Genomic DNA, 114,201 nt, shown 5'->3' with positions numbered 1-114,201 from the left:
CCCGCGCACGCTCACGACCTGCAGATACTTTGATCAATTAGCGACGAGCTACCCGCCCCGGGGTCGCTGGCCTCGCCGCGCCCCGTACCGATTCCGACGAGAGGGGCGATACCGTGCGACAGGAAGCCGCACGTAGGAGGTGACCGCGATGGCGAGGACGACGGGCACCAAGGCGCAGCGTGATCGCGTACGCCAGACACTGGCCGGTTTCGGAGCGACACCCACAGCCATCGCCGCCGAGCTGCAGCGCCGCTTCGGGCTACGCCCCCGAGATGCCTTCCGCCAGGCCCATGGTTGGACCCAGGACGCGGTAGCCGAGAAATTAAACGCCAACGGAAACGGTTCGGCGACGTTCACCGGGGCGCGCATCAGCGACTACGAACGGTGGCCCTTCGGCGGTCGTCGGCCCACCTTGACCGCCTTGAACGCACTGGCACAGGTCTTCGGCACCGAACCGGGCAGTCTGGTCGACCTCGACGACCTGACCGCTATGCCGGAAGCAGACCGAGCGGCGCTGGGCGGCAGGAACGCCGCCCCGATGCCTGCACCACCGGTCGCATCCTTAGCACCGCCTGGCGCGATGACTGAGCCTCTGCGGTGGGACCTCGGCGCGCTGCAGGACGAGACGGAATTGGTGATAGCGGTGGCAGAACGCACGGCGAGCTTCGGCACATGGGCGCAAGCCTCCAACGTCGGGCCTCTCACCCTCGACGATGTCGCTGCCTCCACCCGCAGGATCGCCGTCGACTACCTGACCGAGCCGCCCGTCGTCGTCTACGGACGGGCCGGGCTCCTGGCCGACCGCGTATTCCGTCTTTTGCAGACCGGGCGGCAGAACCCTGATCAGTCTCGGGAGCTCTACACCTGGGCGGGCTACCTCTGCACGTTGCTTGCCTGGATGGCCGGCGATCTCGGACACCCGGCCGCAGCCGAGTCACAGGCACGTACCGCCTGGATGTGCGCCGAGACCGTCCGCGACAACACCCTCCGCGCCTGGGTCCTCTCCACGATCAGCAAGATTCACCTGTGGGAGCGGCGGTTCGAAGACGCCGCCGACGCCGCCGTGCGCGGCTACGGCCATGCCGCCGAGGGCAGCGCGGCGGTCATGCTGGCGTGCCAGGAAGCGGACGCGTGGGCGGAGATCGGTGCAGTCGAGCCGGCACGGGCAGCACTGCAACGGGCCGAAGAGGCCCGCCAACAGGCAAGCCGCGACCCGGTGGGTGGCCTCCTCGCCTGCGGCACGGTACGCCAACACAACTACGCTGGTTCAGTACTGCTCCGCATCGGCGAGGCCGCCAACGCCATTCAGCACGCCGAGCACGCCCTGACGGAAGCCGCTGCGGACCCCTCGGTCGCCTACGGCACGCTCGCCCAGATCCGCATCTGGGCCGCAGCTGCACATCTCAAATCCGGCAGCCTCGACGGCGCGGTCTCGGTCCTCTCACCGGTGCTCGCTCTGCCACCCGAACAGCGGCTCGACCCGCTGGTGCACCGCCTGCGCGGCGTCGGGCGCAACATCGCCGGCAACCCATCACTGCGCACGAGCATCGAGGCCCGCAACGTCCAAGCGGCCATCACCGATTTCTGCGCCACCGGCGCCGCCCGGCAACTTCCCTAAGACCTGGAGAACCCATGGCAGTCCCGCACGCCACCGACATCCGTAACCACTGGTACTGGCGACCGGGTTGGGGAATCGGCTCCCGCTTCTACACCTGGCACATCACCTTCGACGGGCAACCCGAAGTCGAGAAGCTAGCCGACCAGTACCGGTCCCTACTGTCCTCACAGCCCAGTCTCGATGTCATCCCGAACCGATGGCTCCACCTCACCATGCAGGGCATCGGCTTCGTCCAAGACGTCGCCACCGACAACGTCGACGCCATCGTGGCCGCCGCCACCGAACGCTGCTCGCGCCTGTCACCCTTCAAGCTCACCATCGGCACCCCCCACGTCGATCCCGAGTCCATCCAGATCGCCGTTGACCCGATCGAGCCCGTGCGGCAACTCCGCGCCGCCATCCGTGCCGCCATCGCCGACGTCTGGGGCCAGGACCGCGTACCCGAGGCCGCCGAGCCCTACAACCCTCACCTCAGCCTGGCCTACACCAACATCGACGGTCCTGCGGCGCCGCTCATCGAGGCACTCTCCGCCGTCCCGAAGATCAGCGCGGACGCTCTGATCACCTCGTGCCAGCTCATCGTCCTCAACCGGGACGAGGGCATGTACGTATGGGAGCCGTACGCCACGGTAGAACTCGGTTCCTGAACCCCCTGTTACGTCCGCCGCGTTACCCCGTGGGGGTGATCGTCAAGCCCACGCTTCCTCGCTCCGCACCCGTCGCGGGCAGCGGGTGGAGATCGCCGCCGCGATGGCTGCTCACTCGGCGGGCATTCGGGTGGAGGAGGCTGCGCCCGCCCCAGACGGGGCGGGCGCAGGTCAGGCGGCGCGTGGCGGTGCGGGTTGGTGTAGGCGAAGCAGGCGGGCGAGGGCGGCGGCCTGGTCGACGGTCGGGAGGCCGGCTTCGGCGGCTAAGGCTTGGATCTCGGTCTCGGTTGCGGGGTCGGTCAGGTAGCGGGCCATCAACAACGTCCCTGACAGGAGTGCAGCGTCCGCCTCGGGGTGTGCGGTCGGGGCCTCGCCGCCGGTTGTCCGCGTGGGCGGGGTCGGCGGCGACGGGTGCGGTGTATTCGCGCGTGATTGCTGGTCACGGCGTGCGGCCATGTCCCTCCCAGGACGGCTCGTGGCGTGGGGGTGAGGTGTAGGGCCATGGCATCTCCTCTCGGCAGGTAGGGATTTCTGAAGATCGATCGGCGGATACCGCCAGCCGGAGTCGGACGGCGGATCGACGCGGTCGCCGTTCGGGCGACTTCTGATGCGGCGAGCAGCGCGGTAAAGGGCGGCGGACGGTACCTCCGGCGGCCACGGAAGTGAAGGCGTCGCCACTCACAGCGACTCACAGCGGCGTGCCGTCGGTGTGAGTACTCGGGCGGACGCGGTCTGTCGCCGAACTGCGCTGCTGACAGACGACGGCTGCTCCCGCCTGACCGCGGGCGGTCCGCTCTCGTCGCCCTCGGTGCGTGTCCTCACGCGAAACAAATGGCTACCGCCCGGCGGGTTTGGCGGGGTGCGGGTAGTCCGGCGGTGTGCGGGGCGTTCAGGGCCTGCGTACGCGCTGCACGTCCCGTGCGACCGCATCAGGCGGTCCGCTCATCCCGGGCGGGCTGATCGTGGCTGGGATAATCCTCGTCGTGGTGGGTGTCGGTGTAGGGCAGGTCGATGAGGCGGTGACGGCCGGCACGGCCGGGTAGTTGCCAGATCTGGTGGGCGGGGCTGGCGGCGAGGGCGGTGCGTAGTTCAGCGGTGGTGGTGGCGATGACCGTCTTCCAGTTGGTGCCGGCGATCCGGTCGTGCAGGTTCGCCTCGCGTCGTGCGGAGGGGAGGTGGAACAGCACCGGCCACGCCCAGGTGCTCAGCATGTACAGGCGCTCGTATTTGATGACTTTGTCGATGAGGACCTGCAGGCTCTCACCGCTGGTGTCGTACTCGAGGAAGAACGGCACGGACCGTTCGTTCTCGATCCATATCCCGGCGCCGTCGGGGCGGGGGAGGCCGGTCGCTCCGGCGAGGATGAGGTGCGGGTTGGCGCCTTCGCGGTAGAGGGTGCCGGGTTCGTGGTAGGCCGATGCGGGTTGCCAGCGGACGAGGTCGCTGTCGGGGTGGGTGCGGGCGTGGGCGGCGAGGTCGATGAAGACCTGGTTGCCGCCGAGCAGGTGCGGCAGGTCCGGCCTGCGGGTGAGGGAGTGTTTGCGGCGGCGGGCTTGGTCTCGGCGGCCTCGTGGGAGTCCGCGTTGGGCGTGGACGTGGTCGTAGCCGAGTTGGTCCAGGACGTAGTGGTAGGGGTGGGAGCCGCCGTCGGCTTTGTTGGGTCGGAACCGGTCGACTGCCCGCAGGGCGGTGAGGCGGCGTAGCCGGCGTTGGGTGAAGTCCAGGGATGGGAACAGGGCGGCGGCGATCTGGTCGGTGGTGAGCACGCCGTGGTCGTAGAGCCAGCCCAGGAGCCGGTCGTCGCGGGCGGTGATGCTGGCCTGCAGACGCAGCAGCGGATCCGCGGCCGGTAGGTGTTTACCCATGGGCACCAGCTCCTGGGGGGAGACCCGAGACTGGAGGGTCTGTCTGGAGCGGTCTCTGACTGCTGACAGCGGGGTTGACCTGGGCTGTGAGCGGCCGTGGGGGGTCGGGTTGGGGGTCAGGATCAAGGCGGACGGTAGAACGGAGATCGGCACTGACCGCTGAAGTGCCGGGCACAGCGGGTTCGGCGTGACGGTGCGGTGAGGGTGGGTGTGAGTCGGGCCGGTGACGCTGGTGAGATTCGCGGTGCGGGGTGATCATCGATGTTGCTCCAAGATCAGAGGTGCGAGTGGGTGTGACGGTGGTGCGCCTGCCGCCGCAGCGAGTGAGACCGGGTGGGAAAGGTCCGGTCGACTCCTGTCAGCTCGCGGGCGTGCTGACAGGCGCGCACGCTGGTCTGACAGCGTCGGCTCGGCCTGACAGAAGCCGTAGGTTCGGGTCCTGTCACGCGGCCTCCCTCGCTGACGGATCCGGTGCCGACGAGGTGGTCTCGGCGCGCAGGACGCGCACGAGGGCTGAGGCGGTGGCGTTGGACAACTGGTGCCCGTCCGCGCGTAGCTGATGGGCGAGGGCCTTGCGGGACAGTGGTGTCCCCTCGACGGTGAGGGTGCGGACGGCGGTCCGGGCGGCCGGGAGCAGGGTGGTGACTTCCGGACCGCCCTCGTTGGGCGATGGCTGATGGTCCGGGCGGTCCGGGACCGCCGATGGTTGGTCCGCGACGGCGGGGACCCCTGTCGCGGGGCCCGGGACCGCGGCGGCGGTGACGCGGGCCGGCGGGCGGTTGTCCGAGACCGACGTGTCGACGGTCCGCGGCGGTTCGCGCTCCGTCGGCGCAGGTCGGCCGGTTGAGGTGGGGGTGGGGTCGGCGCGGCCGAGTGCGATCTTCACCATCGCCAGGAAACCCAGGGCGGGTAGGGCGGCGGCGATCCAGCCGATCACCGACGCCTCGGCCTCGACGACCTGCGCGGCCAGGGACAGCAGCACCGCTGCGGTCAGCATGGTGGCGGGGAAGGCGATGCTCTTGCCCAGTCGCCGGTTGCGGCGCAGCTCCAGACCGGCGGCGATCGAGGTCAACTCCAGGACGATCGCGTCGGCCCAGGCCAGCCAGCCCGGCTGGCCGTGCGCGGCGGCGACGTCATGCACGTGGGTGAACGACGCCGCGCCAGCCGCACCGCCGATCAGCAGCATGATCGCCACCTGGGCGCGGTCCTCCAGCCGCTGCCGCCCCGGCCCCGCCGCAGCGGGCGGGTCGCGGCGTCGCTGATCATGTGTCGCCAAGGGCCCACCACCTGTGGTCGGCTGGCCCGGATGACACCTGGTGAGGCGTCGTCGCCCAAACGTGGACGACCGGGAGGGCGGCCGTGTTGGCCGGGCCCGTAGAGACGATGTTGTCGAGTGAAGTCACGATCTTCTCCAAGATTGGATTGTGGGTTCCAGGTGCGCGGCACGAGGGCGGGATCGCCCACGGGTCGCGCCTGCCCGCCGGGTACGGGCAGGCGCGACCCTGTTGGGTGACGCCCGGCGGGGCGGACCCCTCACGTGGGCGCGGGGGACGGCAAAGTCACTATGGTCGAGTCAAGGAACACGCCAGACCCCACGCAGGGGCAGGCAGCGGGGCGAGCAGGCGTCGCCGCGGCCCGCACAGCAGGCTGCGGTCAACAGCGTGGACACAGGGTGGACGGCCAAGCCGAGCCACAGATGATCAGGACCCACCACTGACAGCGCGCGGGCGCTCAGGTGGTGCGGCGGCTCAACTCGCCGACAGACGATCCTTCATGGGGTCCTCCCATCACTCGACGTACCCGACAGGGTCGGCACCAGCAACGGCAGGCACCCCCGGCTGGGGGTGCCTGCCCGCTGCGTCTGTGGTCGACCGCGCCAGCCGGCGCTGCGGGAACGTCTCTCCATTACGCCCCGGAAACCCGATGGAGTCAACCACCGATTTCAACAGATCAGCCGCCAAGTCTTGCCGCCAGTCCAGCTGAGTGCTATAGAAGTCGCCCGCGTCCGTGACGGTCCCTGTCCGTCCACGCGATCGCGGTCGAAAAATCTTCCTGTAATGTCTCGCATGCTGGGATGTCGATCTATGTAGGCGGATGCTGGAACGCGAACCGGGTGGTCATTCTGGCCTCAGCCGCTGGTTCGCGGTCTCCTGTGTCCCATGGCTGTGGTGGTGCCACGGAGTGCGGGTGCCGTGGCGAAGATTGTCAGATGGCGATGGCAATCCATCCTTGCCAGCCGCTGTCAGGGGTAGGCGCTACACTTCCCCGGCCGTGGCAAGAGGTGAGTCGACATCAATGCGCCCGGGGCGGGGAACACCTCTACGTCCTGCAGCTCGGCAACGGGGTCATCAAGGTGGGCCGCACCGGCGACTTCCGCACGCGCCACGAGCGTCACGAGCGAGATTGCGGTCGCTACGGCAGCTGATCGCAGTCTGCGCCAAGATCGGCAGACGCACGCCGGCGTGCCGCGAGTACTTCCGCGACCTGCTTTCGGAGTACGAGTCCCAGTGCATAGCTGCGTACACCAGCCATGTACATAGCAGCCATCGGCGCCGGCATGTGCGTACTGGCGGTCGGCAGTGGAGGCGAGGCTCGCGCCTGAAGCTCACCGACTACGCAATGTGACGGTAGGGGTGACCCCGTCGGCTTCCGGATCTGCCGAGATGAGGGCGCCCCAAGGGGAGCGGGCTGCACATCGTCGCTATGGTCGGTGTCGTGGAGACACTGGGCCGACTTGCCGGAGTCACGGTCGACTGCCGGGATCCGCAGCGACTGGCTGATTTCTGGTCTGTGGTGCTTGGAGGACGCGTGACGGAGTCTCTTCCCGGCTGGCGGCGCGTCACCGTCGTCGGGGGCGGCCCGGTGCTGACATTCCAGCCGGTCCCGGAGCCCAAGGCCGGCAAGACGCGGCTACACCTCGACATCGCCGTTACCGACGTTGACGAAGCGGTCGATCGGATCGGGGTGTTGGGCGGGCGGTGGACAGGTGAACGGCATGACTACCAAGAGGGCGTAGTCCTCGTCATGACCGACCCGGAGGACAACGAGTTCTGCGTCGTGCAGTACTACCGGTCGTGATCTGGTTAGGCTTTCGACCGAGCATCCGAGACCTGCTGATGGCGTCGTACGCACCGTCGTCGTTGCACACACTGATCACAAGCGGCCGCGAGAACGTGGAGTCGTCGACACTCTTCTGCCGCTTAGCGCTCGTCACGCAAGGTAACCAGCTCACGGGTGCACGCATCCGGGCGTAGCCGATAGCGGATAGCCAGAAACGGTGGCACCCTCTCGGCCTACAGATGAGCGATCCATGGGTGGCCCGGGTGAGCGACACCCAACGCCGAGCGGAGCCACGCTCGAGGGGCCGATTCAAGGAGGGGCAGGCAGGCTTCGAAATCCGCCTGATCCTTCGGCCTGAGGCCCGGGGCCTTGTGAAGTAATTGAACCTCCGGCCGAAGGTAGGCGACGTCTTCTCGCGTCCAGAGGATCTCGTCGGCCGGGAGGCTAATTCGGGCATCGCGCTTGTACGTCCACCTCGTCAAGGTGACGTCCATGAGGATGACGTCGTACTCCCAAGGGTCCGCGCCGCTGTTCCGCAGCCATAGATTGCCGCACCTCGCAGGGAGCAGATCGTCCTGGCCGACGAGTGGGCGAAGGGCGCCAGCGTCTGCCGCCCACACGTCAAGCCGCCCGGACAGGTGCTGGCGCAACGCGGCTACGTCGGAACGCGGGATGCTAAGATCTAGGTCGGCGTGCTGACGCGGAGAGTTCGTGAACGCCTCGATGGCCCACCCGCCGGCGACCCACCAGCGGCCGCGGTAGCCCTTGAACAGCTCGGCAGCGTCCCTTGGGGTGCGGGCCTCCCACGGCCCGTACAGCCGAACGATCTCGTCGTGGTCGAACACTCGCTGCAGAGTAAACGAGGAAGGTGCTGCCGACGAGCGCACTCTCATGCCGCGATGCGAATCGCTACGCTACGTGATGGCTCAGCCCCGGCTGCTCGGCATGCGGACATGCCGAGAAGAGCGGTCATCGACTGGAAGTCCAGCGCATGCCCCGGATACCTAAATGCTGTAGCGGCCGCCGGTGCTGCCCCGGTGGATGTGAGGGCCCGGCGTGGCCAGCCGTCGGCCTGCGGACCGGAGCCCGCATGAGATCAACATTTGCGATAGGTACCTTGCTGTGCCAAGGTAGCAGCATGCAGTCCGATCCAAAGCTCGTTGCGTTGCGGCGCGGCCTGCTCGAACCACTCGTACTAGCTGCCGTCGAGTCCGAGCAGCGGTACGCGGCGGAGATCCTCGCCGCGCTACAGGAGGCAGGCTTCCCCGCCCAGGAGGGGACGCTGTATCCGCTGCTAAGCAAACTCCGGCGAGACGGGCTTGTGCACCACGAGTGGCGTGAGTCGCCGTCAGGGCCGCCCCGGAAGTACTTCTCCCTCACGGATACCGGCAGCGGCCAGCTCGCCGCGTTCCGCGAGTACTGGAACGAGCTGACCCGCATGATCAACACGATTGGACGATGACCCATGGACGAGCGGATATCCATCCGCCTCACCGGGCATGTCGCGGCCTTTCCAGCCACCCGCGAAGCACGCGACGCCCTGCGGCAGTACCTCGATGATGCGCGACGCGCGCTGCGATCCGACCCGGACGCTGACGAGATTGTCCGAGACCTCGAGTCCGCGATTGGCGACCGTTTGAGCACTCTCACGGGCTCGGGCGACGACTCGCTAACCGGTGCCCAGATGGCAGAGATCCTGGCTGAGCTCGGGCCGGTGAGCCCAGCACGCCCCTCGCCGCCTTCCGCCGAGGGGAGGCCGCGTGGCCGGTTCTGGTGCCGGATCAACGAGGGCAAATGGTTCGGCGGCGTCTGCCTCGGCATCGCGGCATACGGCGGGTTCCGCGTCGACTGGGTACGAACCGTCGTGCTGCTGCTGACCATGCTCACCGGTGGACTACTCGCCGTGGTGTACCTGGTCCTGCTGCTCGTGCTCCCCGTCGTCCCGACGGTCACCGACTATGAGCGCCAACGGGACGCACCGCGATAGACCTGAACCGAAGCGCATGGCGAAGCGGGACTCCAAGCTCCGCTGTTGTCGATCAGCAAGCCACCTTGCCACACCCCACCAGGCCTGCCAGCGGAGCTCACCACTACCGAACATGCACTCTTCTGCCGCGATCCGGGCGCCGACCGACTTCAGTGGTAACCCAGCGTGAGCAGCGGCTTTAAGGTCAATGGGTCGGCAGACGGCCGGACGGGGCCGAAGCGACAGACCTCCCGGGTGTGTGCGTCTGGCGTACCTGGCTCTGCACCGAAGCCCGTTCGCCGCTACGTGCCCTTCAGCATCGAATGCCAGCAGGCCCGGCAGGCGCACCTCACCACGTGCCCAGACTGCCGCCAAGGGGTGGTGGCCGCGCCGATTCGGATGGCTACGCGACGGCGCTCCTCACGGTTGGCCAGCGCGGGAGGGTTGCCGAAGGGCTGACGGGACGCGTCACCTCAAGTGGTGACCGCGTCGCGAACCAGCCGGCGAACCCGCGCTGGGAAGACCCGGTCACCGTCGCGCGCCCCCGGGCTGGTCGGGTACGAAAGGCGGTCGTTCGGGAAGACCGAGCGAGGACCATCGCGCGGCGAGCAGCGCGCGCGGCGGCGCACATGCCCCGCTGCCCGACACACTGCAGATTCCGACAGTTGCGACGCTCATTCGGTTGGTGTGCGGCGGCGACATCGAAGGCGAGCCGCCACATCAGCGGATCGATCACATCATCGGGCAGGGCAGCGAGAGCACTGAGTCGTTCGCGGGGCACGGCGAGAACCTTCCGTCGACGGGTCACGCCGCCCCGCCCGATCATGGCGGGACGACGGACACGATCGACGCTCACCTCTGCCTGAAGGTCAAGTCGTCAGGCTGCCCGCTGGTCCTGCGGGCCGAACTTCCACCGCCAATCGAGGCGGTGGCGGCCGAACGTACTGCGGTCGCCTTTGTATGCGGCGCGCAGGAGTTTGATGTCGGCGACGAGGCGGATGATCTCTCGTTTAACGGGAGTGTTGCCGTCGAGCTCCTGCCATGCCTGCACGGCGTGGTCGCCGATGCGGCCGCGGAGCACGGCGGGGATGCCGGCGTCGGCGGCACGTTGTTCGTGGTCGGCGATCTGGTTAAGAAGGCCCCTCTCGGCGCGGGCGTAGGCGATGGCGGTGACGTCGCCCTCCTCGGCGAGGCGGCGCCAGTCCTCGAGTTCTCCGCGTAGACGCTGGGCTTCGGCGCGGGCATGGGTAACGTCTTCGTCGCTACCACCGGCGGCGGAGAGGATGTTGTGAACGTCGGTGCGGGACAGCCACGCCACCACGACGCGCTGCACATACTCATCGAGGATCGGCGCCTTCACCCCGACGTGCCGGTTATGCAGGCAGGAGTACACCTGTCCGGTCCAGCCGTGGCGATTCTGCCGCTGCGATGAGAGGGGCCCATCGCACACGCCACACCGCACGATGTAGGACAGCAGGTGCACAGCTCGGCCCGGACGTGTCGTGGTGCGCGCTGGGTCGCCGAGCATGCGCACCACCGCCCAGTAGGTTTCCTCGCTGACCAGGGCGGGCCAGATCCCGTCGCCGACGATCTCCCCGCGCAGGATCCGCTTACCGATGTAAGCCGGGTTCATCACCTGCTTGCGCAGGATCCCCCGCCACCAGTTGCCACCTTGGGCTGCAGGGATCCCGAGGCGGTTCAACTCGGCCTCCCGCGCGGTCAACGGCATACCCTCGGCGATCTTGCGGAAGTTGTCGCGCACGACCTGCTCCCGCGAATACCGGGTCACCGTCCCGTCGGCCGCCACCGCGATGCGGATCTCGTCGTCTGGCTCCTGGCGCAGCAGGGCACGGGTGCGTTGGTCGTAGATCCGCCGGTACCCGTAGGTGATCTTCCCGTGTGGGCGACCAGCCTCGGCGGCGCCGACGATGCCGCGCAGCACGTTGTCGCGGATCGAGTCGGCCATCCACTCGGCCTGCACCGCCTGGAAGCCAAGCATCATCCGGTCGTTCTTGTCCCGCAGGTCATACAGCACGCCGCCGACCAGCCAGAAGTTGAGACCGATCTCGTAGCACATGTCGCGGATCTTCACGAAAACCGCGAGGTCGCGTTCCTTGCGGGAGATCTCCCAGACCACCAGCACGTCACCCTTGCCGGCGAGGATCTGCTCGATCAACAACTCGAACTGTTCCCGCTCCTTCGTCGCACGCCGGCTCGCCGAGCGGTGGTTGTCCGTGAACGACCCCGCGTCCGTCCAGGACCGCTTCGTGATCTCCGCCAGGTTGAGCACACCCTGGTCGTGGACACTCTTGCCCTGTTCCTTCTTGTCCTGACTTGCGCGCTGATACCGCAACGCCCGCACCTCTACGCCACCGGCCAGCAACGCGTCCTTGCTGTCGAACCGGCCCCGGTTCCCCGACCGGGCCTTCCGCCGTACCATCAGAACCGTCCCCCTAGATCGACGTTCGTGTCGGCAACATCGACCATAGCTTCTAACGATTCTTGACAGTGTCCACCGTGCAGTCGAGGACGCGGGCCGTGTCCTCCAGGCTCAGACCCGGGTAGTGCCGGAGCATCACCGCGGCCCGCTGCCCGGCCGGCACGGCGTCGAGCGCCGCCCGTAGGCGCATCCGCTCGTCGGCCGCGGCGGCGGAGTCCCGGAGCGCGACGTCGGGCATGGCGTGGCCGACCGACCGCTCACGCCGCCAGGGGCGACGGGTCTCGTCGACCGCGGCCCGGTAGACCATGGTCTTGGCGTAGACATCGGGTCGTTCCAGTTTTCGCCAGCGCGGATAGAGCTTGACCAGCGCCTTGGCCACGGCATCCTCCGCCGTGTGCCAGTCGCCGCAGGTCAGGTACGCCAGCTTCCGCAGCGACGCCATTGTGACGTCACGAACTCGCGGAATGCTTGCTCGTCTTCGGCTCTCACGTCGACTGCCTCCTCGTGACCGAGGTGGAACGGAGCCAGTCCGCCAGGAAGTTGCACCGGGTGTGGAAGTAGTTCCGGGATCACCGTCCGCTCGGGGACCACACCGGGTAGGACGACGGCACCCTCACCCGGAGACCCCGATGGGATGTGGTCGTTGTCAGACCTTCGGATCCGTCCGTCGGCGCGCGCCCGGCGGCCAGACCACGGTGACCGGGATGCCGAGTTGGCTTGCCCAGCCGACGGTGCGGTCGGTCGACGCCCCGTGGCACCCGGCCTCCCCGTCCCAGACCGCCACCAACCGCTGTACCCGGGCCAGCAGATCGCGGTTGGCGGCGGCGTACGCCGGGGTGCCCGAGTGGACGTGGCCGGTATGGAAGACGTGCTCCGCGCGTGCGAGCAGGTCGTCGAAGTCGGCGCGCTTGTCCGGCGGGATCGTCGCGTCCCGGTAGTCGAGGGCGGGCAGGACGACGTCGTAGCTACCGCCACCGGCGAGCACGGCCCGGGTGAAGAGCTGGTCGGCGCCGGGCGCCAGGCAGGTGACGCCGTGCACCGGTCGGGTGCTGATCCGGCGCAGCTCGACCCGCAGCGCGTCGGCGACGAGCCGTTCGGTGGCGGCGGTCAGGTTGATGTGCCCGGTGACACCGACCCGCACCGGTGGGTGGTCGGCGGTCACCGGTCGGGACCGCGGGACTGGGTGGGCACGGTGGCGGTCAGCCGGATCAACTCGAACCCGCTGTCGGAGAGCACGTCGGGCAGGGCGCGGATCTCCTGGCGGTTCTTCTCCTGCACGTCAGGGGTCAACTCGTCCCAGGGGCGCAGTGCCGGGTGCCGCCGGCGGGCGTCGTCACGGGGCTCACCGTACGCCCAGCCCTCGCCCGTGCGTTCCCGGCACCAGCGCTCGTGCTCCAGCCTCGCCAGAACCTCGATCCGGTCCTCGATGGCCTGCTCGGCGGACGCGTCACCGGCGCCGCCGCGCCGGGGTGCCACGACACAGCCGAGATTCAGCAGCTTGGCGGCGATGTCCTGGACGTGGGCGCGGTTGGCCCGCCGCAGGGACTCCGGCAGACGGGTCCAGTCGACCATGGCGGCGGCCGGACCGGGTCGCGCCCCGGGGACGTGGTGGGCCCGCAGATAGCGATCGTGGATCTGCCGGGCCAGTCGCTCGGTGAGGTCCTCGGCGATGAGCCGGGCGTCGCAGGCGCGGGTCAGCACGGGATAGAGACGGAGTTTGCCGTGCACCTCGTCGAGCAGGTCGTGCCGTGAGTCGCCGTGGAACGCGGCGGCGAGGGCCGCCTGGCGGTAGACGGGGACGAACACCTCACCGTGCGCCGCCTGCCAGAGGGCGGGCGTGTCCAGGACGAACTGCAGCCCGACGCGCTCGTCCGGCGTGCAGATGTAGATGCGGTCGTAGCCGTCGCGCAGATGGCTCAGCCCGGCCAGCCCGTCGAGGTCCAGGTCGTGCGCGACGACGTCGCAGGCGGCGCTCAGGAACGGGTACCGGGAGGCGGCGCGGGCGAGCTCGGCGCCGGCGTCCGGGGCGACGAGGTCGATCCGCAGCGGTGCTGGGGGGCCGCCGCGGCGGGCGCGCCAGTGCCGGGCGCTCTCCACCAGCAGGGCCCGTCGGAACGCGCCGCGGCCGGCGATGAGCACGCGGGTCGTCCGGGCCGGCACGGCAGGCAGGGGGTGGTGGCGGTGCAGGGCGCGGGCGGCGACGTCGTCCACGTGGAAGTAGTCCAGCCGCAACCGGCTGGAGCCGGCGGCACCGAGTCGTCTGGCCTGGAGGGACAGGCACATCTCCGGGTCGCGAACCTGGACGTAGACCCGGGGCGGCTGGCGGTGGTCCTGGATCAGCCGGCTGGCGGTGTTCGCGACGGCGTGGTTGCGGTCGTCGTCGTCGGTGCAGGCATAGATGGTGTTCGCGCGGGGCAGCCCGGCACCGCGGAGCACTTCGGAGCTGGTGGGGTCGCCGACCACGCCGAGATATCGGCGCTGCCGGTACTCCAGCGGCCCGAAGGGGACGGAGCGCACCACGACGACTCGTTCGCCGTCGGCGAAGAGCCGGTCGGCAAGCATCCGGGCGAACTGGGAGTCGCCGCAGACGAGGACGTGGTCGCGGGCCCGGCGGGCCCGGATGCGACGGATCTCGGCGGCCAGGAGCAGGCGGCCCGCCTCGGCGACGGCGAGCAGGGTGAACAGCGGGGCGACGAAGCGGGCGACCTGGAGCTGCCACGGGTAGGGGCCGGACTCCTGGAACGGCTCCGCGCCGAGAACGAAGAGTTGCAGGTCGTAGTAGATCACGTCGCTCAGGTCGTGCGCGGTTTCCGGCCGGTCCAGCAGCAGCCGTTCGAAGCCGAGGTAGCCGAGGACGAAGGCGACGACGCCGACGACCGCGAACACCGCTCGCAGCCACCAGCCGGTGGGGCGGGGAGAGCCCGCACCGGGCTCAGTCATCGAACGGCTCTCGGGCCGGGCGGGCGGCGGCGGATCACGGTTCGGCGTCGCCGCCTCCTGGTTGCCACCATGGGCCTTATCGTATTGGACAAAGTCGATCAGGTCGGTGTCCAGCGCACCTGCCCGAACGGCTCTTTTCGCAGGTGAACCCGAACGGACGGGCGGCGAGGGTCCGCTGCGGTGGCTACGGACGGCTACCATTCGAAGACGGGCCGGAGGTGGCACACGCGCGGAGCCGGCCTCCGGTACGGAAACACTGGCGCCCCAGACCGGAGCTACCGGAGGATCAGCGAGATGGACGGTGCGGTCAATCCGTTCTCCCCGACGGCCGTCGCCCGGGTCAGCGAGGACGGCGTGACGGGCCCCACGGTGGTCACCGCGGCCATCCGGGACGCGGTCGGGCACCTGGAGAACTACCTCCGGACGGGTGAGAGCGTGACCGTCGCCGTGCTCGGCGACTACGGCACCGGCAAGACCCATCTCGCTGTCGAACTGCTGGCCCGCACGCGGGCGGCCGGCGAGCCCGTCGGCGGCGCGATCTATCTCGACGCCCCGGCCGACACGTTCCGGGCGGTGAGCCGGCAGCTCCTGGGCCGGCTGTCCCGGGAGGCCGTCCGCGCGCTCGTCCGGCAGGCCACCGACGGGATCGAGCCGGCGGCCGGCGCGCGCGCCGAGCGGCTGCGCGAGGAGCTGGCCGGGGTCACCGCGGACCCGTCGTTCGGCATCGTGCTGGCGATGCTGCTGGAGCCGGTCACCGAGGCGGCGGCGTGGGACTGGTTGACCGGCTACCCACCGGGGCCGGAGCTGGTGGCCGCCGGGGTCACCGCGCCCACCGACGTGGAGGCCGCCGCGGTCGAGACGATGGCCGTGCTCGCCGTCCTGCACGCACACCGGCGAAGACGGTTCGTCCTGGTCCTCGACGAGCTGCACAATCTGCTGGCGGGTCGGCCCGGCGACGAGGCGATGGCCCGGTTGGCGGGGCTGATCGGCGCGTTCGCGTCGTCCGGGGCGTTGCTCGTGCTCTCCGGGCTGCCCGACCTGCTGCACCTGCTCAGCCCCGAGGTGCGGCAGCGGATCGGGCCGATCGTGCGGATGTCGGCGCTCAGCGTCCCGGACGTCGAGGAGTTCATCCGGCGGAGCCAGGCACGCACGTTCGGGCAGGCCCGCCTGACGCCGTTCACCCCGGAGACGGTGGACTACCTGACGAACCTGGCCGACGGGGTGCCGCGCCGGGTGATCCGACTCTGCTACGACCTCTACCAGCGGGCGACGCAGGCCGGCACCCCGGTCACCCACGTCATGGTCCGGGAGGCGGTGCGGGTCCAGTTCGACCTGGCCAGCCGGCAGGACGTGGCCGCCACCGTGCGGCGGGTGCTGACCCAGGACGGCTGGACCTACCAGCGGGACCATCTCCTCGGGTCGGTGCGGGACCTGCCTGTCGACTTCTGGATCCCGCTCGACGAACAGGACGCCGGGTGCGGTGTGCTGCTGTCCGAGTCGGTCCTCAAGGCCGAGGAGGTCGACGAGCTGCACCGGCGGGTGGTGGCCATCCGCGCCACGGTGCCCGACAGCGAGGCGATCCTGGTCGTGGTCGGGCACCTGCCCCCCGAGCTGGCGGCGGAGCTCGCCGCGTCGTTCAGCGTGGAGCCGATCGTCTACGACCCGCAGACCTTCGCCGAAGATCTCTCGGGCAGCGTCAAGGCGTCCATGCGCCGGTTGGAACAGGCGGTCGGCGCGGACGCGATGACGTCGGTGCGGCAGCGGGTCGAGCGCATCCACCGGCAGCAAAGCAACACCCAGCGTTCCATCGAGCAGTTGTCGTACCAGTTGGCGGAGCTGCGGGGCGAGCTGGGCGGGTCACGGTCGGCCGGGGCCGGGTTCGACCCGGGCCCGGCGACGGCGCCGGACACCCCGGAGCTGCCCGGCCGGGTGGCCCAGGTGTTCGTGGAGGTGATGGGCGCGCTGGACCAGCTCACCGGCGTCGACCGGCAGCTAAGTGATGCCTTCGCCCCACGGCGCGGCGCGATCGCGGACGAGGGTGGGGCGTCGCTGCGGGCCCGGCTGCGGTCACGGGACGTGCAGCGGGCGTTGGGCACGTCGATGATGCTGCGACGGCTGATCGTGGCGTTCCGCGACGGCGTTGCCCAGTGGTACGACAGCCACCGACGAGACCCGCAGGCGACGGACCCGGAAGCGTTGGACCGGCTCTGCGACACCTACGACGGGCTCGCCGAATACCTACCGTTGTTCCAGCTGGACGTGCTGGGTGACCGCAGCGAGGCCGACGGCGCGGCGGATCAGCCGGACCGGTCGCCCCGCTGGTCGGAGGCGCGGTCGCTGTTCGACGGGTTGAGCGGGCGGGTCCGGCAGCTGATGGTGGCGCGCTGACGGTCGCGTCCGGTCACCGGTCCGGTTCGAGCGAGCCGGCAGTCGGGTCCTCCCGCATCCGAGGCAGCGCGACCGGCTCGGCGGGCGCCGGCCCGTCGGTGCCACCGGTGGACCGGGTGCGGTCGAGCACCACTGTCGCGAGGGCGTGCACCACGTTGATCACGACGATGGCGGTGGCGACGACCCCCACCGTGCCCGGGAAGTTGCGTTCCAGCACGAGGGCGAGGATCACCGCGGTCAGCCCGTTCTGCTGCCCCCAGGCCAGATACCACCGGTCGGCGGCCGGCAGGCGCCGGGACAGCGGCAGCGACACGAGCAGGTGCGCGGCCACCGCGGCGAGGCCGAGCACCACCCCTTCGACCACGTGCACTCCCCGCACGAGCAGCATGCCGAGCAGGAAGGTGGCGACGAGGTAGGCGGCCTGGGTGGACCGGCCGACGACGGGACCCAGTCGCGGCCGGAAGAAGAGCCCGGCGAGTGCGAGGCCGAGCATGAGGAACTGGCCGGCGGCGACCAGCACGAGCACGATCAGCAGTCCGACCGCGGTCCACCGCAGCACGGCACCCCGGCATGCCCCGACCGGGGCGTCGGGGCGGAGGCCGGCGGCCAGCAGGAGACGCCACAGGAGCCAGGCGGCGGCGGCGAACGCCAGGTTGAGGGCGAGACCGAGGACGAGGTCGAGCGGATCGTTGCCGAGCATGCCCGGCGCGGCGGCGGCGGCGTCGCCGCGCAACTCCAGCGCGACAGCGGAGAAATAGATCGTGAGCAGCACCGTCACCGGATCGTCGAAGGACGCCCAGACGGAGAGGATGGCGCGGGCGCGGGGGGAGGTCCGGTCCGGGCGGCTCATGGCGGCCACCGCGAGCGGGTCGATCTGCGCGACCGCCACGCCGAGCACCAGCACCGCCGGGTCGCGGAAGGCCAGATACATCACGGCGGCGATGAGGGCCGCCTTGAGGATCACCCCGACGGTGACGGCGAGCAGCACGGTGGGCAGGTGCGCGCGCACGTCAGCGAGGCTGAGGTCGCGGGTGCTGCCGATCAGCCCGACCCCCAGCAGGATCGCCGCGAGCAACAGGTAGGTCGGCGAATCTTCCAGCCCGCGGACGTGCCCGGCCCAGGCCAGCAGCAGGCCGGACAGCCCGGCGGCCAGCACGGCCGCCGATCGCGCCAGAGGTTTCACAGCCATCCTACGGGCGGTTAGAGCTGAAGAATCCACCGGAGCTTATCGGCCGGACGGCCCGGCAGCGGGTTCGACGAGCCGGCGTCCCACCGTCCACAACGCGTGATCGGCCTGGCTGACCGCGTCCTGGTCGAGGGTGACACCGAACAGGTAGTCGCCGGGGGTGAGCCGGCTGTAGTAGACCGCACCCATTTCCACGTCGAGCACCAGGCGCGCGACGTCACCGTCGACGGCGCGGCGCAGGTCCCGGCTGATCTGCAGCACCAGGAGGGACAGGTCGGCCGCGAGCCGCTGGTAGCGGCTGCGGCGGTCGGCCACGGTCACGCCCCGGTTGAAGAACGGCGCCAGCTCGGGGTGCGCCAGGATGTCGGCGGTGGCCGTCTGTTCCCCCGCCCGGTGGTGGCTGAGGTAGTGCAGCCCGTCCGGCCGCAGCGCCGCGGCGAGCACGCCGTCGGGATCCGCCGACCCGGACACGCGGGGGTGGAGCGGGCCGTCGGAGGTCTGTTGAGCCGCGCGTGTCGTGTCGGTGAGCCAGCCGCCGGGGTTCTGGGAGCGTTGCCGCATCAGCCGGCGCAGGTCGGTGGCGAGCCCGGACGCGGCGCGGTCGACCGCATCGAACCGGGCCGGGTCGACAGGCGTGGCGTCGCCGGGTGCGGCCGGGGCGGAGCCGAAGCCGATCACATGCTCGCTGCCGACCACCGAGTTGCAGAACACGAGGCCGGTGGCGGTTTGTGCGACCAGCCGGATCAGTGCCCCGGTCTGCAGCTCCCACAGCCGGCGGTTGAGCTCCGTCGCCCGGTAGACCAGTTGCGCGCCGACCCGACGGTGGATGTCGCGGCGCTCGGCCAGGTCGTCGCCGTCCCCCGTCGGGGGCGCCGTTGTCTGCGCCAGCAGGTCCAGGGCGAAGTCGAGGACGCCCGAGGTGTAGTGCGCGACGTGGTAGATGCCGGAGTCGGCCAGCAGCACGTCGCGACACAGATCCCGCTTCTTGCGAAACCCGGGGACGTCCTGCTCGGCGGACTCCTCGTGCAGGGCGACGCGTGGCTCCGGAACGGTCACCTGGTCACTCCTCAGCTCTCCGGCACGTCGATGTCGGTGTCGGTCAGGGCGGACGGGGTGACGCCGACGTCGCCGTCGCGCAGCCCCCGGAGGGTGACGGCGTTGGCGGCGGCGTCCAGGCTGCACGGGTGGCTGCGCCCGAGGTAGTGCACGCTGTTCAGATGGGCCTCGTCCTGGATGCGCAGGGCCTCGTCCAGCTCGCCCCGCGCCGCCAGGTGGCCGGCCTGAGCGTTCACCGCCGCCAAGGTCCACGGGTGTACGTCGCCGAGCCGGGTCCGCAGGCTGCGCAGGCCACGTTCCCCGTCCCGGACGGCCTGGTCGTACTCGCCGGCGCCGCGCAGGAACAGCCCGAGGTCGACCGAGCAGGCCGCGATGAAGGGGTGCCCGGTCTCCAGTTGCCGCTCGTAGCCGCGCAGGCAGCGGATGCCGTGCTCGACGGCGATGGTGAGGTCTCCGGCCCGGTAGTAGTCGACCGCCATGCTCAGCAGGCTCGCGCGGGTCAGTGGATGGTCCTCGCCGAGGTGACTGCGGTAGCCGAGGTAGGTCTCGGAGCTGCGGTTCTTGGCGGCGACGGTGGAGCCGAGGCGTCGCTCGGTGACCGCGAGGGTGCGGTTGACCCGCAGCTCCTCGAGCGGGCCGGCGGCCGGCAACTGGTGGATCCGCTCGAGCGCCTCGCGCAGCGTCGCCAGTGACAGCTCGTAGGCGCCGACCTCCCGCTCCAGCGTGCCCACCACGCACGACGCCCGCCAGACCCGGGGGTCCTCGGGCCCGAACAGGGCCATCCGGCGGTCGCGTTCCTGTCGGGCCAACCGCAACGCCTCGCGGGCGTCGCCGGTGAGCAGGAAGGAGAGGGCGAGGTTGTTGACCGCCATCCGGGTGTTCGGGTGGTCGTCGCCGACGACCTTGCGGAACCCGGCGAAGGTGGCCTGGTCCTCGACGAGGGCGTCGTCGAAGCGACCGAGCCCGCGCAGGTCTCCCCCTCGGCCGCGACCGGCGATCAGTGTGCGGTAGTGCCGCAGCCCGTAGTGCCGGCGTTGCTCGCCGAGCACCTGCTCGTCGAGGCGCAGGGCGTCGGCGTACTGGCCGAGGGCGCGATGCAGGTTGGCGGTCTGCACGAGCAGGCGCATGGTGAGCTGGTCGAGCTGGCCGTTGGCGGTCCACCGTTCGCACAGCGGCCGGGCCAGTTGCAGGGCGGACTGCCAGATGTCGCTGTCGTTGGTCAGGTAGAGGTAGCGGACCTGCTTGACGACCCAGTGGCGGACCAGCCGATGGTCGGACTCCAACGCGCCGGCAGGGACGAGGTGCCGTTGCAGCTCCTCGAAGATGTCGAGGTAGCGGCGGTCGTCGGCCTCCGGGTCGGTCGGCGCGTATCCGGCGAGGCCGTGCAGCACCTGGCGGTGGCGTTCCTGCCGCTGTGGGGCGGGGATGGCCTCGCGGAGCAGCACCTGGATGGCGCGGTGCATGCGCAGCGCGGCGCCGCGTCCCCAGTCGACGTCGTAGAGACCGAAGCGGGCGCCGACGGTCAGCACCAGGTCGATCTCGCCGGCGGTGAGCAGCAGTTCCTCGGCGTCGACGTCCGCGGCGCCAGCGAGCTGGGTCAGCATCGACGTCGACCGCAGCAGCGGCAGCCCGATGCCCTCGGGGGAGAGGAACGCGGCGAGTTCGGCCAGGCCCACCGCCAGTGGCCCGAACTCGACGTCGTCGAGGGTGCGCAGCGTGATGTCGAGGACCCGGGCCACGGTGGAGGTGTGCGAGCCGGGGATCCGCTCGTCGTCCTCCTGGGCGTTGGGCCGGCGCAGCTCGTCGAGCAGCTCGGCGACGCTGCGGCTCACCGACTCCAGGTTGGGCAGGCCCTGGCGCTCGAAGGCGCGGGTGCGTTCCCGGATCCAGGCGGTGGCCAGTCGCAGGGCCAGCGGCAGGTGTTCCAGCGCGGCCGCGATGGTCCGCGCGTCGTCGGTGCTGATGCCGAGCACCCGGCGCAGCATCGCGATGCTCTCGTCGCCGCTGAAGGCGGCGACCTCCAGCGGTGAGGGCAGGTCCGGGGACCCGTCGTCACGGGAGGTGATGAGCACGTGGCCGGTGCCGTCGCGGGGCCGCAGCCGCTGCACCACCTCGGCGTTGTCGGCGTTGTCGTAGATCAGCAGCCATCGCGTGATGCCGCCGCGGGTGGACAGCGCGGTCAGCGCCGCCTCCGCCGCCCCGGTGCCGTCCACGGCGTTGATCTCGTCGGCCAGCTCACCGAGGCTGGTCTGGACCGTGTCCCGGTCCTGCGCCGGGATCCACCAGACCACGTCGTAGTCGTAGGCGAACCGGTGGGCGAACTCCCGGGCCAACTCGCTCTTGCCGACGCCGGCGCCGCCGGTGAGCGTCACCGGGTTGCCGTCGGTGCCCAACCGGTCGCGCAGCCGCTCCAGGTATTCGCCCCGACCGACGAAGGACGGGTTGCGCGGCGGCAGGTTGTGTCGCAGCCGGCGGTCCGGCTCGGCCGGGTAGCGCGGCGCGGTGCGCAGATCGGCGGCGGGGGCGGCGGGGGCGATCAGGCCGAGCCGGCTCAGCAGCAGCGACTGCGCCCGGGCCGGGTCGGCGTCGCGCAGGTCGACGACCCGTCGCGGGTCGATCTTCTCGTCGGTCTCGTGGCCGGTGACCAGGACAGCGAGGATCTCGGCGTCGTCGGCCTGTGCGGGCAGGGTGGACAGAGCGGGGCCGACGGCCCGCAGCACGTTCGGGGAGACGACGGCGAGCACGGTGGCGTCGGCCGGATAGGCCGGCGGCGCACCGGAGCGCAGGGCACGGGGGTGGACGGTGACGCTCGCCCGGCGCAGCTGCCCGCAGATCCAGTCCACCCAGGGCCGGTCGGCCGGGTCGTAGAGCACGACGATGTCGTCGGCGCTCTCCGCGCGTTCCAGCAGGACACCCCGGCGGTAGCGGCGCCGGATCCGCTCCGGCACGGCCGCCGCCCGTACCACAGCGCCCCGGCTGATCCACGCCGTCATCCGTTCGTAGGCCGACAGCAGGCTGCCCTCGACGTCGGGCGGATCGGCCAGCACGGCCAGCACGTCGTCGTAGGTGTCATAGGCATGCTCGGGCACCTCGACGATCTCCACCGAGCCGTCGTCCGACTGTGGGTCGGACTCGTCGAGCAGGCCGGCGAAGGCACGGCGGGCGGTGTCGCGGGCCTCGCTGTACCAGGGGTGGTTGGCGTCGCGCAGGGTCGGCGCGGCGAGGATCCGGATGCCGCCGGCGGCCTGCCGCCGCAACTCCGCGGCCAGCTCGGCGGCCTGGTGCATGGCCTGCCGCCGGGGCGGCATGCTGACCACCGCGACGTCGCTGAGCACCGCGACATGGGTGATGCCGGGCAGAGTGAGGTCCACCGGGGTGTCGATGAGGACGTAGTCGTAGCCGGCCTGCTGGAGCAGTTGCCGGAGCCTCGCCGGGTCGCCGTCGGGGCGGCTCACGGCGTCCGCACCGACGCCGACCATCGCGAACCCGGAGCCCGACCCGGGCATCGCGTAGTGGTAGAGGGTGCCCCGGTGCGGCGCGGCGGTGGCGATCAGCGCGGGCGCGCGGTGCGACGGCCCGTCCGGGTGCGGGCTGATCAACGTGGTCAGCTCGGGACCGAGCACGGTGGCAGCCGACACGGCGTCCACCTGGAAGGAGCGCAGGTAGTCGTAGACCCGGGGAGTCCGGGCGCACCAGTCCACGGCCAGGACACGCTTGCCGTTGCCGGCGAGGATCCAGGCGATGTTGGCCACGGCGCTGCTGCGCCCGGTGCCGCTGGCGGGCGACACGAAGGACACGATGGTCCCGGTGCTCGGAGTGTCGTCAGTTGTCGTCATCGAGTGCGCTTTCGAAGCCGGCGTACTGGTCGCCCGGGTCCGCGCTGCGACGTTCCAGTCGACGCAGCGCGGCCACGAGCACCGCGCTGGGCAACGCGTCGAGCGCTCTCAGATCCACATCGGTGAGATCGATCAGATCGGAACGCAACGTTTCCTCCCCCGCGTCCATCCCCCGATCACCGCCTGTCCTCGCATGTGGCTCCGGGTGGTGTCACCACGGATTCGGATATCGACCGACGGTCAGATCCGCTGCGTAGGTTCATGATAACGGTGCGCTGCACCCACGGCGGCCGGCGTCCCTCGGTGCGCGCCAAATCAACGGCATATGTCGATGTATGCTGGGGGTTCCCGCAGCGGCCGGACGGCCCCTCACCTCATGGCGGAGCGGCTCATGCCCGGACCCGATCACGGCCCACGGGTGTCGGTCGTCCCGTTCCGGCAGTTCGTGCTCAAGCTGCACAGCCGTTGCGACCTGGCCTGCGACCACTGCTACGTCTACACCAAGGCCGACCAGGGCTGGCGATCCCAACCCCGGACCATGCCGCCGGACGTGCTGGACCGGACCGCCCAGCGCATCGGCGAGCACGCCCGCGCCCACCGGCTCCGCCGGGTGGACGTCGTCCTGCACGGCGGGGAACCCCTGCTGGCCGGGCCCGCGCGCCTGCGCGCCGCCGTGACGACGCTCCGGCAGGCCGCCGCGCCCGTCCCGGTCCGCGTGACGGTGCAGACCAACGCGGTACGCCTGGACGAGACGTTCCTGCGCCTGTTCGACCGGCTCGACGTCCGGGTCGGCGTCAGTCTCGACGGTGACCGGGCCGCTCACGACCGGCACCGGCGCGGCCCGGACGGGCGCGGCAGCCACGCCCGCGTCGAGGCGGCCCTGCGTCGGCTGAGCACCGACTTCCCGCACCTGTTCAACGGTCTGCTGTGCACCGTGGACCTGCGCAACGACCCGACCACCACCTACCGCGCGCTGCTGGCGCACCGGCCGCCGGCGGTCGACTTCCTGCTGCCGCACGGCACCTGGGCGGCGCCCCCACCCGGACGCACCACCGACCCCGGCCGCACCCCGTACGCGCGCTGGCTGGCCACCGTCTTCGACGAGTGGTACCACACGCCCGGGCAGCGCACCCGCGTCCGCCTCTTCGACGAGATCATCCAGCTACTGCTCGGCGGGACGTCCCGCCTCACCGGGGTCGGCACCGGTCCGCTCGCCGTCGCGGTGGTGCAGAGCGACGGCGCGATCGAACTCGACGACACGCTCGCCGCCGCGTACCCCGGTGCGGCCGGCACCGGGTTGCACGTGAGCCGGCACTCCTTCGACAGCGCGTTGCGACTGCCGGCGGTCCGGGCCCAGCAGACCGGGGCGGCCGGGCTGTGCGAGACCTGCCGGGCCTGCGACCGGCACCGGGTGTGCGGCGGTGGGCTGCGCACCCACCGCTACCGGGCCGGGAGCGGCTTCGACAACCCGTCGGTCTACTGCCCCGACCTGTACGCCCTCATCGGACACATCCACCGGACGGTGCTCCGGGACGTGACAGCGGTGCGGGCGGCGTCGTGACGCTCCCCCACCACCTGCTGCCCGGGGGCGTGCTCGACGAGCTCGCCGCCGGCCGGGGCGGGGCGGACGCCGTCGCGCGGTTGCGCGCCGCGCAGCACAGCAAGACGCTGCTGCTGGTCCGGACGCTGACGCTGCTGCTGGCCGAGGCGGCGAACCCGGACCTGCCGGCGGTCGAGGCGGCGTACCGGGTGCTGGCCGGATGCGGTCCACGGGCACGGGCGGCGGCGCTGGGCCATCCGCCGGTCGCCGCCTGGGCGTTCGGCACCGCCTCGCTGTTGCGGCGCGGGCGCGCTGCCCCGTACCCCGGGTTCCTGGCGGCCGTGGCCGTGGTCGCGGCCGTACGCTCCGGCACGGATGCCGACCTCGACGTGCCGCTCCCGCCCGGCGCACCGGGTCGGCTGGACCTGCCCGGGCTCGGCACCATGCAGGTGCCCGCCGGCGCGACCCGTGCGTCGGTGCGGTGCGTCGACGGACGGCTGCGGGTGCGCTGCGCGGGCGAGCGGTTCGAGGTCGACGACGTGCGCGCGACCGGGCCCGGCTGGACCCCGGTGCCGCGGATGGGCTTCCGCCGCCGGGGGCTGCCGCTGTCGCTGGTGGTGGACACCGCCGGTTGGCAGCACGTCCCCCGGGTCCGCCTCGACGGCCTCGTGACCGACCACAGGTGGCGGCGGCGCCTCGACGGGGCGTGGCGGCTCCTGGTCGACGACCACCGGCCGGTCGCCGAGGAGGTGTCCGCCGCCATGCGGGTGCTGATCCCCATCGGCGCGCCCCGCGCCGGGACCCGCAGCGGCACCTTCCACCACGCGTTCGGCTCGGTGGCGATGTCCCACCCACCGGACCCCCGGGCCGCGGCGGTCACCCTGGCCCACGAGATCCAGCACCTGAAGCTGGCCGCGCTGGCCGACATGTTCGCTCTGTTGGAGCCCGGTCCGGCCGAGCTGTTCTACGCCCCGTGGCGCGCCGACCCGCGGCCCCTGGCGGGCCTGCTGCACGGCGCGTACGCCCACCTCGGGGTGGCCCGGTTCTGGCGCCGGCAGGCGGACGCGGCCCGCACCCGGGCGCAGCACCACCACGCCCAGGTCGAGAGTGTCCGGTGGAGCCGTGCGGTGGCCGACACCCTGCCGGTCCTGCGCGGACGGCACCGGCTCACCCCGGTCGGGCGGCGACTTGTCGACGGGATGGCGGGGGTGCTGGACGGATGGGCCGCTGAGCCGGTCACCTCCGACGCGGCGGCCGAGGCCGGCCGCCTGCTGGCGGCGCACCGCGCCCGCTGGGACCACCAGCACGCGCCGACCGGTTGACATCCACCTTTCCGACCTCCACTACGCTGACTCCATGGGGGAGGGTAACGGTAACGCCACACGCCGTGAATGTTTCGTCATCGCACCGATCGGCCCGGACGGCTCGGAGATCCGCCGGCGCAGCGACCAGATCCTCAACTACCTCATCCGACCGGTGGTGGAGGCACGGGGCTTCGTCGCCGTGCGCGGCGACGAGATCGAGCGGGCCGGGCTGATCACCTCGCAGGTGCTCGACCGCATCATCCAGAACGAGCTGGTCATCGCCGACCTCACCGACCAGAACGCCAACGTCTTCTACGAGCTGGCGGTGCGGCACGCGCTACGCCGGCCGTTCGTGCAGTTGATGGCGAAGGACCAGCAGTTGCCCTTCGACGTGCAGGGCATGCGCACCATCCTGGTCGACCACACCGACCTGGACAGCGTGGAGTCCGCCAAGCAGCAGTTGGGCCGCGCGATCGACGCGATGAGCAGCGAGACCGACATCGTCACGCCGATGTCCGTGGCGCTCACCCTGCAGGACCTGCGCGGCTCGTCCAGTCCGCGGGAGGCCGGGCTGTCGCAGATCATCGAGACGCTGCCGCAGATGATGGACATCCTCCAGGATCTGCACCGCCATCTGGGCATGGGTGGCACGACCGGCGGCGGGTCGGACGACGAGGACCACCGGCGGCTGCGGAGCCTGCTGGAGTCGCTGGCGGCGCGCGGCGGGGTGACCGAGGACGAGCTGGCCGGGCTGCTGGGTGGGGGCAGCAGCAAGTTCGAGCGGTGGGTGGAGGCCCTCATCCAGCGGGCCGGGCGCAACCACCACGTCGGTTGAGGCGTCACCACCTCACAGCAGGCGAGTTACCCCGCGTTCACCCGCGTCATCCGGACCCCCTCTTCTCCCAGCTTGGTCTGATTCCTGGCCAGCCGACACCGCAGGGGCTTGAATGACGGTGTGCGGATCAGCAAGGACGGGCGGGACTGGCGCATCGGCACCGCCGCCGACGTGGACTGGATCGTTGGGCACACCACTGCCGGCGTCTCGATCACCACCGCCATCCCGCCGGCCTTCGATGCCTACGCCACCACGTACCAGACCGACGACGTCACCGCCGCCGCCTACGAGCGGGCCCTGATCGATGACCTCATGGTGCACACCATCGACCAGCCGTGGTGGCTGGCCTACCTCGACACCGGCGCCCACGACGTCGTCTTCCCGCACGCTGCCCGGGTGTCGCTCTACTGGGACTGGCCGTACGTGGTGATCGAGGCCGGCCCCGAGCAGGCCCTCACCTGGCGCACCGGTGGTCACATGCGCCACGCGCACGGCGTCCTGCCCGATCTGTTCTTCCCCGCCGACCGGTCATGGTTGGTCTCCGCGCTCTGGGACGACACCTGGGCCTGCGTCGGCGGCCCGGCATCCCTGATCCACACCCTGGAGCGCGACCCTGCGGTCAACGCCTGTCAGGTCCGACCGGACGAGGACGCGCTGCCGCCAGGGCTGGTCCGCGAGTGACGACCGAACCGGGACCGATTCGGTCAAGGGTCGCGAATCACTGGCACGGAGCCGGGACCGCGCGCCCGAGAGCGCCGTGGGCTGGCAGCCCAGGCCCGGCACCGTCGTCAAGGGCACCGCGCACGCCGCCCTGGCCGCGCTGGTCGACCACCTGGCCGTCGAACTCGCACCGCTACGTGTCAACGCCGTCGCGCCCGGCATCACCGACTCCGGCACCTGGGACCGGCTTCCGGACGAGCGTCGCCGCGCCTTGTACGACAGCGCCGCCGCGGCCTCCCTCTCCGGCCGGATCGGGACGCGCGAAGATGTGGCCGACACCGCGCTGTGGCTCCTGGGTGCGGGCTGGGTGACGGGCGAAACGGTCCACGTCGACGGCGGCGCCTGGCACCGTTGACCCGGCGCCACGCAAGATCCAGCAGCGCGTCCGCCGGCCGCGCCGGTCGGCTCGGCTGCCCACCCGTCAGCCGAGCGTGAGCTTCGGGTCGGCGCCGTCCCAGCCGTCCGACGCGCACCAGCCCCGCAGCCGGCAGCGGTGCGTCCGGGTGCCCTCGACCGCCTCCGCGTACGCCTGCTCGTGGGTGGTCGGGATTCCGGCCCGGCTCAGGTCCCGCAGGCACGGCGCGCGCACCGGATCGTCGGCGGCCACGATGAAGGAGCCGTCCAGGGTGCCTACCAGTTGTTCAAGCGCGCGGGACAGCGGCTCCACCGCACCGACGTCCGGCCGGTGGCGCCCGTCGACGCCGCACCGCAACAGCAGCAACGCCCCGTCGAGCACCGTCACCGCCGCGGGGGCGGACCTGCCCCGGCTGTCGGCGTGGAAGAAGTGCAGCACCGGGAACGCCAGGTGCCGTTCGCCGAGCCGGACGAGTTCCGGGGTCAGGCTGGTGAGGTGCTGGGTGAACATGGGGGAGAACTGCCCGTCGGCCCAGCCCCGGCGGACGATGTCGGCCGGATCGGCGCCGAGGGCGCTGACGTGACCGGCGATCGTGCGCTTGTCGACCACGGCGGACACCACCTGCATCAGGTACGTGATGCCCAGGGTGACCAGGAACAGACCGGTGAGCACGGCGCCGTTCGTCGCGAGCTGCGCGCCGGTGGTTCCCGGCGTGTAGTCGCCGACGCCGAGGGTGAAGATCGAGAATCCGGTGTAGTAGAACCTGGACCACCCGTCGGCGGGGCGGCCGAACCGGTCGAGCACCGCGTCCGGGGTGGCGTCGAACACCAGGAGCCAGCCGAGCCACAGCCCGGTGACCCAGGCCGCGAAGGTGGCCACCAGCACGCTGGTGCCGGACCAGCGCAGCACCCGGTGCCGGCGGGGGCCACGACCGGCGAGCCCCCGGATCAGGCGCCACACGCCGTGCGACACGTGTCGGGTCAGCCAGCCGGCCCGTCCCGCCAGGGACAGCGTCGTCAGCGTCGCGTCCAGCAGGATCGCCCCCACCACGAGCAGACCGGCCGACACCCACAACACACCCATTTTCCCACCCCACCACGTCTGGCGTCCCGGCTCGGAGAACCTCGTCCGAACCAACCTCGGGCAGGACGCCGGCGCGCGCAACTCGTCGGGTCGTCGCCGGTCGAGGCGACCCACCTTAAGCACGAGAAGTTTTTCGTGTAATGTGCTTCGCATATCCGGGATGGGGAGGGGTCGTGACCATGAAGATGTCGGATCAGCCGGGCGCCGTACCGGTGACGGTGGCCCGGGGGGACGGGATCGGCCCGGAGATCATGGAGGCCACGCTGCGGGTGCTCGACGCGGCCGGGGCACGCCTGGCGGTGGAGGAGATCCAGATCGGGGAGGCGGTGTACGGGCGCGGCCACACCGCCGGCATCGACGCCCAGGCATGGGAGTCGCTGCGCCGGACCCGGGTGTTCCTCAAGGCGCCGATCACCACTCCGCAGGGCGGCGGGTTCAAGTCGCTGAACGTGACGATCCGCAAGTCGCTGGGCCTGTTCGCGAACGTCCGGCCCTGCGTGGCGTACGCACCGTTCGTGCCCACCCGCCATCCCAAGATGGACGTGCTGATCGTGCGGGAGAACGAGGAGGACCTCTACGCCGGCATCGAGCACCGGCAGACCGACGAGGTGACCCAGTGCCTCAAGCTGATCTCCCGGCCCGGGTGCGAGCGGATCGTGCGGTACGCGTTCGACCAGGCCCGACGCCTCGGTCGGTCCAAGGTCACCTGCCTGACCAAGGACAACATCATGAAGCTCACCGACGGCCTGTTCCACCGGGTCTTCGACGAGGTGTCGCGCGACTTCCCCGACCTCGCCGCCGAACACCTGATCGTCGACATCGGCACGGCGCGGCTGGCCGACACCCCGGAGGCCTTCGACGTCATCGTCACCCCCAACCTGTACGGCGACGTGCTCTCCGACGTGGCCGCGCAGATCGCCGGCTCGGTCGGCCTGGCCGGCTCCGCCAACATCGGCGAGCAGGCGGCGATGTTCGAAGCCATCCACGGCTCCGCGCCGCCCCTGGCCGGGCGGGACGTCGCCAACCCGTCCGGGTTGCTGCTCGGGGCGGTGATGATGCTCGCGCACATCGGCCAGGCCGACGTCGCCGAGCGGGTCCACAACGCCTGGCTGACCACCCTGGAGGCCGGCGTCGCCACCGCCGACATCGCCGGTCCCGGCACCGAACCCGTGGGCACCCGGGCGTTCGCCGACGCGGTCATCGACCGGCTCGGCCAGCGACCGGCGGCCCTGCCCCCGGTCACCTATCCCGCCGTGCCGCAGCAGCCGGTTCCGACCGTCACCGCCCGTCCCGCGCCGGTGAAGACGATGGACGGCGTCGACGTCTTCCTGCACCACGACGACCGTGACCCGGCCGCGCTGGCCGCCCTGCTGCGCACGGCCGCCGCCGGGGCTCCGCTGGAGCTACAGATGATCACGAACCGGGGGGTGAAGGTGTGGCCCGACGGCCTCCCCGAGACATTCTGCACCGACCACTGGCGGGTCCGTTTCCGGTCTGCCCGCCCCGGCGCGGCCCGGCGCGGCGACGTGGTGGACCTGCTCGACCGGCTCGACCGGGCCGGGCTGGACTTCGTCAAGACCGAGGGTCTCTACCGCTTCGACGACGAACTCGGCTATTCCCTCGGCCAGGGTCAGTGACGGTCCCTCGGCCAGGGTCAGTGACGGTCCCTCGGCCAGGGTCAGTGACGGTCCTGCCGTCGCGGGCCGCCGGGGGCGGGTGCTCACCGGCGGCCCCCGAGAACGGCGTGGGTGAGCACGCCGACGACGGCGATGGTCGTGGCGGAGGCGGCGGCCGAGGTGGTGCCCAGCGGCTGCACCATCCAGGTCAGGACCTCCTGGTACACGTGCCCGCTCACCGGCCCGGACAGGACCACCACGAGCGTCCACCCGACGGGCAGGAGCCACGCCCACTGCGCGCCCCAGGCGGCCCCGACGGCGAGCAGCCCGCCGAGCCCGGCCGTGTTGCGGACCGTCAGCCCCACCGTCGCCAACGGTTCGCTGGTCAGCGCCGGCACCGTGGCGATGATGGCCGCCGCGGCCATCACCGCCAGGATGTGCGCGGCGCGGCGGGGCGGCCACGCCAGGGCGGCCGTCCGCTCCAGCGCGGGGTCGGCGCCGGTGAGCCCGGAGCCGAACGGGACGGTGGCGACGAGCGCGGACATCAGCGCCACCGCGAGCCGCAGGCGCGGCTCGTCGGCCGCCTGACCCAGCCACCACAGCACGACGACGCCGGCCACCGCCGCCCCGGCGGCGGCGGGGACGCCCCGGCACCGCAGGTGCAGCGCGAGCCATCTCACCGGTCGTCACCGACCAGCAGGTCGAGCAGGTTGACCTCGGCGCAGGCGAGCGCCGCCCTGCGCAGCGCGGCGACGCGGTTGCGCTGTTCGGCCGCCGGGAAGGCGCGAAGCGCCTGCCATGCCTGGCGCGCCGCGTCGCGGTCCGGACCGGCCGGTGGCACGCGGTCGGCCAGCCAGGCCGCTGCGGCCAGCCGCGCCACGCGGTCCGCCCGGGCCGCGTCGGGGTTTCCGGCGGTGTACGCACACGGCCGGGTGCCCGCCCCGTCCAGCAGACGCCACCGCAACTCGTCCGGGCTCCCCTTCGCGCCACCCCACGGCGCCAGTTCGAGTGCCACGAGCAGCACGTCCCGCGGTCGCGGCACCGGCCGGGTCTCGTACCAGGACTCGGGTGTCTCGTGCACCGAGGTCGGCGCCTGCGGAAGCTTCGCCGACAACGTCGCGAGCGCCCGCCGCGCCGGATCACGCAGGTCCGCCAGCGCGCCGGCGTGGACCCGGGTGACGCACACCTCGGGCCCCGGTCCGGCGCTGCAGACCAGCGCGGCGGCCGCCGCGTCCGGCACCGGCAGCCGCTGCCGGCCGTCGGGAAGCATCGCCAGGGCCACCACGGCCGCCACCAACGCGGGCAGCACCGCCGCCGTCCGGGCGGTCCGGGTGGCGCAGAGGAAGACGGCGAGCGCACTCACCGCCAGACCGGCCAGCCAGACGGTGTGCGCGACGCCGACGATGCCCCGCACCGTCACGAAGTCGCCCCAGAACCCGAACGGTGACGGGGTCAGCAGATGGACCATCTTCGGCACGTGGGCGTACCCCCGGTCGGTGATGGCGACGAGCGCCACGGTGGCACCGACGACGGCGGTCACGGGCGGGGTCAGGCGGGACGGCGCGAGCGCCCCGACGGTCATGCCGAGCCAGACGCCGGACACCATCCAGAGCACCCCGACGCCGGCGGTCACGACGGCCTGGCCCGGCAGGTAGGTCGCGTACGCCGCGACCTGGGCCGCGCCGCCGGCGTACATCAGGAGGTAGCCGGCGGCCCCGGCGAGCGCCATCGCCACGGCCGCCGGCAGCACCCGCTGCCACCGCGGACGGGCGGTCGCCGCGACCAGTTCCTCGGTGCGGCAGCGGCGGTCGCGGCCGGCCTGCCACGCGCCCAGTCCGAGCGCCATGGGCCAGAGGATGAACAGGTACTCCCGTTGCCAGAGCGCCAGCGGCATCCAGCGCCCGCCCCAGCCGTCCACCGCCACATACAGCAGGGCGGTGCCGAGCAGCGCGGCACCCAGCGCCAACCAGAGCGCCGCCGAGCGTCGGATCTCGATGCGGAGGATCCGGCGGGTCATGCCACGCCCTCCCCGGCGGCGCGATGCCGGCGCAGCAGCTCGGTGTATCCGCGTTCGGCGGAACTGTCGCCCACCCCCTCGCGGCCCAACTCCACCAGATCCGCCGGTACGCCGTGGAACACCAACCGGCCGGCGTCCATCAGCACCACGTTCGTGCAGGCGGCCACCACGTCCTCGACCAGATGGGTGGAGACGACGACGCAGGTCTGCCCGCCCAACTCCCGTAGCAGCGAGCGGAAACCCATCCGCTGCTCCGGATCGAGACCCACGGTGGGCTCGTCCAGCAGCAGGATCTCCGGGTCGTTGACGATCGCCTGCGCGATGCCGGCTCGCCGTGCCATCCCCCCGGACAGCGTCTTCATGCGCGAGTCGGCCCGCTCGGCGAGGCCGACACGTTCCAACGCCCGCTGCACCGCGTCCGGGATGTCGTGCGCCGGCACCTCCTTCAGCCAGGCGAGGTATTCGACGAACTCCCGCACGGTGAACCGGCCGTAGAAGCCGAACTCCTGCGGCAGGTAGCCGATGGACCGGCGCAACGTCCGCAGGTCGGGTCGCGCGTGCACGGGATGGCCGAGTAGTTCCAGCTCACCGCCGGCCGGGCGGGACACGGTCGCGAGCGCCCGCATCAGCGTCGTCTTGCCGGCGCCATTGGGCCCCAGCAGGCCGTGCACACCGTTGCCCAGCGACAGGTCGAGGCCGTCGACGGCAAGCCGTCTGCCCGCTAGCACCCGAAGCGCCGCCGCGCGGATCGCCCAGGCGTACGTCGTCGGCGCCAGCGCCGCGGCACTGATTCCTTTGCGCATTCCGTACCTTCTTCTCATCGGAGCTCCGCATAACCACCGGGTCGGGGCACGAGGGCGAGCGCGACCACCACGGTGAGCGCCGCCCAGCCCGGCAGGGCGGCCTCGGTCAGCAGCACCGGCAGTCGGGCGGTGACGATGCTCGGACCGACGACCACCGCGGCCCAGAGCAGCGCCAGTCCCCACGCCGCCCGCGGCAGGCCGACCAACCTGCCGAGGGCCAGCGCCCCCGCCGTGAACGCCAGGCAGGGCATCAACCAGCGCGCCGGGGACGCGCCGACCAACCATCCGGCCACCGCGAGAACCGGGATCACCACGACGAGCACGACGAGGGTCCGTCGCAGCACCAGCCCCAGGCCGGCCCGGGCGGTCGCGACGACCAGTTCGTGTGCCGGATCGAGCCGCCGGGTCCAGGCGGAGGCCACCCCGAGCAGTGGCGCGACCGGCGCCAGGAGCACCACAAGCGACGGCGGCGCCGCGTGCCGGCCGGCGACCGCCAGGTCGAAGCCGAGCGCGACCAGCACCACCAGCACCGTCGTCGCGAGCCAGGGCACGAACACCGGCGTCACCCACCGGGCGGACCGGGCGGGCAGCCACCGACGCCGGGCAGTGGTCGGCGCGGCGGTTGTCCTCGCCGCCTCGACCCGCACCCAGACGGCGGCCAACAGCGCCACCGTGTCGCCGTCGCTGGCGTCGGCCAACCGGCCCCGGCAGTCGGCGCAACGCTCCAGATGCGTCTCCGTCGCCCACAGGACGTCCGGCGCGATGCCCGGATCACCGGCGGCATAGCGGCCCAACACCTCGACTGGGATGTGTGCGCTCACGACAACGCCTCCCGAAGTGCCAGTCGCGCGCGGCGGGCGCGAGTCTTCACGGTTCCCTCCGGAAGACCGAGCACGAGCGCGGTCTCCCGGACCGAGAGTCCGTCGATGACGAGGGCGTGCAACACCTGGCGCAGTTCCGGCGCCAGCCGGCGCAGGGCGTCGCCGACCTCGTCGCCGATCGCGCCGGCCAGCACCACGTCCTCGGCCGCGGGCGGGTTCTCCGCGGCCAGTGGCAGGGGCACCGCCTGGGCATCCTTGGCGCGCCGCCGGAACCCGTCGACGAGCCGCCGCGCGGCGATCGACCACAGCCAGCCGACGGCGCTACCGGCGCTCACGCCGACGTAGGAGTCGGCGGCCCGCCACACCGCGAGATACGTCTCCTGGATGACGTCGGCGACCAGGTCGTCGTCGGCGCAGCGACGGCGCAGGCGAACGAGCAACCACGGGGACGTCCGGCGATACAGTTCGTCGAACGCGGCGGCATCGCCACGCGCGACCCGCCGCAGCAACTCCCCTTCGTCTTCCCTCACACCCATTGAGACGTCGACCACCAAGATCAGGTTCTCGGAACCGCCTTTCGGCGGCACTTCATCAACTGTCCCCACTCACGCCGCCGCCACAGGCCATACCATCGACGGTCGTGGACACGATCGATCTTCGACTTCTGATCGGGGTCGCCGACGGCGACGACGCCCCGACCCTGGCCGCCGCGACCGGCCGTACCGAATCGTTCGTCCGCAGGCGCCTGCGCGGGTTGGCCGGCCGGGGTGATGCGGTGTGGCTGCGCCAGACGCCACAGGGCTACCACCTGACCGAGCGGGGCCGGGCCGGGCTGGGCACGGTGAGCCGGGCACTGACCGCGTCGGAGCTGCTCACCCGGCTCCTCGGTGTCGAGTCGGTCTCGCTGCGCCACGCGGAGGTGGTCGTCACGATCGCCGCCACCGGCTCGATCGGCAGCGCGGCCACGCGGTTGCAGATCCCCCAACCGTCACTGAGCGCGCAGTTGACCCGCATCGAGCAGCGCTGGCAGACCACCCTGTTCACCCGCACCCACCACGGCATCCGACCCACCGCCCTGCTCACCGACGCGTTGCCGCACCTGCGCCTGCTGGCGCAGACGCTCTCCTGTCCAACGGCGTCGAGTCACGGGAACGAGCCGGCCACGACCGCCGGAGACCTCCAACTCGTCAGCGAGTTCGCCTTCCACGGGCTCCTCGACGCGCTCCGCGACCAGACCACGGCCGACGTGCGACACCACGTCATCGACATCCCGGGCACGGACTGGCCGCCCACGATGCTCGCCGCCGACATCTGCCTGTACGCCGACCTTCCGTTCGTCAGTCTGACCACACCCGCCGGGCGGGACAAGGCAGTGGCGTTCGAGGACCCGGCCCACATCCTGATGCCCCGGGGGGCCGGCGACGGCCGGCCGACCGTGAGCCTGCGGGAGCTGGCCGACTTCGACTGGCTCACCGGCCCACCCGGCACCCGTAACCACCAGTCGGTGGTGCTGCTGTGTCGGTCGGCGGGCTTCGAGCCGCGGATCCGCTACACCGCCCTGAACGGAGCCAGCGGGCGGCACATCCTGGAGGACGGACTGGCGGTGGCGCTGACGAGCGCCACCATGATGCCCGGCGAGAAGATGACTGTCGTCCGCCTGGCCGAGGACATCCGGGTACGGATGACCGTGAGCTGGGGGCGAGGTGGCCCGGCGAGCAGCACGGCACAGTGGGTCACGCGCTGGCTCCGCGCCGGTCACGTGCAGAGACTTGCCGCGCTGCGCCCGGCCCTGCTCGCCGAGATGCGCGCGGACCCGGCCAGGTGGCCCGCCCTCGCCGGCGGTTGACCCGTCCGGGGCAGCCCGCGCACCGGGCGTGCCCGCTCGGTGGCCCGGTACGACCGCCCCGGGGCCGTGACGCGGCCCCCACTCGGCGTGGAGCCCGAGGTGGGGGCCGCCCGGTCAACGGACGAACAGTCCGGTGGTTGCCGACCGGCGGGGCGCCCGGCCGGTCACCTCGTGTATTCGGCGGTCCTCGTGGCGGTGCAGGGTGCGGCGTCGGTGGCGGCACAGGAGACGTTGCCGGCACCGGTGAGCAGCGTGTCCATCACCATGGTGTAGATGGGTCGTTTGGCTCCGGCCGGGATGGTGATCCCGACCTCCGTCCCGGGAATGGTGAGGTTGACGGCGACGGGAACTTCGAGATAGACGACCGCCTTGGTCTGGGAAATCCGGTAGCGGGTCGCCCCCGAGCCGTAGTTCTCCAGCGAAACGGCGCCGGTGTCCTTGGGCGCCACGGAGAACACGAGCCCGGAGAGGCCGGCACCGGCCAGCGCGGCCTGCACGGGACGGATGTTCTTCCAGGTGACTCGGTTGTCCTTGTAGCACCAACTGCCCTTGAGCTGCATGTATGCCAGCCCGTCAGCGATGACGACCCGGTCCAGGTAGTTCCGGGCGGCGGCCGGGATCGGAGCCCCGCGGTACAGGTCCGCGACGGTGACCCGCAGGTATCGGCTCGTGGTGGTGAAGTCGCGGCACTTCTCCACGGACGCCGAGGTGACGGTCACCGTCACGGTGTAGCCGTAGCCGGAGTTGTCGCTGTAGAGGCTGTCCCCGAAGTAGAAGACCAGGCCGCCGTCCACCGGTGCGGTGGCGGTGGTGGGCGCGCCGTAGGTGAAGTCCCGCGTGCCGATCCGCGAGGTCAGCCCCTCGCCCGGCGTGTGGTTGGACGGCCGGCCGGGATAGAAGTAGCACAGGCCGGTGGTGATGGTGACCTGCACCTGGTCGCCCGCCTTGAGGGTCAGCCCGGTGTTGGTGAGGTTGCCGTAGCAGTCGACCAGACCGGTCCAGGTCCGGGTGGCCGCGGCAGCCGGGCGGTCCGCCACGGGTGACACCGCCACCACGAACGCGGACAGCAGCGACAGGATCGCCAGGACGGCGACCCTCCTGCCTGACGTGAATGACATCTACCATTCCCTCCATAGATCTTGACACTCGCGAGAGCTTGGCAAAGCCGATGCCCGGGTATCGACCATGGCCGCAATACGCCGACGGACCAGCGTCCGATCGCCGCATTGACAATGGCAGATCTATTTCAACAGAAGCGCTTTGCTTCCGGGGAATACCAGACCGGTGCGACGCCCATACCGATGCGGTTCCGGTCGGTGGCCGGTCACCGCGCCGGCTCGGCCTGGTTCGGAAGCCGATGCCGACGGATCAGCCGCTCCGCGATGAAGGTCCGCCAGACCCGGTCGGCGACCGTCGACTCGACGATCCAGAGCCGGCGCTGCGCCTCGGCGAGGGTGAGCGGCGCGGTGAAGAGGTCCAGGAACAACCGGCTGCTGCGGTTGAGCGCGAACACCTGACCGTCGGCCCGGCGGAACAGGTGCCGGTCCGCCGGCAGTTCGCCCGGGACGCCGTCCTGCTCGTCCGACCGGATCCGCCGGTAGGCGTCCCACACCTGCTCGTCGTCGCGCTCCACGAAGGAGCCGTTGGCGAGGAACTGGGTCTGGTCGTCGGTGTCGTGCCGGACCCGGTCATGAGCGAGCACGCCGCGCACCGCGGTGCCGTAGCGGTCATGGTAGAAGAACGTGTGCGGGGTGTCGGTGCTGCCCAGCCACGGACGGTGGAAGTGCCCGGGGTTCAGGCCCGCCTTGGCCTCGGCGACCTCGGCCCGTGCCGCCTCGGTGACCGGCTCGTCGTACTGGAGGATCCGGACGATGTCCGAGCCCGGCACCGGCCGCACGTTGCTGATGCCGAAGCGCTGCGGCTCCTTGGCGACGATGGCGCCGGGGGTCAACATGAAGTCGCCCAGCCCGCCGAGGGTCCACAGGTCCGGGTTGTCGCGCAGGAAGGTGATGCTGTCCAGCGCCTCCTCCCGCGTCTCGGTGGGGAAGCCGGTGAAGCCCATCATCTGGACCCCGATGTTGGCCTTGGTCATCGCGGTCATGGTGCGCCGCACCTGCTCCGGCCTGGTGCCCTTGTCGATCAGGTCGAGGATGCGCTGGTTGCCGGACTCGAAGCCGACCGAGACGGCCACGCAGCCGCTGCGCCGCAACAGCTCGCAGCGCTCGTCCGACCAGTACTTCTCCAACCGGATCTCGGCACCCCAGCGGAAGTCCAGCCCGCGCTCGACGACCTGCTCGGCGAAGCGCAGGATGGTCGCGGGCGCGAGCACGTCCACCGAGAAATAGATGAACTTGGCGAACTTCGACAGTTCGGTGACGTCCGCGACCATCGTGGCCACCGTGTCCTGCCGCCACGGGCTGGTCGGGCCGTCGGTGTTCAGGCCGTAGTCGCAGAACGTGCACTTGTTCCAGTAGCAGCCTCGGGTCGGCGAGTAGTAGACGAACCGCTCCGGGCTGAGATAGAGGTCCCAGGGCAGGCCGGAGAAGTCCGGCACCGGCACCTGCGCCAGCCGCTCGTAGCGCAGGGGCAACTGGCGCTGGCGGCCGTATTTCGGGTGCAGGCGGACGTTGGGGTGCCCGGCCGGCAGGGTCCCGGCCGCCACCGCGTCGAGGATCTCCGTGTACGCGCTCTCCCCCTCCCCGACCACTATCGCGTCGAAGTCGGCGAGCACCTGGAAGACGTACTCGGGTTTGCTGGCGCACTTCCAGACGCCGGAGATCTCCGTGCCACCCGCGACGAGGAAGACGTCCGGGCAGGCCCGCCGGACGAGCCGGGCGATCCAGAGCGCGAACGGTAGCTGCCACTGGTAGGTGGCGCTGATCCCGATCACCTGGTGCCCGCCCGCGGCCAGCCGCGGGATCAGCACGTCCTCGTAGTACGGCTGGAAGGGCCGGTTGAGCCGGCCGAGCACCGCCTCGTCGGTGAGCGCGGCCACCGAGCCGATCGAGATCATCGGCGACGGATGGAGCCGGAAGCCGGCCCGGAACTGCCCGGGGAACCCGACCGCCCCGAGCGCGTCCATCCAGGAGATCACGCCCTCGACGGCGTCCTGGTAGTGCCGGTAGTCGTAGAACAGGACCGGGTCCTGCAACACCCCGATCGACCGGCGCAACCGCTCCGGGTCGGGGTCGGGCAGGCCGAGCTGGTTCGCCCGGGCCATCAGCGCGTCCGGGCCGCTGAGGTCGTCGACGGAGCGCCGGGACAACTCCCGCCGCAGCCACTCGTACGCCGACGGGGTGTGGGAGTGGTGAAATGCCTCGATGTTGGCGTCGATGATCTCCGCCGGCCGGTGTCCCTGCGCCCGGGCGTACGAGTCGAGATAGTTCAGGGAGTGGTATCCCGAGGTGGGATCGGTCAGCGGGGGATAGATCAGTGCCGCCTTCACCGTGCCGCTCATCGACTCCTCCTCAACCGACCCGGGCCGCGGAACCGGCCAGGGTGCTCTCCTGCGCGGGCCCCGCCACCGCCGGCAGCCGTGGGGCGCCGAACGCCTTGACGTACGCCACCAACGGTTCGGCGGCGTAGCGGAACGACGCCAGGTCGACGAAGCCCCGGTCCCACGCCGCCGCTTCCAGCTCGTCGGCGGCACAGCCCCACAGCCGCGCGAAGCATCCGTCGACGACCTCGGTGCGGAAGTGCAGCCGGCCGCCCGGACGGCGCCGGTTCGTGCGCGGGACGACTGTGTCGTTCAGCGACGCCGCCGTCGCCGCGACCTGCCGAGCCGCGGCGAGCATCGCGGCGGTACGCAGCGGCGCCGCGACCATCCACAGGGCCAGGCTGCGGTAGGGCGTGGTGCCGAACGCCCGCACCAGCACCCGCAACACCGCCTCGCGGTCGTCGAGGTCCCGTTCCCGGTCGGTCAGCCAGTCCCAGCCGGCCGGCGTCGCACCGGTCAGCCCCCGCCGGCGGGCCACCTCGTGGGCGCGTTCCTCGACCGCCGGGTCGGTGACGTCGACCTCGGCCAGCCCCCCCAGCACCCCCCGCCGGTGCCAGGCCGGCGCCTCCGGGTGCAGCAGCATCAGCACCGCCGCGGCGTCCCGGTCGCTGACCCAGTGCCCGCCGACCGGCTGCCCGGCGAACCGGGCACGCCAACTGTCGAGGAACCGGGTGTGCAGGTTGTCGATCGGCTGGTCGCCGGCGTGCGCCGGGCACAGCTCGGGTGCGTCGTCCGCCGCCATCGACAGCAGCAGCCGCGCGTCGGCGCTCTTGGCGTCCCAGGGGGCCCGCCGCCGCCAGGTCAGGAACCGGTCCACCACGGCCGTCGCCTCCGGTGGCGCGGTGCGCTCCAACGCGAGGTACGACCGCCGCCGGAAGGGCAGCTCCCGGGCGATGTCCAGCAGCAGCGCGGCCTCGGCCGCGTCGAGCACATCGGCGGCGACGGCCCGGCGCAGCGCGACCCGGATGTTCACCAGCGGCTCGCTCAACGTGCGGTGGCCCTCCTCGGCGGGCCCGTGCACGACCGCCACCTCGTCGTCGCCGGTGACGACGCCGTCGCGGTAGAGCGCGAACACCTCGCCCACGCCACGCATCCCGAACTGCCACAGCTCGGCGGCGCGCAGCGCCCCCATGCTGGCGGCGCCGGCCACCGTCACCCCGCGGTCGAGCAGGTCGAGGATCTCCCGGTGGCGGACCGGCGGGTGTTGCAGGAAGTATCCGTCGACGACGAGGACCCGGTCGCCGGGGACGACGTCCAGGCGGAGCAGGTCGCCGTGCGCGACGGGCGGCAGCACCACCGCGTCGGGCAACAGCCGACCGACCTCGTCCGCCGGCAGGCTCGGACCGATGAAGACGACGTCAGTCACGCGACACTCCCGGTCGGGTACTCAGGGCCCGCTCGTCGAACATCCGCAGGCCCGGGGCGAACACCTTGCTCACCGGAATGCCGATGTCGTCGTGCGTCAGGTCGACGGCGAACGGCTCCACGCCGGTGATCCGCTGCACCCGCGACGCCAGCTCGCGCAGCACCTGGGTGACGTCCCCGGCGGGCGGCGCATCCCGGCGGACCGGCCGGACGGGGCGGTCGACGGTGGGCGGCGGCACCGGTGTCGCGCCGACGTCGTGGTAGGCGGTGGCGTCGATGTCGTCCCGGGCCCCGGAGACCATCACCAGCCGCGACTGCGCCGCCTCCGACATGGCCCGCCCGACGGCGATCTGCGGGTCCACGTGGCAGCCGAAGCCGCCGAAGGTGACCGGCAGGTCCTCCGACCAGATCGAGGCGGCGTAACACGGTACGTCGACGGCGTTGGTGATGTCGCACACCTCCACCCAGCAGCCGGCCCGCAGCAGCGCCTCGTGCACGGTGCGGGTCATCGCGTTGGTGGCGGTGCCCGGGTCGGTGTAGGTGCGTTCGTCCAGCGGCGCGGTGCAGTACGGCGCGATGCAGTCGCGTTCGACGACCTCCAGCAGGGCGTGCAGGCTCGCCTCGGCGAGGGTGTTCCCGGTGGCCAGCCCGTTGCTGCTGGGGGTGAACAGGGCGCGGTCCCAGCCGCGCCGGACGGTGAAGTCGAGTTCGATGGTGGCGCGGGGCACCAGGCAGCGTGCGCCGGTCACCAGCCCGCGGCCGGCGACCCAGTCGAGTTCGACGGCCGGGGTCAGCGGCGACCGCTCCGCCAGGTGCAGCCACCGGACGTCGTACGGCAGGTCGAGCGCCTCGGCCGGGGACCGGACCACGGTCCCCGGCCGGAGGTTCTCGGCGTGCCAGGACTCGATGCTCTCCATGACCGCGCTGACCCGGGCCTGCGTCGCCGTGGCGCCGGTGCCGACGCTCACCGCCATGGTGGCCCCGACCGGCCGGTAGGCGACGTGCACCGGCAGGCCGATCTCGTCGAGCCGGGTGATGTCGGCGACCCGGGTGATCCGGAACCGGTCGAGCATGCCACCGACCCGTGCCCAGGTCTGCTCCACCGTGGCCGTCCGGTAGGTGCCGGATCGGAACGCGATGGTCTCGGTCGTGTCAGTCATCGAGGCTCCCGACGGGGGGTGGGGAACTCAGACGATGAGGACGGCGATGATGTTGACGTTGTTGTCGGCCGGCGCGGCCACGCCTCCGGCCACCGTCTCCAGTTCGGCCTCGGTCAGCTCGTTGAGGTCGACCAGCGGCACCTCGGGCACGTGCAGCACGTGCCGGCCGGGCGTGCCGGACCAGTCGGCGACGATCTGCTCCTTGGTGTAGAGCGTGGCCGGCTGGGCGCGGTCGACCTCGACCGTGGCGCCGGGGGCCACCGGCAGGCCGGCCGCCGTGGCGTATCCGGTCGGGTCGGCGAGGAGCCGCTGCAGTTCCTCGTCGCTGCGCCACACCACGGTGACCAGTTCCGAGTACTTGGTCACGAACCTCGCGCCGTATTCCTGCTCGTCGTTGCTCATCGTTCGGTCCTTTCCTCGCGGATCGCTGCGGGACGGGCGGTTAATCGCTGTGCGAAAACGCTAAAAAGATCGAGGTTGGGTAATCAAGCATTTCTTCCGACTGCCATCAGAATCTGCCGCGCCGGCCGGCGGGCGGCAGACATCGGTGTCAGGTGCAGCAGCACGGGCAGCAGCAGGCGCAGCTGGAGTCCAGGCCGGCGACGACGCTGTCCAGCTCGTCCTCGGCCAGCTCCGCCTCGGCCACCGGCAGCAGCGACGGCACGAAGAGCACGAAGGCGCCGGAGGTCGCCGCCAGCTCCCAGGACTCGACCTGCACCTCAAGGTCCGGGTCGGCGTCGGCCACGTCCCGGACCACCCGGATCTGCACGTCCTCGGGCAGTTGGAGCCCGTAGCCGGCGAGGAATCCCCGCGGGTCCCGGTCGAGCGCCTGCTCCTTGGCCGGGTCGGCCCAGACGTCTGCGACCAGCCGGCTGTACGCGGCCACGAAGACCGCTCGATCGACAGGTGTCACACCCCTGCTCCCTTCGACGGCCGACCGCCGGCGGTGACACCGGGGCGGCGACAGGCAGCGCGGGGTTCCGGGCCGCCGGGTTCGCCCCATCGTCGGCCACCGACCGAGCCGGTCGGCCCACCTGGCGGGAATTTCATCGAATGTGGCCGCGAAAAGGTCACGTCACGGCGGAAGCCGGGTAATTGAGAATCAGCGGCATTCGGCGGATAACGATTCTAATGATGGTCACGACGATAGACAAGTAGTAATTCCTCGTCTGTCATCCGCCCGGTGCCCGCACTTACGCTGCGATCGTCGGACCGTCCACCGTGACAGCGGTTCGACGGGTGCCATGTGCCGTCACCGAGCGCTGCCGGAGGCCACCGTGACCATCGACGAGGTGACGACGACACCCGCCGGCCCGGCCGGGTACACCGTGGACGAACTCGCCCGCAAGGTCGGGATGTCGCCGCGCAACATCCGCGCCCACCAGGCCCGGCGGCTGCTGCCGCCGCCGGTGCGGCACGGCCGGGCGGCGCTCTACGACGACTCCCACGTGCGCCGGCTGGACGCGATCCTCGCCCTGCAACGGCAGGGCTTCAACCTGGTCTCCATCGAGGCGATGCTCGGGGTCCGGGTCAGCGACGAGGCACCCGACGGGCTGACCGCGATGCTGCAACGCCTGGCCGCCGACCGTCCCGCGCTGGCCCACGCGCTGACCCGGCACGGCGTGATCGGGCGAGCCACCGACGGCACGGTCCGCACCGTCCGCCCCCGCCCGCTGCGCGCCGCCCTGGAGCTGCACCGGGTACGGGTGGGCACGGTGCCGGCGCTGCAGACCCTCAGCGAGGTGCTGGACAGTCTCCGGCCGGTGGCCGACGAGCTGGTCGCCGCCGTCACCGCCCGGTTGCTGGTCCTCGCGCCGGAGCTGGTGCGCAGCGGCACCCGGCCGTCCTGGGCCGACCTCGACCGGGAGGCCCTGCTGTTGACCCAGGGTGTGGTCAACGTGCTCACCGAGGCGTTCCGGCTCGCCGTCGAGAACCAGGCGGAGGCGCACGTCGCGGAGCTGTTGGAGAACCACCTCGACACGGACGTGTGCCTGGAGGACAGCACCGTCATCGACAACGGCTGACCGGGCCGTCAGCCGGTCGCCGGCTGCCCGTCCGGCTGCCGGCCCTCCGCCACGGCGTCGGTCCGTTCCGGCTCGGTCAGCAGTTGCCGCCGCGCCAACCGGTGGAACAGCCCCTCGGGCTGGTCCATCAACTCGTCGTAGCTGCCCCGCTGGACGATCCGCCCCGCGTCGAGGACCACTATGGAGTCCGCCGCGCGGACCGTGGACAGCCGGTGGGCGATGACGACCCGGGTGGCGGCCAGCGCCGCGGTGCTCCGGGTGACCACCTCCTGGGTCCGGTTGTCCAGGGCACTCGTCGCCTCGTCGAGGAAGATGATCCGCGGTCGGGGAGCCAGCGCACGGGCGATCAGCACCCGCTGCCGCTGCCCGACGGAGAGCGTCCCGCCGCCGAACGGCACCATCGTGCTCATCCCCATCGGCAGCGCCTCCAGGTCGTCGGCGAGGCCGGCCATCCGCGCCGCCTCCCAGACCTGATCCAGCGGGAAGCTGCCGGCGCCGCAGATGTTGTCCCGCACCGAGCCGGCGAAGAGCTGGCCGTCCTGCAGGACCACGCCGCACTGCCGGCGGACCGCGTGCACGTCGAGTTCGGAGAGATCCTGGCCGTCGTAGAGCACCGCACCCTGCTGCTGGCGTTCGAAGCCGAGCAGCAGCCGCAGCAGCGTGGACTTCCCGCAGCCGCTCGGCCCGACGATGGCGACGAACTCGCCGGGGCGCACGTGCAGGTCGATGTCGACGAGCACCGGCGCCTCGTCCGGCTGGTAGGCGAAGGTGAGCCGGTGCAGCGTGATCTCGCCGCGCAGCTCGCCGGGGTCCACCCGGTCCGGCCGCGCCTCGGGGTCGGCGCGCAGGATCTCCCGCAGGCTGCCCAGCCGCGACATCGCCGCGATCACTTCGACGCCGGCCGACACCAGCACCAGCAGCGCGCCGAGCAGCATCGCGAAGCCGACGTTGAGGACGAAGAAGTCGGCCGGCGGGACCTGCCCGGCGAGCGGCCCGACCAGCACGGCGAACAGGACCAGTTGGCCGGCGACCGGCAGCACGGTGGCGAAGGCGACCAGGCCCGACTGGCTCTGCCGGACCCGTTGCAGCGACGCCCGGGCCAGCGCGGCCACCTCCGACCACCGCGCGTGGGCACGGGCCTCGGCAGCCGCCAGTTTGATCTTGACGATGCCGCCGAGGAGCTGGTTGGTCATCGCCGCCGCCCGGTGCTCGGCCGGCAACGCGGACCGTTGCCGGTGCACGATCAGCACGGCGAACGCGCCGAACGCGAGCGCGCTGACCACGACGATCCCCAGCCCCCACAGCCCGAGCACCGGCTCGACCACCAGCAGCATGCCGACGGTCACCGCGACGGTCGCCGCCGCCGAGACGATCTGCGGCAACAGCGCACTCAGCGCCTCCCCGACGAACGAGATCCCCAACATCGAGTTGGCGATCTCACCGCTGCTGCGGCCGGTGAAGAAGCGGGCCGGCAGCCGCATCAGCCGGTCCCAGATCGCCAACTGGGCGCCCGACTGCAACCGGCCGTCCAACCGCAGCAGCCGCAGGTTCTGCACCACCCCGACCAGGCCCGCGACCACCGCGGCGCTGAGCATCAACGCGAGGAAGCCGAACAGGCCGTCGACCTCGCCCTGGCGGGCCAACTGGCCGAGCACCTCGCCGGTGGCCAGCGGCACACCCAGGCCCAGCAGCCCCACGCAGGCGGCGGCGAACAGCAGGCCCCGCACGTCACGGCCCGCACCGACCAGCCCGGCCCGCAGCAGGTGACGCATCCGGGCGATGGGCGGCAACGGCGGCTGCACCTGGGTGGCCTCGGCGGCGAACGTCGCGGCCACCGTCGGGTCCACCGGGGCGTACGCCCGGGTGTCCGGGTCGACCTGGTGGTAGCGGCCCCGGCGGAACACCAGCGGCACCGCGACGGCGCGCTCCGGGTCGCCCCCGACCCGCCACCCCACCAGCGGCCCCAGGTCCCGCCGCCACCACCGCTCCGGTAGCCGCAACCCGCGCAGGAACAGGCTGGATGCTCGGGACACCGCGTGCACCGCCGCCCGGTCGTCCAGCGGCGTGCGGCTGCGGTCGGCCGGCTCGTTGACCGGGCTGCCCATGCCCTCGGTGACCACCCGGAGCACCGAGACCGCCCGCCCGTACCTGTCGAAGCCGGGCTCCCCGTCCGGGACCGGCACCGCCTCGCCCGCACCGATCACCCCGATCGACCGGCGGGCCGCCGCCGCGAGCACCGCGGCGTCGATCTGTCGGCGCCGCTCCACGGCGCTCAGCAGGGCCGCGTCGGCCTCCTCGATCCGGGTCTCCACCATCCGGAGCAGCCGGGCCACGTGCTGGTCAACCGCCGACGCGAGCTGACCGGTGACCAGCAGGTCCCAACTGCCGTGGCTCTCCACCGCGCACGGCGACTCGGCCACCACCCAGTCCCGGCCGACGACCAGCAGCAGCTCCCGCTCCCCGGACATCTCGGCCGGGCCGCCGTCGTTGCGCCGTAGCTGGCCGCCGGCGCTGCGCAACCACCAGGCTCCGCCGGTGGAGGTGAGGGCACTCCCCTGCGCCAGCGAAACGATCTCGCGTCCGCGCAGGGTGGACGCCTCCCGGGGCGCCTGCCCGCGGCGCAGCGCGTCGGCGATGGTGACCAGCACCAGGTCCACCGCCGCGACCAGTTCCGTCGCGGCGGTCCGCGCCCGCAGTGACGCCCCGTCGTCAGCGGTCCGGCCGAGCCGGACGTGCCGCTCCAGCAGGGACAGGCGCCCCCGGGACAGGCCACGCAACTCCGTGCCGGGCAGCGGCACCAGGATCAACTGCCACGCGCCGAGCGCGGTGGACGCCGGCACCAGGCCACCCGCGGGCAGCCGGGCCACGTGGTGGCGACGTGACGGGCTCAGCCCGGCCCGGCGCACCGCGAACAGGTCGGCCTCACCGCCGGTCACCAACCAGCCGGCCACCGGTCCGTCCAGCCGCCGGACCTCGCGTACGCCGTCGGCGCAGAAGCCGATCAGGCCGCCGGCCGGGGGATCCTCCACCGCGCCGCTCATCAGCGTCTCCTCGGGTCGTCCGTGCTCAGTGGTCCCGGACCAGGCGCGCGTACGCCCCGTCCCGGGCGACCAGTTGCTCGTGGGTGCCGCGCTCCACCTCCCGACCGCCGTCCAGCACGACGATCAGGTCACAGTCACGGACCGTGGACAGGCGGTGGGCCACGATCAGGCAGGCCGCCCCCCGCCGGCGCAGGTGCCTGTCGATCAGGCGTTCGGTCTCGGCGTCCAACGCGCTTGTCGCCTCGTCCAGCACCAGCACCCGGGGATTGCGGACGAGCGCGCGCGCGATCTCCAGCCGCTGCCGCTGTCCGCCGGAGAAGTTGCGGGCGTTCTCCCGCACCGGGCTGGCCAGGCCGCCCGGGCGGGCCGCGACCTCGTCGTAGAGGCACGCGTCGGTGAGCGCGGTGACGACGTCCTCGTCGGCGACCGTGAGGTCCCACATGGTGACGTTGTCCCGGACCGTCCCCTCGAACAACCGCTGGTCCTGGTCCACCATGGCGACGGTGGCCGCCCAGAGGCCGTCGTCGGCCGCCGGCCGTTCGAGGCCGTCCACGGTGACCCGACCGGTCCACGGCCGGTACAGCCCGGCGACCAGCCGGCCCACCGTCGACTTGCCGCTGCCCGACCGCCCGACGAGCGCCACCCGGGCACCCGGCGGCAGGTCCAGGCTGAAGTTCTCCAGCAGCGGGCGGCCGAGCGGGTTGTAGCCGAAGGTGACCTCCTCGATGCGCAGGTGCCCCTCCATCGGGGTCAACCGGCGGGGTCGGTCCTCGGCCGCGGGCAGCGGATACCGCTCCACGTCACGCAGCCGGTTCAGGTCGGCGCTCATGTCCTGCAGCCGCGAGCCCAGCGCGGTCAGGTTGCCCAACGGCCGGTTCATCGCCGCGGCCAGGCTCTGCATGCCGACCAGCACGCCGACGCTCATCGCCTCCGCCACGACCTGCCGGCTGCCCAACCCGAGCAGCACCGCGGTGGTCCCCGAGGCGAGGAACGCCGGCAGCACGGAGAGCACCGCCGTGGGCACCCCCAGCCGCTGCTGGCGGGTCGCGACGGTGGCGTGGCGAGCCGCGAACCTGGCCACGGCACGTTCCTCCTCGCCGCCGGCCTTCACCGTCTCGATCATCTGAACCGTGGTGTAGACGGTGGTCACCAGCTTGCTGCGGTCCGCCTGGAGCCCGGCGACGGCGGTCGACCGGGTGGAGGCGACGTAGCGCAGCACGCTGACGTTCAGCCCCGCGAGGACCATCGCGCACAGCCCGAGCAGCAGGTCGTACTGGCAGAGCAGCGCCCCGTACGCCAGCACCAGGCCGGTGTCCACGACGGTGGTGGCCGCCCGCCGGGTGAGCACCTCGGCGACCACGTCGTTGCTGCGGACCCGCTGGCCGAGGTCGGCGGCCTGCCGCTGGTCGAAGAAGGTCGGCGGCAGCCGCAGCAGATGTCGGAAGAACCGGGCGGCGCTGCCCAGGGCGAGCGCGGTCTCCGTCCGTACGGTCAGGCGTTGCTGGAGCAGGCTGGCCAGGAACGTGAGCACGGTGGCCACGGCCACCGCCGCCACCAGGCCGGCGAACGCGGCCCGATCCTCCTGCAACAGCACCCGGTCGACGAAGACCTTGGCCATCACCGGGATGGTCAGACCGACCACGGCGATCAGCAGGCCGAGCAGCAACATCTGCGCGATCGCCGAACCCGGCCCGCGCCACCGCTCGGCCAGCGCCCGGACCAGCCGGTAGCGGTTGCCGCCCGGCCGGAACTCCGGGCCCGGCTCCATGGTGAGCACGATGCCGGTGAAGGCGCCGTCGAACTCCTCCCAGCTCACCGCGCGGGGACCGGTCGCCGGATCGTTGATGAAGACCTTGCGGCCGAGCCCCTCCAGCACCACGAAGTGCTCGAACCGCCAGAACAGCACCGCCGGCAGCGCCACGGTGGACAGGCCGGCCAGGTCCATCTGGAAGCCCTTGGCCACCATCCCGTACCGGCGGGCGCCCTTGAGCACGGTGGCCGCGGTGGAGCCGTCCCGGCTCACCCCGCACACCCGGCGCAACTCCTCCAGGGGCACGTGCCGACCGTGGTGGGCGAGCAGGATCCCGAGCGCGGCGGCGCCGCACTCCACCGCCTCCATCTGGATCAGGGTGGGCGTGCGGACCCGTCGACGCCGGATCCGGGGCAGCTCCGGCGAGCCGGTGGCGGCGGTCGTCGGCGCGCTCATCGCCGCAGCAGCCAGTCGATCGGGTGTTCCCGGTCCACCGTGAACCAGGCGGTGACCTCGCTGGCCGAGTTGAGTTGGAACGGCGGCGGGGACTTGGTCCAGCGCAGGCCACCCGGGGCGGCCGGGTCGGGCTCCAGGGCGACCGTCACCCGGACCACGCTGCCGCGGGCGAGCAGCCGCCGCACGTCCGGCCCGGTGCCCAGGAAGGCACGCAGCGACGCCTCGGTCTCCGGGAACGCGCCGACCGTGGTCACCTGGCCGGCCAGTGTGCCGAACACGTTGCGCGGAGCCGACGCGGCGGCCACCTCGACGGGTACGCCGGGTTGCAGCAGCGGCGCGGCGACGGCGGGGGCATAGACGACGGCCTGCAACGCGTCCCCGGCGGTGTCGAGCCGTTCCAGGTCGGCCAGGTGTGAGCCCGGGGTGACGATCTCGCCCTCCGAGACCAGCCAGGCCACCACGTACGCGTCACCCGGCGCGTTCTCCACCCGCACCTTGCCGTCCTCCGTCCGCAGGCTGTAGAGCGGGGTGCCCTTGGTCACCCGCTGGTGCGGTGCCGCCCACACCTTGGTGACCTGCCCGCCGTCGAGCGCGTCGAGGGCGGAGATCCCGTTGGAGTGGATCAGCACCCCGGCCGCCTCGACGGTCCGGGGCACCACCGTGCGCACCGACCACACCCCCGCGGCGACCACGACGATGACCAGCGCGGTGGTGGCCAACCAGTTCGGCACGGTGGTCAGCCGGACCGCCCGGTCCAGTTGCTCGGGCGCCTCCAACTGGCGCAGCGCCTGCCGTCGGAACTTCATGGCCGGCCTGCCGTTGCGACCGCGCCGTCGACGCGACGCGAGCCGAGCAGGAAGTCGGCCACACTCGGCTCGACCAGCGGGTCGAGCCCGGACAACTCGGCGAATGCCTGGGAGTCCCCGGCGCCGAGGGCGCACGGCGCGAGCGCCATGGCGGTGGCGACGAGGTACATCTGCTGAGTCAGCACTCCCGCGTCCTTGAGAATCATGGCGTAGCTCATCCCTTCGTACTTCCACATCAGCCGCTGCACCCGGGCGGTGACGATCAGGACGGTCTGCGGCGGCCGGGGCATGGCGCCGGCCGCCCGGGCGTACGCCAGCAGCCGGTCGGCGGCCGGTCCCCAGCCGGCGACCGGCTCCAGCCGGTGCCCGACCGCGTCGTAGTGGTAGAGCCCGGGGTCGAGCCCGGCGCACCGCGCGACCAGCGGATAGATCTCCAGCTCGTAGACCCCGCCGCCGCCCGGGTAGGGCCGGTGGCCGACCTCCTGCCCGCCGGCCTCGCCGACCGCCGTGGTGTGCTGCGACCGGTGCAGGAACTCCGCCAGCCGCTCCACCGACAGCGGCGCCGCGTCGTCGTGTTCGCGCACGCTGCGCCGATCCGCGACGACCTGGCTGAACGCGGGATCGGCCTTGGCAATCGTCGCCAGGTCCGGCAGCGGCAACTCCACCGCCCGGCCCCCGTCGTAGGGGCGGCGCAGCGGTTGCGGGGCGAACCGCTCCCGCATCCGGTAGGTGCCACCCACCGGCAGCGCGTGCCGGCCGGCGCGGGAGCGGTGGTGCAGCCGCAGTTCCTCCGGCGACCAGTAGGCCAGCGGCGCGGCGTCGTGCTCCGCCTCGAACTCGGCGTCGGTGACCAGGATCCGGGCGGTGGCCAACTCGTCGAGCACCCGGCCGGCGGCCTCCGGCGGCACGCCGAGCGTGCGGGCCACCGTGTCGGCTGCGACGCCCGGCACGGCGGCGGCCAGCACCGCGCCGAGGGCGACGTCGGCGCAGCCGACCGCGAGGGTGCTCAGCGACGACGCGGCCACCAGCATGCCCCGTTCGTGCTGCAGGACGGCGAAGCGGGAGAGCCGGTAGCGGACCCCGGGGGCGTGCGGGCGGCTCTCCGGCAGGCTGCCCCGACCCAGGCCGGTCGGCATCAGGTCGAGCAACGCCCGGTCGTCGACCTGGACGCGGCGCTCCAGCCAGGAGTGGGCGAGCAGCCGGCGCAGCAGCAACTGCGCCGGCAGCACCCGGCTCTCCCCCTCCAGGCCGCTGATCAGCCGGCCGACCTCGACGTCGCTGATCCAGTCGGCGGCGAGTCGCAGCAGCAGCGCCCGCCGGCCCATGCCCGGTTTCTCCAGGGTGAGCTGGAAGCGGGTCTGCCGCAGGGTCAGCGAACCGTCCTCGTCGAGCCGCAGCTCCGCGTCGCGGCGCAGCCGGTAGGACTCCTGGACCGGAGGACCACCGACGGAGCCGCTCACGACGACCGCCGACCGTCCGGGTCCACCACGGTGGTCATCTCCACATCCCTCCCAGGTTCCCGGCGGGCCGGGAACGCCGGCTAGAAGAAAACGTTCAGCGGATTGGCCGAGGTCTCGCCGGCGGCCACCGGGCCCCGACCGAGGCGGGCCGGCACGTCCCACAGCCGGCCGGGGCCCAGCCGGCGCCAGAAGTGCCGCAGGCCCGGCACGACGACCTTCACCACCGCCAGGTCGACGTCCGGCCGGGACTGGTCGACGACGATCACCTCCAGGCCGGCTCGCTCGGCCCGGCGTACGCAACGACGCACGTCGTCCCCGACGTCGCCGGTGGTCAGCGTCGGGTGATCCGCGGCGGTGCGCGGCGCCCGGGCGGGGTCCGGGGACAGCCACGGCTGGTCGGCCACCCGCACCGTGCCGAACCAGCGGGCGGTGTCCGGATCGTCGACGCCGTACCGGTGGCGCGTGGAGGTCGGCCCGGGCACGGCGGGCAGGAACTGGTTCACCTCGGTGAGCGCCCGGCTCAGCGCGACCCGCGCGTCCAGGTGCGCGCCGAACCCGACCAGGACGTCCTCCGGCCCCCCGTCGGCCCGCCGGGACACCGCGGCGAACGCGGGTACGCCGAGGTCGGCGGTCAGGTCGAGGGCCCACAGCTCGCGGCCCAGGGCGGTCGCGTGGTGGTCGACGCAGGCCGCGGTCCACGGGTCGGCGAACGAGGCGAGGTCCACCCCGGGCATCCGGGAACGGTGGTACCACCACAGCGCCACGCTGTCGCGCTCCACGAGTTCGCAGAAGCCCTGCAGGATCGCCTCGGACAGGTTGCCGCCGGCCGCGCAGCCGTTCGAGTCGGCCGAGCAGACGCCCAGCCCGGTCAGCTCCGGATGCCCGTACCAGCAGTGCGCGGCGGGCAGCTCGCGCGGTGTCTGCCGGGTCAGCGACCAGCCGGTGGTCCAGTCCAGCTCCACCTCGTCGGGCAGCGGGCGGGGAATGCGGTGCAGGTGGCCCAGGTCGCGGTTGAGCCGGTCCCGTTCGGCGTACTGGCGTTGCGAGAACAGCAGCAGCTCCCGCAGGTGCACCGCGCGGTCCGGACCGAGCTGCCGGTAGGTCGCCCGGTGCACCGGGCGGTCGCCACGCCACACCCCGCAGTAGCGCTCCACCGCCTCGCCGATCGCGCTCATCCGGGCCTGCAGGTCGGTCCGGCCCTTGCCGCCGCTCTGCCCCCGCAGGTTGCGGCGCAGGGCGGCGAGCTGGCGGGGCTGGGCGAAGTTGTGCCCGGCCGAGTAGGTGTGGGTGACGCCGTTGTCGGTCGCCTCCAGCGGGGTCAGCCGGCTCACCACGCCCAGATAGCGGCTGACGTGGTGGGCGAGCGCGGCGTACGCCTCCGCGGGTTCCCGGGTGCGACCCTCCCCGACCCGGCTGGGCTGGGTGCCGCTCGGCGGCAGGTCGATCCGGGGCTCGGCCTTGCCGACGAGGTCGGGGTCGCCGCAGGCGGGGCACTGCGGTTGGCGTACCAGTTGGTGGCTCTCGGTGCTCAGGTCCCGGGTGTCCAGCGCGACCATCCGGCCGGTGAGCCGGGGCGACGTGCCCCGCACGGCGAGCACGGCGAGTTCGGCGGCGAGCAGCCCGGCGGCAGTGGTGGCCAGCCCGGGCAGGACCGCCCGGCCGGCCTGCGGCAGCGGATCGGCCAGGTCCTGCCCCCCGAGGAAGGCGTTCACCTGCTCGTTCTCCTGCCAGCGTTGCCGCAGGCAGGCCCAGCAGCCGGTGCGGCCCGGCACCAGGTGCGGGCCGAGGAAGACGACGTTGCCGTGCGGCCGGGCCAAGGTCCACGACCGGCCGACGGCCAGGTGACGGTCGTTGATCCGGGCCAGCCGGGGGTCGAGCATCGACGACGGCAGCACCAGCACCTGGGCGGCGCGCCGGTCGGGGTCCGGCCCGTCCGGCCCGACCACCGTCACGGCGAGCCCGAGGGCGCGCAGCGCGTCGGCGGTCTCGGCCACCCGGGGCGCCCCCAGGTCCACGATGGTGACCGGTCCCCCGGCCATCCACCGCCGCCCGGCGTCGGGCGGGACATCCCGGGCGTCCCAGCCGGCGGCCTCGGCCGGCGAGGTGTGCGCCGGACCGGACACCAGCAGGCCGTGGTCGCGGAGCCGGGCGAGGGCGGCGGCGACGGCGGCTACCGGGTGCCGGCCGGCCAGCCGGGCCACCACGTCGGCCAGCGGCGCGGCGCCGTCGAGCTGTGCGGCGAGGTCCGCGGCGACCGGATCGTCGACGAGCAGGCTGCGGGTCTCCCCGAGCACCACGAGCGGACCGTCGGGCAGCCGCACCGGCAGGTAGTCCGATCGGAAGCGCGGACGCCACATGGTTCCTCCCGAGCCTGGTGGCCGGACCGTGGCACCGCCGGCACCGCCGGCGATCACGGCTGCTGCCATCGTCGCGGTCCGGGGCGTCCGGGCCCGAGTGATGCCACCGGTTTCTGCCGTCCGCGGCGTCGCGTACGGCCGGTGCGGGGTCAGCCGGCGGTGACGGTCAGCGCGGTGTCGTTGAGCCCCAGCACCGAGGTGCCGGCGGTCTGCGCCGGTACGAGCAGCAGGAAGGTCTCCACCCGGGTGACCCGGATCGACTTCCCGCTCACCGCCGTGCGGTGGCCGGTGGCGATCAGGTCCGGGCTCTGCGGCACCATCCGCACGTCGGCCGGACCGTCGGGCGCCGGACGCAGCGTGTCGGTGGCGTGGATCGTCAGGAAGGTCAGCGTGCCGGCCGGCACGCTGACCGCGCAGTCCGACCACTCCGCCCGGTCCATCGTCCGCCGCACCGTCGCGCCGGCACCGGCGAGTTGTTGCCCGTAGACCTCCCAGCCGCCGGCGAACTGGCCGTCGAGCAGCGGGCTGGAGGCGAGCAGGGACCGGTTGCCGGTGGTCGACCCGATGCTGCGGGCGAACACCTCGGCGGCGAGCGCTCGCCGGCTGGTCTCGTCCAGGGCGGTGCCGCCGGACGTGGCCGGCCGGCCGCCGATGCTGCGGGCGGCAACCAGGGCCGGCTGGGTGATCTGGACGTTGTGGCTGAGCTTCCACTGGCCGTCGGCGCCGAGCACGAACTGGCTGACGTCGGTGGGGGCGAGTTCCGAGCCGCTCAGCCGGAGGGTGGCCGTGGCGAGGAAGCAGGCCGGTTCGCCGGCCGGCACCGCGAAGACCGGGTTGATGTGCTGGAACGACGGTTGCGGACGCTGGTTGTAGGCGGCCCGGCGGACCGCGGCGATGCTGAGGTCCAGCGAGGGAGAAACCTCCTGGGTCCGCAGCGCCTCGACGTCACCGGCCACCGAGGCGGCCGAGTCGGCCTGGTCGAAGGCGGTGAGCACCAGCGCAGCCCGGTCCGCTCCGAAGGCGGCCGGCCCGGAGGGCTCCGGGGTGGCCGCGTCCACCGGCTGCCCACCGCAGCCGGCGAGCACGAGCAGCGCCACCGCGGCGGCGTACGGCGTCGCCGGCACGAGGAAGGCGCGTGGGCTCCTGACGGATCTTCTGCCCAGCATCTCGTCCTCCGTCCAGCGCCGGCCACGGGAATCGCGTCCGCTGGTTCGAGTATGTGAGCGGCCGTCGGGTCACGCAGGCGGCGGCGCGGCCTCGTGCTGCCCGGCCCGCCGGCGTTGCACGGAACGACGTCATCGGGCCCGGATCGCGGTCACCGATCGGTGTCATCGAGCCGGGCGACCCAGGCGACCAGGCCCGGCCGGGACGCGACGCCCGCCTTGCGGTAGATCCGGGTCAGGTGCGCCTCCACCGTGCGGGGGCTGATGTTGAGCTGCCGCCCGATCAGCCGGCTGGTGGCCCCGGTCGCGGTCAGCCGCGCGATGTGCCACTCCCGGTCGGTCAGGGCGGCGACCGCGGGCGGGCCGACCGGGCGGGCCAGTCGCAGGCCGACCCGTTCCGTGCCGCACCACCCGGCCAGTTCGAGCGCCCGGCGGCGGGCCCGCGCCGCCGGGCCGGCCCGCTCCGCGGCTTCGGCCGCCCGGGCCAGCGAGGCCAACGCGAGACTGCGCCGCAGCACCATCCCGCCGGCGCGGAACAGATCCGCCGCGGTCTCCAGGTGCAGCAGCGCCGCCGCGACTTCCCCGCGGGCGAGCAGCACCTCGCCGTACGCCGATTCGGCGAAGCCCCGCTGCCCGGCAAGACCGATCTGATCCGCCTCGGCCATCGCCAGCCGCGCCTGCCGCTCGGCTTCGGGCAGCTCGCCCGCGGCGAGTGCGGCGGCGCAGAACAGCTCGCACCACATCGGCCGGAGGGTGCTCTGCAGGCGGCTCAGCCGGCTGTCGCCGCCGGCCGAGCGCACCAGCTCGACGCAGGTCGCCGGATCACCGGCGAGCAGCGCCGCGGTCGCCAGCGCCGTCGCGGCGGTACGACCGCACCAGGTGGCGAGGTCGGTGGCGAGGCCGACGGCGCTGCGGGCCAGCGCCACCGCCCGGTCGTCGTCGCGGGGGCCACCACGCCACGCCGTCGCCTCCGCCTCGAACGCCAGGGCGAAGCTCAGCAGGTGGCGACTGCCGATGCGTCGGGCGACGATGCCCGCCTCGGTGGCCAACTCGATGGCCGTGCCCAGTTCGCCGCCGTGGTAGGCCACCTGACTGCGGCCGAGCAGCAGCTCGCACAACCCGTCGTCCCGGTGCGCGGCACGGACGAGCCGCAGCCCCCGGTCGAGGTGCCGGACGGCGTCGGCCTGCCGTTCGAGGTACAGCTCGGTCAGGCCCAGCGCGGTCAGGCAGTCGGGATGGTCCCGCACGTCCCGGTCCGGCAGCGAGTCGACGATCCGGGCGCCGGCATCGCGCAGCCCCCGGGCGTCGTCGAGTGCGCCGTCGTGCGCGGCGGCCAGGCCGCGGACGGCCAGCAGGCCGGCCCGGTCCGCACCGGAGCCGCCGGGATCCGCGGTGAACGCGTCGGGGAGCCCGGCCACGGGACTACCGGCCAGGATGCCGGCGGCGCCGATCTCGGTGGCGAGTCGGTAGCCCCCGGCGGGTTCGGCGCCGGCCGGCATGGCGGCCAGCTCGCGCCGGCTGATCGCCGCCGCCTCCGCGTAGTTGCCGAGCAGGCGTTCCACGCGCGCCCAGAGGGCCACGGCCTGGGCCCGCCGCCCCTCCGGGTCGGCGGGGAACAGCGGCACGATCTCCTGGAGCAGGGCCCTGCTCTCGGCCAGGTTGCCCGCCTCCCCGGTGATCCGAGCCAGCGCGAGTGACACGTCCCGGCGACGCTGCGTCGAGCCGGCGGTCGGCCGCAGCGCCCGCAGCGCCAGCCGCAGCCACCGGATGGCCAGCTCCGGTGTCTCACGCCGGATCTCCTGCGCGGCCCGGCAGAGCACGTCGGCGCAGCGTTCGGCCCAGCGACCGTTGGGCAGGGCGAGCAGGCGCTCCGCATAGCGGGCCCGGTCGGCGGGGGGCGCACCTAGATCGACGAGTGCGGTGAGCGCCCGCGCGCAGGCATCCACCCGCCACGCCGGGTCGGTGTCCTGGGCGACCGCCATCCGCAGCACCGGGTGGCGAAAGGCGAACCGTGCGGTGCCGGAAACACGGCGGATCAGGTCGAGCCGGGCCAACCGCCAGCCGGCCTCGACAGCCAGTGCCGTCGGGACCTGCGCGACCTCGGCGAGCAGGTCGGCGCCGAACGGAGCATCGAAGATCGCCACGGCCCGCAGGCAGGCCAGCTCGACGGGTGGCAGGCCCGTCCACTCGCGGCGCAGCACGGCGACCGCCGCGTCGGACAGCCGGGCGCCCTGGGCTTCCCGGACCGCGTCGGCGCTGTCGAGAGCGGGGCCGCCCGGCAACGCCGCCAGGTAGCCGGGGTTGCCGCCGCTGAGGTCGTACCGGACGCGCAGCTCCGCCTGGTCGACGCCGGGGCGTAGGAGCGCGACCTCGGCGAGACTGAGCGGACGCAGTTCGATCCGGTCGTGCGAGGTCGGTTCCGCATCGGCCGGTGATCGGGGATCCGGCGGGCCGAACGGCATCGGGGTGGCCGTCTGCCGCGGGCGGTAGACGAGCACGAGCAGCAGCGGGGCGGGCACCGGATAGCGCATCAGGTGGGCGATCAGACCGGCGGAGGAGGCGTCGGCCCAGTGCAGGTCGTCGAGGACCAGCACCAGACCCTCCCGAGCCGCCAGGCCGATCAGCCGGCGGGCCAACTGGTAGGTCCGGAACCGCTGGGCGTCCGTTGCCGGCACCGCGGCGGCGGGCTCCGCCCAGATCTCCCCGGCCGCCCCGGTGGACCGCCCGGCGCTCAACCCGCGCCGGGACGGCTGCCGCTCGGTGAGGGCATGCCGGAACACGTGGAACGGGACTCCCCGCTCGTCCCGCGCGCAGGCTCCGACGGCCCGGGGCACGGTGGGGGCGCTCCGCGCCAGGGCCTCGCGGACGAACCGGGTCTTGCCGATGCCCGGCTCCCCGACCACCTCGCAGACCATTTGCCGGCCACGGCTCAGTGCGGCGGCCTGGGCTCTCTCGATACGCGCCAACTGTGGTTGCCGCCCGACGAAGCGCGGGCCCGTTGGCGCATTATCCAGCCCAGGTGTCATCACGCAGATCAGACGCTTTCCGGCACACTCCAAAGGGGATTGACCGCACTATAGCGGAGCATCACGAATGCCGAGAACACCCGACGCGACAGCCGTTTATTTCACCAGCTCAAGCCGGGCGCAATTCTTTCCGACATCGCGCCACAACCCGCAGAATGGGAACGGTCTCCCTAAGGCGAATGATATCCCTGAAACCCAATAAATCACCCGCCCTTGGCGCCGGGACGGCACCCGCTGCGTCCCCGGCCCTTAGCCGGTGATCACCGGCCAGGCGTAGGCCAGCAGCGCGCACGCGGCCCCGAGCAGCGCGAGCGAGACGCCCCGGGTGCGCAGGGGCAGCGCGGCGAGCACGAGCAGGACGACCGCGATCAGGTAGAGAAACGCTTGCACCGACATGGCAGTCTCCTCGGGGGTCGGCTGACGGGCGATGTGCCTCTACCCCCGCGGACCGCGTCGCGAAACCCGTAGGCGGTCCGGCCACTGTCGACATGCGCGGGCCCGGCGCGGCGGGTGGTCCGCCGCGCCGGGCCCCTGGTGTCCGGTCGGGTCAGTTGGCGGCGCAGGTGGCCGTCCCACCGGGGCCGGTGCCGGTGCCCTGGAAGCCGAAGTTGGTCGACTGTCCGGCGCCGACGTGCCCGTTGTAGTTCACGTTGGCGAACCGGACGGTCCCGCTGGTGCCGCTGGCCTGTGCGCTCCAGACCCCGGTGACCGCGGCGCCGCCGGGCAGCGTGATGGTCACGGTCCACCCGTTGAGGTCCGCGGAGCCGGCGGTGACCGTCACGCTCGCGGTGAAGCCGCCCGGCCACTGGTTGAGCGACACCGACGCGGAGCAGCCGCTACCCGTCGGGGGCCCGGTGGTGGGCGGAGTCGTGGTCGGCGGCGCGGTCGTCGGTGGCGCCGTGGTCGGGGGCGCGGTGGTGGGCGGCGCAGTCGTCGGCGCCGCGGTGGTGGGCGGCGCGGTCGTCGGCGGGTTGGGCGCGCCGTTGGCCAGGCTGAAGGCCAGGTCCGGCTGGAACGAACCGGCCGTGTAGCGGCAGCCGTCCGCCTCGCCCGGCGGCTTCACCCAGAGGTACCCGTCGATGTTGCCGTCCCCGGTGTTCGTCGTCGGGTACGTCCCGATGCGCCGGTCGGTGTTGTCGTCGGCGCACCAGTCACCGCTGGCGCCCCCGTTGCGGCTGGTGTCGATGACCTGGCGCTTGCCGGAGATGCCCATGCCGTTGAGGGCGGAGATGACCGCCCGACCGAAGTTCGCCTCGGCGGAGGTGGGGTTGAAGTTCGACACGTTTGTGAAGAATCCGTCGGCGTACTGCACGCCGGCGTTGCGGAGCCGGTTGGCCGTCTCGTTCGGGCTGTTCCAGGTGGAGTGTCCGCCGTCGAGGTAGACCTTGGCGTTGGGGTTGGCCGACTTGATGGTCCGGGTGGCCGTCGAGATCGCCTGGTTGCGCGCGTTCAGTTCCGCGCCGCTCAGGCACGTCTGCAGGGCGAGCGAGTCGGTCTCCAGGATGATCAGGACCGTCTGGTTGCCCAGCCCCCGAGCGAAGTTGGACACCCAGGTCTGGTACTGGTTGAGGTCGGGCGCCCCACCGGCGCTGGCCCCGCCGCAGTCCCGGTTGGTGATCTCGTAGACCGACAGCACCGGGATCTGCTGCGCGGCGTTGGCGGCGCCGATGAAGCCGGAGACCTCGGACTGGATGGTCGACGGGTTGAAGTTGGCGTACCAGCGGGCCTGCGGCTGACTGGCGATCTTGTCGCGGATGACGGCGGCACGCGAGTCGCCGGAATTGGCGGCGACCCAGCGGACGACCGCCGAACTCGGGTCGCGGTAGAGCGAGCCGGACACCGTGCCGGCGGATGCGCCGCCGACGGCGAGACAGACGCCGGCGGCGGTGAGGCCGGCGACGGCCGCCGCGCTGAGGGCTGCCGATCTGCGGCGCCGGTGGGAGAGGATAGCCACGGCGTGTTTCCTCCTGATCACATAGATGTATCTAAGTTCATGGGAGCGTTCCCATGAACGTAGCGGAGGAGAGCACCGCTGCCAAGATGCGCGGCCCAACTACCCTGCCGCCGTGGACACCGCAGAGATCGAGGCACCCGTCGCCGGCGTCACCGTCTACCCGGACCGCGCCCGGGTCACCCGCCGCGTCAACCTCCGGCTCACCGCCGGCGACCATCGGGTACGCGTCGCGCCGCTCCCCGCCGGCCTACGGCGGGACTCGATCCGGGTCGGTGGCCGGGGCGCGGCCACCGTGCTCGGCGTGGACGTGACCACCCGACGCCGGGCACACGGCACCGACGCGCAGGTGGCCGGCCTGGAACGGCGGCATCGCGAGCTGGCCGACGAGCTGAACGAGATCGAGGACGCGGACGGCATCGAGGAGCAGCGCGGCGAGTTCCTCACCCGGCTGGCCGAGCGCGCCGGCGGCACGTACGCCCGGGCGCTGGCGGCGGGTGACGCGGGACCGGCCGACGTGGCCGCCTTCTCCGACTCGGTCGCCGCCCAGCTCGCCGACTCCCGCGGCCGGCGGCGCGGGCTGGCCCGGCGGCGCACCGACCTGGCCGACGAGATGGCCGCGGTCGAGCGTGCTCTCGACGCCGCGCAGAGCAAGCGCGAGCCCGACCAACTGGTCGCCGAGGTCGCCGTCGCGGTGGCGGCCGACGACGCCGAGGTGGAGCTGGAACTGACCTATCTGGTGGACGGCGCCCGCTGGCAGCCCTCCTACGATCTGCGGCTCGTCGACGACACCCTGACCGTCACCTGGTTCGGGCTGGTCAGCCAGAGCACCGGAGAAGACTGGCCGGAGTGCGAGCTTCGGCTCTCCACCGCCCGGCCGTCGGCCACCACCGGCGTACCCGAACTGTCGCCCTGGTATCTCGGCCGGGTCGCACCGGTGCCGCCGCGTGCGGTGTCCGCGGACCTGCCGCTCGGGATGCCGGCGACGCCGGCGCCCGGTGCGGCCACGGCCGGCGCCGGTCCCGCCCGGTCCGCTGCGGCGCCCCGGCCCCGGGTGCGGGAGAGCGTCGCCGAGGTCGAGCAGGGGGTCGGCGCGGCCACCTACCGACCGGCCCGGGCGGTGGCGGTGCCGGCCGACGGCAGCGCGCACCGGGCCACGATCGCGGTGCTGGAGCTGCCGGCCCGGCTGGACCACGTGACCGCGCCGGTCCGCGCCGCCGAGGCCCACCTGCGGGCCACCGTCGGCAACACGACGGACCACACGCTGCCCGCCGGCCCGGCGGCGGTGTTCCACGGCGCGGACTTCGTCACGTCGACCCGACTGCCGGTCTGGGCGCCCGGCGAGGAAATCGAGCTGGCGCTCGGGGTGGACGACCGGCTGCGGGTGGAGCGCAAGCTGCACCGGCGCACCGAGACGAAGGCCACGCTCGGCTCCACCCGGCGGCGGGAGGTGGAATACCGGATCACCGTCGCCAACCACACGCCCCGGCCGGCGACGGTCGAGGTACGCGACCAGCTACCGGTGTCGCGCGACGAGGCGGTGGTGGTGCGGGAGACGGCACTGACGCCGCCACCGGCGGAGCGTACCGAGCTGGGGGAGGTGACCTGGCGGTTGTCGCTCGCGCCGGGCGACAGCGGCGAGATCACGCTGGGCTTCCGGGTGGAGCTGGCCCGGGGCGTCGAGCTGACCGGCTGGCGGGAGTAGAGGTGAGACGGGGCCCCTTCTATACGGCATGCGTTAAGAAGGGGCCCCGCCTTTCCCGCTTCAGTGGCGACGACGGGCGTACGCCCCGGCGGCGATATAAACGCCGGCGGCGGCGAAAAGGACCTGGAGAAGCAGTTCGATCCAGTCGATGCCGCTCGTGTCGGCGACACCGAACAGGCCGGCCACGAGCGTGCCCACGAGCGCGGCGACCACACCGATCACCAGCGTGAGCCAGATCGGAATGTTCTGCTTGCCGGGCACCACCAGGCGGCCCAGCGCGCCGATGACGAGGCCGATGATGATCGCGGTGAGGAAACCGGTAACTTCCACGGGAGTCGTCCTGTTCTTCCGATGATCTGTCGTCCCGCTCGATGCCCCGATCGAACCGCGCGCCAAACGTGAGAGCGGCTTCCGTCACGGAACTGTCATGGCGGCGGCCCCGGCCGGGCTCACAGCCAGCCGCGGCGCTTGAACAGCAGGTAGAGCGCGCCGCACACGACGAGCATGAGGGCGACCGCGAACAGGTAGCCGTAGCGCCAGCCCAGCTCCGGCATGTGGGTGAAGTTCATCCCGTAGACGGTGCCGATCAGGGTGGGCGCGAACAGGATCGCCGCCCACGCCGAGACGCGCTTGACCTCCTCGTTCTGCTCGAAGCTGGCGGCGGTGAGGCTGCGCATCTCCTCGTTCTGCGCCTGCGAGACCAGGGTCGCGTTGACGGTGAGGATGCTCTGGAGCAGGTGCCGGAAGGCGTCCACCCGCTCCACCACCTGGGTGAGGTGATCGGCCACGTCGCGCAGCCGGCGGCGCAGTTCCTCGTCGGTGCCGTAGCGGTCGAAGCCGCCGGTGAGCGCCTCGACGACCTTCGACAGCGGTCGCGCCGCCCGCTGGAACTGGATCACCTCACGGCTCAGCTCGTAGATGCGGCGGCTGGCGTTCGGGTCACCACCGAACACCTCGGTCTCGATCTCGTCGATGTCGTTCTCCAGGCCCGCCACGACCGGGGCGTATCCGTCGACCACCCGGTCGAGCACGGCGTACAGGACCGCCTCCGGGCCGAGGGCGAGGACGCCCGGTTCCGCCTCCAGCCGACGCCGCACCGCGGCCAGGTCGGGTGTGCCGCCGTGCCGGACGGTGATCACGAACCCGGGTCCGAGGAAGAGGTGCAGCTCGGCGAACTCGACTGCCTCCCGCGCGTCCAGGTAACGGGCGGCGCGCAGCACCACGAACAGGGTGTCGTCGTACCGCTCCAGCTTCGGACGCTGGTGGGCGTTGATCGCGTCCTCGACGGCCAGCTCGGGAAGCTGGAACTCGGCGGCCAGCGAGGCGATCTGTTCCCGGCTGGGCCGGCGCAGCCCGATCCAGGCCATCGCGTCGTCGAGTTGCTGGAGGCAGCGGAACGTGTCGGCGAGGCCGACCGGCGACGCGCGTCGTACCCCACCGACGTAGACGCCGCTGTCGACCAGGCCGGCGGGCCGTTCCGGCTCCGCCGCGCCGGCGTCGACGGCGTGCTCGTCCAGGCGCCGGCCGAACCCCTCCGGCGGCGCGAGCCGGTCGTCCGCCATGCCCCTCCCCGCTGCTCAGCCGGCTCGCCGAGTCCCCCGCGACGGCCGGCGCAAACGTCAGGGGCGATAGCGGTAGCCCATGCCGGGCTCGGTGATCAGGTGCCGGGGTCGAGCCGGGTCGTCCTCCAGCCGGCGCCGGAGCTGGGCCATGTACTGCCGGAGGTAGTTGGTCTCCTGCTCGTATCCGGGCCCCCACACGTCGCGCAGCAGTTGCCGCTGGCTGACCAGCTTGCCGGGGTTGCGCAGCAGCTTCTCCAGCATGGCCCACTGGGTGGGGGTGAGCCTGACCTCCGTGCCGTCGTCCCGGGTGACGGTCCGGTCGGCCAGGTCGACGGTGTTGCGGCCGACCCGCAGCGCGGGGACGGCGGGCGTGGCCGGGGCCAGCCGGCGGGTCACCGCGCGGATGCGGGCGAGCAGCTCGTCCACCCCGAACGGCTTGGTCACGTAGTCGTCGGCGCCCGCGTCCAGCGCGGCGACCTTGTCCTCGCTGCCGGCCCGCCCGGAGAGCACGATGATCGGCACGGTGGTCCAGCCGCGCAGCCCGCGGATCACCTCGGTGCCGTCCAGATCGGGCAGGCCGAGGTCGAGCACCACCAGGTCCGGCGGATGGCTGGCGGCGGCCTTCAGCGCGGCGGCGCCGCTGTCGGCGACCTCGACGTCGTAACCGCGGGCGCGCAGGTTGATCCGCAGGGCCCGCAGGATCTGCGGCTCGTCGTCGACGACCAGGATGCGGGTCATTCCTGCGGACCTCCCGACTCGGCGGCGGCGGGCAGCCGCAGCACCATGGTGAGCCCGCCACCGGGCGTGGTCTCCGGGGTGATGCTGCCACCCATCGCCTCGGCCAGCCCGCGCGACAACGCCAGCCCGAGCCCCACCCCGGTCTGGTTGTCCCGGTCGCCGAGTCGCTGGAACGGCAGGAAGACGTGTTCCCACTGGTCCTCCGGGATGCCCGGGCCGGTGTCGATCACCCGCAGCTCGACCTGGCCGGCGTGTGCGCTGCCGGTGATCGTCGGCGGCCGGCCGGGTGGGCTGTGCCGCAGCGCGTTGGCGACGATGTTGACCAGCACCCGCTCCAGCAGGCCCGGGTCGGCCAGCGCCGCCGGCAGGTCCGGCGCGATGTCCGTGGTCACCTCCGCCGCCGCCGCGCCCAGCTCGTCCAGGGCCCGGGGTACGGCGTCCTCCAGCCCGATCGCGGTCGCGGTGACGCCCAGCGCGCCGGCCTGCAACCGGCTCATGTCCAGCAGGTTCGCCACCAGCCGGCCCAGCCGGTCCAGCGACTCGTCGGCGGTGGCCAGCAGCTCGTCGGAGTCGTCGGCGTCGAACTCGACGTCGTGGCTGCGCAGGCTGCTCACCGCGGCCTTCGCCGAGGCGAGCGGCGTACGCAGGTCGTGGCTGACGGCGGCGAGCAACGCGGTGCGCATCCGGTCGGCGGCGGCGAGCGGGCGGGCGGTGGCGGCCTCCTCGGCCAGCCGTTCCTGGCGCAGCGCCACGGCAGCCTGGGCGGCGAACGCCTCGACCACCCGCCGGTCGGCGGCCTCCAACCGCCGGCCGGCGAGCACCACGCTGAGCCGGTCGTCCACCGGCACCACGGTCTCCCCGGCGCGCGGGTTGCCGGGGGGCCGTTCGCCGACGCTCGCCACCACCCGCCAGGCGTCCTCGTCGGCGGACCGGGCCGGCCGCCCGTCGGCGTCGGCGGCCAGTTCCAGCACGCTGACCGCGCGCAGCCCGAACGTCTCCCGGAGCCGGTCCAGCAGCGCGGGCAGCGGCCGTTCCCCGCGCAGCACGCTGCCCGCGACCGTGGCCAGCGTCTGCGCGTCGGCGGAGGCGCGGGCCGCTTCCCGGGTACGCCGGGCCGCCACGTCCACCACGCCGCTCACCGCGACGGCGACGCCGACGAACACGCCGAGCGCGAGCAGGTTGTCCGCCTCGGCGATGGTCAGCGTGTAGTACGGCGGCGTGAAGAACCAGTTGAGCAGCAACGATCCGCCGAGCGCGGCGACAAGTGCCGGCCACAGCCCGCCGACCAGCGCCACCCCGACCACGCCGGCGAGGAAGAGCAGGATGTCGTTGATCAGGGTGAGGTCGGGCAACGCCTTCAGCAGCAGCGTGAGCAGCGGCATGCCGAACGCGGCAAGCGCGTAGCCGAGCAACCGGCGGCGGCGCGACAGCGCGGCGGGCACCCGGGCCCCGCGCCGCCCGCGCCCGGCCTCCGGGTGGGTGACCAGGTGCACGTCGATGGTGCCGGAGAGCGCGGTGGTGGTCACGCCGACGCCCCGGGAGAGGATCTGCGCGAACCGGCCCCGCCGGCTCGCGCCGAGCACGAGCTGGGTGGCGTTGACGCCGCGGGCGAAGTCGAGCAGCGCGGCCGGGACGTCGGTGCCGAGCACCTGGTGGTAGGTGCCGCCGAGGCTCTCCACCAGCACCCGCTGCCGGGCGAGCTGGACCGGGTCGGCGTCGGCCAGGCCGTCGCTGCGGGCCACGTGCACGGCGAGCAGGTCGGCGCCCTTGCCGCGGGCGGCGATCCGGGCCGCGCGGCGGATCAGGGTCTCCCCCTCGGGGCCGCCGGTGAGCGCGACGACGACCCGTTCCCGCGCCTCCCAGGTGGCGGAGATGCCCTGCTGGGTGCGGTACGCGCCGAGCTGTTCGTCGACCTTGTCGGCCAGCCAGAGCAGCGCCAGCTCGCGCAGCGCGGTGAGGTTGCCGAGCCGGAAGTAGTTGCCCAACGCCGCATCGATCTTGTCGGGCCGGTAGATGTTGCCGTGCGCCATCCGGCGGCGCAGCGCCTCCGGCGTCATGTCCACCAGCTCGACCTGCTCGGCGGCGCGGACCACCCGGTCGGGCACGGTCTCCCGCTGGGTGGTGCCGGTGATCTGCGCGACGACGTCGTTGAGCGACTCCAGATGCTGCACGTTCACCGTGGAGAGCACGCTGATCCCGGCGTCGAGCAGCTCCTGGACGTCCTGCCAGCGCTTGTCGTGCCGGGAGCCGGGCACGTTGGTGTGCGCCAGCTCGTCGACCACCACCACCTCGGGGCGGCGGGCCAGCACGGCGTCGAGGTCCATCTCGGTGAAGTCGACGCCGCGGTAGGTCATCGTCCGGCGCGGCACCACCTCCAGGTCACCGATCATCCCGGCGGTGTGCTTGCGGCCGTGCGTCTCGACCAGGCCGACCACCACGTCGGTGCCGCGTTCGGCCCGGCGCCGGGCCTCTTCGAGCATGGCGTAGGTCTTTCCCACACCGGGGGCCGCCCCGAGGTAGATCCGCAGTTCGCCTCTGCCCACGCCCCCATCCTCCCGAGTGAAAGGAGGGGGCCCCGCTTAACGCATCCGGTAGAGGCGGGGCCCCCTTTTAACAACTGCCGGCGTCAGCGCGCCGGGAACTTCTCGTCCAGCGCGAGGTTGAGCTCCAGGACGTTCACGCCGGGCTCGCCCAGGAAGCCGAGCGACCGGCCGGTGGTGTGCCCCGCGACCAGCCGGCGGATCGCCGCCGGGTCCGCGCCGCGCTCCCGCGCCACCCGGGCCACCTGGATCTCCGCGTACGCCCGGGAGATGTGCGGGTCGAGGCCGCTGCCACTGGCGGTGACGGCGTCGGCCGGCACGGCCGGCTGCGCCGGCGCGTCCCCCCGGACCGGGGTGACCACACCGCCCTCGGCCACGTAGTCCCGGTCGGGCTGGGCCAGCTCGACCGGTACGCCCTGCCACGTCGACACGAACGGCGTCGCCGGCGCGACCTGGTTGACGCTCACCACGCGGGTGACCCGGCCGGTCAGGCCGTCGGCGCGGAACACGGCGAGCACCGCGCCCACCCCGTCCGCCGTGCAGTACGGGCGCCGCCCGTCCACGCCGTTCAGCTCGCCGACCGCCTTGCTGCGTGCGCAGACCTGGGTGAGCAGGCTCGGGGTGGAGTCGGCGGGGTCGGCGGCAAGCGTGTCCACCACGCTCTCCGGGCCGAGGTTGCTGGCCGAGGTGGCGGTCGGGTCGTAGCCGTCGCCGGCGGCGGACGGGCGGGACTGGAAGTAGCGCGGGACGGGGTTGCCGTCCGCGTCGGTGAAGGACTGCCCGATCAGCGAGCTGCCGACGGTCCGGCCGCCGACTTCGATGAGGGACCCGTCGGCGCGGGCGTCGAGGCCGGGGAGCCGGCCGACGGCGACCAGGGCGAGCGGGTAGGCCAGGCCGAGCAGCGCGGTGAAGACGAGCACCGCGCGCAGGGCGGCCAGGTGTTGGGCGAGCCAGGTGGGTAGGCGCACACGAGATCCCCGGGATGAACTGGACGAGCAGGTCGATGAGTTTGATGCCGACGAACGGCACGATGATGCCGCCGAGGCCGTAGACGATCAGGTTGCGGCTGAGCAGCTGAGATGCGGCGGCCGGGCGGTAGCGCACGCCGCGCAGCGCGAGGGGGATCAGCGCGATGATGACGATCGCGTTGAAGATGACCGCGGACAAGATCGCCGAGGTCGGGCTGGCCAGGCGCATCACGTTGAGGGTGTCCAGGCTCGGGTAGATGCCGGCGAACATGGCCGGGATGATCGCGAAGTACTTCGCGACGTCGTTGGAGATCGAGAAGGTGGTCAACGCGCCGCGGGTGATCAGCAGTTGCTTGCCGATCTCCACGATCTCGATCAGTTTGGTGGGGTCGGAGTCGAGGTCGACCATGTTGCCGGCCTCCTTGGCGGCCGACGTGCCGGTGTTCATCGCCACGCCGACGTCCGCCTGGGCCAGCGCGGGCGCGTCGTTCGTGCCGTCACCGGTCATGGCGACCAGCCGGCCGCCCTCCTGCTCCTTGCGGATCAGGGCGAGCTTGTCCTCCGGGGTGGCCTCGGCGAGGAAGTCGTCCACGCCGGCCTCGTCGGCGATCGCCTTGGCGGTACGTGGGTTGTCACCGGTGATCATCACGGTACGGATGCCCATCGCGCGCATCTCGTCGAAGCGCTCCCGCATGCCGGCCTTGACGACGTCCTTGAGGTGGATGACGCCGAGGGCTCGGGCCGGTTCACCCTCGACGTGTTCGGCCACGACCAGCGGGGTGCCGCCGATGCCGCTGATCTCGTCGACGATCTGGCCGACCTGTTCGGTGGGGTGGCCGCCGTTCTCGCGTACCCACTTCATCACCGCGGCGGCGGCGCCCTTGCGGATCCGCCGGCCCCCGGCGGTGCCGTCGGCGGTCAGGTCGACGCCGCTCATCCGGGTCTGCGCGGTGAACGGCACGAAGGTGGCGTGCGGGATGAGCCCGGGCTCGCGCTCGCGCAGGCCGAACTCGTTCTTGGCCAGCACCACCACCGAGCGCCCCTCGGGTGTCTCGTCGGCCAGGCTGGACAGTTGTGCCGCGTCCGCGACGGTGGCCGCGTCCACGCCGTCCACCGGCAGGAACTCGGCGGCCTGCCGGTTGCCCAGGGTGATCGTGCCGGTCTTGTCCAGCAGCAGCGTGTTCACGTCCCCGGCCGCCTCGACCGCCCGGCCGCTCATGGCCAGCACGTTGCGCTGCACGAGGCGGTCCATGCCGGCGATGCCGATGGCCGACAGCAGCGCTCCGATGGTGGTCGGGATGAGGCAGACCAGCAGGGACACCAGCACGATCCCGCTGACTCCGGCGTCGGTGATCGCCGGCGTGTCCGCGGCTGCGCCCTGGAATCCCTTGGAGAAGATCGCGAGGGGTTGGAGGGTGACGACCGCGAGCAGGAAGATGATCGTCAGCGCGGCGAGCAGGATGTTGAGCGCGATCTCGTTCGGGGTCTTCTGCCGGTTGGCGCCCTCGACCAGGTTGATCATCCGGTCGATGAAGCTCTCCCCGGGCTTCTGCGTGATCAGCACGATGATCCGGTCGGAGAGGACCTTGGTGCCGCCGGTGACCGCGCTGCGGTCGCCGCCGGACTCCCGGATCACCGGGGCGGACTCGCCGGTGATCGCCGACTCGTCGACGCTGGCGATGCCCTCGACCACGTCGCCGTCGCCCGGGATGATCTCCCCGGCCTCGACGACGACGACATCGCCCTGGCGCAGTTGCGGCGCGGGGACGCTCTCGGTGCGGTAGGTGCCGGGGGCGGCGCCCGCGATCCAGCCGAGGGCGCGGGTGGCGACGGTGTCCGTCTTCGCCCGGCGCAGCGCGGCGGCCTGGGCCTTGCCCCGGCCCTCGGCCACCGCCTCGGCCAGGTTGGCGAAGACCACGGTCAGCCACAGCCAGATCGTGATCGCGATCGCGAACACCGACGGGTCGGCGACCGCGAGGACGGTGGTGAAGGCCGCGCCGATCTCCACGATCAGCATGACCGGGTTGCGCCACAGGGTGCGCGGGTCGAGCTTGCGCAACGCATCCGGCAGCGATGCGATCAACTGGCGGGGGTCGAGCAGTCCGCCGCCCACCCGATCGCCCTGGGTGGCCGGTGTGCCGGGGACCGGCGCGTCGGCGGTGTCGAGAGGTGCCGTCATGTCCTTTTCTCTCATGGTGGTCACAGCCCTTCGGCCAGGGGGCCGAGCGCGAGCGCGGGCAGGAAGGTGAGCGCGACGAGGATCACCGTGACGCCGACGACCATGCCGACGAAGAGCGGCCGGTGGGTGGGCAGGGTGCCCTCGGACGCGGGCGTGGGCTGCTGGCGGGCCAGCGAGCCGGCCAGCGCCAGCGCGAAGATGATCGGCAGGAACCGGCCGAGCAGCATGCAGAGGCCCAGCGCGGTGTTCCACCACGGCGTGCTCACGGTGATGCCGGCGAACGCCGAGCCGTTGTTGTTGCTCGCCGAGGTGAACGCGTACAGCACCTCGGTGAGCCCGTGCGGGCCGACGTTGAGCGCGGTCGAGGCGTTGCCGGTGGCGAACGCGGCGGCTGCGCCGGCGAGCACCAGAGCCGGGGTGATCAGGAAGTACAGCGACGCGAACTTGATCTCGCGTGAGCCGATCTTCTTGCCCAGGTACTCCGGGGTGCGGCCGACCATCAGACCGGCCACGAACACCGTGATCACCGCGAGGATCAGCAGGCCGTACAGGCCGGCGCCGACGCCGCCGGGCGCGACCTCGCCGAGCATCATGTTGCCGAGCAGCATCCCGCCGCCGAGCGCCGTGTACGAGTCGTGGAACGAGTCGACCGCGCCGGTCGAGGTGAGCGTGGTGGCGGCGGCGAACGTGGCCGAGTTCGACACGTCGAACCGCACCTCCTTGCCTTCCAGGGCCGCGCCGACCGCCTGCGGCACCGTGCCGTTGCCGGTCAGCTCGAACACGTTGGTCAGGGTGATGCTGGCCAGCGCGAGGATCGCCATCACCGCCGCGATCGCGTAGCCCTGCCGGTTCTGCCCGACCATCCGGCCGAACACCCGGGGCAGGCTGAACGGGATCAGCAGGATCAGGAAGATCTCGATCCAGTTCGTCCACGTGGTCGGGTTCTCGAACGGGTGGGCACTGTTGACGTTGTAGAAGCCGCCGCCGTTGGTGCCCAGCTCCTTGATGACCTCCTGGCTGGCCACCGGCCCACCCGTGATCGTCTGGGTGCCGCCGGTCAGCGTGGTCACGTCGGTGCCACCGGACAGGTTCTGCACCGCCCCGCCGATCATCAGCGCGAGCGCGCCGAGCACCGCGATCGGCAGCAGGATCCGCAGCGTGATCCGGGTCAGGTCGACCCAGAAGTTGCCCAGCTCACCGGTGCGGGCGCGGGCGAAGCCCCGGACCAGCGCCACCGCGACGGCGATCCCCACCGCGGCGGAGACGAAGTTCTGCACGGCCAGGCCGGCCATCTCCACCAGGTGACCCATGGTCGACTCACCCGAATACCACTGCCAGTTGGTGTTGGTCACGAACGACACCGCGGTGTTCCAGGCGCCGTGCGACAGCACCGGGTCGAGGCCCAGCGAGAGCCAGAGGTGGTTCTGCACGCGCTGGAACGTGTAGAGGAACAGGATCGAGACGGCCGAGAAGGCCAGCACGCTGCGGGCGTACACGCCCCAGGTCTGCTCGGTGGCCGGGTTGACCCCGACCAGGCGGTAGATCCCCCGCTCGACGCGGGCGGACCGGGTGCCGGAGACCACCCGGTACATGTAGTCGCCGAACGGCCGGTAGACGGCGGCCAGCGCCACCACCAGCGACAGCACGAAGAGCACCCCGGCTGTGGTCATGCTCATCAGAAGCGCTCCGGGAACAGCAGGGCGACGACCAGGAACACGCCCAGTCCGATCGCCAGCACCAGGCCGACGGCGTTGACCGCGCTCACAGCTTCTCCACACCCCTCACCACGAGGGCGAGAGCCGCGAACAGCCCCACCGTCAGCAACACGAACAGCACGTCAGACACGGCTGACCTCTCCTAGCGGAAGATGTCCTCGCGACCGCCTCCCGGTCGCGCCGGGCAATCAAAACGCCCGCCGGCGTGGATGGACAGGGGCTATAACGCGACCGTCACGCCCGACCGCGCATTCTTGACGCGCTTTTCACGAGGGCTCACCTGAGGGAGCGCCGCCGGCCACCCGGATTCCGGTGGGGGTCGGTTCTCCCGCCGGCCGAACTTCCTGATCTCGTACGACAGCCACGACAGCCTCCGGCGACACGACCGCGGGCACCGCCGCCCGCCCTCCCGCCATACCAGCCGGGACAGCCGCCCGGAGTCGATGGCTTTGACGCATCCGCCACGCGCGGGCGGCCTCTGTTGCCGCCGCCTTGACGACGCGGGCGGGTCCGCCCGGATCAGGCGGGAGCGCCGGTCCCGGACAGGTCGAGCGGGCCGAACGCGGACCGGACCAGCCGGTTCGCCTCCTCCTGGTCGACCTCGGTGGCGACCAGCAGGTCGCTCGCCGTGGTGCGCACCTGGGCGACGACCACCGCGCCGGAGAAGTCGACGCCGGCCCGGTAGGCGTGACCGGCCTCGGCGACGGCCCGCAACGCGGCCTCGCGGCACCGGGTCGGCTCCGCCGCGCCCCGGGCGAACTCCTTGCGCAGCGTCCGGACCGCCCCGGCCAGCGCCGACACCGCGGCCGGCATGGCCTCCGGGATACGCTCACCGTCCGCGATCAGCGTGACCGCCCGCCGGATCAGCGTGCCGCTGTTGCGCATCGTCCGATCCACCGGCTCGACCGCCTGGGCGTACCGGCCGAGCGGCCCCTCCCGGGCCGTCCAGTAGACCGGCGAGAGGGTGGTGGTCTCCCGCGCGCCCTGGGCCGCCTCGCCGAAGGAGCCCATCTCCTTCTTGTTGTCCCGCAACCGGTCGCGGGCGACGCGCGCCGCCTCCGCGTCCCGTTCCCGCAGCGCGTCGGCGGTGCGGTCCAACTGCTCGGCGAGCAGGTCCAACGCGGGGCCGGCCGCCCGGTTGATGATCCGCAACGGGTTCAGCGGCAGCAGCACCGCGGTCACCAGGAGAGTCGCCCCGCCGCCGATGAGCGCGTCCAGCACCCGGGGCGCCTCGAGGTCGGGCACGGACGGCGTCAACGTCCCGATCAGCACGGCGGTCGCCCCGGCCTGGACCACCAGCGCCGGGCTGCGGCCGACGAAGGCCGCCACCACCACGGCCAGCGCGACGATGAGTCCGAGCTGCCACGCGCCGATGCCGGCCAGGTGGATCAGCACGTCACCGGTCAGGATGCCGACCGCCACGCCGATCACCAGCTCGACCGTGCGGCGCAGTCGCTGGCCGACCGAGGCGGCCAGCGTCACCACCGCCGAGATCGGGGCGAAGACCGGTTGGGCGATGTCCAGCAGCGAGGCCGCGACCCACCAGGAGATGCCGGCCGCCAGCCCGGCCTGGGCAGCCAGTCCGGCACCGGCCCGCACCTGTCGGAGCCGGTCGGCCAGCAGCGTCGGCGCGGACCGCAGCCGGCGGACGACCGGCCGCTCGGCGGCGGCCCGCCCACTGCCCCCGGATGTCCCCGCACCGGCCACGGCAGCGCGTACCCGCTTCGCCGCGGGCGAATCCTCGGCGGCGACCCACAGTGGGTTTCCCGCCGCGCCGGCGGGCCGGAAATCAGCGGCCGGCGGCGTCGGCGACCAGCGCCTCGGCGACCTCGCGCACCCTGCGGTTGGAGTTCTGGGAGAGCTTCGACAGCGCGAACGCTTCGTCCGCCGAGCAGCGCCGCTCGCCCATGATGATCCCCTTCGCCTGCTCGATCACCGCCCGGCTCCGCATCGCCTCCTGCATCTGCCGGGCCAGGGTGGCCGCGCTGTCGTAAAGGTGCGCGTTGGCCAACGCGACGGCGGCGTACGCGGCGAAGTTCTCCGCCACCCGGATCGCGACGCTGTCGAAGGCGTGCGGCTTGTCCGCGTAGAGGTTGAGCGCGCTGGTCGCCGCGTCGAGACAGGGGCCCCGCTGGCAGCGGTGTGTCGCAGGACTCCAACCGGAAGCTGCGGGAGGTCGCCGAGTCGCTCGTCGACCGCGCCGTGCACGGCGGTCGGGACTGACCGCCGGGCAGGATCAGCGCGGCATCTCCCGCCAGCCGGTGCCGCCCGACCGCCACGCGCCGGCGAGGATGCTCGCCGAGACGCGGCTCGGGCACTGCTGGATCTTCGACCGACCGGCGGCGCCGCCGATCTGGGCTTGGACCTGCCACTGCTGTCCATCGGTGCAGATGTAGACGTCGCGACGCCCGCGAGGGATGCTGACGCCGTTCCACCAGTGTTCCTCCACGACCATGCGGTGACCGTACCGCAGGGGACCCGGTCCGGCCCAGACCCGCAGGTCGGGCCGGACCCCGCCGGGGTCAGCCGTCGAGCCGGCGGACCATGTTCATGACGGTCTCGACCTGGGCGCCGCCCTTGATCGGATAGTTCGTGAAGCCGAGGTAGCCCCACCAGTCCCAGCAGCCGTTCGGGTTCACCGCGGTGGCGGTGGCCTGCGGATAGAGCACGATCAGCCGGTTGGTGTCGGCGTACTGGTTGAGGTTGGCCCGGTCGACGAAGGCGGTGCCGACCTTCGCGTACCCCTGGGCGCAGCCGTGCAGCGCGACGAGCAGCCGGCAGGTGGTGCCGGCGGCGCAGGCGCTCGGCACGTACGCGAAGCCGTTGGCGTCCATGCTCAGCCCGTTGGCCCAACCGTTGACCGCGAAGTTGTCCTGGCTGAACCGGATCAGGGTGCCGCCGAGCGGGCCGGTGTTCGGCGCGGACACCGAGCCGAGCAGGTGGGTGAGGAACGCGCCCTGCGGGTCGGTGCCGCAGTCGGCGAGGTACGGCGAGGCGGTGGCGGTGCAGCCGACCGTGCCGTAGGGGGTGACCCAGGAGTGCCCGGCCGCGCTGCCGGAGTCGTACCGGACCCGCGCGCCGAAGTCCTGGTAGTAGCGGGCCAGGTCGTCGCTCACCGACTTCTTCACGGTGGCGTCGTTCTTGCCGTGGTAGACGTACGCCGGCTGGCCGGAGAGGTTGCCGGTGCCGTCGATCCAGCCGTATCCGGCCCAGGTGCGGGTGTACGCCTCCAGGCTGCCCAGGTGGGTGGGGTAGATGTTGTCACCGCAGCCGTAGAGCGCCTGCGGGATCGAGTTCTGCGCGCAGTAGTACGGCCCGGCCGCGAAGATCGCCGCGCCCCGGATCCGGGCCGAGTACGCGACCTGGAGCTGGGTGGCCAGGTAGCCGCCGGAGGAGACCCCGGCGACGTAGACGGCGGAGACCGGGTAGGCGCGCAGCGTGCCGGCGACCGGCGCTTTGGTGAAGGGCGTGGCCGCGGCCCGGGCGGCGACCCCGCCGGGCAGGATCAGCAGGAGCGCGGCGGCGAGGGTGGTGACGGCTTTCCACGGTCTGGTCATGGTGTTCTCCCGTCGGGGCGCCGGCGGGACGGCCGGCGTGCCGGCACCGTAACGTGACATCGACCACAGCAGATATCCGCGTGGCCGACACCTCCCCGGCCACTCGGGTGTGGCCCACCCACCCGGCTTAGCAGATCGCTACGCAGGGTAAAGGCAGATCATGGGACAGTTGCGCACGTCGCCGCCGCCACCGCAGGCCACTGAGCTTGAGCGGTGGGTGCTCGACACCCCCGAGGAACTCCGCGACGTGCGGGCCTCCCTCCGCGACGCGCTCACCCGGCACGGGCTGGTGCAGGGCGAGCACCTGGACGAGGTGCCGCACATGGTGCTGCTCGTCGCCACCGAGCTGGCCAGCAACGCGCTGCGGCACGGCCGACCGCCCACCATCGTCACGCTGCTGGCCACCGACGACCGGTTCCTGCTCGACGTGGCCGACCACGACGTCAGATCGGTGCCGGAGCTGACCGACATCCGGCCGATGGACTCCGGTGGGCGTGGGCTGTTCCTGGCTCAGTCGATCTCGCTCGACGTGGGCTGGTACGCCAGCGAGACCACCAAGCACATCTGGGCCGCGTTCTCCCGGTAGGGCTCAGAACCCGGACACCGGGTGCGGGACGTAGGGCGCCTCCAGCTCCGCCACCTCGGCGTCGGTCAACTCCAGCTCCAGCCCGGCGACCGCGTCGGTCAGGTGGTGCGGCTTCGTCGCGCCGACAATCGGCGCGGTCACCGCCGGGTGGCGCGCCACCCAGGCCAGCGCCACCTGCGCGCGCGGCACCCCCCGCTGCCCGGCCACCCGGCCCACCGCGTCGACCACGGCCCGATCATGCTCCTCGGTGCGCGCGTAGAGCTTGCGGCCGAACTCGTCGCTGTCCGCCCGCGCGGTCCGTTCCCCCGGGTCCCGGGTCAGCAGGCCCCGGGCCAGTGGGCTCCACGGGATCACCGCGACGCCCTGGTCGAGGCAGAGCGGCAGCATCTCCCGCTCCTCCTCGCGGTAGAGCAGGTTGTAGTGGTTCTGCATCGAGACGAACCGCGTCCAGCCGTGCCGCTCGGCGGTCCAGAGCGCCTTGGCGAACTGCCACGAGTGCATCGACGAGGCGCCGAGGTAGCGGACCTTGCCGGCCCGGACCAGGTCGTGCAGCGCCCCCATCGTCTCCTCGATCGGCGTCGCCGGGTCGAGGCGGTGGATCTGGTAGAGGTCGACGTAGTCGGTGCCGAGCCGGCGCAGGCTCGCGTCGATCTCGCTCATGATGTGCTTGCGCGACAGCCCGCCCCGGTTCGGGCCCGCGCCCATCCGGCCGTGCACCTTGGTCGCGATCACCACGTCCTCGCGGTCGGCGAAGTCCCGCAACGCCCGGCCGACGATCTCCTCGCTGGTGCCGTCGGAGTAGACGTTCGCGGTGTCGAAGAAGTTCACCCCCAGCTCCAGCGCCTGCTTGATGAGGGGGCGAGCGGCGTCCTCCGGCAGCGACCAGGGGTGCGTGCCCCGCGCGGGCTCGCCGTAGCTCATGCAACCCAGGCACAGTCGGGACACCTGAAGGCCGGTGGAGCCGAACGTCACGTAGTCCATCCGCCCATCACACCACCGGCCGGCGGGGGCCGCAGGCCGGCAGGTCAGTCGCCGTGCTCCGCGGTGGCCGCCGGGACGTCGCCCCAGACCGCCTTCGCGCCGGAGTCCCCCACCCGGAAGACCTGCACCAGGTTCGCCGCCGCCACCACCATCGCGAGCACGGCCACCACCACGCCCAGCGCGCTCGGTCCGGCCTTCGGCTGGTCACCGGCCGGTCGGTCCGCGCGGCGGTGCAGCCAGACCAGCGCTGCCGCGGCGACCAGCAGCGGCACCGCGAACCAGATCAACTGGTCGCCCAGCTCGGCGTGCCGCCCCGGGTCGCCGACCCGGCGCTCCAGGCTCTCCCCACTCTCCGTGGCGAGCGGGATGGCGGCGGTGGCCAGCGCCGAGACCAGCACCACGAGCCAGCCGAAGCGTCCCCGCCAGACGGGTCGTACGGCCAGCGCGGCCACGCCCAGCGCGGCCAGCGGCAGCAGCACCACCACGGCGTGCACCACCAGCGGATGCAGCGGCAGTCCGTTCACGGAGTCGGGCACGGTGATCTCCTCGGCGGTCGGGACCGGTCCGGTCCCACAGTGCCCGGCATTTCTTGCGAAGTCCTTGCGCCCGACCGCCCTGCCGCCCGACCGCTCAGGCGGGCGGCAGCAGCACGGTGAAGGTGGCGCCCCGCCCCGGTGCGCCGGCCACCTCGACGGTGCCCCGGTGCGCCCGCGCCACGTGCTGCACCAGGGCGAGACCGAGACCGAACCGCCGGCCCGCCCCGGCCGTGCCGTGCGCGAACCGCGCGAACAGCCGGTCCGCCTCCGCCGGATCCAGACCGACCCCGTCGTCGGCGACCTCGGCGGCGACCCGTCCGTCGCGGCGGGCCACCGTGACGGTGACGTGCCCGCCCGCCGGCACGTGGCCGACCGCGTTGTCCACAAGCGCGGTCAGCGCCCGGCGCAGGGCCGGCCGGGCGCCCCGGACCGCCGCCGGGCCGCCGGCCGCCAGCCGCAACTCCACCCGGCGTTCGCCGGCGTACGCGGACATGCTGTCCACCACCTCGCGGGCCACCTCGGCCAGGTCCACCTCGGTGTCCGGCAGCGGTTGGTGCTCGGCAGCCGCCGACACCAGCAGATCCTCGACCACCTCGCCGAGCGCCCGGGTGTCGGCCACGAGCTGGTCGAGCTGCCCGGCCAACCGGTCCGCCGGCTGGTCCCGGGCGCGCCGGGCCAGCAGTTGCGCCCGGGTGTGCAGCACGGTCAGCGGGGCCCGCAACTCGTGTGAGGCGTCCGCCACGAACCGGCGCTGCATGCCCAGCGCGGTGGCCAGCGGGGCGACCGCCCGCCGGGCCAGTAGCGTGGCCGTGACCAGCGCACCGGCCAGCCCGGCCAGCTCGGCGACCAGCAGCGCGAGGCCGAGTTGCCCCTGCCGCCGGCGCAGCGGGGCCAGGTCGGCGGCGACCGCCCAGCGGGTGCCGTCCGGCCGGCGCTCCACCGCCACCCGGATCGGCCGGTCGTCGCCGGCCGTCGCGTCGTGGCGACCGGGTGCGCCCCGCACCGCCCGGTCGAGCACCCGGGTCAGCTCCGGCGACGCGCCCGGGGTCACCTCGAGCACCGGGTCGCCGGGGCGCTGCCGGGCCAGGAACTGCCCGGGCGGCGGGTCGTCGACGTCCTCCGCCGCGGCCAGCACCAGGGTCAGCTCGCCGTCCAGCGCCCGCGACTCCTGCCGGCTGGTCAGCACGTACATCAGCGCGCCGACCAGCAGCAGGACCAGCCCGATCGCGCCGGCGGTCTGGGCCACGCTGCGCCGGCGGGCGCGGGCGAGCCGGGCCTCGTCCACGCTCAGCCGCCGCCGAGCCGGTAGCCCAGCCCGTGCACCGTGCGGACGGCGTCCCGGCCCAGCTTTCGGCGCAGGTGGTGGACGCAGGCGTCGACCGTGCCCGGCGCGTCGGCCCGGTCGAACGCGGTGCTGAGCAGTTCCGCCCGGGTGAAGACCTTGCCGGGCCGCCCGGCGAGGGCGCGCAGCACGGCGAACTCGCGGGCCGACAGCGGGATCTCCCCGGCGCCGTCGACCACCCTGCGGTTACCCACGTCGAGCCGGCGACGGCCCAGCGGCAACCAGCCCGCGCCGTCCGGGTGCCGGCGGCGCAGCGCCCGGAGCCGGGCCGTCAGCTCCGCCACCTCGAACGGCTTGACCAGGTAGTCCTCCGCCCCGGCGTCCAGACCGTCGACCCGGTCCTGCACCGCGCCCCGGGCGGTGAGCAGCAGCACCGGGCAGGTGACGCCGTGCGCCCGCAGCCGGGCGAGGAGTTCCAGACCGTCCAGCGCGGGCACCCCTCGGTCGACCACCATCACCTGGTAGCCGCGGGTCAGCGCACGGTGCAGGCCGAGGTGCCCGTCGCCGGCCACCTCGACCTCGTAACCCTCGTCGGTGAGCAGGTCGGCGAGGAGCCCGGACAGGGCGCGGTCGTCCTCGACCAGCAGCAGACGCGGGCGGCTCTCCACCGGGCCAGTATCTACCGGTCGACGGGACGGCTCAGTGGTCCCCGGCCGGGATCGGGTCGTCGTACTGGCCGGACGGGCCGGTCAGCGGTTCGCCGCCGACCAGCGGCCAGGCGTTCGGCGTGCAGCCGTGCAGGCCGAGCGTCTGCTGCACCATCACCGGGGCCGGGCCGCCGGAGCGGGGGCAGCGCTCGTGGCCCCGGCCCAGCCGGTGGCCGACCTCGTGGTTGAGCAGGTACTGCCGGTAGAGGTCCAGGTCGGGCACGTGCGGCACTCCGTACACCCAGCGGGCCACGTTGATCACGACCCGGTCGCCGTTGCGGCAGGAGGTGTAGCGGTCACTCGGGTCGCCGCACAGGTCGCCACGGGTCGCCGGCGTGGTCAGCAGCACGGTGAAGTCGGCCGGTGAGTCCCGGCCGACCCGCTGCAGCCGCCACCGGCCGTCGCCGGTCCAGCCCCGCCGGTCGGCGAGCGTCGCCGCGACTTCCCGGGCGAAGCGTTCGGTGTCCACGTTGCGGATGCCGTCCTCCACCGCGACCCGGTAGCGCAGCAGCTCGCCGGCGCGCCCGGCCACCGCGCCGACCGTGTCGGCGGTCCGGAAGCCGCCACCACCGCGGGCCGGGTAGCTGATGCCCGGTGGCACCCGGCCGGCCACCGGGACCGGTGTGCGTGCGGCCGTCGCCGGCGGTCGCGTGGACGACGCCGCCGCCCCGGTCCGCTCCACCCCGGCCGCGTCCGGCCGGTCCGGGCGCGCGCGCACGGCGTATCCGCCGCCGGCCGCGAGGCCGGTCACCACGAGGAGCGCGACCAGCGTACGGACGCCGACGGGCGACCTCCGTCGCCGCCGATGCACGCCCCGGTCCCGCCCGCCCACGTCGCTCTCCGTCCGTCGCCCGCCCGCGCCCCGCAGGAGAGTACGGGTGTCGGGGCCGGTCGGTTGAACCGGCGGGCCGGGTACCGTCATGTGCGGGGTGGGCGACCTGCCGCCTGTCGGAGTCCAGGGAGTCCCCCGTGTCCTCAGCCGAGCCGCTGCTCGACGACGCCCTCGTGGCGGCGCGCGGCACCGACGTACGCGCCGCCGAGCGGGCCCTCGACGCGCTGGTGGTGGCCGACGGCGCGGCGGTGGACGCGGCGCTCCTCACCCGCCTGTGCCGCACGCTGGGCCGGCTGTGGCCGCGCGGCTGGCAACCTGTCGACCTGGACCGGCTCGCCACCCGGCGGCTCACCCCGCGCGGCGCCCGGCTGCTGCGCGACACGTCGGCCGCCCAGCGGCGCACGTTGCCCGGCCGGGTGCCGGCCTGGTTCGACGAGCAGCTCGCCGAGCTGGGCGCCCGCTGGGACGCCGACGCGGGTTGGCTGGACCGCCGCGCCGACGGCGACCGGATCACCGCGCTGCGCGACGCGGTCGACGCGCTCGTCCTGGTCGAGGGGTTGCCCCCGATCGCGCTGCTCCGCCCGCCACCGGGAGCCGCCGCCGTGCCACTCGCCGCCGTCGCGGCCACCGGCTCCCGGATGCTCGACCGGGTACGCGCGCTGCTGGCCAAGGCGGAGTCGACCGGCTACCCGGCCGAGGCGGAGGCGTTCACCGCCAAGGCGCAGGAGCTGATGGCCCGGCACAGCATCGACGCGGCGCTGCTCGACGCCGCCGCGGAACGCCTCGACCGCCCCGGCGGGATGCGCCTGGGCACCGACGCCCCCTACGCGGCGGCGAAGGCGCTGCTGATCCAGGAGGTGGCGGCGGCCAACCGGTGCGAGTCGGTGTGGTCCGACGACCTGGGCTTCGCCACCGTGCTCGGTTTCCCGGCCGACTTGGCCGCGGTGGAGCTGCTGCACACGTCGCTGCTGGTGCAGGCCACCGCCGCGATGCTGCACGGCCGGGCCGGGCGCGGCAAGGGCAGCGGGCGGCGCACCAAGGGCTACGACGAGTCGTTCCTCAACGCGTTCGCGTTGCGGATCGGCGAGCGGCTGCGGGCGGCCAGCACGGCGGCGGCCGAGGAGCACGCCGACGACCGGTTGTTGCCGGTGCTCGCGGCCCGCTCGGACGCCGTCCGGGAACGCGCCGACCAGCTTTTTCCCGGCACCACCCGGCACCGGCTCCAGGTGCGGTACTCGGAGGGCTGGACCTCCGGCACCACCGCCGCCGACCAAGCCTCCCTGCACTCCCCCACCCCAGCCCGCCGGCCACTGCGCGGGGCCCGCTGAACTCAGCCCGCCTCGTCCGGCGGGCGTTCAGGTCACCGACTCTGCAAGGTGATCGACGCGTAGTGCGCGAACCGCTGCTGTTCCTCTGCTGCCATTCGGCGCTGCCGCTCAGCGCCCGGTCGGCCCACCTGGCCGCCGCGCGGGCCACCACCAGCCTGCCCGAGCGGCGTTACCTGGAGGTACGCGGCGCGCGCCTGGCCGCTTGACGCACGCCGGGCCGGCCCGAAGGCCGGCCCGGTGGATGGTGCGCGTCGTACGTCAGCTCTTGAAGGCGTCCTTGATCTTCTCGCCGGCCTGCTTGAGCTTGGCGCCGGCCTGGTCGTTGCGGCCCTCGGCCTCGAGGCGCTCGTCGTCGGTCGCCCGGCCGATGCCCTCCTTGACCTTGCCCGCGGTGTCCTGGGACGTGTTGTCGATCTTGTCGTCGAGACCCATGGGAACCTCCAACTCGGCAGTTGCGTGACGACAACTGGTTACCCCGGCGGCCGTCGACCCAATCCAGGCTCACCCGATCGGGCGGAACCGTCGCAGCCGGAGGCTGTTCGCCACCACGAAGACCGACGAGAAGGCCATCGCCGCGCCGGCGAGCATCGGGTTGAGCAGCCCGGCGGCGGCCAGCGGCAGCGCGGCCACGTTGTAGGCGAACGCCCAGAACAGGTTGCCCTTGATGATCGCCAGGGTGCGGCGGGAGAGCCGGATGGCGTCCGCCGCGGCCAGCAGGTCCCCCCGGACCAGGGTCAGGTCGGCGGCCTCGATCGCCACGTCGGTGCCGGTGCCCATGGCCAGCCCGAGGTCGGCGCGGGCCAGCGCGGCGGCGTCGTTGACCCCGTCGCCGACCATGGCCACCACCCGGCCCTCGCGTTGGAGCCGCTCGACCACCGCCACCTTGTCCGCCGGCAGCACCTCCACGATCACCTGGTCGATGCCCACCTCGGCGGCCACCGCCTTCGCCACTGTCGCGTTGTCACCGGTGAGCAGCACCGGGGTGAGCCCCAGGCCGCGCAGCCGGTCGACCGCCGCCCGGCTGGTCGACTTCACCGCGTCGGCCACCGCGAGCACCCCGCGGGCCCGGCCGTCCCAGCCGACCAGGACCGCCGTGCGGCCGGTCGCCTCCGCGCCGGTCGCGGCCTGCACGACCTCCTCGGGTACGTCGAGACCGCGCTCCCGCAGCAGTCGGAGCCGCCCGACCACCACGCTCCGGCCGTCGACCGTGCCGGTCACGCCGAGCCCCTCGGCGTTCGCGAAGTCGCCGACGGCGGGCGGCGGACCGGCCTCGGCCGCGCCCTCGGCGACCGCCCGCGCGATCGGGTGCTCGGAGGCCGCCTCCAGCGCGCCGGCCAGCCGGAGCAGCTCGTCGGCGTCCTCACCGGTCGCGGGCAGCACCTCGGCCAGCGCCATCCGGCCGGTGGTGACCGTGCCGGTCTTGTCCAGCACCACGGTGTCCACCCGGCGGGTGGACTCCAGCACCTCCGGTCCCTTGATCAGCAGGCCGAGCTGCGCGCCGCGCCCGGTGCCTACCAGCAGCGCGGTCGGCGTGGCCAGGCCCAGCGCGCACGGGCAGGCGATGATCAGGACGGCGACGGCGGCGGTGAACGCGGCGGTCGGCCCGGCGCCGGAACCGAGCCACCAGCCGAGCGTGGCGAGGGCCAGCACGATCACGATCGGCACGAAGACGCCGGAGATCCGGTCGGCGAGCCGCTGCACCGCAGCCTTGCCGGCCTGCGCCTGCTCCACCAGCCGGGCCATCTGGGCGAGCTGGGTGTCCCCGCCGATTCGGGTGGCCCGGACCACGAGCCGGCCGCCCGCGTTGACGGTGGCGCCCACCACCGTGCCTCCCGGCCGCACCTCGACCGGCACCGACTCGCCGGTGAGCATGCTGGCGTCGACCGCCGAGGTGCCCTCCTCGACCACGCCGTCGGCGGCGATCTTCTCCCCCGGCCGGACCACGAACCGGTCGCCGACCGCGAGCTGGTCGACCGGGATCCGCACCTCCTGCCCGCCGCGCCGCACCGCCACGTCCTTCGCGCCCAGTTCGAGCAGGGCACGCAGGGCGGAGCCGGCGGTGCGCTTGGCGCGGGCCTCGAAGTAGCGCCCGGCCAGGATGAAGACCGTCACCCCGGCGGCGGCTTCCAGATAGATGTTGCCGGCACCGTCGCTCCGGGTGATGTCGAAGCGAAACGGGTGCGTCATCCCCGGCATCCCGGCGTCGCCGAGGAAGAGCGCCCAGAGCGACCACCCGAACGCGGCCAGCGTGCCGAGCGAGACCAGAGTGTCCATGGTCGCCGCGCCGTGGCGCAGGTTGACCAGCGCGGCCCGGTGGAAGGGCAACCCACCCCAGACCACCACCGGCGCGGCCAGGGTGAGCGAGGCCCACTGCCAGTAGTCGAACTGCCAGGCCGGCACCATGGCCAGCACGACCACCGGCAGGGTCAGCACGGCGGAGACCCACAACCGGGTACGCGCGCCGCGCAGCTCGTCCACCGGTTCGCCGGTCTCGGCCTCCCGGCTCCGTGCGGGCGGCGGCACCACGGCCGTGTAGCCGGTCTTCTCCACGGTGGCGATCAGGTCGTCCGGCGCGACCTCGTCGACGTAGCGGACGGTGGCCTTCTCGGTGGCGTAGTTCACCGTCGCCTCGACGCCGTCCAGCCGGTTGAGCTTCTTCTCGATCCGGGCCGCGCAGGACGCGCAGGTCATTCCGCCGATCGTCAGCTCGATCAGGTTCGGCGCGGTGGGCAGCGCCTTGCCCGTGGTGGTCATCGCGGTACCTCCCCGCTCGGGTCGCCGGTCGCGTGGCCGGTGTCGTGGTCGGTTTCGGCGGACCGTTTGCCGGTCACGCCCCGACGAGGTCGTAGCCGGCCTCGTCGACGGCGGCGCGGACCGCGCCGGTGTCCAGTGGGTCCTGGCTGGTGACGGTGACCCGGCCGGTGACCAGGTCGACCTGGACGTCGGTGACGCCCGGCAGCGCGGTCAGCTCGGCGCTTACCGCGTTGACGCAGTGGCCGCAGGTCATGCCGTTCACCTGGTAGGTGGTGTCCATCTCGCCCTCCGATCTGATACCCCTAGGGGGTACAAGCCGTACGCTACCATACCCCCGAGGGGTACGCTATCCTCGGCGCATGACCGCGCCGTCCACCCCGACCCGGGGCTACACCGCCAGCAAGGACCAGCTCCTCGCCCGGCTCCGTCGCGTCGAGGGCCAGGTGCGGGGCATCGAGAAAATGGTCGAGGACGACCGTTACTGCATCGACGTGCTGACCCAGATCTCGGCCATCCAGGCCGCACTGGACAAGGTCGCCCTGGGCCTGCTCGACGGCCACGCCCGGCACTGCATGCACGAGGGCGCGGCCGAGGGCCGAGCCGACGAGATGGCCACCGAGATGATGGCCGCCGTCGGCCGCCTGATGAAGCGCGGCTGACCCACCCGACCACCCGCCGTGACAGTTGGGAGACGCCGTGGGCGCCGACCACACCCGACCCGCCCCCGCGCCGCCGCGCGTGCGTCGCCTGCTCCTGGCGACCGTGGTGCCGCTCTTCGTGCTCACCGTGATCGCGGCGCTGGTGCTCTGGCCCAGGCAGGGGCCGGAGCCGGCGGCCGGTGAGAACGTGCCGCGCCACCACGGCACGGTGACCCGGGTGGTGACCGAACCCTGCCCACCGACCCCGGAGGCGCCGGCCGGCGGCGACGGCCCGTGCGGCACCGTCACCGTCGCCGCCGAGCAGGGCCCGGACGCGGGCCGGCTGGTCGAGACGCCGATCCCGGCGGGGCCCGGCGCGCCGCGGATCGAGGTCGGCGACGAGGTGATCCTGGTCGAGCTGACCGACCCGGCCGACCGCACGGTGAAGACCTACAACATCGCCGAGCACCAGCGCGGCACGCCGCTGATCTGGTTGGTGGCGCTCTTCGCCGCCGCGATCGTGGCGTTCGGCCGCTGGCGCGGGCTGGCCGCGCTCGGCGGGCTGGTGGCCAGCTTCGCCATCCTGCTCGGCTTCGTACTGCCCGGGATCTCCGCCGGGCGATCGCCGCTGCCGGTGGCGATCGTCGGCGCCGCGCTGATCATGTTCGTGGTGCTCTACCTGACCCACGGGATCACCGCCCAGACCTCGGTGGCGGTGCTCGGCACGCTCGGCAGCCTGGTGGTCACCGGTGTGCTCGGCACGCTGGCCACCGCCGCCACCCACCTGACCGGCTTCGGCAGCGAGGACGCCACCACACTGTCCATGTTCCAGGGCGACGTGGACCTGCACGGGCTGCTGCTGGCCGGCATCATCATCGGCTCGCTGGGCGTGCTGGACGACGTGACGGTCACCCAGTCGGCGACCGTCACCGAGCTGGCGCGCGCCAACCCGGGGCTGTCCCGGCGGCAGCTCTACCGCGCGGCCACCCGGGTCGGCCGCGCGCACATCGCGTCCACCGTGAACACCATCGTGCTGGCGTACGCCGGCGCCTCGCTGCCGCTGCTGCTCCTGCTGGTCGCCGACTCCCGCCCGGTGGGCGAGCTGCTCACCAGCGAGTTCCTCGCCCAGGAGATCGTCCGCAGCGCGGTGGCCACGCTCGGCCTGATCGCCGCCGTGCCGCTGACCACCGCGCTGGCCGCGGTCGTCACCACCGCCGGCCGGCACGCACCGGACACCGCCCCGCCGCCGGCACCCCCGCCGCCCCGGAGGCGGGACGAGGCGCTGGAGGCGCTCGGCGGGTCGCGGCCCGACGACTCCAGAAGTACGCAGGCCGCATGGTGACACTCCGCAGCGTGACGGCCGACGCAAAACGCGATGCTGCTCACGCTGGGCAACGGTGAATTCTCGCGATTGGTCGGCTTCCGGACGTAGATCCCCGGTCGGGATCTCGGGTAACCTCGCCCCCGGTCACCGCCGAAGGCGCGCACCGGCGCCTGCGGTGCCGCCGCCCAATCGCCTTCGGGCGAGCCGGGGAACCAGGTACATGGGGTGAATCCGCGCGAGCGGTAGGGGCCGCTTCCGTCCCGAACCCGTCAGCTAACCCGGTCGGCGGTCGACGGAAGGGAACACTGTGACGGCACCCCTGCGCCGCTGGTCGACACCCGTGGTGTCCGTGCTCGCCGCGTTCGCCGTGCTGGTCGGGCCGACCCCGGCGACGGCCGCCCCGCACAACGCCGCCCCCAAGCCCTCGGGGCACGCGGAGGACGACGAACCACCGCTCATCACCGAGGCGATCGACTCCGCCAACCGGAACTACCTCCAGGCCAAGGCGAAGCTCGCGAAGTCGGAGGAGCGCCAGAAGCGGCTGGCCGCCGAGAAGGCGGCGGCGGAGGCCGAACTGGCGGCGCTCAGCCCGCAGGTCAACCAGATCGCCGCGCAGTCCTACCGGACCGGTCGGATGGGCGCGATGGCGATGCTGTTGGAGAGCAGGTCGCCCGACTCCTTCGTCAAGCGCGTCAGCGCCCTGGACGAGCTCAACCTCTTCAACGCGCAGCGGCTCGCCGCCATCAACGCCGCCCGGAACCGCGCCGAGCAGGCCAAGATCGCGGCCGACGCCGAGGTGCGCGAGCAGGAGAAGCAGACCAACGCGATGGCCCGCGAGAGGGCGGCGGCGCAGAAGGAGCTGAAGCTGGTCGGCGGGCTGGGCTTCACCGGTGGTCTGGTCTCGGCCACCTCGGCGGTCGCCAGGATCGGCCCGGGCCGCACCGCCGACGGTGGTTGGAAGTCTGAGTCGTGCAGCGAGAACGACCCGACCACCTCCGGCTGTGTCACGCCGCGCACGCTGCACGCGTACAAGGAGGTCAAGCGCACCGGCTTCGACCGCTTCGTGGGCTGTTACCGACCGGGCGGGCCGTGGGAGCACCCCAAGGGCCGGGCCTGCGACTGGTCCCTGCAGAACAGCGGCTTCGCGCCGTGGCACAACAACGACACCCGCAGGTACGGCAACGAGGTGGCCGCCTTCCTCATCCGCAACGCGGACCGGCTGGGCATCTACTACGTGATCTGGAACCGGCAGATCTGGTTCCCGGCGACCGGTTGGAGTTCCTACAGCGGGCCGTCCAACCACACCGACCACGTGCACATGTCGCTGCTCTGATCCGGTGGGCACGACCGTAAGGGGCCGCCCTCGGGCGGCCCCTTCTCCGTGTCCGGGCGCGACTCAGCCGGCGAGCGCCGGGTCCGCCGGCGCGGCCGGCGCGGGCAGCGGGGCCGGCGACTTGGCCACCGTTCGCACCTCGCCGCCGCTGAGCCGGTACGACATGCCGACCACCGCGCACGTCCCGCCGGCCACCCGCTCGGCGAGCACCGTCGAGCGGGCCGTCAGGGTCTCCACCGTCTGCGCGATGTGGACGTCGATGATGCCGTCGAGGTCCTCGACGCCCTGCCGGGCGGCGCGGAGCAGGCTCGGTGAGACGGCGTCCACGACCGAGCCCAGGTGTCCGGCCGGGGCGGACCCGGTGCGGACCGCCTCGCGCGCCGCCTGGACCGCGCCGCACGAGTCGTGGCCGAGCACCACCACGAGCGGCGTGCCGAGCACGGTGACCGCGTACTCCACGCTGCCGAGCACCTCGGGGCCGGCGGTGTGCCCGGCGGTGCGCACCACGAAAAGGTCACCGAGGCCCCGGTCGAAGATGATCTCGGCGGCGAGCCGGGAGTCGGAGCAGCCGACGATCACCGCGAACGGGTGCTGCCCGTCGGCGACCGCCGTCCGCCGCCCGGCGTCCTGGTTCGGGTGCTGCGGCACGCCGGTGACGAACCGGTTGTTACCGGACCGCAGCTCGGCAAGAGCCTCATCGGGGGTGCTCGGGGTCATCGCTGCTCACCTCGTCCTCGCGGGGAACGACCAGGCCGGCCGCCGTGTCGGCCTCGCGACCCACCGTCACACGCGGCCGAAGGCTCGTCAAGATTTCGTGATACGCATTTCATACGTCATCGTCCCCGCTCGCGTCGACTCGGAGCGCGGACCGGGAAAGCCATACGATGACCACCATGGCGACCACATCAGGGGAGGACGGAAGCCGCCGCAACTGGACCTTCCTCACCAACCACGGCCACGTGCTGCTGGCCATCGCGCGCAACCCCACCGCGCGCCTGCGGGACGTGGCCGACGAGGTGGGCGTCACCGAGCGGGCGGCCCAGGCCATCGTCGCCGACCTGGAGGCCGGCGGCTACCTCCACCGCACCCGGGTGGGCCGCCGCAACGAATACACGATCAACCCCAGCGGTCGGTTCCGGCACCCGGCGGAGGCCGACCAGCAGGTCGGTGCGCTGCTCGACCTCTTCGCCGTCGAGCCGGTCCGGGACGCCACGCCCGAGCCGTGACCGAGCGCCCGCCCCGGCATCGACGAACAGGGCGGGACGAGCTTCGCCACCGCGTACGTCTCGGGCGTCGCGGCGCTGGTGCGGGCGGCGCACCCGGCCATCAGCCCGCAGGAGGTGGCCTACCGGCTGACCCGCACCGCCGACAACCCGCCCGACGGGCACAACGCGCAGGTCGGGTACGGGATGGTCAACCCCTACCGGGCGGTCACCGGGTTGCTGGGCACGCGGACGGATCCGCCACTGGGCGCGATGCCGGCTCCCGCGCCGCGCCCCGACCCGCTGGCCCGGCAGCGCACGGTCGCGATCTGGGTCGCCGCCGTCGGCGCGCTGCTGGCCGGCGTCCTGCTGACGCTACGGCCGATCCTGGTACGCGGACGGCGGCGCGGCTGGCGGCCCGGCCGGCGCGAGGCCGCGGCAACTGACCCGGTTCGGCCGGACGGCGCGCGACCGAGGGCGTCCGTCCACAGCGATCCGTGGGGCGGCTCACGTAACCGGCAAGATCGTCGAGCTGCACGATTGGGTGTCGACCGATAGGTTGATGTGGTGCTGCCCGTAGCGTTCGCCCCGTCCGCCTGGACGGCGATGCTGCGCCGGATCGCCCGCACGGCCGTGACCACCCTGGCGTTGGTCGCGGGCCTGCAGGGCTTGGCCGCCACTTCCGCCGACGCCGCCACCACCGCCGACGCCGCTTCGACGGCGACGCGCCCCGCAGCGGCGGTCGCGACCGTCGACGTCGGCCCCGCGTTCGCGACGGCCGGCGCCGGGGGCACGCACACCGCGCCGGTCCGGGTGACCGGCACCATCCGGGCAGCGGTCGCCGCGCCGTCCGTGACACCCGCCGCGCCGCCGGCCAGCACCGGCCCGGCCACCGCCGCCGCCGCCGCAGTCGACCCGGTCCCCGGCGTCGAGGTCGTCGTCGCGGACCAGTTCCGGGCGACCATCGCCCGTCGCGGGCCGCCGCGCGCCTGACGGGCACCTTTCCGGTACGCCCCGGGCGCGGCCCCGATGCCGTCGCCCGCCAGGTGTCCCGTCGCGCCCCGCGCCCACCGCCCGCCACCGGGCCCTCCTTTCGTTGCTCGACAACCGCTTCACCACGAGGTGTTCGTGATGCAGACCGTCTTCTCCACCGTCCTGCCGGACGTTCCCGCCGCCGCCGTGATCTGGCTGGCCCTGCTCGCCCTGGCCGCGGTCGTGGTCGCCGCGCTCGTGATCCGCCCGGCCCGGTTCCGTTCGGTGTTCGGCGAACGGATCAGCGAGGCCGCCCGACCGGGCGGCATCGATCTGGCCGAGCAGTCCCGCGAGCGCAGCCGGTACGCCGACGAGGTCGCCGTGGCCGCGTCCCGCGCCGCGGTGACCGCCGAGCGGAGCCGGGCCGACTGGTCGGCCGCCCAGGACGAGGCCGAGCGGGCCTGGCTGGCCTACCAGACGGCGGAGGAGGACGTCCGGCGGCTGGCCGCCGCCGCGGCGCTGCCGCTGCCCCGGACCGCCCGCACGCCCGCCGAGTACGCCGACCGGGAGCGTTGGTTGCACCGGGCGGCGCTGGACGCCCAGTGGCGCAAGGAGATCACCGTGCGGCAGCTCAGTGACATCCTCGGCGGGCGCGGCTGGGACCCGAGCCGGCACCCGGTGGAGCAGGAGCTGTTGCTGCGCCGGCTGGTGCGGGACAACCTGCGCGCCCGGCAGCACGCCGCCTCGGAACGGGAGCAGGCGGCGTGGCGGGCCGCCGAGACGGCCGCGGCGGCGGCGCGGAGCCTGCGCGAGGAGGCGTTCGCGGCGCTGCACCCGGTGGCCGAGCCGCCGGCGGCGCTCGCCATCGTGGGCTTCGCCGGCCCGGAGAGCACCCGCGAGCTGCCGACCGCGACGCCGGCCGCGGAGATCACCCGCGAGTTGGCTCCGGTGGCGCGGGGGCGGGCCGCCGTAGCGGCCTACTGATCGTCCGGCGGCGATGGCCCGGCTCGACTAGCGTGGTGCCGTGTCCCGTGAATCCTGGTTGCTGGTCGCCCTCGGCGTCGTCGTCGCGGCGGCGACGCTGGTCGGGGCGGTGCTGCTCGCGATCCGGGTGGTCCGCACCCGCCGCATGCTCGGGGCGCTGGGGGCCGGCGGCAAGGTCGCGTTCTACGGCGCGTTGATCTACACGATCCTGCCGGTGGACCTGCTGCCCGATCCGATCTACCTGGACGACATGGGGGTGCTGGCCGGCGCGCTGTTCTACCTGGGTCGGCTGGCCGCCAAGCACCGGGCGGCGCAGCGGGCCACCCGGGACGCTCCGGCCACGTCGCTGCCCGCCGCCCCGCCCGGTGGTGGGCCGCGTCGATGACCGATCATCGGCTCGACGGTCACGTGGCGAGCGAGGAGACGGCATGCCCGGCGATCACCGGTTGGACCCGCACGACGGGCGGGTCGCCCGCTTCTTCGCCGATCGGCACCTCGCGACGCTTACCACGTTGCGCGCCGACGGCACCCCGCACGTGGTGCCGGTCGGGGTGACCTTCGACCCGGACGCCGGGCTGGCCCGCGTGATCACGTCGGGCGGGTCGGCCAAGGCCCGGCACGTGGCCGCCGCCGGGCCGGCCGGCACACCTGTCGCGGTGTGTCAGGTCGACGGCCGCTGGTGGCTGACCGTGGAGGGCCGGGCGGTGGTGCGGCGTGACCCGGGGTCGGTGGCCGAGGCCGAGCGGCGGTACGCCGCCCGCTACCGCCCCCCGCGTCCGAATCCGGATCGGGTGGTGCTGGAGATCGCGGTGACCCGTCTGCTGGGCAGCCTGCCCGACTGAGCCGTGTGTCCGGCTCGGCGGTGGCCCCGCTCACCGCCGGAATGGGGCCACCACCAGGGCCGTTGCACTCTGGCGTACGCCGAGCGCCACTGAAGGTGCCGCGTCTCCCGCAAGGAGCGTCGCCCCCCGAACGGAGCCCCGCATGAACCCGATCATCCGTAGGTGCCTGCTCTCCGTCGCCGGTCTGGCCGCTGCCGGCAGCGCCGTCGCCGGCCCGGCGGTGGCCGCCCACGCCGCCCCGGCCCCGGTCAAGGGCAAGGGTGAGCGCAGCGCCGACTACGAATACCAGGCGCAGCCGAACTTCTTCTACTGCGGGCCGGCCTCGACCCGGATCGCGCTGTCGGCCGAGGGCAAGGACGTCAGCCAGGACGAGTTGGCCGCGAAGCTCGGCACCACCGAGAGCGGCACCGATTCGGCCATCGACGTCACCCGGGTGCTCAACGAGTACACCGGCGGCAAGTACAAGACCACCGAGATCCGCGACGAGGTGGCCACCCGCGAGCAGGTCGAGCGGCTGCGGGTGGACATCCGCGCCGCGGTGGACGCCGACCGGCCGGTGGTGGCGAACATCCTGGGCGGCGCCCGGGACGTCGACGGGGTGGAGCACTACTACTCCGGCCACTACCTGACCGTGGTGCGCTACCAGGACGACGGGAACCGGGTGCTGATCGCCGACCCGGCCCGGCCGGACGAGCCGACGTACTGGATGACCGTGACCGAGCTGGCGAACTGGATCGCCGGTCGCGGCTACAGCTCCTGACCGCACCGGCGTCACGGCGGCCACGCTCCCCTCGGGGGCGTGGCCGCCGTCGTGTGTGCCGGGCGTACGCGGCACGCCGGACAGCAAGGATCCCGGGCCACCACCGGGCGGCCCGGGACCTGAGGGGTGGTCAGCGGGCGGTGTCGCCCTGACCGGTGCGCTGCTGCGCCATGTCGACGCCCTTGTCGATCTGCTGGTCGTACTTGCCGCCGGTGCGCCGGTCGGCCATGTCGCCGGCCTTGTCGAGACCCTTGTCGACCTGCTCGTCGTGCTTGTCGACGAAGTCCTTGGCCTTGTCCATGAAGTTACTCATGTCGCAATCTCCCTTCGGTACGTTGAATGCCTTCCCTCAGGCCGGGGGCGCAAACACCGGACGGCGTTGCCGTCCCTGGTGTCGGATTCACCCGCGTCGGGTACCAACGCCCATGATCGAGGAGGCGACGTGGACGTTGACAGGCCCGATCCGGACCGAGTTGACCCGGGACGGCGCGATTCGTCGCGCCCGGACAGTGCGCACTCGGGCCAGGCGCGACCCGCGCGGCCCGACGACCGGGCCACCGAGACGCCGCCCGGGCCGCGGCAGACCTGGGCCGGGCTGCCCTGGCCGGTGCGGACGGCGGTGACCTGGAGCGCCTGCCTGCTGGTGGTGGCGGCCGGGCTCTGGCTGCTCGGGGAGGTGGCGGTGCTGCTGGCCCCGTTGGCCGTGGCGCTGGCCGGCACGCTCTTCCTCACCGCGCTGCTCGACCCGGTGCTGGTGCGGTTGCGCCGGCTCCGGGTGCCGGCCGCGCTCGCCGCGCTGCTCACCGTGCTGCTGCTGCTCGGCGTCCTGGGCGGTGTCGGCGCCTTGGTCTGGAACCTCACCGCGAGCCAGTTCGGCGAGCTGAGCCAGCAGCTCACCGAGGGTCTGCAACGCAGCCGCGATTTCGTCACCTCCACCCTGCCGGTCAGCGACCAGCAGCTCGACCGGCTGATCGAGCAGATCCGCCAGGGCCTCAGCGGCAGCGCCCCCGATCCGGTGGCCGGCGCGCGCAAGGCCGCCGAGGTGGCCGGCGCGCTGCTGCTCGGCCTGGTGCTGCTGTTCTTCCTGCTCAAGGACGGGCGGTCGATGTGGCACTGGGTGCTGCGGCGGCTGACCGGGCCGCGTCGCGAGGTGACCGCCGCGGCGGGCCGGGCGGGCTGGCAGACGCTCGGCGCGTACAGCCGGGGCACGATGATCATCGCGGCGATCGACGCCATCGGCATCGGATTGGCGCTTGTGGTGCTGCGCGTCCCGCTGGCCCTGCCGCTCGCCCTGATCACGTTCCTCGGTGGGTTCGTGCCGATCATCGGCGCCACCGTCGCGGGCACGGTGGCGGTGCTCGTCGCGCTGGCCGCCAACGGTCCGACCACCGCCCTGCTCACGCTGGCCGCGGTGATCGCCGTGCAGCAGATCGAGGGCAACCTGCTGGAGCCGCTGGTGATGCGCCGCCAGGTCCAGCTGCACCCGGCGGTCATCCTGGTGGTGGTCACCGCCGGCACGCTGGTGGCCGGCGTGGCCGGCGCGTTCGTCTCGGTGCCGATCGCCGCGGTGCTCTGGCGGGTGCTGGACACCGTGCAGCGGCACCGGGCCGCCGAAACGGCACGGCCCGCCGACGCCACCGGCTGACCGGCCGGTACGCGGCCGACGGCTCAGGCCGGGTGGGGCTGGCGCAGGTGGGTGGCGAACCAGGTGCCGGCCTGGTCGGCCACCTGCTCCAGCGTGCCCGGCTCCTCGAAGAGATGGGTGGCGCCGGGCACGATCCGCAGCTCGGCCACCTCACCCAGGTCGTCCCGGACCTGCTCGTTCAGCGTGATCACCTGCTCGTCCAGGCCGCCGACGAGCAGCAGCGTCGGTGCGCGTACCGCGGTCAGTGAGCTGCCGGCCAGGTCCGGACGCCCGCCCCGGGAGACCACCGCGCCCACCCGCTCGGGCCGGGTCGCGGCGGCGACCAGGGCGGCGGCCGCGCCGGTGCTGGCGCCGAAGAGGCCGATCGGCAACCGACCAAGCTCCGCATCGGCGGTCATCCAGTCGACGATGCCGGCCAGCCGCTCGGCCAGCATCCCGATGTCGAAGCGCAGCTCGGCGGTGACCTCGTCGCGAACCTCCTCGTCGACGGTCAACAGGTCGACGAGCATGGTGCCCAGCCCGCGCGCGGTGAGCGCCCGCGCCACCGCCACGTTGCGCGGGCTGTGCCGCGAGCTGCCGCTCCCGTGGGCGAACAGCACCACCCCCAGCGCGCCGGACGGCACGGACACGTCCCCCACCAGCCCGCCCTCCACCACCGGCACCGAAACCTCACGCATGCTCCCCCACCTCCGACCCCGCCATACCCCGTACGTCGTCGATCATGAAGTTGACCGTCGGGAGAGCGCTCCCCGGCACCGCCAACTTCATGATCAACGCGGGGTTGGGGTTGCCTTGACGTCGGCGGCAAGGTCTAGCGTCGGGGGCGCGGAAGCCGGCGGGGGCGAGGGGTGGGGGTGGGGATGCGGATCGGGGAGTTGGCGCGGCGGGCCGGCACGAGCACCCGCACACTGCGCTACTACGAGACCCACGGGCTGGTCCGGCCGGGTCGGTCCGCCAACGGCTATCGGGTCTACGACGAGGCGGAACTGCGCGTCGTGCACGAGATCCGCTCGCTGCTGGCGATCGGCTTCGGGCTGGACGACATCCGCCCGTTCGTCGCCTGCCTGCGCGCCGGGCACGACTCCGGCGACGTGTGCCCCGACTCGGTGGCGGTGCTGCGACGCAAGCTCGCCGAGGTGGACGACTACCTCGACCGGCTCGGCACGGTCCGCCGCCGGCTGCACGACCAGCTCGCCCGCGCGATCACCCATCGGGAGGAAACATGTCTCAGGACACGCGGACCGGCCGGCTGAGCCCGGTCACCGACGCCACGTTCGCGGCCGAGGTGCTGGCCGCCGACCGGCCGGTCGTGGTCGACTTCTGGGCCGAGTGGTGCCCGCCCTGCCGGGTGGTGTCGAAGCACCTGGCCGAGTTGGCCGAGGAGTTCGGCGACGCGCTGCGCTTCGTCACGCTGAACACCGACGAGAACCCGGCCACCGCACGAGCCCACCGGGTGATGTCCGCGCCGACCATGCTGGTGTTCCGCGACGGCGAGGTGGTCGGTTCGATCGTCGGTTCCCGGCCGAAGAACCACCTGCGGGCCAGCTTCGCCCGCCACCTGGACGGTTGAGCCACCGCCCGGGCGGGAACGCGCGGGGTGACCACGGACCCCGACCGATCGCGAGGATCTGAAGATGGCCAAACAGGACAGGTCCCGGCAGCGGGACCTCACCGACCAGGAGCGTCGCGAACAGGAACTGGCACGCTCGCCGGAGTGGGCCGACCAGGCCGCGTCGGCGCGTACCCCCGAGGACCCGCGGGCGGTCGCGCCGCGCGACGCGGGCGGACGCCCGTCCGACGGACGCCAGTTCTGAGGTACGCCACCGCGCGGTCCCGCCCACGGCGGGTGGGACCCGCGCGGCCTCAGCCGGCGTGTTCGGGCAGGTGCATCAGCGGCGCCCGGCCCGGCGGCTGCTCCGGCTGCGGCCCGGACGGGTGCGCCGGCGGCACCGCCACGGTGACCGGCTCGGCGCAGGTCACCCGCACCGGCTCGCCGTGGTGCAGCAGCTCCAGCGTGGTGTCCGGCCCGCCGTTGCGCAGCGAGTAGGTCGTCTGGTGCGGCCGGACGTCGACGCGCAGCCGCATCGACCGCCACTGCAAGGAGAACTCCAGGCGACTGAGCCGGCTGGAGAGCCGGGGTGCGAAGGACAGCGTCCCGTCGTGGTCGCGCAGCCCGCCGAAGCCGGCGACCAGCGCGATCCAGGCGCCGGCCAGGGACGCCATGTGCACGCCGTCGCGGGTGTTCTCGTTGAGGTCGTGCAGGTCCATCAGCGCGGCCTCGCGCAGATAGCGGTGGGCCAGCTCGGGGAAGCCCACCTCGGCCGCGAGCACCGCCTGGGTGCAGGCGCTCAGCGACGAGTCACGGACGGTGCGGCGCTCGTAGTAGGTGAAGTTGCGCAGCTTCTCGGCGGCGCTGAACGCGTCCCCCCGCCAGTGCATGGCCAACACCAGGTCGGACTGCTTCACCACCTGCTTGCGATACAGGTCGAAGTACGGGTAGTGCAGCAGCAGCGGGTACTTCTCCGGCGGCGTGTGCTCGAAGTCCCACTCCTGCAACCGGGTGAAGCCCTCCACCTGCTCGTGCACGTCGATCTCCGAGTCGTACGGGACGTGCATGTCCTGCGCGGCGTCCCGCCACTCGGCCGCCTCCTCCTCGGTGACGCCGAGGTCGAGCGCCTGGTCGCGGTAGCGCATCGCGCAGTCGGCGGCGGTGAGCAGGTTCCGCTGCGCCATCAGGTTGGTGTAGACGTTGTCGTCCTTCACCGCGGTGTACTCGTCCGGGCCGGTCACCCCGTCGATGTGGAACCGGCCGGCGCGGTCGTGGTGGCCCAGGGAGCGCCACAGCCGGGCGGTCTCGACCAGCAGCTCCAGCCCGATCTCCTTCTCCAGCGCCTCGTCGCCGGTGACCAGCACGTAGCGGCGCAGCGCGTCGGCGACGTCGGCGGCGATGTGGAACGCCGCGGTCCCGGCCGGCCAGTACGCCGACGACTCGGGCCCTTCGATGGTGCGCCACGGGAACGCCGCGCCCCGCAAATTCAACGTGCGGGCCCGTTCCCGCGCCTGGGCCATGGTGTCGTAGCGCCACTGCAACGCGTCCCGCACCGCACCCGGCTGGGTGTAGGTGAGCACCGGCAGCACGAACATCTCGGTGTCCCAGAACGCGTGGCCGTCGTACCCGGGGCCGGTGAGGCCCTTGGCGGAGATCGGCCGCCGTTCCGCGCGGGCACCGGCCTGGAGCACGTGGAAGAGACCGAACCGGACCGCCTGCTGCACCTCCGGGTCGCCCTCGACGCGCACGTCGGCGGCGTCCCAGAACGTGTCCAGGTATTCCCGCTGCGCGCGACGCAGCCCGTCCCAGCCGTCGAGGCGGGCGGAGGACAGCGCGGCGCCGACCTGGTCGCGCAGCGCCGGCAGCGACCGGCGGCTGGACCAGCCGTACGTCAGGTACTTGACCACCCGCAGCTTCTCGCCGGGCTTGAGCACGCAGCCGATGGTGGTGCGGACCCAGTCCTCGTATCCCTCGGACTCGATGGTGGTGTGTTCCGGGGCGTGCACGTCGTGGCCCATCGCGGCGGCCACCCGCAGGCCGCTCACCTTGGTGCGGTGGATGAGCAGGCCGCCGTCGTCGGTGGTCAGCTCCTCCTCCGCCTGCAACGGCGATTCGAGGACGGCGGCCACCCGCGGGTCGCGGCTCTGCGGCGGCAGCGACTCGTTGGCCACCAACTCGGACTGGAGGATCAGCCGCAGTGGACCGTCCACCGCCTCCACCTCGTAGTCGATCGCGGCCACCGAGCGATGGGTGAACGACACCAGCCGGGTGCTGCGCACCTTGACCTCGCGGCCGGCCGGGGAGCGCCAGTGCAGCTCCCGCCGGAGCGTGCCGGCGCGCAGGTCGAGGACACGCTCGTGGCCGAGCAGTTCGCCGTAGCGGACGTCGAGTGGTTCGTCGTCGACGAGCAGCCGGATCAGTTTGCCGTTGGTGACGTTGACGATGGTCTGCCCGGACTCGGGGAAGCCGAAGCCGGCCTCGGCGTAGGGCAGGGGGCGCAGCTCGTAGAACGAGTTCAGGTAGGTGCCGGGCAGGCCGTGCGGCTCGCCCTCGTCGAGGTTGCCGCGCAGCCCGATGTGGCCGTTGGAGAGCGCGAAGACCGACTCGGACTGGGCCAGCACGTCCATGTCGAGCTGCACCTCGCGGATCTGCCAGGGCTCGACCGGGTAGGAGCGTTCCCGGATCATGCGGCCGGCTCCGTGGTCAGCAACTCGTCGAGGTCGGAGACCACCACGTCGGCGCCGTGCGCGCGCAACTCGTCGGCCTGGCCGACCCGGTCGACGCCGATCACATATCCGAAGCCGCCGGCCCGGCCGGCGGCCACCCCGGCGAGCGCGTCCTCGAAGACGGCGGCCTGCGCCGGTTCGACGCCGAGCAGCCGCGCGCCCTCCAGGAACGTGTCCGGGTGCGGTTTGCCCTGGAGACCGCGTTGCCGGGCGACGACGCCGTCGACGCGCGCCTGAAGCCAGCGGTCCAGCCCGGCGGCGTGCACCACGGCGGCGCAGTTGGCGCTGGCCGAGACGACCGCCCGACGCAGCCCGGCCGAGGTGGCGGCCTCCAGGTAGCGCACCGAGCCGTCGTACACCTCGACCCCGTCGTGGTCGATCCGCTGGAGCAGGACGACGTTCTTGCGGTTGCCGACGCCGTTGACGGTGTCCGCGTCCGGCGGGTCGTCGGGGGTGCCTTCGGGCAGCGTGATGCCGCGTGAGGCCAGGAACGACCGCACCCCGTCGGCGCGTGGTTTCCCGTCCACGTAACGGTTGTAGTCCGGGCCGGGGTCGAACGGGCGGAACGGCTCGCCGGTCTCGGCGGACCGGCGTCGCAGGAACGCGTCGAACGTCTCGGCCCAGGCGGCATTGTGCACCTTTGCCGTCTGCGTCAGGACGCCGTCCAGGTCGAAGAGACACGTGGTCACGTGTGCGGGTAGGCCCAGCATTGCCTGAATCTATCCAGGTGGGTCACCGGGCAAACCCGATTCGGGTGTCAGCGGTTCGGGCGCAGCGTCCAGGTGACGGTCAGTGACGAAGTGACGACGCCATCCTCGGTGCCGATCGCCACCTCGACGCCGAACTCGGGGCGCTGCCCGGCGTCCAGCTCGGCCAGCACGTCGGCGGGCGGGCGGGCGAGCCGCGCGGTGGCCAGGACCGGACCCATCGCCACCTTGCGGTAGCCGATGGTCGCGGTCACGGCCAGCGGTACGGCCCGGTCGAGCACCGACCCGAAGGCGGCCAGGACCACCGCCCCGGAGGCGGTCTCACCCAGCGTGAACATGGCACCGGCGTGCGGGCCGCCGACGTGGTTGTGGTGGGCCGGGTCGTCGGGGAGCCGGACCACGGCGCGGACCCCGCCGTCGGCCTCGGGCGCCACCTCGACGACCTCGATGCCGAGGGTACGGGCGAACGGCACGGCTTCGAGGAGACCGGCCGCCACCTGCCGGGAGTCGATGGACATACCCGAACGCTACTCGCCGGTAACTTATTCGGCAAGGACGCGGACCTTGATGTCTCTTTCCAAGCGACATCAGGGCGAAAAATTACTAAACTTGTCCTCTACTAAGAGACATTAGGACACGCGATGATCTTTGCCACCCCAGAACTCGACGTTCACGACCGAACCGTCTTGGCCGAGGTGCACGACATGCGCCGCACGCTTGCCGACGTCCTGCGCACCCCTCGCCGATGGACCGGCGGGCTACGGCGCACCATGTTGGCGCGGGCGATCCTTGGCTCCAACAGCATCGAGGGCTACGTGGTCGCCGAAGACGACGCAGCCGCCGCGCTGGACGACGAGGAGCCGCTGAGCGCCGATGATCGCACCTTCGCCGAGATCCGGGGGTATCGACAGGCCCTGGGTTACGTGCTGCAAACCGCCGGTGACCCCTACTTCAGCTTCGAGACGTCGACGATCCGAAGCATGCACTACATGATGCTCTCGCACGACCTGGCGAAAAGCCCTGGCCAATACCGCCGAGGGCCGATCTACGTGCACGACGAGCGGACCGACCGCCGGGTGTACGAGGGCGCGGACGCCGACGACGTGCCGCACCTCATGGAGGAGTTGGCCGAGGACCTCCGGTCGGATACCACCGCCTCCCCGCTCGTCAAGGCCGCCATGGCCCACCTGAACCTCGTGATGATCCATCCGTTCCGAGACGGCAACGGACGGATGGCCCGCGCACTTCAGACCCTCGTACTCTCCCGACGGGCCATCGTCGAGCCTGCCTTCTCCAGCATCGAGGAGTGGCTGGGCAGCAACACGGAGGACTATTACCGAGTGTTGGCAGTCACCGGCCGGGGGCACTGGAACCCCGAGGGATCGGCGCATTTCTGGGTGTCCTTCAACCTGCGCGCCCATCACATGCAGGCGCAGACCGTCGCCCGCCGGTTCCGGGAGGCCTCCGCGATCTGGTCGGAGCTTGATTCGATCGTCGCCGAGAGCAGGCTCCCGGAGCGAGTGACCGGCCTGCTCTACGAGGCGGTCCTTGGGTACCGCGTTCGCCGTTCTGGATATGTCAGACTCGCTGAGGTCGAGGAGAGGACGGCGACCCGCGACCTCACCAACCTTGCCGAACAGGGCCTACTGGAAGCGCGTGGCGAACGGCGAGGAAGGCACTACATCGCCGGCCCCGTGCTGGCGGACGTGCGGGAGAGGGTCCGTGCCGGACGTGCACCGATCAGGGACCCCTATCCGGAGATGCCGGTCGCTCTCACGGCCGAGGCCGCCAAGGTGGCCGGGCCCAGTGACCAGCCGTAGCGTAGGCGCCTCGCTCACCGCATTCGGCCGCTGCGCCGATCGGAACACGCCGATGGGCATGACCGGGACGGACCAGCGGGTTTCGCCGGCTGCCGCCTGCGGGTAGCGGATGGCGCATGAATCGCAACCTCGCCACCGGCCTGCGGGTGGCGTGGGAGTTGCCGGAGTTCCGCGACGGCCTACGGCACCTCATCGACCTCGACGAGATAACGGTGCTCCTGGCCACGCTCTCCGACCCGGACCACGATCGCGGGGTCGAGCGCAGCCTGCTGGGCCTGCTGCGGTCCGGCCTCGACACGGTCGAGATCCGCGAAGCCGTGCTGCTGCTGTTGGAGCGGGACGCGGTACGCCGGCCGCTCGTCGCGGCGGCGGTGGAACCACTCGCGGCCCGGCCGGGTCGGGCCGCCGCCATCACCGCGGCGACGGAGGACCCGGAGGTACGCCGCGAGGTGCGTGCGGCCCTCGACCGCGCCGACGTGCGCGAGCTGATCTGGCGGGCGGTCGACGACCAGATGAACGACGACCGGTTCGGTCTGATCCGCCGCGCGGCGGTGCTGTTCGTGCGGCATCCGAGCGCCCGACGCCTCGCCTGGGCGTTGCGCCGGCACGGCGTGCTCCGCGGGCTACGCCGCCGGCCGTGAGGTCGGCGTACGTCTGCCTCAGTAGCCGCGTACGAGGATCCGGGCCCGGCTCTGGGGCCAGGTGGTGCGGAGGCAGAAGTCCTCGGCGGCACGCCACCGCATGATCCACTCCTCGCTGTTCTCGCCGCGCGCCCGCATGCGGCGCAGGCAGATCTCACGCGGCGTGTCGACATAGACGGTCAGGTGGTAGTAGGGGCTCAACTCCGGCCGGGCGGAGTAGACGCCTTCCACGACGACCGGGGCTCCCGGGTCGACCTCGGTCCAGTCGGCAAGTCGCCCGGTGTCCCAGTCGTAGCGCTGGTAGCGCGCCGTCCGATCGGCGCGCAGCGGCACCAAAACCTGGTCGCGGAGCCGCTGCCAGTCGAAGGCCCGCTCCGGATCGAGGTCGGGGATCGAGTCGAACATGCGAACTCCTCCGAGGGACTGCTCACCACACGTGACCGCGACATCGACGCCGCTGCGCCGGCGGCCGGGCATCGCACCGGTGCGCCCAGCGGTCAGCGCCGGCGGACCGGTGAGCCGTCGGGGCCGAACCGACGACGCAGGGAGAACGCGCGTGGCGACGGACCTTCGCGCCGCAGCACGGTCAGCCGGGCCCGGGACTCGTCCATCCCCGGCCGGTCGTCATCGGTGACCCACCACAGCGCGGTGCTCGGTTGCGGCGTCGGCAGGAACCACTCGGCGCGTCGGCGGACCAGGCCGCCGTGGTGACTGCGGTAGACGAACTGGTGCAGGGCCTCGTAGGAACTCCAGATCGAAACGTTGACGACCTGCCACCCGTGGACCTCGTCCCGGCACGTCGGCAGGTGCCCGCCCGCGCCACGCAACCGCCACACGAAACCGGGGGTGTCCTCGGCGATCCGGTAGACCGGGTCGACCGCCGCCATGAACCCGGCCATCATCGGCGAATCCGGCCCGGCTCGCATACGGGCGACGTTAACCTGCGCCAGTCGCACCGGACGATGATAGATGCTCCTCGGGTAGCAGGCTGCCAACCTGGAGCGAGACGTCGTCGACTGTCCACGCCGGCCGGTGGGTCCGGCGTCCGGGCCAGCTCACGAGGGAGGACGGCACCATGTGGGTCAGTCACCGGAGCGGATCGACCGGGGAGCCGCTGACGCCGGAGCAGGTGCGACAGTGGCACCGGCGGATGGCCCCACCGGAGAACGAGCTCCCGGCCGGGGTGGGCGTCACGGTCCTGCTCGGCCGGACCGACGACGTGGCGGTCGGGCTGACCCAGGTCGAGGCGTTCTCCACCGGCTTCCGCTTCACGCTGGCCGTCCGCCTGCGCCAGGCTCGGTCGGACCTCGCCGGCGGCCGGCTGTTCATGCTGGTCAACTCGGGTGTCGAGGTTCCCCTGGCGGAGCGCCTCCTGCCCGGTCTGGAATATCCCGGGGGCCGCCGCGCCTCCACGGTGCAGAAGACGCCGACGTTGGACCCGGCCGCCGCGACGGACAGCCGACAGTTGGTGCTGGTCCAGCAGGGCGGGAGCGGCGACGAGCGCAGTGTCGACCAGACCTACTGGGTGTCGCCGCTGCCGCCCGCCGAACCGGTGACCGTCGTCATCGCCTGGCCTGCCTTCGGCATTCCGGAGTCCACGGCGACCCTCGACGGTGCCGCCATCAACGCCGCGGCCGAGCGCAGCCGACTGCTGTGGCCGCCGCAACCGCTCGTGGAGCCCGCCGAGACGCCGTCCCCGCCCCGACCGTCCACCGGATGGTTCGCCGAGCCGGCGGGGTGAACCAACAAGCCACCTGGAATCGTCGCCGGCGACCGGTGCCACGAGCACCTGACCACCGGTCAGCCCACCTGACACCCGGCGTAGGCGCTCTGCGGGTGGCAGGCTGGTGACCATGGACAGGAAGCAGGTTGCCGGCTGGATGGCGGCGTACGAGCAGGCGTGGAGAGAGCCGGGGACGACGGCGCTCGCCGGGATCTTCACCCCTGACGCGAGCTACCGGCAGGGGCCGTACCGGGAACCGGTCGTCGGTCTACCGGCCATCGCCGACATGTGGGAGAACGAGCGCGAGGGTCCCGACGAGGTCTTCGAGATGACCGGGGAGGTCGTCGCGGTCGACGGCGGCACCGCCGTGGCGCGGGTGCAGGTGCGCTACGGCGACCCCGCCGACCAGGAGTACCGCGATCTGTGGATCATGCGATTCGCCGAGGACGGTCGATGCAGGATGTTCGAGGAGTGGCCGTTCTCCCCGGGACGGGGATCCGCGGACGCCGGGTGAGGTCCGGAGCGTTGCCTGGTAGTGTCGCCTGCGAGACCTTCGCCATCTACCGTCCGGGCAATGCGATCCCGGGTGGCGACGACGGCAGCGGTGGTGATCACGGTCCCGTCGGGGCTGCTCGCCCTGCTCGGCTGCCTCGGTTTCCTGCCGTTCCTCGCGCCCACCGAACCGTGTCCGAACGAGTCGGCTGATTCGTTTCGCCAGGCGATGATCCTCCTTTTCCTGCTCAGCATGGTGATGCTGCTGGCGGCGCTCCTGTCCATCGCCCTCGCCTGGGCAGGAAGGTGGACCCAGGTCCGGAACCCTTGGCCGTGGCTTGCGCTTTCCGTGCTTCCCATGGCCGTGAGCGCGGGGATGATCGTGCCGATCGACCGGTTGGGCTCCTGCTGACGTCAGCCGCGTCGACACAGTCGGGCTCGCTCCGCATCGACGGACATCACCGCCGCGACCAGGGCGGGCCTCGTCAGGCCCGCTTGGTGTACGCCACGAACGCCGCCCAGCTCGCCGGCGTGAACGTCAGCGCCGGCCCCTGCCGGTCCTTGCTGTCGCGGACCCCGACCACGCCGGGCAGGTTGTCCGCCACCTCGACGCAGTCGCCGCCGTTGCCGCTGCTGCGGGTGCTCGTGCGCCAGGTCGCGCCGGTCAGCTCCATCGTTTCGCCGCCTCCGAGATCGCCGCCAGGGTCGCCCCGTGCGGCATCGCCTCCGCGCGGACGGACTCCCAGGTCTGCCGCAGCGAGTTTACGTCCGCGGTCCGCTCCACGATGGAGCCGTGCAGTTGGTTGTCGAGATAGCCCACGTCGTCGCCGTCGGCCGGGGTGGCGAGCACGAACGCGCCGTTGAGCCCCGGGTAGGCGCCGACCGTCTCCGGCACCAGGTGCAGGTGCACCCGGGTCCGACGGCCCATCTCGACCAGGTGTGCCAACTGCTCCCGCATCACCTTCGGTCCGCCGACCGGCCGCGCCAGCACCGAGTGGTCGAGCACCGCCACGAACTGCGGCGGCGCGGGCCGGTCCAGCACCGACTGCCGGGCGAGTCGGGCGGCCACCTGCTGCTCCAGCGCCTCGCCGACGAACTGGGCGGCACCCTCGTAGAGCGCGCGGGCGTACCCCTCGGTCTGCAACAGACCGGGGACCACCAGTGCCTGGAAGCTGCGCAGCGCGGACGCCTCCTGCTCGATGCCCACCCACTCGCGGAACCACGGCATCAGCGCCTCCTGCACCAGCGCGTCGCGGATGCGGACCAGCAGGCCACCGCCGTTCACCACCTCGTCGCAGCGCTCGGTGAACTCGGCGCGCGGCGCGCGGCGGCACTGCTCGACGGCCGCCACCAGCGAGGCGGAATAGCTCACCCGCTCGGCCAGGGCCTCCTGCGTCAGCCCGGCCTCGGTGCGCAGCCGGCGCAGCTCGCCGGCGAAGAGTTCCCACAACGGCACACGGATCATCTGCACACCTCTGCACACGGCTGCACACGGAAGACGGCCGGTCGGACGGCCCGGAAGTGGGGGTGGAACACCTTCCGACCCTAGCGACGCGGTGACGAGACTGTCACGCAGCGAAGCCGAATTCGTCCGTTACCCGCCAACGAGAGGAGCGTCCGTGCCGAGCCACGAGTCGCCGGGGCAGCCCGCGCCGGACCGCCCGCGTCCGTACCCGCCGCACGCCGCGCCGCACACGCCGCTGCGTCCGATGTGGTGCTGCCGAGCGTGCGGCCAGCAGTGGCCCTGCCCCACGTCGCGCCTGCTGCTCCGCAGCGAGTACGAGGACAACCCGGTCAGCCTGTCCATCTACCTGTGCGGGCTGCTCTACGAGGCGACGCGCGACCTCTACCGCCTCAACCCGGCCGGCGCGCCGTCGCCCACCGACATGTTCACCCGCTTCGTCGCCTGGGGCCCGTACCGCCGGCCGCCGGCCGCGTCACCGCCCGACGAGCGTTAATAAGGGGCCCCTCCTATGCAGAATGCGTTAACAGGGGGCCCCTCCTTTCATCTCCAGCCGACGTCGATGCGGTCGCCGCGCTCGTCGAAGAAATGCAGCGCGTCCATCCGCACCTGCACCGCGAGCGGGTGCCCGGCGGACACCTGCGGGTAGGGCGCCAGCCGTACCGCCAGCTCGGCCGGGCGGCGGTGGTGCCGGCCCGGGTCCGGCAGCACGCTGGTGCGGTTGCCGCCGCCACCGTTGCCGTTCAGGGCCGGCTCACCGGCCGCGTCCGACGAGCCGGCCCGGCCGGTGAGTCGCTGCATCACCTGGCCGAAGCGGCGCAGGCTGCGCTGACCGGGGGCGGCCCGCTCGACCGGGGTGCCCATCTCGTCGACCACGATCGCGGTGGCGCCGATGTCGAGGAAGGCCAACGACTCGTGGCCGTGGTGCTCCAGGTAGCGGATCCGGCCGTGCAGCACGTCACCGGCGGTGTCCGGGGCGACCGGGGTCAGCGCCTCGGCGCGCAGCCCGACCACGATCCGCTCGCCGTGGTAGTGCGCCACGGCACGGCTGCGGATGTCGTCCCAGGGCAGGTAGAGCGCCTGCTCACCGAGGTTCAGGGCGACGTAGCGGTCGAGGTGCACGTAGACGGACGCCTCCAGCAGGTTCATCCGGGGGCTGCCCAGGAACGCGGCCACGTAGAGCGTCGCCGGCCGCCCGTACACCTGGGTGGGAGTGCCCACGTCCTGGAGCACGCCCTTGCGCATGATCGCCACCCGGTCGGCCATGGTGAGCGCCTCGGCCTGGTCGTGGGTGACGTAGATGGTGGTGACACCCAGCTCGCGGGTGAGCGCGGAGATCTCCGCCCGCAGCTCGGCGCGGAGCCCGCTGTCCAGGTTGGACAACGGTTCGTCCATCAGGAACAGGCCGGGACGGCGCACTATCGCCCGCCCCATGGCCACCCGCTGCCGCTGGCCGCCGGAGAGCTGGCTCGGCTTGCGCGCGAGCACGTCACCGATCCCGAGCGCGCCCGCCACGTCCTGGATCCGCTCGCCGCGCGGCCCCGGCTCGATGCCGGAGAGACGCAGCGGGAAACCGATGTTGTCGCCCACGGTCATGTGCGGATAGAGCGCGAAGTCCTGGAAGACCATGGCGATCTTCCGGTCGCGCGGCGGCAGGTCGTTCGCCAACTCACCGCCGAGCATGACCGCACCGGAGGTCGGATCCTCCAGCCCGGCCACCATCCGCAGCACCGTGGACTTGCCGCAGCCCGACGGGCCCAGCAGCACCATGAACTCGCCGTCGTTCACATCGAGATTGATGGTGTCCACCGCGATCGTTCCGTCCTGGAACACCTTGGTGACATCCTTGAGCGCGACGGTGGTCACCGTCACCTCCCCCACTCGCTCGCCCGGACCCGGCAATGACTGTGACCAGGATCATCGGATTCGCACATCGGGTAAACGTGCCATGTTCGGCTCGTGACAGTCCTATTACGCGATATTCGCCGGACTCCACCGTCAAGTGACCGGCCGGTAACCATTTCCGGGCGTTTCACCAAGGAACACCCGCCGGACCACCCGTTCGGCGGCGTGCCCGTCGTCGAGCGCGCAGAAGCGGGCCCGGAACGCGGCCCGCGCCCGACCGGCCGCCTCGTCGTCGACCGCGCCGCAGCGGAACAGGTCGAGCAGGCCGGAGAAATCCACCGCGACCGCCCCCGGTGGCTCGGCCAGCAGGTCGAGGTAGACGCCGCGGGCGACCCGGTACGCGTCCCAGTCCGGCGCGTAGACGACGATCGGCCGGTCCAGCACGGCATAGTCGAACATCGCCGACGAGTAGTCGGTGACCAGCACGTCCGCGGCCAGGTACAGATCCTCCACCCGGTCGTACCCGCTGACGTCCAGCACCCCGCCCGCCGCCGGGCCGCGTGGCCGCCGCTCCCGGTCGTGGAAGTAGTGACTGCGCATCAGCAGCCGCCCGGCCGGGCCCAACACGTCGCGCATCCGGTCCGGGTCGAACGGGGGCCGCCAGCCGGGCAGGTGCTCACGGTGGGTCGGGGCGTAGAGCACCACGTACTCCTCGGGCCCGATGCCCAGCCCGGCACGGACCCGGCGGCACTCCTCGGCGGTGGCCCGGGCCAGCCGGTCGTTGCGCGGGTAGCCGACCTCCAGCGTGGTGTGGTCGGCCGGGTAGGCCCGCTCCCACATCTGGGTGGAGAAGCTGTTCGAGGTGACGCTGTAGTCCCAGCGGTCCACCCGACGCAGCAGGCCGGCGAAGTTCATCCCCATCGCGCCCACCGGGTAACGCTGCTGATCCAGCCCCATCACCTTCACCGGCGTGCCGTGATGGGTCTGCACGTGCACCGAGCCCTGCCGCTTACGGACGAAGTCCGGGAAGTTGACGTTGTTGACCAGCCAGTGGGCCCGGGCCAGCACCCGGTGGTACTCGCGGGTGCCGGCGACGACATACTCGACGCCCGGCGGCAGCGTGGCCACCCGGTCGCGGCGGACGATCCAGACGCCGCGCACCTGCGGGGCGAGCCGGCGGGCGGCCTCGTAGATCGCCGCCGGGTTGCACGAGTATCCGCGATACCAGTAGGCCGCGTAGACCGCCAGCGTCGGGTCGATCGGCCGCCGCAACTCGGCCCGGTAGTACTCGCGCAGGGCGGCGTCCCGGGCCCGCCGGGCGGTACGCCGCACCACCGGCGTCACCCGCCGCCGGGTCCGACCGGCCGTCTCCCGCGTGACGTCCCGGGCCCGGTGGACCTCGCGCAACGCGGAGAACGTCCGCCACCGGCCGGCCGCCACCAACCGGTGCTTGAGCCCCTCCGCGCCCACCGGGACCGGGTAGCCGCCGGGCGGCCGGAAGTGCACGTGGTCGGCGTGCATCTGGGCGAAGAACGGCGCGCGCAGCTCCGGCGCGATCCGCGCGTCGTTGCCGAGCACGGTCAGGTGGTGCCAGACCATCCGCTCGAAGATCACCGGCCGTAGCTCCGCCATGCCCCACCGGTCCATCAGCCGGAACACCCGGTGCCACTGGGCGAAGACCTCGAAGTGCTTCTCGCCCCGGGTCCGGGTGATCGCCCCGGTGCGGCGTTGCCGGTAGTTGAGGCAGACCCGGTCCAGGACGCCGATCCGGTCGGCCGCCATCAGCGCCGGATAGCTGAACGACACGTCCTCGTACCAGCCCGGGGCGAAGCGGAGCCCGCGATCGAGGAGGAACTCCCGGCGGACCAGCCGGTTCCAGGCGGTGTGCAGCAGCTTCACCGTCTCCGGCCGGTCCCGCAGGGCGAACGTCTCCGGTCCGGGCGGATCGGGAAACACGTCGCGCATGGCGCTGCGGGTGGCGACGTCGTTCCAGTGCGCCCGCACGTGGTCCACGATCAGCACGTCCGGGCGGCTGTCCCGGAGCCGGTCGGCCACGTGCGGCAGGCAGCCGGGCACCAGCCAGTCGTCCCCGTCGACGAACCACACGTACTCGCCGACGGCCCGGTCCAGCCCGAGGTTGCGGGCCGGGCCGAGCCCGACGTTCTCGGCGAGCCGGACCGGGCGGACCCGGCCGTCGCGCGCCGCGTACTCGGCCAGAATCTCGCCGCAGGCGTCCGGCGAGGCGTCGTCCACCCCGATCACCTCAAGGTCACCGAACGGCTGGTCGAGGATCGAGTCCAGGCATTCCCGCAGGTAGCCCTGCACCCGGTAGGCCGGCACGACGAAGCTGATCAGCGTCATCCCGGCCCGCCCTCCGTCAGCCCGGCGAGGTGGCACCCCCACGGGCGCGGGCCGGCAGGACCACCCAGGCGAGGACCACGCTCGCGACGAAAACCACCAAAAGGTACGCGCCTAGTGTAGTCAGAGCGAAGCTCACAGTTCCGGCAGTTGCCGCTGCTGCCAGCAACAGTGAGCGACCCGTCCAGCCCAGCGTGGCGGCGTGCAGCGGCGGGGCCGACTGCCGCTTCTCCAGCCGGGCGGTCAGGTCGTAGTGGTGCAGCGTGAGCACCAGCACGTAGGCGAAGATCAACCACGCGGGCGCCCGACCGGCCACCCCGACCGCGATGGCGAACAGATACTCGGCGGCCCGCAACACGGCCGGCACCAGCCAGTCCAACGCCCCGGCGTGCGCGACCCGCGCGCCCTGCGCCGCCCCCAGCAGGAACACCACCGCGAGGACCACCCCCCAGCCGGGCAGATCGCGCCCGCCGTGCACCGCGAGCAGCGCCCAGCCCAGCAGCCCCGCCGCCGCGACAGCGCCCACCAGCGCCGTCACCAGCGGCCGGCGCGTCATCGGCAGCGTCCGGGCCAGCGGCCCGTCGTCGCGGTGCAGGCCGGCGTCGACAGTGGTCAGCACCGGCACCTTCATCCAACGCGCCCGCAGCGTCCGCAACGCCCCGGTGTACGCGAACGCCAACGTGCCCCAGACCAGCACCGCGCAGAGCGCCACCACCGGCCCGAACAGCGCGGCGGCCACCGCGACCAACGCCCACCGCTCGCCGATCGGGAACACCACGGTCCGCTTCAGCCAGTACGACACCGAGCCGGTGTCCGCCTGCACCCGCGTCGACGCCGCGTTCAGCTTCCCGCCCAGCCCGCCCGCGTCGCCGGTCACCACCTTCGGCCGGCGGGCCGCCTCGTCGTGCAGCGCGCCGTACCAGGTGTCGGTCATGTGCCGCACGGTCTGCAACGTCATCGCGGCCAGCGCCAGCGCCCAGCCGTAGCGGAACCCGGCGTGCGTCGCCCCGAAACCGAGGCCGGCGTAGACGACGTATTCCTTGAACCGGTCGGCCATCGTGTCCAGCCAGCCGCCCCAGGCGCTGAAGTGCCGGGTGTAGCGGGCCAACTGCCCGTCCACGCAGTCCAGCACGAAGCCCAGGTAGAGCAGCACCGCGCCGGCCACCAGCGCGGGCCGGCCACCGACGCCGAACAGCACCGCCGCCGCCACCGCGAGCAGCACCGAGAGCAGGGTGACCCCGCTCGGGCCGAGCCCCATCCGGGCCGCCGCCTTCGTGACGTGCGGCGACCAGGTGCTGACGAAGAACGTGGTGAAGAAGTCGTCCCGCTCCTTCACCGACAGCCGCAACTCGGCCCGGTCCTCGTCGACCCCGGCCACCGCCGCCTCGGCGGCGGCCCGCCCGGCCGCGTCGTCGACCCGGTGCGCCACCAGCAGGCGTACCCGATGGGCGAAGATCAGCGCCCCCCGGGCAGCGAGTTCGGCCACCAGCCGGTCCACCGCACCCAGCGGCCCGCCCGCCACAGCGGCTGCCGCGCGGGCGGCGTCGGCGAGCGCCGGCAGGTCGGCCGCGCCGACCCGCAGCGCGCCGCCGAACACGCCCGTCGCGTCCGCGTCGCCGACCGCGACCACCTGGCCGCGCTCCTCCCGCACCGTCGCCTGCCCGGCGGCCGGCGGATCGGTGAGCACCAGCGCCACCGTCGGCCCGACCGGGCTGGTCGCGAGATGCCTGAGTACGGCCGTGTGCGCCACCAGGTCGACGCCGCTGACCAGCACCGGGCCGGTCGCGCCGGCCACCAGGTCGGCCAGCTCGCCCAGGTCGGCGGCCACTCGCACGTCGCCCGCCCCGGCCGCACGCCACTGTGCGGCCAGCCGGTCGACCGGCTGCGGTGCGCCGTCGGCCGCCCCGCTCACCGGCCCGGCGGCGAGCACGATCGCGAGCGTCACCGCTGCGCCGCGTCGGCGTAGGCGCGCAGTGCCTCGTCGATCGTCCCGTCGACGGTCAACCGTCCGGCGTCGAGGTAGAGCCCCCGACGGCAGAACCGGGTGAGGTCCTTGTCGTTGTGTGACACCAGCACCAGCGTGCGCCCTTCCGCGAGAAGTCGCTCGATGGTCGCATAGCACTTCGCGCGGAACTCCGCGTCCCCGACCGCGGTCACCTCGTCCACCAACAGCACCGGGTGCGGCAGGTGCGCGATCACCGCGAACCCCAGCCGCACCTTCATCCCCGACGAGTAGTGCCGCACCGACGTGTCGATGGCGCGTTCCACCTGCTCACCGGCGAACGAGACGATCTCGTCGAAGTGCCGGCGCAGGTAAACCGGGGACAGCCCGTGCAGCCCGCCGACCAGATACAGGTTCTCCCGGCCGGTCAGGTCGCCGGAGAACCCGGCGGACAGTTCCAGCAGCGGCGCCACCCGGCCGTGCACCCGGATCACGCCCTCGTCCGGGATGAGCACGCCGGCGATCAGCCGCAGCAGCGTGCTCTTGCCGGTGCCGTTGCGCCCCACCACACCTACCGTCTCGCCCGGCTCGATCCGGAACGACAGGTCCCGCAGCGGCCAGAACCGGCCGGCGTCCGGGTCACGGGCGCCCCGGTGCACGATCAGCTCCCGCAGCCGCAACTGGCGACGCCGGTTCCGGACGAACCGGATGCCCAGCCCGTCCGCCTCGATGATCGGCGCCACTCAGAGTTCCTTCAGCACGGCCGGTTCCAGGCGGCGGAACGCCCACCAGCCGAGCGCCAGCACCAGCACGCTGCCCACCACGGTGATCGTGAGCAGCCGGGCGTCCGGGAACTCGTCCGGATACCAGACCGCGTGGTGCAACTGGAAGATCCCGACCAGCGGGTTCAGCTCGTAGGCGACCTTGAGCCAGCCCGGCATGGCCGAGTCCCGGACCAGGTTGAACGGATAGATGATCGGAGTGGCGTAGAACAGCAGCCGGATCGCCAACCGCATGATCCGCTCGATGTCGCGCATCAGCACGTTGCCCGCCGACAACAGCAGCGCCAGACCCACCAGCAGCACGAACTGCACGGCCACGGCCAGCGGCAGGGCGAGCAGGCTCCACCCCGGGTGGATCTTCCCCTGGGCCGCGTAGATCGCCGCGATGGCGGCCAGGATCGGCAGCCCGGCCAGATACTCGGCGAAGCGGCCGGCGACCCGGCCGATCGGGAAGATCGGCCGGGGCAGGTTCATCGTGGTGATCAGCCGGGCCTGTCCGGTGAGCGCGCCGGCCGCCTCGGTCAACGCCGAACTGGCCCACATCCAGGCGAAGATGCCGGTGATCAGGAACAGCGGGTACGAGCCGGCCGCCTCCCCCAGGTGCCGCCGGGTCGCCCCGGAATAGAGCACCCCGAAGACGAACCAGTAGATCAGGCCCATGCCGAGGGGTTCGATGAGCGACCAGAGGTAGCCCAGCACCGACTGCTGGTACTTCACCGCGAGATCCCGCCGGATGAGGATGCGCAGCGAGGTGCGGGCGGACCAGAGCGCCGCGACTCCGGACGTCACCGGAGCATCGTCGCCCGCTTTCCTGCCGGCGCGGCGGCCGTCGCCGGAAGGTCACCCCAACGAGGTCAGCACTCGATCACGTTGACCGCGAGCCCGCCCCGCGCCGTCTCCTTGTACTTGACCTTCATGTCCGCGCCGGTCTCCCGCATCGTCTTGATGACCTTGTCCAGCGACACATGGTGCACCCCGTCGCCGCGCAGGGCCAGCCGGGCCGCCGTGATCGCCTTGATGCTGGCCACCGCGTTGCGCTCGATGCACGGAATCTGCACCAGCCCGCCGACCGGGTCGCAGGTGAGCCCCAGATTGTGCTCCATGCCGATTTCGGCGGCGTTCTCCACCTGCGCCGGCGTGCCGCCCAGCGCCTCCGCCAGCCCGGCCGCCGCCATCGAGCACGCCGAGCCGACCTCGCCCTGGCAGCCGACCTCCGCTCCGGAGATGGAGGCGTTCTCCTTGAACAGCACCCCGATCGCGCCGGCGGCCAGCAGGAACCGGATCACCCCCTCGTCGGAGGCGCCCGGTACGAACCGGGTGTAGTAGTGCAGCACGGCCGGGATGATCCCGGCGGCGCCGTTGGTCGGCGCGGTGACCACCCGACCGCCGGCCGCGTTCTCCTCGTTCACCGCGAGCGCGAACAGCGTCACCCAGTCCATCGCGCGCAGCGGGTCGTCCGCGCCGTGCTCCGCCGCCAGGCCGCGTCGCAGCTCGGCCGCGCGCCGGCGGACCTTCAACCCGCCCGGGAGTACGCCGTCACGGGTGCAGCCGTTCTCCACGCACTCCCGCATCACCTGCCAGATGTGCAGCAGCCCCGCCCGGACGTCCGCCTCGCTGCGCCAGGACAACTCGTTGGCGAGCATCACCTCGCTGATCGACAGGCGGCTGTCCGTGGTCACCTGGAGCAGCTCCGCGCCGGTGAGGAAGGGGTGCCGCACCCGGGTGCTGTCCGGCTTGATCCGGTCCGCCCCGGCCGCCGCCTCGTCCACCACGAAACCGCCGCCGACGGAGTAGTAGGTGCGGGTCCGCACCTCGCGCCCGGCCGCGTCGTAGGCCGCGAACGTCATCCCGTTCGGGTGGTACGGCAACGAGCGGCGGCGGTGCAGCACCAGATCCCGGTCCGGATCGAAGTCGATCTCCTGGCTGCCGAACAGGCGGAGCCGCCGCTCGGCCCTGATCCGGGCGATCCGCTCCCCGACCGAGTCGGTGTCGACCGTCTCCGGCGCCTCGCCCTCCAACCCGAGCAGCACCGCGCGGTCACTGCCGTGGCCGTGCCCGGTGGCGCCCAGCGAGCCGAACAGTTCCGCCTGCACCCGGGCCACCTCGGCGAGCTGCCCGTCGGCCTTCAGACCGCCCACGAAGGTACGGGCGGCCCGCATCGGCCCGACGGTGTGCGAGCTGGACGGCCCGATACCGACGCTGAAAAGGTCGAAAACACTGATCATGGCTGCACTTTCCTCGCCGTCGTCCCCGTTGTGCGGTTCCGAACCGGTGTGATGCCGTGCCCACTGGTGCGGGGCTTGAACGGCCGGCGCCAAGGGTGGAGGCGCCGACCGGCGAGACTACCCCGCCCAGCTCAATACCCGCCGTCACCCGCCCCAAGCCCCGGCTCCCGGCTCCCGGCTCCCGGCTCCCGGCTCCCGGCTCCCGGCTCCCGGCTCCCGGCTCCCGGCTCCCGGCTCCCGGCTCCCGGCTCCCGGCTCCCGG

General features: G+C 72.7%; 104 protein-coding genes, 2 pseudogenes and 1 riboswitch. Of the genes and pseudogenes, 38 read left to right on the top strand and 68 right to left on the bottom strand.

The features are described from left to right. Window positions 1–148 precede the first annotated feature (148 nt). Window positions 149–1,618 carry a helix-turn-helix transcriptional regulator gene (locus tag AB0H28_RS21255; RefSeq protein ID WP_358042676.1) on the top strand — a complete coding sequence of 490 codons (1,470 nt, stop codon included), beginning with the start codon at window positions 149–151 and terminating at the stop codon, window positions 1,616–1,618. Between the two features lie 14 nt (window positions 1,619–1,632). Further along, window positions 1,633–2,265 (top strand): 2'-5' RNA ligase family protein, encoded by a 633-nt coding sequence (locus AB0H28_RS21250; protein ID WP_358042673.1) that lies wholly within the window; start codon window positions 1,633–1,635, stop codon window positions 2,263–2,265. Between the two features lie 929 nt (window positions 2,266–3,194). Here the strand turns inward: AB0H28_RS21250 and AB0H28_RS21245 are convergent. Next, the gene (locus AB0H28_RS21245) at window positions 3,195–4,130 is read right to left on the bottom strand and encodes a replication-relaxation family protein (protein ID WP_358042670.1); all 936 of its coding nucleotides are present in this window, start codon (window positions 4,128–4,130) and stop codon (window positions 3,195–3,197) included. Window positions 4,131–4,572: 442 nt separating this feature from the next. After that, the gene (locus AB0H28_RS21240) at window positions 4,573–5,406 is read right to left on the bottom strand and encodes a DUF2637 domain-containing protein (protein WP_358042667.1); all 834 of its coding nucleotides are present in this window, start codon (window positions 5,404–5,406) and stop codon (window positions 4,573–4,575) included. Between the two features lie 1,439 nt (window positions 5,407–6,845). Between AB0H28_RS21240 and AB0H28_RS21235 the strand changes: the two genes are divergently transcribed. Continuing rightward, the gene (locus tag AB0H28_RS21235) at window positions 6,846–7,208 is read left to right on the top strand and encodes a VOC family protein (protein WP_358042664.1); all 363 of its coding nucleotides are present in this window, start codon (window positions 6,846–6,848) and stop codon (window positions 7,206–7,208) included. A gap of 215 nt (window positions 7,209–7,423) precedes the next feature. Here AB0H28_RS21235 and AB0H28_RS21230 read toward each other — a convergent pair whose 3' ends face one another. Further along, complete coding sequence (locus tag AB0H28_RS21230; RefSeq protein WP_358042661.1) at window positions 7,424–8,035, bottom strand: hypothetical protein; 612 nt, start codon at window positions 8,033–8,035, stop codon at window positions 7,424–7,426. 293 nt (window positions 8,036–8,328) lie between these two features. Between AB0H28_RS21230 and AB0H28_RS21225 the strand changes: the two genes are divergently transcribed. Further along, entirely contained in the window at window positions 8,329–8,652 is a 324-nt protein-coding gene (locus AB0H28_RS21225; RefSeq protein WP_282260543.1) for a PadR family transcriptional regulator, read from the top strand. Between the two features lie 3 nt (window positions 8,653–8,655). After that, window positions 8,656–9,177 carry a PspC domain-containing protein gene (locus AB0H28_RS21220; RefSeq protein ID WP_358042657.1) on the top strand — a complete coding sequence of 174 codons (522 nt, stop codon included), beginning with the start codon at window positions 8,656–8,658 and terminating at the stop codon, window positions 9,175–9,177. Between the two features lie 856 nt (window positions 9,178–10,033). Here AB0H28_RS21220 and AB0H28_RS21215 read toward each other — a convergent pair. The 4 genes from AB0H28_RS21215 to AB0H28_RS21200 all read right to left on the bottom strand — a co-directional run bounded on the left by AB0H28_RS21215 (window position 10,034) and on the right by AB0H28_RS21200 (window position 14,536). Then, window positions 10,034–11,596, bottom strand: coding sequence for a recombinase family protein (locus AB0H28_RS21215; RefSeq protein WP_358042654.1), 1,563 nt, complete (start codon window positions 11,594–11,596; stop codon window positions 10,034–10,036). 52 nt (window positions 11,597–11,648) lie between these two features. Further along, complete coding sequence (locus AB0H28_RS21210; RefSeq protein ID WP_358042651.1) at window positions 11,649–12,038, bottom strand: sigma factor-like helix-turn-helix DNA-binding protein; 390 nt, start codon at window positions 12,036–12,038, stop codon at window positions 11,649–11,651. A 204-nt stretch (window positions 12,039–12,242) separates the two neighbouring features. Next, window positions 12,243–12,758, bottom strand: coding sequence for a hypothetical protein (locus tag AB0H28_RS21205; protein WP_358042648.1), 516 nt, complete (start codon window positions 12,756–12,758; stop codon window positions 12,243–12,245). After that, window positions 12,755–14,536: a RyR domain-containing protein gene (locus tag AB0H28_RS21200; RefSeq protein ID WP_358042645.1), complete on the bottom strand. Its 1,782-nt coding sequence runs from the start codon at window positions 14,534–14,536 to the stop codon at window positions 12,755–12,757. The genes AB0H28_RS21205 and AB0H28_RS21200 overlap by 4 nt, the downstream gene beginning before the upstream one ends. Before the next feature lie 294 nt (window positions 14,537–14,830). On the opposite strand from AB0H28_RS21200, the gene AB0H28_RS21195 reads away from it, so the two are divergent. Beyond that, window positions 14,831–16,924 (top strand): AAA family ATPase, encoded by a 2,094-nt coding sequence (locus AB0H28_RS21195; RefSeq protein ID WP_358042643.1) that lies wholly within the window; start codon window positions 14,831–14,833, stop codon window positions 16,922–16,924. A 13-nt stretch (window positions 16,925–16,937) separates the two neighbouring features. Here AB0H28_RS21195 and AB0H28_RS21190 read toward each other — a convergent pair whose 3' ends face one another. Genes AB0H28_RS21190 through fxsA form a run of 4 tightly spaced genes read right to left on the bottom strand, consistent with a single transcriptional unit; the run spans window position 16,938 to window position 23,171 of the window. Then, entirely contained in the window at window positions 16,938–18,107 is a 1,170-nt protein-coding gene (locus tag AB0H28_RS21190) for a hypothetical protein (RefSeq protein ID WP_358042640.1), read from the bottom strand. A 42-nt stretch (window positions 18,108–18,149) separates the two neighbouring features. Further along, on the bottom strand, window positions 18,150–19,166 hold the full coding sequence (locus AB0H28_RS21185) for a hypothetical protein (RefSeq protein WP_358042637.1): 1,017 nt from the start codon (window positions 19,164–19,166) through the stop codon (window positions 18,150–18,152). A gap of 11 nt (window positions 19,167–19,177) precedes the next feature. Continuing rightward, window positions 19,178–23,002, bottom strand: a complete 3,825-nt coding sequence (gene fxsT / locus AB0H28_RS21180; RefSeq protein WP_358042634.1) for an FxSxx-COOH system tetratricopeptide repeat protein — start codon at window positions 23,000–23,002, stop codon at window positions 19,178–19,180. Beyond that, the gene (gene fxsA / locus AB0H28_RS21175; RefSeq protein WP_358042631.1) at window positions 22,989–23,171 is read right to left on the bottom strand and encodes an FxSxx-COOH cyclophane-containing RiPP peptide; all 183 of its coding nucleotides are present in this window, start codon (window positions 23,169–23,171) and stop codon (window positions 22,989–22,991) included. The genes fxsT and fxsA overlap by 14 nt, the downstream gene beginning before the upstream one ends. Window positions 23,172–23,393: 222 nt before the next feature. Here fxsA and AB0H28_RS21170 point away from each other — a divergent pair, with 222 nt between their 5' ends. The 5 genes from AB0H28_RS21170 (at window position 23,394) to AB0H28_RS21150 (ending at window position 27,756) form a co-directional block, all read left to right on the top strand. Next, window positions 23,394–24,563, top strand: coding sequence for an FxsB family cyclophane-forming radical SAM/SPASM peptide maturase (locus tag AB0H28_RS21170; RefSeq protein ID WP_358042628.1), 1,170 nt, complete (start codon window positions 23,394–23,396; stop codon window positions 24,561–24,563). Beyond that, window positions 24,560–25,864 carry an HEXXH motif domain-containing protein gene (locus AB0H28_RS21165; protein WP_358042625.1) on the top strand — a complete coding sequence of 435 codons (1,305 nt, stop codon included), beginning with the start codon at window positions 24,560–24,562 and terminating at the stop codon, window positions 25,862–25,864. Before AB0H28_RS21170 ends, AB0H28_RS21165 begins: the two co-directional genes overlap by 4 nt. Before the next feature lie 34 nt (window positions 25,865–25,898). Beyond that, a complete protein-coding gene (locus tag AB0H28_RS21160; RefSeq protein WP_358042623.1) occupies window positions 25,899–26,681 on the top strand; it encodes a hypothetical protein in 783 nt (260 codons plus the stop codon). Window positions 26,682–26,801: 120 nt separating this feature from the next. Next, window positions 26,802–27,362 (top strand): hypothetical protein, encoded by a 561-nt coding sequence (locus AB0H28_RS21155; RefSeq protein WP_358042620.1) that lies wholly within the window; start codon window positions 26,802–26,804, stop codon window positions 27,360–27,362. Between the two features lie 76 nt (window positions 27,363–27,438). Continuing rightward, on the top strand, window positions 27,439–27,756 hold the full coding sequence (locus tag AB0H28_RS21150) for an SDR family oxidoreductase (protein ID WP_358042618.1): 318 nt from the start codon (window positions 27,439–27,441) through the stop codon (window positions 27,754–27,756). A 66-nt stretch (window positions 27,757–27,822) separates the two neighbouring features. Here the strand turns inward: AB0H28_RS21150 and AB0H28_RS21145 are convergent, their stop codons facing one another. Further along, window positions 27,823–28,839 (bottom strand): potassium channel family protein, encoded by a 1,017-nt coding sequence (locus AB0H28_RS21145; RefSeq protein WP_358042615.1) that lies wholly within the window; start codon window positions 28,837–28,839, stop codon window positions 27,823–27,825. 179 nt (window positions 28,840–29,018) lie between these two features. On the opposite strand from AB0H28_RS21145, the gene AB0H28_RS21140 reads away from it, so the two are divergent. Beyond that, on the top strand, window positions 29,019–30,476 hold the full coding sequence (locus AB0H28_RS21140) for an NADP-dependent isocitrate dehydrogenase (RefSeq protein WP_358042727.1): 1,458 nt from the start codon (window positions 29,019–29,021) through the stop codon (window positions 30,474–30,476). Between the two features lie 83 nt (window positions 30,477–30,559). Here AB0H28_RS21140 and AB0H28_RS21135 read toward each other — a convergent pair whose 3' ends face one another. From AB0H28_RS21135 to AB0H28_RS21115, 5 genes are read right to left on the bottom strand one after another with little or no spacing between them, the layout of a single operon-like run. Next, entirely contained in the window at window positions 30,560–31,135 is a 576-nt protein-coding gene (locus AB0H28_RS21135) for a hypothetical protein (RefSeq protein WP_358042612.1), read from the bottom strand. Next, window positions 31,132–32,472: a hypothetical protein gene (locus AB0H28_RS21130; RefSeq protein ID WP_358042609.1), complete on the bottom strand. Its 1,341-nt coding sequence runs from the start codon at window positions 32,470–32,472 to the stop codon at window positions 31,132–31,134. The genes AB0H28_RS21135 and AB0H28_RS21130 overlap by 4 nt, the downstream gene beginning before the upstream one ends. After that, window positions 32,469–33,275, bottom strand: a complete 807-nt coding sequence (locus tag AB0H28_RS21125; protein WP_358042607.1) for an ABC transporter ATP-binding protein — start codon at window positions 33,273–33,275, stop codon at window positions 32,469–32,471. Before AB0H28_RS21125 ends, AB0H28_RS21130 begins: the two co-directional genes overlap by 4 nt. Before the next feature lie 14 nt (window positions 33,276–33,289). After that, complete coding sequence (locus tag AB0H28_RS21120; RefSeq protein ID WP_358042604.1) at window positions 33,290–34,096, bottom strand: zf-HC2 domain-containing protein; 807 nt, start codon at window positions 34,094–34,096, stop codon at window positions 33,290–33,292. Further along, window positions 34,093–34,632 (bottom strand): RNA polymerase sigma factor, encoded by a 540-nt coding sequence (locus AB0H28_RS21115; protein WP_358042724.1) that lies wholly within the window; start codon window positions 34,630–34,632, stop codon window positions 34,093–34,095. The genes AB0H28_RS21120 and AB0H28_RS21115 overlap by 4 nt, the downstream gene beginning before the upstream one ends. Before the next feature lie 104 nt (window positions 34,633–34,736). On the opposite strand from AB0H28_RS21115, the gene AB0H28_RS21110 reads away from it, so the two are divergent. Next, a complete protein-coding gene (locus AB0H28_RS21110) occupies window positions 34,737–35,942 on the top strand; it encodes a LysR family transcriptional regulator (RefSeq protein ID WP_358042601.1) in 1,206 nt (401 codons plus the stop codon). Window positions 35,943–36,106: 164 nt separating this feature from the next. Here the strand turns inward: AB0H28_RS21110 and AB0H28_RS21105 are convergent, their stop codons facing one another. From AB0H28_RS21105 to AB0H28_RS21080, 6 genes are all read right to left on the bottom strand, one after another. Then, on the bottom strand, window positions 36,107–37,060 hold the full coding sequence (locus AB0H28_RS21105) for a hypothetical protein (protein ID WP_358042598.1): 954 nt from the start codon (window positions 37,058–37,060) through the stop codon (window positions 36,107–36,109). A 206-nt stretch (window positions 37,061–37,266) separates the two neighbouring features. Then, window positions 37,267–39,399: a radical SAM protein gene (locus AB0H28_RS21100; RefSeq protein ID WP_358042595.1), complete on the bottom strand. Its 2,133-nt coding sequence runs from the start codon at window positions 39,397–39,399 to the stop codon at window positions 37,267–37,269. A 10-nt stretch (window positions 39,400–39,409) separates the two neighbouring features. Beyond that, on the bottom strand, window positions 39,410–40,804 hold the full coding sequence (locus AB0H28_RS21095) for a TfuA-like protein (RefSeq protein ID WP_358042592.1): 1,395 nt from the start codon (window positions 40,802–40,804) through the stop codon (window positions 39,410–39,412). Then, on the bottom strand, window positions 40,797–41,963 hold the full coding sequence (locus AB0H28_RS21090; RefSeq protein WP_358042590.1) for a YcaO-like family protein: 1,167 nt from the start codon (window positions 41,961–41,963) through the stop codon (window positions 40,797–40,799). The genes AB0H28_RS21095 and AB0H28_RS21090 overlap by 8 nt, the downstream gene beginning before the upstream one ends. 27 nt (window positions 41,964–41,990) lie before the next feature. Continuing rightward, window positions 41,991–42,365 carry a hypothetical protein gene (locus AB0H28_RS21085; RefSeq protein ID WP_358042587.1) on the bottom strand — a complete coding sequence of 125 codons (375 nt, stop codon included), beginning with the start codon at window positions 42,363–42,365 and terminating at the stop codon, window positions 41,991–41,993. Between the two features lie 148 nt (window positions 42,366–42,513). After that, the gene (locus AB0H28_RS21080; protein ID WP_358042584.1) at window positions 42,514–42,876 is read right to left on the bottom strand and encodes a hypothetical protein; all 363 of its coding nucleotides are present in this window, start codon (window positions 42,874–42,876) and stop codon (window positions 42,514–42,516) included. A 364-nt stretch (window positions 42,877–43,240) separates the two neighbouring features. On the opposite strand from AB0H28_RS21080, the gene AB0H28_RS21075 reads away from it, so the two are divergent. Then, window positions 43,241–43,987, top strand: a complete 747-nt coding sequence (locus tag AB0H28_RS21075) for a MerR family transcriptional regulator (protein WP_358042581.1) — start codon at window positions 43,241–43,243, stop codon at window positions 43,985–43,987. 8 nt (window positions 43,988–43,995) lie between these two features. Here the strand turns inward: AB0H28_RS21075 and AB0H28_RS21070 are convergent, their stop codons facing one another. The 9 genes from AB0H28_RS21070 to AB0H28_RS21030 all read right to left on the bottom strand — a co-directional run bounded on the left by AB0H28_RS21070 (window position 43,996) and on the right by AB0H28_RS21030 (window position 60,000). Next, window positions 43,996–47,028 (bottom strand): ATP-binding cassette domain-containing protein, encoded by a 3,033-nt coding sequence (locus AB0H28_RS21070; RefSeq protein WP_358042578.1) that lies wholly within the window; start codon window positions 47,026–47,028, stop codon window positions 43,996–43,998. A 25-nt stretch (window positions 47,029–47,053) separates the two neighbouring features. Next, window positions 47,054–49,234, bottom strand: a complete 2,181-nt coding sequence (locus AB0H28_RS21065) for an NHLP family bacteriocin export ABC transporter peptidase/permease/ATPase subunit (protein ID WP_358042575.1) — start codon at window positions 49,232–49,234, stop codon at window positions 47,054–47,056. Then, window positions 49,231–50,040: a hypothetical protein gene (locus AB0H28_RS21060; RefSeq protein WP_358042572.1), complete on the bottom strand. Its 810-nt coding sequence runs from the start codon at window positions 50,038–50,040 to the stop codon at window positions 49,231–49,233. The genes AB0H28_RS21065 and AB0H28_RS21060 overlap by 4 nt, the downstream gene beginning before the upstream one ends. Next, the gene (locus AB0H28_RS21055; RefSeq protein WP_358042569.1) at window positions 50,037–51,500 is read right to left on the bottom strand and encodes a SagB family peptide dehydrogenase; all 1,464 of its coding nucleotides are present in this window, start codon (window positions 51,498–51,500) and stop codon (window positions 50,037–50,039) included. Before AB0H28_RS21055 ends, AB0H28_RS21060 begins: the two co-directional genes overlap by 4 nt. Window positions 51,501–51,580: 80 nt before the next feature. Then, complete coding sequence (locus AB0H28_RS21050) at window positions 51,581–53,857, bottom strand: TOMM precursor leader peptide-binding protein (protein ID WP_358042566.1); 2,277 nt, start codon at window positions 53,855–53,857, stop codon at window positions 51,581–51,583. A 149-nt stretch (window positions 53,858–54,006) separates the two neighbouring features. Further along, a complete protein-coding gene (locus tag AB0H28_RS21045; RefSeq protein ID WP_358042564.1) occupies window positions 54,007–55,023 on the bottom strand; it encodes a hypothetical protein in 1,017 nt (338 codons plus the stop codon). Between the two features lie 149 nt (window positions 55,024–55,172). Further along, window positions 55,173–58,046: an AAA family ATPase gene (locus AB0H28_RS21040; RefSeq protein WP_358042561.1), complete on the bottom strand. Its 2,874-nt coding sequence runs from the start codon at window positions 58,044–58,046 to the stop codon at window positions 55,173–55,175. Between the two features lie 249 nt (window positions 58,047–58,295). Then, entirely contained in the window at window positions 58,296–58,442 is a 147-nt protein-coding gene (locus AB0H28_RS21035; RefSeq protein WP_358042558.1) for a hypothetical protein, read from the bottom strand. Between the two features lie 151 nt (window positions 58,443–58,593). Next, window positions 58,594–60,000, bottom strand: a complete 1,407-nt coding sequence (locus AB0H28_RS21030) for a glycoside hydrolase family 6 protein (RefSeq protein WP_358042555.1) — start codon at window positions 59,998–60,000, stop codon at window positions 58,594–58,596. Window positions 60,001–60,112: 112 nt separating this feature from the next. Here AB0H28_RS21030 and AB0H28_RS21025 point away from each other — a divergent pair, with 112 nt between their 5' ends. Next, window positions 60,113–61,702, top strand: coding sequence for a DUF4139 domain-containing protein (locus AB0H28_RS21025; RefSeq protein WP_358042552.1), 1,590 nt, complete (start codon window positions 60,113–60,115; stop codon window positions 61,700–61,702). A gap of 60 nt (window positions 61,703–61,762) precedes the next feature. Here the strand turns inward: AB0H28_RS21025 and AB0H28_RS21020 are convergent, their stop codons facing one another. The 12 genes and pseudogenes from AB0H28_RS21020 to AB0H28_RS20965 all read right to left on the bottom strand — a co-directional run bounded on the left by AB0H28_RS21020 (window position 61,763) and on the right by AB0H28_RS20965 (window position 74,961). Continuing rightward, window positions 61,763–62,032 carry a GlsB/YeaQ/YmgE family stress response membrane protein gene (locus AB0H28_RS21020; RefSeq protein ID WP_358042549.1) on the bottom strand — a complete coding sequence of 90 codons (270 nt, stop codon included), beginning with the start codon at window positions 62,030–62,032 and terminating at the stop codon, window positions 61,763–61,765. A gap of 119 nt (window positions 62,033–62,151) precedes the next feature. Beyond that, entirely contained in the window at window positions 62,152–63,264 is a 1,113-nt protein-coding gene (gene corA / locus AB0H28_RS21015) for a magnesium/cobalt transporter CorA (RefSeq protein ID WP_358042546.1), read from the bottom strand. A 57-nt stretch (window positions 63,265–63,321) separates the two neighbouring features. Further along, complete coding sequence (locus AB0H28_RS21010; protein ID WP_358042543.1) at window positions 63,322–64,002, bottom strand: response regulator; 681 nt, start codon at window positions 64,000–64,002, stop codon at window positions 63,322–63,324. Then, window positions 63,999–66,545: a DUF4118 domain-containing protein gene (locus AB0H28_RS21005; protein ID WP_358042540.1), complete on the bottom strand. Its 2,547-nt coding sequence runs from the start codon at window positions 66,543–66,545 to the stop codon at window positions 63,999–64,001. Before AB0H28_RS21005 ends, AB0H28_RS21010 begins: the two co-directional genes overlap by 4 nt. 83 nt (window positions 66,546–66,628) lie before the next feature. Next, window positions 66,629–67,510, bottom strand: coding sequence for a potassium-transporting ATPase subunit C (locus AB0H28_RS21000; RefSeq protein WP_358042721.1), 882 nt, complete (start codon window positions 67,508–67,510; stop codon window positions 66,629–66,631). Window positions 67,511–67,514: 4 nt separating this feature from the next. Then, window positions 67,515–69,689, bottom strand: a pseudogene (gene kdpB, locus AB0H28_RS20995) (potassium-transporting ATPase subunit KdpB); the annotation flags it as partial. A gap of 20 nt (window positions 69,690–69,709) precedes the next feature. Next, the gene (gene kdpA / locus AB0H28_RS20990; RefSeq protein WP_358042538.1) at window positions 69,710–71,365 is read right to left on the bottom strand and encodes a potassium-transporting ATPase subunit KdpA; all 1,656 of its coding nucleotides are present in this window, start codon (window positions 71,363–71,365) and stop codon (window positions 69,710–69,712) included. Then, window positions 71,365–71,454, bottom strand: a complete 90-nt coding sequence (gene kdpF / locus AB0H28_RS20985; RefSeq protein ID WP_036343797.1) for a K(+)-transporting ATPase subunit F — start codon at window positions 71,452–71,454, stop codon at window positions 71,365–71,367. The genes kdpA and kdpF overlap by 1 nt, the downstream gene beginning before the upstream one ends. A 469-nt stretch (window positions 71,455–71,923) precedes the next feature. Beyond that, window positions 71,924–73,045, bottom strand: coding sequence for an FUSC family protein (locus AB0H28_RS20980; RefSeq protein WP_358042718.1), 1,122 nt, complete (start codon window positions 73,043–73,045; stop codon window positions 71,924–71,926). 148 nt (window positions 73,046–73,193) lie between these two features. After that, window positions 73,194–73,505 (bottom strand): annotated as a pseudogene (locus AB0H28_RS20975) (ANTAR domain-containing protein); the annotation flags it as partial. Window positions 73,506–73,640: 135 nt separating this feature from the next. After that, a complete protein-coding gene (locus AB0H28_RS20970) occupies window positions 73,641–73,859 on the bottom strand; it encodes a hypothetical protein (RefSeq protein WP_358042535.1) in 219 nt (72 codons plus the stop codon). A gap of 67 nt (window positions 73,860–73,926) precedes the next feature. Continuing rightward, on the bottom strand, window positions 73,927–74,961 hold the full coding sequence (locus tag AB0H28_RS20965) for a PHB depolymerase family esterase (RefSeq protein WP_358042533.1): 1,035 nt from the start codon (window positions 74,959–74,961) through the stop codon (window positions 73,927–73,929). 160 nt (window positions 74,962–75,121) lie between these two features. Between AB0H28_RS20965 and AB0H28_RS20960 the strand changes: the two genes are divergently transcribed. Then, window positions 75,122–75,547: an ATP-binding protein gene (locus tag AB0H28_RS20960; protein ID WP_358042531.1), complete on the top strand. Its 426-nt coding sequence runs from the start codon at window positions 75,122–75,124 to the stop codon at window positions 75,545–75,547. Between the two features lie 3 nt (window positions 75,548–75,550). Here AB0H28_RS20960 and AB0H28_RS20955 read toward each other — a convergent pair whose 3' ends face one another. The 5 genes from AB0H28_RS20955 to AB0H28_RS20935 all read right to left on the bottom strand — a co-directional run bounded on the left by AB0H28_RS20955 (window position 75,551) and on the right by AB0H28_RS20935 (window position 79,807). Continuing rightward, window positions 75,551–76,528 carry an aldo/keto reductase gene (locus AB0H28_RS20955; protein ID WP_358042528.1) on the bottom strand — a complete coding sequence of 326 codons (978 nt, stop codon included), beginning with the start codon at window positions 76,526–76,528 and terminating at the stop codon, window positions 75,551–75,553. A gap of 44 nt (window positions 76,529–76,572) precedes the next feature. Next, window positions 76,573–77,064: a DUF2231 domain-containing protein gene (locus AB0H28_RS20950; RefSeq protein WP_358042525.1), complete on the bottom strand. Its 492-nt coding sequence runs from the start codon at window positions 77,062–77,064 to the stop codon at window positions 76,573–76,575. Between the two features lie 94 nt (window positions 77,065–77,158). Next, window positions 77,159–78,349, bottom strand: coding sequence for a HAMP domain-containing sensor histidine kinase (locus AB0H28_RS20945; RefSeq protein ID WP_358042522.1), 1,191 nt, complete (start codon window positions 78,347–78,349; stop codon window positions 77,159–77,161). 2 nt (window positions 78,350–78,351) lie between these two features. Next, window positions 78,352–79,014: a response regulator transcription factor gene (locus tag AB0H28_RS20940; RefSeq protein ID WP_358042519.1), complete on the bottom strand. Its 663-nt coding sequence runs from the start codon at window positions 79,012–79,014 to the stop codon at window positions 78,352–78,354. Window positions 79,015–79,045: 31 nt separating this feature from the next. After that, window positions 79,046–79,807: a DUF3152 domain-containing protein gene (locus AB0H28_RS20935; protein ID WP_358042515.1), complete on the bottom strand. Its 762-nt coding sequence runs from the start codon at window positions 79,805–79,807 to the stop codon at window positions 79,046–79,048. A gap of 215 nt (window positions 79,808–80,022) precedes the next feature. On the opposite strand from AB0H28_RS20935, the gene AB0H28_RS20930 reads away from it, so the two are divergent. Together AB0H28_RS20930 and AB0H28_RS20925 are read left to right on the top strand one after the other, a co-directional pair. Beyond that, on the top strand, window positions 80,023–81,213 hold the full coding sequence (locus tag AB0H28_RS20930) for a DUF2786 domain-containing protein (RefSeq protein WP_358042512.1): 1,191 nt from the start codon (window positions 80,023–80,025) through the stop codon (window positions 81,211–81,213). A gap of 62 nt (window positions 81,214–81,275) precedes the next feature. Continuing rightward, on the top strand, window positions 81,276–81,419 hold the full coding sequence (locus AB0H28_RS20925) for a hypothetical protein (RefSeq protein ID WP_358042509.1): 144 nt from the start codon (window positions 81,276–81,278) through the stop codon (window positions 81,417–81,419). Between the two features lie 52 nt (window positions 81,420–81,471). Here AB0H28_RS20925 and AB0H28_RS20920 read toward each other — a convergent pair whose 3' ends face one another. From AB0H28_RS20920 to AB0H28_RS20910, 3 genes are all read right to left on the bottom strand, one after another. Then, complete coding sequence (locus tag AB0H28_RS20920) at window positions 81,472–81,645, bottom strand: CsbD family protein (RefSeq protein ID WP_358042506.1); 174 nt, start codon at window positions 81,643–81,645, stop codon at window positions 81,472–81,474. Window positions 81,646–81,714: 69 nt separating this feature from the next. After that, window positions 81,715–83,967 carry a heavy metal translocating P-type ATPase gene (locus AB0H28_RS20915; protein ID WP_358042503.1) on the bottom strand — a complete coding sequence of 751 codons (2,253 nt, stop codon included), beginning with the start codon at window positions 83,965–83,967 and terminating at the stop codon, window positions 81,715–81,717. Window positions 83,968–84,040: 73 nt separating this feature from the next. Next, window positions 84,041–84,247 carry a heavy-metal-associated domain-containing protein gene (locus AB0H28_RS20910; RefSeq protein WP_358042500.1) on the bottom strand — a complete coding sequence of 69 codons (207 nt, stop codon included), beginning with the start codon at window positions 84,245–84,247 and terminating at the stop codon, window positions 84,041–84,043. Window positions 84,248–84,326: 79 nt separating this feature from the next. On the opposite strand from AB0H28_RS20910, the gene AB0H28_RS20905 reads away from it, so the two are divergent. From AB0H28_RS20905 to AB0H28_RS20895, 3 genes are all read left to right on the top strand, one after another. After that, window positions 84,327–84,626: a metal-sensitive transcriptional regulator gene (locus AB0H28_RS20905; RefSeq protein WP_358042497.1), complete on the top strand. Its 300-nt coding sequence runs from the start codon at window positions 84,327–84,329 to the stop codon at window positions 84,624–84,626. Between the two features lie 37 nt (window positions 84,627–84,663). Continuing rightward, on the top strand, window positions 84,664–85,947 hold the full coding sequence (locus AB0H28_RS20900; RefSeq protein WP_358042494.1) for a YibE/F family protein: 1,284 nt from the start codon (window positions 84,664–84,666) through the stop codon (window positions 85,945–85,947). Window positions 85,948–86,101: 154 nt separating this feature from the next. Next, a riboswitch (cyclic di-AMP (ydaO/yuaA leader) is annotated at window positions 86,102–86,232 on the top strand. A gap of 4 nt (window positions 86,233–86,236) precedes the next feature. Continuing rightward, entirely contained in the window at window positions 86,237–87,262 is a 1,026-nt protein-coding gene (locus tag AB0H28_RS20895) for a hypothetical protein (protein WP_358042491.1), read from the top strand. Between the two features lie 63 nt (window positions 87,263–87,325). Here AB0H28_RS20895 and AB0H28_RS20890 read toward each other — a convergent pair whose 3' ends face one another. Further along, window positions 87,326–87,979, bottom strand: coding sequence for a carbonic anhydrase (locus AB0H28_RS20890; protein ID WP_358042488.1), 654 nt, complete (start codon window positions 87,977–87,979; stop codon window positions 87,326–87,328). 167 nt (window positions 87,980–88,146) lie between these two features. On the opposite strand from AB0H28_RS20890, the gene AB0H28_RS20885 reads away from it, so the two are divergent. The 7 genes from AB0H28_RS20885 to AB0H28_RS20855 all read left to right on the top strand — a co-directional run bounded on the left by AB0H28_RS20885 (window position 88,147) and on the right by AB0H28_RS20855 (window position 92,022). Beyond that, the gene (locus AB0H28_RS20885; RefSeq protein ID WP_358042485.1) at window positions 88,147–88,488 is read left to right on the top strand and encodes a helix-turn-helix domain-containing protein; all 342 of its coding nucleotides are present in this window, start codon (window positions 88,147–88,149) and stop codon (window positions 88,486–88,488) included. Window positions 88,489–88,506: 18 nt separating this feature from the next. Further along, window positions 88,507–89,022 carry a S8 family serine peptidase gene (locus tag AB0H28_RS20880; protein WP_358042715.1) on the top strand — a complete coding sequence of 172 codons (516 nt, stop codon included), beginning with the start codon at window positions 88,507–88,509 and terminating at the stop codon, window positions 89,020–89,022. 9 nt (window positions 89,023–89,031) lie between these two features. Beyond that, window positions 89,032–89,457, top strand: a complete 426-nt coding sequence (locus AB0H28_RS20875; protein WP_358042478.1) for a hypothetical protein — start codon at window positions 89,032–89,034, stop codon at window positions 89,455–89,457. Between the two features lie 138 nt (window positions 89,458–89,595). Next, window positions 89,596–90,420: a hypothetical protein gene (locus tag AB0H28_RS20870; RefSeq protein ID WP_358042475.1), complete on the top strand. Its 825-nt coding sequence runs from the start codon at window positions 89,596–89,598 to the stop codon at window positions 90,418–90,420. Window positions 90,421–90,460: 40 nt separating this feature from the next. Further along, window positions 90,461–90,805: a YkvA family protein gene (locus AB0H28_RS20865; protein ID WP_358042472.1), complete on the top strand. Its 345-nt coding sequence runs from the start codon at window positions 90,461–90,463 to the stop codon at window positions 90,803–90,805. Between the two features lie 43 nt (window positions 90,806–90,848). Then, complete coding sequence (locus tag AB0H28_RS20860) at window positions 90,849–91,262, top strand: TIGR03618 family F420-dependent PPOX class oxidoreductase (RefSeq protein WP_358042470.1); 414 nt, start codon at window positions 90,849–90,851, stop codon at window positions 91,260–91,262. A gap of 142 nt (window positions 91,263–91,404) precedes the next feature. Beyond that, window positions 91,405–92,022 (top strand): C39 family peptidase, encoded by a 618-nt coding sequence (locus AB0H28_RS20855; protein WP_358042467.1) that lies wholly within the window; start codon window positions 91,405–91,407, stop codon window positions 92,020–92,022. A 130-nt stretch (window positions 92,023–92,152) separates the two neighbouring features. Here the strand turns inward: AB0H28_RS20855 and AB0H28_RS20850 are convergent, their stop codons facing one another. Continuing rightward, the gene (locus AB0H28_RS20850; RefSeq protein ID WP_358042464.1) at window positions 92,153–92,335 is read right to left on the bottom strand and encodes an antitoxin; all 183 of its coding nucleotides are present in this window, start codon (window positions 92,333–92,335) and stop codon (window positions 92,153–92,155) included. Between the two features lie 129 nt (window positions 92,336–92,464). On the opposite strand from AB0H28_RS20850, the gene AB0H28_RS20845 reads away from it, so the two are divergent. Further along, window positions 92,465–93,667 (top strand): AI-2E family transporter, encoded by a 1,203-nt coding sequence (locus tag AB0H28_RS20845; RefSeq protein ID WP_358042461.1) that lies wholly within the window; start codon window positions 92,465–92,467, stop codon window positions 93,665–93,667. A 23-nt stretch (window positions 93,668–93,690) separates the two neighbouring features. Here AB0H28_RS20845 and AB0H28_RS20840 read toward each other — a convergent pair whose 3' ends face one another. Next, on the bottom strand, window positions 93,691–94,344 hold the full coding sequence (locus AB0H28_RS20840; protein ID WP_358042458.1) for an alpha/beta fold hydrolase: 654 nt from the start codon (window positions 94,342–94,344) through the stop codon (window positions 93,691–93,693). Window positions 94,345–94,527: 183 nt separating this feature from the next. On the opposite strand from AB0H28_RS20840, the gene AB0H28_RS20835 reads away from it, so the two are divergent. From AB0H28_RS20835 to AB0H28_RS20825, 3 genes are all read left to right on the top strand, one after another. Beyond that, complete coding sequence (locus tag AB0H28_RS20835; RefSeq protein WP_358042712.1) at window positions 94,528–94,920, top strand: MerR family transcriptional regulator; 393 nt, start codon at window positions 94,528–94,530, stop codon at window positions 94,918–94,920. Next, complete coding sequence (gene trxA / locus AB0H28_RS20830) at window positions 94,890–95,237, top strand: thioredoxin (RefSeq protein WP_358042455.1); 348 nt, start codon at window positions 94,890–94,892, stop codon at window positions 95,235–95,237. Before AB0H28_RS20835 ends, trxA begins: the two co-directional genes overlap by 31 nt. Window positions 95,238–95,301: 64 nt before the next feature. Further along, a complete protein-coding gene (locus AB0H28_RS20825) occupies window positions 95,302–95,481 on the top strand; it encodes a hypothetical protein (RefSeq protein ID WP_358042452.1) in 180 nt (59 codons plus the stop codon). Between the two features lie 49 nt (window positions 95,482–95,530). Here AB0H28_RS20825 and AB0H28_RS20820 read toward each other — a convergent pair whose 3' ends face one another. The 3 genes from AB0H28_RS20820 to AB0H28_RS20810 are packed head-to-tail and all read right to left on the bottom strand — an operon-like array spanning window position 95,531 to window position 99,167. Beyond that, complete coding sequence (locus AB0H28_RS20820; RefSeq protein ID WP_358042449.1) at window positions 95,531–97,903, bottom strand: glycoside hydrolase family 65 protein; 2,373 nt, start codon at window positions 97,901–97,903, stop codon at window positions 95,531–95,533. Then, window positions 97,900–98,652 carry a beta-phosphoglucomutase family hydrolase gene (locus AB0H28_RS20815; RefSeq protein WP_358042446.1) on the bottom strand — a complete coding sequence of 251 codons (753 nt, stop codon included), beginning with the start codon at window positions 98,650–98,652 and terminating at the stop codon, window positions 97,900–97,902. Before AB0H28_RS20815 ends, AB0H28_RS20820 begins: the two co-directional genes overlap by 4 nt. Window positions 98,653–98,699: 47 nt before the next feature. Then, window positions 98,700–99,167 (bottom strand): DUF4442 domain-containing protein, encoded by a 468-nt coding sequence (locus AB0H28_RS20810; protein WP_358042443.1) that lies wholly within the window; start codon window positions 99,165–99,167, stop codon window positions 98,700–98,702. A 123-nt stretch (window positions 99,168–99,290) separates the two neighbouring features. Here AB0H28_RS20810 and AB0H28_RS20805 point away from each other — a divergent pair, with 123 nt between their 5' ends. Together AB0H28_RS20805 and AB0H28_RS20800 are read left to right on the top strand one after the other, a co-directional pair. Beyond that, entirely contained in the window at window positions 99,291–100,469 is a 1,179-nt protein-coding gene (locus AB0H28_RS20805) for a Fic family protein (protein ID WP_358042440.1), read from the top strand. Between the two features lie 116 nt (window positions 100,470–100,585). Beyond that, the gene (locus AB0H28_RS20800) at window positions 100,586–101,110 is read left to right on the top strand and encodes a hypothetical protein (protein ID WP_358042437.1); all 525 of its coding nucleotides are present in this window, start codon (window positions 100,586–100,588) and stop codon (window positions 101,108–101,110) included. 18 nt (window positions 101,111–101,128) lie between these two features. Here the strand turns inward: AB0H28_RS20800 and AB0H28_RS20795 are convergent, their stop codons facing one another. Continuing rightward, window positions 101,129–101,515 (bottom strand): hypothetical protein, encoded by a 387-nt coding sequence (locus AB0H28_RS20795; protein WP_358042434.1) that lies wholly within the window; start codon window positions 101,513–101,515, stop codon window positions 101,129–101,131. 92 nt (window positions 101,516–101,607) lie between these two features. Continuing rightward, on the bottom strand, window positions 101,608–102,066 hold the full coding sequence (locus tag AB0H28_RS20790) for a DUF3291 domain-containing protein (protein WP_358042431.1): 459 nt from the start codon (window positions 102,064–102,066) through the stop codon (window positions 101,608–101,610). A 119-nt stretch (window positions 102,067–102,185) separates the two neighbouring features. On the opposite strand from AB0H28_RS20790, the gene AB0H28_RS20785 reads away from it, so the two are divergent. The 3 genes from AB0H28_RS20785 (at window position 102,186) to AB0H28_RS20775 (ending at window position 103,737) form a co-directional block, all read left to right on the top strand. Continuing rightward, window positions 102,186–102,851 (top strand): hypothetical protein, encoded by a 666-nt coding sequence (locus AB0H28_RS20785; RefSeq protein WP_358042428.1) that lies wholly within the window; start codon window positions 102,186–102,188, stop codon window positions 102,849–102,851. A 112-nt stretch (window positions 102,852–102,963) separates the two neighbouring features. Next, entirely contained in the window at window positions 102,964–103,347 is a 384-nt protein-coding gene (locus tag AB0H28_RS20780; protein WP_358042425.1) for a nuclear transport factor 2 family protein, read from the top strand. Window positions 103,348–103,407: 60 nt separating this feature from the next. Then, the gene (locus AB0H28_RS20775) at window positions 103,408–103,737 is read left to right on the top strand and encodes a hypothetical protein (protein WP_358042422.1); all 330 of its coding nucleotides are present in this window, start codon (window positions 103,408–103,410) and stop codon (window positions 103,735–103,737) included. A gap of 73 nt (window positions 103,738–103,810) precedes the next feature. Here AB0H28_RS20775 and AB0H28_RS20770 read toward each other — a convergent pair whose 3' ends face one another. Both AB0H28_RS20770 and AB0H28_RS20765 read right to left on the bottom strand, forming a co-directional pair. Next, on the bottom strand, window positions 103,811–103,999 hold the full coding sequence (locus AB0H28_RS20770) for a DUF397 domain-containing protein (RefSeq protein WP_358042419.1): 189 nt from the start codon (window positions 103,997–103,999) through the stop codon (window positions 103,811–103,813). Next, a complete protein-coding gene (locus tag AB0H28_RS20765; protein WP_358042416.1) occupies window positions 103,990–104,790 on the bottom strand; it encodes a helix-turn-helix transcriptional regulator in 801 nt (266 codons plus the stop codon). The genes AB0H28_RS20770 and AB0H28_RS20765 overlap by 10 nt, the downstream gene beginning before the upstream one ends. Window positions 104,791–104,944: 154 nt before the next feature. On the opposite strand from AB0H28_RS20765, the gene AB0H28_RS20760 reads away from it, so the two are divergent. Beyond that, window positions 104,945–105,283: a hypothetical protein gene (locus tag AB0H28_RS20760; protein ID WP_358042413.1), complete on the top strand. Its 339-nt coding sequence runs from the start codon at window positions 104,945–104,947 to the stop codon at window positions 105,281–105,283. Window positions 105,284–105,330: 47 nt separating this feature from the next. Here the strand turns inward: AB0H28_RS20760 and AB0H28_RS20755 are convergent, their stop codons facing one another. The 6 genes from AB0H28_RS20755 to AB0H28_RS20730 all read right to left on the bottom strand — a co-directional run bounded on the left by AB0H28_RS20755 (window position 105,331) and on the right by AB0H28_RS20730 (window position 113,939). Next, window positions 105,331–106,653 carry an ABC transporter ATP-binding protein gene (locus AB0H28_RS20755; protein WP_358042410.1) on the bottom strand — a complete coding sequence of 441 codons (1,323 nt, stop codon included), beginning with the start codon at window positions 106,651–106,653 and terminating at the stop codon, window positions 105,331–105,333. Window positions 106,654–106,785: 132 nt separating this feature from the next. Beyond that, the gene (locus AB0H28_RS20750) at window positions 106,786–108,993 is read right to left on the bottom strand and encodes a bifunctional glycosyltransferase family 2 protein/CDP-glycerol:glycerophosphate glycerophosphotransferase (RefSeq protein WP_358042408.1); all 2,208 of its coding nucleotides are present in this window, start codon (window positions 108,991–108,993) and stop codon (window positions 106,786–106,788) included. Window positions 108,994–109,009: 16 nt separating this feature from the next. After that, a complete protein-coding gene (locus AB0H28_RS20745; protein WP_358042709.1) occupies window positions 109,010–110,902 on the bottom strand; it encodes a DUF5941 domain-containing protein in 1,893 nt (630 codons plus the stop codon). Window positions 110,903–110,931: 29 nt separating this feature from the next. Next, on the bottom strand, window positions 110,932–111,675 hold the full coding sequence (locus tag AB0H28_RS20740) for an ABC transporter ATP-binding protein (protein WP_358042405.1): 744 nt from the start codon (window positions 111,673–111,675) through the stop codon (window positions 110,932–110,934). After that, window positions 111,676–112,503, bottom strand: a complete 828-nt coding sequence (locus tag AB0H28_RS20735) for an ABC transporter permease (RefSeq protein ID WP_358042402.1) — start codon at window positions 112,501–112,503, stop codon at window positions 111,676–111,678. 65 nt (window positions 112,504–112,568) lie between these two features. Further along, on the bottom strand, window positions 112,569–113,939 hold the full coding sequence (locus AB0H28_RS20730; RefSeq protein ID WP_358042399.1) for an L-serine ammonia-lyase: 1,371 nt from the start codon (window positions 113,937–113,939) through the stop codon (window positions 112,569–112,571). Window positions 113,940–114,201: the final 262 nt, after the last annotated feature.

This window comes from Micromonospora sp. NPDC050980 (genome assembly GCF_040653835.1).
Taxonomy (GTDB): domain Bacteria; phylum Actinomycetota; class Actinomycetes; order Mycobacteriales; family Micromonosporaceae; genus Micromonospora.
The sequence above is the reverse complement of the archived record's forward strand: the minus strand, read 5'-3'. Positions and strand labels throughout refer to the sequence as shown.

Coding starts and splice junctions, on each gene's coding strand:
- AB0H28_RS21125 (WP_358042607.1), bottom strand. CDS start 33,275: ATGCGCAAAGGAATCAGTGCCGCGGCGCTGGCGCCGACGACGTACGCC.
- fxsA (WP_358042631.1), bottom strand. CDS start 23,171: ATGGACGCGGGGGAGGAAACGTTGCGTTCCGATCTGATCGATCTCACC.
- AB0H28_RS20965 (WP_358042533.1), bottom strand. CDS start 74,961: ATGACCAGACCGTGGAAAGCCGTCACCACCCTCGCCGCCGCGCTCCTG.
- AB0H28_RS20765 (WP_358042416.1), bottom strand. CDS start 104,790: ATGATCCGTGTGCCGTTGTGGGAACTCTTCGCCGGCGAGCTGCGCCGG.
- AB0H28_RS21220 (WP_358042657.1), top strand. CDS start 8,656: ATGGACGAGCGGATATCCATCCGCCTCACCGGGCATGTCGCGGCCTTT.
- AB0H28_RS20850 (WP_358042464.1), bottom strand. CDS start 92,335: ATGAGTAACTTCATGGACAAGGCCAAGGACTTCGTCGACAAGCACGAC.
- AB0H28_RS21255 (WP_358042676.1), top strand. CDS start 149: ATGGCGAGGACGACGGGCACCAAGGCGCAGCGTGATCGCGTACGCCAG.
- AB0H28_RS21130 (WP_358042609.1), bottom strand. CDS start 32,472: ATGACCCGCCGGATCCTCCGCATCGAGATCCGACGCTCGGCGGCGCTC.
- AB0H28_RS21160 (WP_358042623.1), top strand. CDS start 25,899: ATGGGGGAGGGTAACGGTAACGCCACACGCCGTGAATGTTTCGTCATC.
- AB0H28_RS20780 (WP_358042425.1), top strand. CDS start 102,964: ATGGACAGGAAGCAGGTTGCCGGCTGGATGGCGGCGTACGAGCAGGCG.
- AB0H28_RS21050 (WP_358042566.1), bottom strand. CDS start 53,857: ATGTGGCGTCCGCGCTTCCGATCGGACTACCTGCCGGTGCGGCTGCCC.
- AB0H28_RS21145 (WP_358042615.1), bottom strand. CDS start 28,839: ATGGGTGTGTTGTGGGTGTCGGCCGGTCTGCTCGTGGTGGGGGCGATC.
- AB0H28_RS20915 (WP_358042503.1), bottom strand. CDS start 83,967: ATGACCACCACGGGCAAGGCGCTGCCCACCGCGCCGAACCTGATCGAG.
- AB0H28_RS20730 (WP_358042399.1), bottom strand. CDS start 113,939: ATGATCAGTGTTTTCGACCTTTTCAGCGTCGGTATCGGGCCGTCCAGC.
- AB0H28_RS20800 (WP_358042437.1), top strand. CDS start 100,586: ATGAATCGCAACCTCGCCACCGGCCTGCGGGTGGCGTGGGAGTTGCCG.
- AB0H28_RS21140 (WP_358042727.1), top strand. CDS start 29,019: ATGAAGATGTCGGATCAGCCGGGCGCCGTACCGGTGACGGTGGCCCGG.
- AB0H28_RS20805 (WP_358042440.1), top strand. CDS start 99,291: ATGATCTTTGCCACCCCAGAACTCGACGTTCACGACCGAACCGTCTTG.
- AB0H28_RS21010 (WP_358042543.1), bottom strand. CDS start 64,002: ATGACCCGCATCCTGGTCGTCGACGACGAGCCGCAGATCCTGCGGGCC.
- AB0H28_RS21250 (WP_358042673.1), top strand. CDS start 1,633: ATGGCAGTCCCGCACGCCACCGACATCCGTAACCACTGGTACTGGCGA.
- AB0H28_RS20810 (WP_358042443.1), bottom strand. CDS start 99,167: ATGTCCATCGACTCCCGGCAGGTGGCGGCCGGTCTCCTCGAAGCCGTG.
- AB0H28_RS21245 (WP_358042670.1), bottom strand. CDS start 4,130: ATGGGTAAACACCTACCGGCCGCGGATCCGCTGCTGCGTCTGCAGGCC.
- AB0H28_RS20910 (WP_358042500.1), bottom strand. CDS start 84,247: ATGGACACCACCTACCAGGTGAACGGCATGACCTGCGGCCACTGCGTC.
- AB0H28_RS21200 (WP_358042645.1), bottom strand. CDS start 14,536: ATGACTGAGCCCGGTGCGGGCTCTCCCCGCCCCACCGGCTGGTGGCTG.
- AB0H28_RS21060 (WP_358042572.1), bottom strand. CDS start 50,040: ATGAAGTTCCGACGGCAGGCGCTGCGCCAGTTGGAGGCGCCCGAGCAA.
- AB0H28_RS21035 (WP_358042558.1), bottom strand. CDS start 58,442: ATGTCGGTGCAAGCGTTTCTCTACCTGATCGCGGTCGTCCTGCTCGTG.
- AB0H28_RS20775 (WP_358042422.1), top strand. CDS start 103,408: ATGCGATCCCGGGTGGCGACGACGGCAGCGGTGGTGATCACGGTCCCG.
- AB0H28_RS21170 (WP_358042628.1), top strand. CDS start 23,394: ATGCCCGGACCCGATCACGGCCCACGGGTGTCGGTCGTCCCGTTCCGG.
- AB0H28_RS21215 (WP_358042654.1), bottom strand. CDS start 11,596: ATGGTACGGCGGAAGGCCCGGTCGGGGAACCGGGGCCGGTTCGACAGC.
- AB0H28_RS20960 (WP_358042531.1), top strand. CDS start 75,122: ATGGGACAGTTGCGCACGTCGCCGCCGCCACCGCAGGCCACTGAGCTT.
- AB0H28_RS20750 (WP_358042408.1), bottom strand. CDS start 108,993: ATGACGCTGATCAGCTTCGTCGTGCCGGCCTACCGGGTGCAGGGCTAC.
- AB0H28_RS21210 (WP_358042651.1), bottom strand. CDS start 12,038: ATGGCGTCGCTGCGGAAGCTGGCGTACCTGACCTGCGGCGACTGGCAC.
- AB0H28_RS20920 (WP_358042506.1), bottom strand. CDS start 81,645: ATGGGTCTCGACGACAAGATCGACAACACGTCCCAGGACACCGCGGGC.
- AB0H28_RS20785 (WP_358042428.1), top strand. CDS start 102,186: ATGTGGGTCAGTCACCGGAGCGGATCGACCGGGGAGCCGCTGACGCCG.
- AB0H28_RS20835 (WP_358042712.1), top strand. CDS start 94,528: ATGCGGATCGGGGAGTTGGCGCGGCGGGCCGGCACGAGCACCCGCACA.
- trxA (WP_358042455.1), top strand. CDS start 94,890: ATGTCTCAGGACACGCGGACCGGCCGGCTGAGCCCGGTCACCGACGCC.
- AB0H28_RS20820 (WP_358042449.1), bottom strand. CDS start 97,903: ATGATCCGGGAACGCTCCTACCCGGTCGAGCCCTGGCAGATCCGCGAG.
- AB0H28_RS20815 (WP_358042446.1), bottom strand. CDS start 98,652: ATGCTGGGCCTACCCGCACACGTGACCACGTGTCTCTTCGACCTGGAC.
- AB0H28_RS21090 (WP_358042590.1), bottom strand. CDS start 41,963: ATGACTGACACGACCGAGACCATCGCGTTCCGATCCGGCACCTACCGG.
- AB0H28_RS20905 (WP_358042497.1), top strand. CDS start 84,327: ATGACCGCGCCGTCCACCCCGACCCGGGGCTACACCGCCAGCAAGGAC.
- AB0H28_RS20890 (WP_358042488.1), bottom strand. CDS start 87,979: ATGACCCCGAGCACCCCCGATGAGGCTCTTGCCGAGCTGCGGTCCGGT.
- kdpA (WP_358042538.1), bottom strand. CDS start 71,365: ATGAGCATGACCACAGCCGGGGTGCTCTTCGTGCTGTCGCTGGTGGTG.
- AB0H28_RS20870 (WP_358042475.1), top strand. CDS start 89,596: ATGCAGACCGTCTTCTCCACCGTCCTGCCGGACGTTCCCGCCGCCGCC.
- AB0H28_RS21085 (WP_358042587.1), bottom strand. CDS start 42,365: ATGAGCAACGACGAGCAGGAATACGGCGCGAGGTTCGTGACCAAGTAC.
- AB0H28_RS20770 (WP_358042419.1), bottom strand. CDS start 103,999: ATGGAGCTGACCGGCGCGACCTGGCGCACGAGCACCCGCAGCAGCGGC.
- AB0H28_RS21040 (WP_358042561.1), bottom strand. CDS start 58,046: ATGACACCTGGGCTGGATAATGCGCCAACGGGCCCGCGCTTCGTCGGG.
- AB0H28_RS21225 (WP_282260543.1), top strand. CDS start 8,329: ATGCAGTCCGATCCAAAGCTCGTTGCGTTGCGGCGCGGCCTGCTCGAA.
- AB0H28_RS20795 (WP_358042434.1), bottom strand. CDS start 101,515: ATGTTCGACTCGATCCCCGACCTCGATCCGGAGCGGGCCTTCGACTGG.
- AB0H28_RS21065 (WP_358042575.1), bottom strand. CDS start 49,234: ATGAGCGCGCCGACGACCGCCGCCACCGGCTCGCCGGAGCTGCCCCGG.
- AB0H28_RS21195 (WP_358042643.1), top strand. CDS start 14,831: ATGGACGGTGCGGTCAATCCGTTCTCCCCGACGGCCGTCGCCCGGGTC.
- fxsT (WP_358042634.1), bottom strand. CDS start 23,002: ATGACGACAACTGACGACACTCCGAGCACCGGGACCATCGTGTCCTTC.
- AB0H28_RS20885 (WP_358042485.1), top strand. CDS start 88,147: ATGACCACCATGGCGACCACATCAGGGGAGGACGGAAGCCGCCGCAAC.
- AB0H28_RS20970 (WP_358042535.1), bottom strand. CDS start 73,859: ATGGTCGTGGAGGAACACTGGTGGAACGGCGTCAGCATCCCTCGCGGG.
- AB0H28_RS21045 (WP_358042564.1), bottom strand. CDS start 55,023: ATGCTGGGCAGAAGATCCGTCAGGAGCCCACGCGCCTTCCTCGTGCCG.
- AB0H28_RS21105 (WP_358042598.1), bottom strand. CDS start 37,060: ATGTCATTCACGTCAGGCAGGAGGGTCGCCGTCCTGGCGATCCTGTCG.
- AB0H28_RS20860 (WP_358042470.1), top strand. CDS start 90,849: ATGCCCGGCGATCACCGGTTGGACCCGCACGACGGGCGGGTCGCCCGC.
- AB0H28_RS20840 (WP_358042458.1), bottom strand. CDS start 94,344: ATGCGTGAGGTTTCGGTGCCGGTGGTGGAGGGCGGGCTGGTGGGGGAC.
- AB0H28_RS20825 (WP_358042452.1), top strand. CDS start 95,302: ATGGCCAAACAGGACAGGTCCCGGCAGCGGGACCTCACCGACCAGGAG.
- AB0H28_RS21070 (WP_358042578.1), bottom strand. CDS start 47,028: ATGAGCGGCGCGGTGGAGGATCCCCCGGCCGGCGGCCTGATCGGCTTC.
- AB0H28_RS21115 (WP_358042724.1), bottom strand. CDS start 34,632: ATGGGTGTGAGGGAAGACGAAGGGGAGTTGCTGCGGCGGGTCGCGCGT.
- AB0H28_RS20855 (WP_358042467.1), top strand. CDS start 91,405: ATGAACCCGATCATCCGTAGGTGCCTGCTCTCCGTCGCCGGTCTGGCC.
- AB0H28_RS21100 (WP_358042595.1), bottom strand. CDS start 39,399: ATGAGCGGCACGGTGAAGGCGGCACTGATCTATCCCCCGCTGACCGAT.
- AB0H28_RS20955 (WP_358042528.1), bottom strand. CDS start 76,528: ATGGACTACGTGACGTTCGGCTCCACCGGCCTTCAGGTGTCCCGACTG.
- corA (WP_358042546.1), bottom strand. CDS start 63,264: ATGGCGGACGACCGGCTCGCGCCGCCGGAGGGGTTCGGCCGGCGCCTG.